The organism is Pseudomonas sp. KD5, assembly GCF_012932895.1.
Lineage (GTDB): Bacteria > Pseudomonadota > Gammaproteobacteria > Pseudomonadales > Pseudomonadaceae > Aquipseudomonas.
The window spans coordinates 574507-689849 of sequence record NZ_JDWJ01000002.1 but is presented as its reverse complement, the minus strand read 5'-3'; the positions used below and the strand labels follow the sequence as shown (position 1 = coordinate 689849).

Annotated in this window: 85 protein-coding genes and 1 pseudogene (2 of these 86 only partly in view); 47 read left to right on the top strand and 39 right to left on the bottom strand. The window is 60.7% G+C overall.

Going from position 1 to position 115343, the window contains the following annotated elements:
• From era to pdxJ, 3 genes are all read left to right on the top strand, one after another.
• On the top strand, positions 1 to 158 hold the end of the coding sequence (gene era, locus AF70_RS06680) for a GTPase Era (RefSeq protein WP_007936226.1). The gene continues 745 nt to the left of window position 1, outside the view; 158 of the gene's 903 nt are visible here — the last part of the coding sequence; its start codon lies beyond the left edge, outside the window; its stop codon occupies positions 156 to 158.
• Between the two features lie 230 nt (positions 159 to 388).
• Positions 389 to 1078, top strand: coding sequence for a DNA repair protein RecO (recO, locus tag AF70_RS06675; protein ID WP_018927087.1), 690 nt, complete (start codon positions 389 to 391; stop codon positions 1076 to 1078).
• A gap of 50 nt (positions 1079 to 1128) precedes the next feature.
• Entirely contained in the window at positions 1129 to 1875 is a 747-nt protein-coding gene (pdxJ, locus tag AF70_RS06670) for a pyridoxine 5'-phosphate synthase (protein WP_019581078.1), read from the top strand.
• Between the two features lie 129 nt (positions 1876 to 2004).
• Here the strand turns inward: pdxJ and mltF are convergent, their stop codons facing one another.
• Positions 2005 to 3465, bottom strand: coding sequence for a membrane-bound lytic murein transglycosylase MltF (mltF, locus tag AF70_RS06665; RefSeq protein ID WP_019581077.1), 1461 nt, complete (start codon positions 3463 to 3465; stop codon positions 2005 to 2007).
• Between the two features lie 274 nt (positions 3466 to 3739).
• Between mltF and purL the strand changes: the two genes are divergently transcribed.
• Both purL and AF70_RS06655 read left to right on the top strand, forming a co-directional pair.
• On the top strand, positions 3740 to 7636 hold the full coding sequence (gene purL, locus AF70_RS06660) for a phosphoribosylformylglycinamidine synthase (RefSeq protein ID WP_018927085.1): 3897 nt from the start codon (positions 3740 to 3742) through the stop codon (positions 7634 to 7636).
• A 19-nt stretch (positions 7637 to 7655) separates the two neighbouring features.
• A complete protein-coding gene (locus AF70_RS06655) occupies positions 7656 to 7967 on the top strand; it encodes a YqfO family protein (protein ID WP_019581076.1) in 312 nt (103 codons plus the stop codon).
• 521 nt (positions 7968 to 8488) lie between these two features.
• Here AF70_RS06655 and AF70_RS06650 read toward each other — a convergent pair.
• Positions 8489 to 8692 (bottom strand): EF-hand domain-containing protein, encoded by a 204-nt coding sequence (locus AF70_RS06650; RefSeq protein ID WP_028940330.1) that lies wholly within the window; start codon positions 8690 to 8692, stop codon positions 8489 to 8491.
• A 358-nt stretch (positions 8693 to 9050) separates the two neighbouring features.
• Between AF70_RS06650 and AF70_RS06645 the strand changes: the two genes are divergently transcribed.
• Entirely contained in the window at positions 9051 to 9449 is a 399-nt protein-coding gene (locus AF70_RS06645; protein ID WP_028940329.1) for a DUF6124 family protein, read from the top strand.
• A 187-nt stretch (positions 9450 to 9636) separates the two neighbouring features.
• Here AF70_RS06645 and nagE read toward each other — a convergent pair whose 3' ends face one another.
• The 7 genes from nagE to AF70_RS06610 all read right to left on the bottom strand — a co-directional run bounded on the left by nagE (position 9637) and on the right by AF70_RS06610 (position 18400).
• Positions 9637 to 11352 carry an N-acetylglucosamine-specific PTS transporter subunit IIBC gene (gene nagE, locus AF70_RS06640; protein ID WP_028940328.1) on the bottom strand — a complete coding sequence of 572 codons (1716 nt, stop codon included), beginning with the start codon at positions 11350 to 11352 and terminating at the stop codon, positions 9637 to 9639.
• Between the two features lie 32 nt (positions 11353 to 11384).
• Positions 11385 to 13901, bottom strand: a complete 2517-nt coding sequence (ptsP, locus tag AF70_RS06635; protein WP_028940327.1) for a phosphoenolpyruvate--protein phosphotransferase — start codon at positions 13899 to 13901, stop codon at positions 11385 to 11387.
• 34 nt (positions 13902 to 13935) lie between these two features.
• Entirely contained in the window at positions 13936 to 14958 is a 1023-nt protein-coding gene (locus tag AF70_RS06630) for an SIS domain-containing protein (protein ID WP_028940326.1), read from the bottom strand.
• Positions 14939 to 16045, bottom strand: coding sequence for an N-acetylglucosamine-6-phosphate deacetylase (gene nagA, locus AF70_RS06625; RefSeq protein WP_019581071.1), 1107 nt, complete (start codon positions 16043 to 16045; stop codon positions 14939 to 14941). The genes AF70_RS06630 and nagA overlap by 20 nt, the downstream gene beginning before the upstream one ends.
• Positions 16046 to 16060: 15 nt before the next feature.
• Positions 16061 to 16792, bottom strand: coding sequence for a GntR family transcriptional regulator (locus tag AF70_RS06620; protein ID WP_019581070.1), 732 nt, complete (start codon positions 16790 to 16792; stop codon positions 16061 to 16063).
• A gap of 486 nt (positions 16793 to 17278) precedes the next feature.
• Entirely contained in the window at positions 17279 to 17782 is a 504-nt protein-coding gene (locus AF70_RS06615) for a murein L,D-transpeptidase family protein (RefSeq protein WP_028940325.1), read from the bottom strand.
• Positions 17783 to 17848: 66 nt separating this feature from the next.
• Complete coding sequence (locus AF70_RS06610; RefSeq protein WP_028940324.1) at positions 17849 to 18400, bottom strand: NUDIX hydrolase; 552 nt, start codon at positions 18398 to 18400, stop codon at positions 17849 to 17851.
• Positions 18401 to 18546: 146 nt separating this feature from the next.
• Here AF70_RS06610 and AF70_RS06605 point away from each other — a divergent pair, with 146 nt between their 5' ends.
• The 7 genes from AF70_RS06605 to AF70_RS06575 all read left to right on the top strand — a co-directional run bounded on the left by AF70_RS06605 (position 18547) and on the right by AF70_RS06575 (position 26020).
• Positions 18547 to 19146, top strand: a complete 600-nt coding sequence (locus AF70_RS06605; protein ID WP_018927081.1) for a CoA pyrophosphatase — start codon at positions 18547 to 18549, stop codon at positions 19144 to 19146.
• 68 nt (positions 19147 to 19214) lie between these two features.
• Positions 19215 to 19739 carry a gamma carbonic anhydrase family protein gene (locus AF70_RS06600; RefSeq protein WP_007936184.1) on the top strand — a complete coding sequence of 175 codons (525 nt, stop codon included), beginning with the start codon at positions 19215 to 19217 and terminating at the stop codon, positions 19737 to 19739.
• Positions 19736 to 19957, top strand: coding sequence for a DUF1289 domain-containing protein (locus tag AF70_RS06595; RefSeq protein ID WP_019581067.1), 222 nt, complete (start codon positions 19736 to 19738; stop codon positions 19955 to 19957). The genes AF70_RS06600 and AF70_RS06595 overlap by 4 nt, the downstream gene beginning before the upstream one ends.
• 215 nt (positions 19958 to 20172) lie before the next feature.
• The gene (locus tag AF70_RS06590; RefSeq protein ID WP_018927079.1) at positions 20173 to 20640 is read left to right on the top strand and encodes a VUT family protein; all 468 of its coding nucleotides are present in this window, start codon (positions 20173 to 20175) and stop codon (positions 20638 to 20640) included.
• A 90-nt stretch (positions 20641 to 20730) separates the two neighbouring features.
• A complete protein-coding gene (purT, locus tag AF70_RS06585; RefSeq protein WP_019581066.1) occupies positions 20731 to 21912 on the top strand; it encodes a formate-dependent phosphoribosylglycinamide formyltransferase in 1182 nt (393 codons plus the stop codon).
• Between the two features lie 627 nt (positions 21913 to 22539).
• On the top strand, positions 22540 to 23607 hold the full coding sequence (locus tag AF70_RS06580) for a YCF48-related protein (protein WP_028940457.1): 1068 nt from the start codon (positions 22540 to 22542) through the stop codon (positions 23605 to 23607).
• A gap of 28 nt (positions 23608 to 23635) precedes the next feature.
• Positions 23636 to 26020 (top strand): RND family transporter, encoded by a 2385-nt coding sequence (locus tag AF70_RS06575; RefSeq protein WP_019579313.1) that lies wholly within the window; start codon positions 23636 to 23638, stop codon positions 26018 to 26020.
• Positions 26021 to 26084: 64 nt separating this feature from the next.
• On the opposite strand, the gene AF70_RS06570 is transcribed toward AF70_RS06575, so the two are convergent.
• The 3 genes from AF70_RS06570 to AF70_RS06560 form a co-directional block, all read right to left on the bottom strand.
• On the bottom strand, positions 26085 to 30800 hold the full coding sequence (locus AF70_RS06570) for a dermonecrotic toxin domain-containing protein (protein ID WP_028940458.1): 4716 nt from the start codon (positions 30798 to 30800) through the stop codon (positions 26085 to 26087).
• A gap of 144 nt (positions 30801 to 30944) precedes the next feature.
• Positions 30945 to 31664: a FadR/GntR family transcriptional regulator gene (locus tag AF70_RS06565; RefSeq protein WP_019579311.1), complete on the bottom strand. Its 720-nt coding sequence runs from the start codon at positions 31662 to 31664 to the stop codon at positions 30945 to 30947.
• Positions 31665 to 31864: 200 nt separating this feature from the next.
• The gene (locus AF70_RS06560) at positions 31865 to 33601 is read right to left on the bottom strand and encodes an IlvD/Edd family dehydratase (RefSeq protein WP_018926177.1); all 1737 of its coding nucleotides are present in this window, start codon (positions 33599 to 33601) and stop codon (positions 31865 to 31867) included.
• Positions 33602 to 33794: 193 nt separating this feature from the next.
• On the opposite strand from AF70_RS06560, the gene AF70_RS06555 reads away from it, so the two are divergent.
• The 9 genes from AF70_RS06555 (at position 33795) to AF70_RS06520 (ending at position 40637) form a co-directional block, all read left to right on the top strand.
• Positions 33795 to 35117: an MFS transporter gene (locus tag AF70_RS06555; protein ID WP_018926176.1), complete on the top strand. Its 1323-nt coding sequence runs from the start codon at positions 33795 to 33797 to the stop codon at positions 35115 to 35117.
• A gap of 43 nt (positions 35118 to 35160) precedes the next feature.
• On the top strand, positions 35161 to 36153 hold the full coding sequence (araD1, locus tag AF70_RS06550) for an AraD1 family protein (protein ID WP_018926175.1): 993 nt from the start codon (positions 35161 to 35163) through the stop codon (positions 36151 to 36153).
• A gap of 10 nt (positions 36154 to 36163) precedes the next feature.
• Positions 36164 to 37744: an aldehyde dehydrogenase (NADP(+)) gene (locus AF70_RS06545; protein ID WP_028940459.1), complete on the top strand. Its 1581-nt coding sequence runs from the start codon at positions 36164 to 36166 to the stop codon at positions 37742 to 37744.
• A 186-nt stretch (positions 37745 to 37930) separates the two neighbouring features.
• Positions 37931 to 38227, top strand: a complete 297-nt coding sequence (locus AF70_RS06540; RefSeq protein ID WP_026331700.1) for a DUF5629 family protein — start codon at positions 37931 to 37933, stop codon at positions 38225 to 38227.
• Complete coding sequence (locus AF70_RS06535; RefSeq protein ID WP_028940460.1) at positions 38220 to 39389, top strand: lactonase family protein; 1170 nt, start codon at positions 38220 to 38222, stop codon at positions 39387 to 39389. The genes AF70_RS06540 and AF70_RS06535 overlap by 8 nt, the downstream gene beginning before the upstream one ends.
• A gap of 155 nt (positions 39390 to 39544) precedes the next feature.
• Positions 39545 to 39724 (top strand): hypothetical protein, encoded by a 180-nt coding sequence (locus tag AF70_RS06530; protein WP_019650041.1) that lies wholly within the window; start codon positions 39545 to 39547, stop codon positions 39722 to 39724.
• A 205-nt stretch (positions 39725 to 39929) separates the two neighbouring features.
• Positions 39930 to 40055 (top strand): hypothetical protein, encoded by a 126-nt coding sequence (locus AF70_RS29775; RefSeq protein WP_007901166.1) that lies wholly within the window; start codon positions 39930 to 39932, stop codon positions 40053 to 40055.
• A 115-nt stretch (positions 40056 to 40170) separates the two neighbouring features.
• Positions 40171 to 40383: a hypothetical protein gene (locus tag AF70_RS06525; RefSeq protein ID WP_019579305.1), complete on the top strand. Its 213-nt coding sequence runs from the start codon at positions 40171 to 40173 to the stop codon at positions 40381 to 40383.
• Entirely contained in the window at positions 40380 to 40637 is a 258-nt protein-coding gene (locus tag AF70_RS06520; RefSeq protein WP_028940461.1) for a hypothetical protein, read from the top strand. Before AF70_RS06525 ends, AF70_RS06520 begins: the two co-directional genes overlap by 4 nt.
• A 170-nt stretch (positions 40638 to 40807) precedes the next feature.
• On the opposite strand, the gene AF70_RS06515 is transcribed toward AF70_RS06520, so the two are convergent.
• The 10 genes from AF70_RS06515 to AF70_RS06470 all read right to left on the bottom strand — a co-directional run bounded on the left by AF70_RS06515 (position 40808) and on the right by AF70_RS06470 (position 53987).
• Positions 40808 to 41404: a glutathione S-transferase gene (locus AF70_RS06515; protein WP_028940462.1), complete on the bottom strand. Its 597-nt coding sequence runs from the start codon at positions 41402 to 41404 to the stop codon at positions 40808 to 40810.
• Positions 41401 to 45042 (bottom strand): AAA family ATPase, encoded by a 3642-nt coding sequence (locus tag AF70_RS06510; protein ID WP_028940463.1) that lies wholly within the window; start codon positions 45040 to 45042, stop codon positions 41401 to 41403. Before AF70_RS06510 ends, AF70_RS06515 begins: the two co-directional genes overlap by 4 nt.
• Entirely contained in the window at positions 45039 to 46283 is a 1245-nt protein-coding gene (locus AF70_RS06505; RefSeq protein ID WP_028940464.1) for an exonuclease SbcCD subunit D C-terminal domain-containing protein, read from the bottom strand. Before AF70_RS06505 ends, AF70_RS06510 begins: the two co-directional genes overlap by 4 nt.
• 254 nt (positions 46284 to 46537) lie before the next feature.
• Complete coding sequence (locus AF70_RS06500) at positions 46538 to 48178, bottom strand: BatD family protein (RefSeq protein ID WP_028940465.1); 1641 nt, start codon at positions 48176 to 48178, stop codon at positions 46538 to 46540.
• Positions 48175 to 49911: a VWA domain-containing protein gene (locus tag AF70_RS06495; RefSeq protein ID WP_019579300.1), complete on the bottom strand. Its 1737-nt coding sequence runs from the start codon at positions 49909 to 49911 to the stop codon at positions 48175 to 48177. Before AF70_RS06495 ends, AF70_RS06500 begins: the two co-directional genes overlap by 4 nt.
• The gene (locus AF70_RS06490; protein WP_028940466.1) at positions 49908 to 51002 is read right to left on the bottom strand and encodes a VWA domain-containing protein; all 1095 of its coding nucleotides are present in this window, start codon (positions 51000 to 51002) and stop codon (positions 49908 to 49910) included. The genes AF70_RS06495 and AF70_RS06490 overlap by 4 nt, the downstream gene beginning before the upstream one ends.
• Positions 50995 to 51489, bottom strand: a complete 495-nt coding sequence (locus tag AF70_RS06485; RefSeq protein WP_019579298.1) for a DUF4381 domain-containing protein — start codon at positions 51487 to 51489, stop codon at positions 50995 to 50997. The genes AF70_RS06490 and AF70_RS06485 overlap by 8 nt, the downstream gene beginning before the upstream one ends.
• Positions 51486 to 52430, bottom strand: a complete 945-nt coding sequence (locus AF70_RS06480) for a DUF58 domain-containing protein (protein ID WP_019650033.1) — start codon at positions 52428 to 52430, stop codon at positions 51486 to 51488. Before AF70_RS06480 ends, AF70_RS06485 begins: the two co-directional genes overlap by 4 nt.
• 5 nt (positions 52431 to 52435) lie before the next feature.
• The gene (locus AF70_RS06475) at positions 52436 to 53395 is read right to left on the bottom strand and encodes a MoxR family ATPase (RefSeq protein ID WP_007941298.1); all 960 of its coding nucleotides are present in this window, start codon (positions 53393 to 53395) and stop codon (positions 52436 to 52438) included.
• A 238-nt stretch (positions 53396 to 53633) separates the two neighbouring features.
• Positions 53634 to 53987 carry a hypothetical protein gene (locus tag AF70_RS06470; RefSeq protein ID WP_019579296.1) on the bottom strand — a complete coding sequence of 118 codons (354 nt, stop codon included), beginning with the start codon at positions 53985 to 53987 and terminating at the stop codon, positions 53634 to 53636.
• Between the two features lie 514 nt (positions 53988 to 54501).
• Between AF70_RS06470 and AF70_RS06465 the strand changes: the two genes are divergently transcribed.
• Positions 54502 to 59409, top strand: coding sequence for an NAD-glutamate dehydrogenase (locus tag AF70_RS06465; RefSeq protein WP_028940467.1), 4908 nt, complete (start codon positions 54502 to 54504; stop codon positions 59407 to 59409).
• Between the two features lie 87 nt (positions 59410 to 59496).
• Here the strand turns inward: AF70_RS06465 and AF70_RS06460 are convergent, their stop codons facing one another.
• The 3 genes from AF70_RS06460 to AF70_RS06450 form a co-directional block, all read right to left on the bottom strand.
• Entirely contained in the window at positions 59497 to 59916 is a 420-nt protein-coding gene (locus AF70_RS06460; RefSeq protein WP_028940468.1) for a cupin domain-containing protein, read from the bottom strand.
• Positions 59917 to 60142: 226 nt separating this feature from the next.
• The gene (locus tag AF70_RS06455; protein WP_018926158.1) at positions 60143 to 60436 is read right to left on the bottom strand and encodes a putative quinol monooxygenase; all 294 of its coding nucleotides are present in this window, start codon (positions 60434 to 60436) and stop codon (positions 60143 to 60145) included.
• A gap of 123 nt (positions 60437 to 60559) precedes the next feature.
• A complete protein-coding gene (locus tag AF70_RS06450) occupies positions 60560 to 61993 on the bottom strand; it encodes a PLP-dependent aminotransferase family protein (RefSeq protein ID WP_028940469.1) in 1434 nt (477 codons plus the stop codon).
• 207 nt (positions 61994 to 62200) lie between these two features.
• Between AF70_RS06450 and AF70_RS06445 the strand changes: the two genes are divergently transcribed.
• From AF70_RS06445 to AF70_RS06435, 3 genes are all read left to right on the top strand, one after another.
• Entirely contained in the window at positions 62201 to 62641 is a 441-nt protein-coding gene (locus AF70_RS06445) for a carboxymuconolactone decarboxylase family protein (RefSeq protein WP_019579292.1), read from the top strand.
• Between the two features lie 92 nt (positions 62642 to 62733).
• Entirely contained in the window at positions 62734 to 63720 is a 987-nt protein-coding gene (locus AF70_RS06440; RefSeq protein ID WP_028940470.1) for a LysR family transcriptional regulator, read from the top strand.
• Positions 63721 to 63927: 207 nt separating this feature from the next.
• On the top strand, positions 63928 to 64446 hold the full coding sequence (locus AF70_RS06435; RefSeq protein ID WP_019579290.1) for a GNAT family N-acetyltransferase: 519 nt from the start codon (positions 63928 to 63930) through the stop codon (positions 64444 to 64446).
• 1 nt (position 64447) lies between these two features.
• Here AF70_RS06435 and AF70_RS06430 read toward each other — a convergent pair whose 3' ends face one another.
• Complete coding sequence (locus AF70_RS06430) at positions 64448 to 65140, bottom strand: aspartate/glutamate racemase family protein (protein ID WP_028940471.1); 693 nt, start codon at positions 65138 to 65140, stop codon at positions 64448 to 64450.
• A 77-nt stretch (positions 65141 to 65217) separates the two neighbouring features.
• On the opposite strand from AF70_RS06430, the gene AF70_RS06425 reads away from it, so the two are divergent.
• Positions 65218 to 65994, top strand: coding sequence for a helix-turn-helix domain-containing protein (locus AF70_RS06425; RefSeq protein WP_028940472.1), 777 nt, complete (start codon positions 65218 to 65220; stop codon positions 65992 to 65994).
• Positions 65995 to 66064: 70 nt separating this feature from the next.
• Positions 66065 to 66559, top strand: a complete 495-nt coding sequence (locus AF70_RS06420; protein WP_019579287.1) for a hypothetical protein — start codon at positions 66065 to 66067, stop codon at positions 66557 to 66559.
• A gap of 164 nt (positions 66560 to 66723) precedes the next feature.
• Here the strand turns inward: AF70_RS06420 and AF70_RS06415 are convergent, their stop codons facing one another.
• Together AF70_RS06415 and ccoN are read right to left on the bottom strand one after the other, a co-directional pair.
• A complete protein-coding gene (locus AF70_RS06415) occupies positions 66724 to 66945 on the bottom strand; it encodes a hypothetical protein (protein WP_028940473.1) in 222 nt (73 codons plus the stop codon).
• Between the two features lie 15 nt (positions 66946 to 66960).
• Complete coding sequence (ccoN, locus tag AF70_RS06410; protein ID WP_028940474.1) at positions 66961 to 68388, bottom strand: cytochrome-c oxidase, cbb3-type subunit I; 1428 nt, start codon at positions 68386 to 68388, stop codon at positions 66961 to 66963.
• 428 nt (positions 68389 to 68816) lie between these two features.
• On the opposite strand from ccoN, the gene AF70_RS06405 reads away from it, so the two are divergent.
• The 8 genes and pseudogenes from AF70_RS06405 (at position 68817) to AF70_RS06370 (ending at position 78130) form a co-directional block, all read left to right on the top strand.
• The gene (locus tag AF70_RS06405; RefSeq protein WP_028940475.1) at positions 68817 to 70490 is read left to right on the top strand and encodes a nitrite/sulfite reductase; all 1674 of its coding nucleotides are present in this window, start codon (positions 68817 to 68819) and stop codon (positions 70488 to 70490) included.
• A complete protein-coding gene (locus AF70_RS06400; protein WP_028940476.1) occupies positions 70487 to 70981 on the top strand; it encodes a DUF934 domain-containing protein in 495 nt (164 codons plus the stop codon). Before AF70_RS06405 ends, AF70_RS06400 begins: the two co-directional genes overlap by 4 nt.
• Before the next feature lie 177 nt (positions 70982 to 71158).
• Positions 71159 to 71830, top strand: a pseudogene (locus AF70_RS06395) (hypothetical protein); the annotation flags it as partial.
• Positions 71831 to 71950: 120 nt separating this feature from the next.
• On the top strand, positions 71951 to 72622 hold the full coding sequence (locus AF70_RS06390) for a DUF3313 domain-containing protein (protein WP_019579281.1): 672 nt from the start codon (positions 71951 to 71953) through the stop codon (positions 72620 to 72622).
• A 496-nt stretch (positions 72623 to 73118) separates the two neighbouring features.
• Complete coding sequence (locus tag AF70_RS06385; RefSeq protein ID WP_028940477.1) at positions 73119 to 75671, top strand: S-type pyocin domain-containing protein; 2553 nt, start codon at positions 73119 to 73121, stop codon at positions 75669 to 75671.
• Complete coding sequence (locus AF70_RS06380; RefSeq protein ID WP_032831127.1) at positions 75668 to 75946, top strand: bacteriocin immunity protein; 279 nt, start codon at positions 75668 to 75670, stop codon at positions 75944 to 75946. Before AF70_RS06385 ends, AF70_RS06380 begins: the two co-directional genes overlap by 4 nt.
• Positions 75947 to 76052: 106 nt before the next feature.
• The gene (locus tag AF70_RS06375) at positions 76053 to 77621 is read left to right on the top strand and encodes a bacteriocin immunity protein (protein WP_028940479.1); all 1569 of its coding nucleotides are present in this window, start codon (positions 76053 to 76055) and stop codon (positions 77619 to 77621) included.
• A 65-nt stretch (positions 77622 to 77686) separates the two neighbouring features.
• Entirely contained in the window at positions 77687 to 78130 is a 444-nt protein-coding gene (locus AF70_RS06370; RefSeq protein ID WP_019650013.1) for a polyketide cyclase, read from the top strand.
• Positions 78131 to 78205: 75 nt separating this feature from the next.
• Here the strand turns inward: AF70_RS06370 and AF70_RS06365 are convergent, their stop codons facing one another.
• Positions 78206 to 78631: a YciI family protein gene (locus tag AF70_RS06365; RefSeq protein ID WP_019579276.1), complete on the bottom strand. Its 426-nt coding sequence runs from the start codon at positions 78629 to 78631 to the stop codon at positions 78206 to 78208.
• A 194-nt stretch (positions 78632 to 78825) separates the two neighbouring features.
• Here AF70_RS06365 and AF70_RS06360 point away from each other — a divergent pair, with 194 nt between their 5' ends.
• The 8 genes from AF70_RS06360 (at position 78826) to AF70_RS06325 (ending at position 92477) form a co-directional block, all read left to right on the top strand.
• On the top strand, positions 78826 to 79269 hold the full coding sequence (locus AF70_RS06360; protein ID WP_019579275.1) for a polyketide cyclase: 444 nt from the start codon (positions 78826 to 78828) through the stop codon (positions 79267 to 79269).
• 149 nt (positions 79270 to 79418) lie between these two features.
• Entirely contained in the window at positions 79419 to 79919 is a 501-nt protein-coding gene (tpx, locus tag AF70_RS06355) for a thiol peroxidase (protein ID WP_018926141.1), read from the top strand.
• A gap of 180 nt (positions 79920 to 80099) precedes the next feature.
• Positions 80100 to 81416: an MdtA/MuxA family multidrug efflux RND transporter periplasmic adaptor subunit gene (locus AF70_RS06350; protein ID WP_028940480.1), complete on the top strand. Its 1317-nt coding sequence runs from the start codon at positions 80100 to 80102 to the stop codon at positions 81414 to 81416.
• Positions 81413 to 84517: an MdtB/MuxB family multidrug efflux RND transporter permease subunit gene (locus tag AF70_RS06345; RefSeq protein ID WP_028940481.1), complete on the top strand. Its 3105-nt coding sequence runs from the start codon at positions 81413 to 81415 to the stop codon at positions 84515 to 84517. Before AF70_RS06350 ends, AF70_RS06345 begins: the two co-directional genes overlap by 4 nt.
• A complete protein-coding gene (locus tag AF70_RS06340; RefSeq protein WP_028940482.1) occupies positions 84514 to 87621 on the top strand; it encodes an efflux RND transporter permease subunit in 3108 nt (1035 codons plus the stop codon). Before AF70_RS06345 ends, AF70_RS06340 begins: the two co-directional genes overlap by 4 nt.
• A complete protein-coding gene (locus AF70_RS06335; protein WP_028940483.1) occupies positions 87618 to 89099 on the top strand; it encodes an efflux transporter outer membrane subunit in 1482 nt (493 codons plus the stop codon). Before AF70_RS06340 ends, AF70_RS06335 begins: the two co-directional genes overlap by 4 nt.
• A gap of 281 nt (positions 89100 to 89380) precedes the next feature.
• Positions 89381 to 91462, top strand: a complete 2082-nt coding sequence (locus tag AF70_RS06330) for a bifunctional diguanylate cyclase/phosphodiesterase (protein ID WP_028940484.1) — start codon at positions 89381 to 89383, stop codon at positions 91460 to 91462.
• 268 nt (positions 91463 to 91730) lie between these two features.
• A complete protein-coding gene (locus AF70_RS06325; protein ID WP_018926135.1) occupies positions 91731 to 92477 on the top strand; it encodes an SDR family oxidoreductase in 747 nt (248 codons plus the stop codon).
• A 75-nt stretch (positions 92478 to 92552) separates the two neighbouring features.
• On the opposite strand, the gene mapR is transcribed toward AF70_RS06325, so the two are convergent.
• From mapR to AF70_RS06310, 3 genes are all read right to left on the bottom strand, one after another.
• Positions 92553 to 93962: a GntR family transcriptional regulator MpaR gene (gene mapR / locus AF70_RS06320; RefSeq protein ID WP_019579269.1), complete on the bottom strand. Its 1410-nt coding sequence runs from the start codon at positions 93960 to 93962 to the stop codon at positions 92553 to 92555.
• Between the two features lie 175 nt (positions 93963 to 94137).
• Positions 94138 to 95568 (bottom strand): cytochrome c oxidase accessory protein CcoG, encoded by a 1431-nt coding sequence (gene ccoG / locus AF70_RS06315; protein WP_026331697.1) that lies wholly within the window; start codon positions 95566 to 95568, stop codon positions 94138 to 94140.
• Positions 95569 to 95763: 195 nt separating this feature from the next.
• Positions 95764 to 95997, bottom strand: a complete 234-nt coding sequence (locus tag AF70_RS06310) for a DUF3203 family protein (RefSeq protein ID WP_019579267.1) — start codon at positions 95995 to 95997, stop codon at positions 95764 to 95766.
• A gap of 280 nt (positions 95998 to 96277) precedes the next feature.
• Here AF70_RS06310 and AF70_RS06305 point away from each other — a divergent pair, with 280 nt between their 5' ends.
• The 3 genes from AF70_RS06305 (at position 96278) to glgB (ending at position 104103) form a co-directional block, all read left to right on the top strand.
• Positions 96278 to 98275 carry an alpha-1,4-glucan--maltose-1-phosphate maltosyltransferase gene (locus AF70_RS06305; RefSeq protein WP_028940485.1) on the top strand — a complete coding sequence of 666 codons (1998 nt, stop codon included), beginning with the start codon at positions 96278 to 96280 and terminating at the stop codon, positions 98273 to 98275.
• 252 nt (positions 98276 to 98527) lie between these two features.
• Positions 98528 to 101869: a maltose alpha-D-glucosyltransferase gene (gene treS / locus AF70_RS06300; protein ID WP_019650003.1), complete on the top strand. Its 3342-nt coding sequence runs from the start codon at positions 98528 to 98530 to the stop codon at positions 101867 to 101869.
• A gap of 2 nt (positions 101870 to 101871) precedes the next feature.
• Positions 101872 to 104103, top strand: coding sequence for a 1,4-alpha-glucan branching protein GlgB (gene glgB, locus AF70_RS06295; protein WP_019579264.1), 2232 nt, complete (start codon positions 101872 to 101874; stop codon positions 104101 to 104103).
• Between the two features lie 107 nt (positions 104104 to 104210).
• Here glgB and AF70_RS06290 read toward each other — a convergent pair whose 3' ends face one another.
• From AF70_RS06290 to malQ, 7 genes are all read right to left on the bottom strand, one after another.
• Positions 104211 to 105275 (bottom strand): autotransporter outer membrane beta-barrel domain-containing protein, encoded by a 1065-nt coding sequence (locus tag AF70_RS06290; RefSeq protein ID WP_019579263.1) that lies wholly within the window; start codon positions 105273 to 105275, stop codon positions 104211 to 104213.
• Between the two features lie 426 nt (positions 105276 to 105701).
• The gene (locus AF70_RS06285) at positions 105702 to 106502 is read right to left on the bottom strand and encodes an endonuclease/exonuclease/phosphatase family protein (protein WP_028940486.1); all 801 of its coding nucleotides are present in this window, start codon (positions 106500 to 106502) and stop codon (positions 105702 to 105704) included.
• A gap of 227 nt (positions 106503 to 106729) precedes the next feature.
• Positions 106730 to 107488 (bottom strand): PIG-L deacetylase family protein, encoded by a 759-nt coding sequence (locus AF70_RS06280; protein ID WP_019579261.1) that lies wholly within the window; start codon positions 107486 to 107488, stop codon positions 106730 to 106732.
• 394 nt (positions 107489 to 107882) lie between these two features.
• On the bottom strand, positions 107883 to 110039 hold the full coding sequence (glgX, locus tag AF70_RS06275) for a glycogen debranching protein GlgX (RefSeq protein WP_019579260.1): 2157 nt from the start codon (positions 110037 to 110039) through the stop codon (positions 107883 to 107885).
• Between the two features lie 93 nt (positions 110040 to 110132).
• Positions 110133 to 110477 carry a DUF2934 domain-containing protein gene (locus AF70_RS06270; protein ID WP_019579259.1) on the bottom strand — a complete coding sequence of 115 codons (345 nt, stop codon included), beginning with the start codon at positions 110475 to 110477 and terminating at the stop codon, positions 110133 to 110135.
• A gap of 21 nt (positions 110478 to 110498) precedes the next feature.
• Positions 110499 to 113285: a malto-oligosyltrehalose synthase gene (locus tag AF70_RS06265; RefSeq protein WP_028940487.1), complete on the bottom strand. Its 2787-nt coding sequence runs from the start codon at positions 113283 to 113285 to the stop codon at positions 110499 to 110501.
• Positions 113282 to 115343, bottom strand: the 3' portion of a protein-coding gene (gene malQ / locus AF70_RS06260; RefSeq protein WP_028940488.1) for a 4-alpha-glucanotransferase. 17 nt of this gene lie beyond the right edge of the window; the window shows 2062 of its 2079 coding nt (coding positions 18-2079); its start codon lies off the right edge, out of view — the gene reads right to left on this strand; its stop codon occupies positions 113282 to 113284. Before malQ ends, AF70_RS06265 begins: the two co-directional genes overlap by 4 nt.

Below are 115343 nucleotides of genomic sequence, written 5' to 3'. Positions count from 1 at the left end.
ACAAGGGCGAGCGCATCAAGCGCATTGGCACCGAAGCGCGCAAGGACATGGAGCTGCTGTTCGACTCCAAGATCATGCTCAACCTGTGGGTCAAGGTGAAAGGCGGTTGGTCTGACGACGAGCGCGCCTTGCGTTCGCTGGGTTACGGCGACTTGTAAATCGTCCAGCAGCACATCGATTCAATTGTAGGAGCGAGCTTTTGTGGCGAGGGAGCTTGCTCCCGTTCGGCCGATCCGCGCCCGGGCGAAGCAGTCGTAAATCCTGGCATCGCGGTTTTACCTGAAACACTGAGGTGCATGGTTTTGGGGCCGCTTCGCAGCCCAGCGGGACGGTGCGGCGTTCCGACAAGCTCCTTCGCCACAGTGGATCTCCAGAGATTCGGAAACTGATGTCATCCAGCCCGCCCATCGGCCAACCCGCCTACGTGCTCCATTCCCGCGCCTACCGCGAAAGCAGTGCGCTGGTGGATTTCCTCACGCCGCAAGGTCGGCTGCGGGCGGTGTTGCGCAGTGCGCGGGGCAAGGCCGGGACGTTGGCGCGGCCGTTCGTGCCGCTGGAAGTCGAGTTCCGTGGCCGGGGCGAGCTGAAGAATGTCGGTCGCATGGAAAGCGCCGGCGTTTCCACCTGGCTCAATGGCGAAGCGCTGTTCAGTGGTCTCTACCTCAACGAATTGCTGATTCGCCTGCTGCCCGCCGAAGATCCTCATCCCGCGGTTTTCGATCACTACGCCGCGACCTTGCTTGCCCTGGCCGAAGGTCGACCACTGGAACCATTGCTGCGCTCCTTCGAATGGCGACTGCTCGATGATCTCGGTTACGGCTTTGCGCTGAATACCGACATCCATGGCGACCCCATCGCACCGGACGGTCTCTATCGCCTGCAAGTGGATGCGGGCCTGGAGCGGGTCTATCTGCTGCAGCCGGGCCTGTTCAATGGTACCGAACTGCTGGCCATGGCCGATGCCGACTGGTCTGCACCCGGTGCGCTGTCCGCCGCCAAGCGCTTGATGCGTCAGGCGTTGGCCGTTCACTTGGGTGGGCGTCCATTGGTTAGTCGTGAGTTGTTTCGAAAGCCGTAGTCTCCCCGTATGCTGTGCACCGAACTTCCCCCTTCTTCAGGAGCGCTTCCGTGACCACCAGCAATCGCATTCTTCTTGGCGTGAACATCGACCACGTTGCCACCCTGCGTCAGGCCCGGGGTACTCGTTACCCGGATCCAGTCAAGGCAGCGCTGGACGCGGAAGAGGCGGGTGCTGACGGCATCACCGTGCACTTGCGTGAAGACCGCCGGCACATTCAGGAGCGCGATGTCCTGCTGCTCAAGGACGTGCTGCAAACCCGCATGAACTTCGAAATGGGCGTCACTGAAGAAATGATGGCATTCGCCGAGCGTATCCGCCCGGCGCACGTTTGCCTGGTGCCGGAAACCCGTCAGGAACTGACCACTGAAGGCGGTCTGGACGTAGCGGGGCAGGAAGCGCGGATCAAGGCGGCGGTGGATCGCCTGGCGAAGATTGGCTGTGAAGTGTCGCTGTTCATCGACGCTGACGAGCGGCAGATTGAGGCGTCCCGTCGTGTCGGCGCGCCGGCCATTGAACTGCACACCGGGCGTTACGCGGACGCCGAGACGCCAACCGAGGTCGCTGAAGAGCTCAAACGCGTGGCCGATGGCGTGGCATTCGGTCTGGCCCAAGGCCTGATCGTCAACGCCGGCCACGGTTTGCACTATCACAACGTCGAGGCTGTTGCGGCAATCAAGGGCGTCAACGAACTGAACATCGGCCATGCGCTGGTGGCCCATGCGTTGTTCGTCGGGTTCAAGTCGGCGGTGTCGGAGATGAAGGCGCTGATTCTGGCTGCTGCACTAAAGGGTTGAGATCGGCGGTGCTGCCTTCGCGGGCAAGCCTCGCTCCTACAGTTTCGTGTCGATACGCAATTGTGTGTTCGACGCAAACCTGTAGGAGCGAGGCTTGCCCGCGAAGGCGTCATCGGAGACAACAATAATTTAAAGTTGTGGGGTTTCCTGGCTCGGCTTGGTCTTGTCGACCCCCGGCACATGCAGGTTGCCCTCGGCGACCTGGGTGCCTTCGAGCTGCGGCTGCGTGACCCACGTCAGGATGTCGTAGTAGCGACGGATGTTTGCCACGAAATGCACCGGTTCGCCGCCACGGGCGTAGCCATAACGAGTCTTGCTGTACCACTGCTTCTGCGACAGGCGCGGCAGTATTTTCTTCACGTCCAGCCACTTGTCCGGGTTCAACCCTTCCTTGGCCGCCAGTTTGCGCGCGTCATCCAGGTGACCGCTGCCAACGTTGTAGGCTGCCAGCGCGAACCACGTACGATCCGGCTCCTGGATCGACTCATCCAGTTGATCCTTCATGTAGACCAGGTATTTCGCGCCGCCCATGATGCTCTGCTTGGGGTCCAGGCGATTGGAAACGCCCATGGCTTGCGCCGTGTTCTGGGTCAGCATCATCAATCCGCGCACGCCGGTCTTGGACGTGACTGCCGCTTGCCACAGCGATTCCTGATAACCGATCGCCGCCAATAGACGCCAGTCGACCTTTTCTTCCTTGGCGGACGCCTTGAAGTGCTTCTCGTACTTGGGCAACCGCTGCTGCAAATGCTGGGCGAAGGTGGTGGCGCCCATGTAGCCGAGTACGTCGACATGCCCGTAGTAGCGGTCTTTGAGGCGTTGCAGGGTGCCGTTTTTCTTCACCTTGTCGAGGTAGGCGTTGATTTCGTTGAGCAGGCTGTTGTCATCGCCGGCGGCCACGGCCCAGCTCTGGTTGCTGGCATCACCGAGGTCGAAGGCGACCCGCACGTTGGGGAAGTAGACCTGGTTCATCGCCACTTCGTTGGAGTCGACCAGGGTCAGGTCGATCTGACCTTCGTCGACCATGCGCAGCAGGTCGACGACTTCAACCGCGTCGGACTCTTCGTATTCAATGCCGGGATATTTCTTTTTCAGCGCTGCCAATTGCTCGGCGTGGGTGCTGCCCTTGAGCACGATGATCTTCTTGCCGACCAGATCGCCTGCGTCGGTCGGCCGCGACTGGCCGTTGCGATAGATGATCTGCGGGGTGACTTCGAGGTAGGAATGGGAAAACCGCACCTGCTTTTTGCGGTCCTCGCTGCTGACCAGGCCGGCAGCAGCCAGCACCGGGCCATTTGGCTTGCCCACCTGATTGAACAGGTCGTCGAGGTTGTCGGCGGTTTCGATCTTGAGTTCGACCCCCAGATCGTCGGCGAAGCGCTTCACCAGCTCGTATTCGAAGCCGGTTTCACCGTTGCGATCCTGAAAGTAGGTGGCGGGGCTGTTCCGGGTAACCACCCGCAGCACGCCATCCTCCTTTACGCGCTCCAGCGTGTTGGGTTTATCAACACAGCCACTGAGCACCAGGAAGAGTCCGGTTGCGATCAGCCATTTGGCGTACCGCGGACGCAAAGCCGTTGGGGAAAACATCTGCGCAGTATACGCAAAGGACCACGAGCGCCATATCTCGACAGCGAAGGGCTTGTCTGCTAGGGCGTCAAAAACCCGCTTGGAGCCCGCAGGAATGGGCCCGAACAGCATTTTTTGACAGAAAAAATAACCCCCGGCGCGCACCTGTTCAGGGCCCGAACACCCGGCCCGACGTTCGGGTGCAACCGCGTGTACCGTTTCGGGTGATGTCGCGGGCGGTTTAGGCTAGAATGCACGGCCTCAAAGCACACCCCTTCCCGAGGCTGTCCCGAAGATGTTGATCCTGCGCGGCGCTCCTGCCCTTTCTGCCTTTCGCCACAGCAAACTCCTTGAGCAACTGAGCCAGAAGGTTCCAGCTGTCAGCGGCCTGTATGCTGAATTCGCTCACTTCGCCGAAGTTACCGGCGTCCTGACCGGCGACGAACAGCAGGTGCTTGCGCGCCTTCTGAAGTACGGCCCTAGCGTTCCGGTACAAGAGCCCACTGGTCGTCTGTTCCTGGTATTGCCGCGTTTCGGCACCATTTCGCCGTGGTCCAGTAAAGCCAGCGACATTGCTCGCAACTGCGGCCTGACCAAGATCCAGCGCCTTGAGCGTGGCATCGCGTTCTACGTCGCCGGCCAGTTCAGCGACGCCGAAGCGCAGCTGATCGCAGACGCGCTGCACGACCGCATGACCCAGATCGTGCTGGGCAACCTCGAACAAGCCTCCGGCCTGTTCAGCCACGCCGAGCCAAAACCGCTGACTGCCATCGACGTGTTGGGTGGCGGCCGCGCCGCGCTGGAAAAAGCCAACACCGAGCTGGGCCTGGCCCTGGCCGAAGACGAAATCGACTATCTGGTCAACGCCTTCCTTGGTTTGAAGCGCAACCCGCACGACATCGAACTGATGATGTTCGCCCAGGCGAACTCCGAGCACTGCCGTCACAAGATCTTCAACGCCAGTTGGGACATCGACGGTCAGAGCCAGGAAAAAAGCCTGTTCGGCATGATCAAGAACACCTACCAGATGCACAGCGAAGGTGTTCTGTCGGCTTATAAGGACAACGCCTCGGTCATCGTCGGCTCCGTGGCCGGTCGTTTCTTCCCGGACCCTGAAACCCGCCAGTACGGCGCGGTGCAGGAACCGGTGCACATCCTGATGAAAGTCGAAACGCACAACCACCCGACCGCGATTGCCCCGTTCCCGGGCGCATCCACCGGTAGCGGCGGCGAGATTCGCGACGAAGGCGCCACCGGTCGCGGCGCGAAGCCAAAGGCTGGCCTGACCGGTTTCACCGTGTCGAACCTGCAGATCCCGGGCTTCGAACAGCCGTGGGAAGTGCCGTATGGCAAACCCGAGCGCATCGTTACCGCGCTGGACATCATGATCGAAGGCCCGTTGGGCGGCGCTGCGTTCAACAATGAATTCGGCCGTCCGGCGCTGACCGGTTACTTCCGTACCTTCGAACAGTCGATCACCACCCCTCATGGTGACGAAGTGCGCGGTTACCACAAGCCGATCATGCTGGCTGGCGGCATGGGCAACATCCGTGAAGAACACGTCAAGAAAGGCGAAATCGTCGTTGGCTCCAAGCTGATCGTGCTTGGCGGCCCGGCAATGCTGATCGGTCTGGGCGGTGGCGCGGCTTCCTCCATGGCCACCGGCACCAGCTCGGCAGACCTGGACTTCGCTTCCGTACAACGTGAAAACCCTGAGATGGAGCGTCGTTGCCAGGAAGTCATCGACCGTTGCTGGCAACTGGGCGACAAAAACCCGATCAGCTTCATCCACGACGTCGGCGCTGGCGGTCTGTCCAACGCCTTCCCGGAACTGGTCAACGATGGCGACCGTGGTGGCCGTTTCGAACTGCGCAACATTCCAAACGACGAGCCGGGCATGGCCCCGCACGAAATCTGGAGTAACGAATCCCAGGAGCGCTACGTTCTGGCGGTCGGCCCGGCGGACTTCGAACGCTTCAAGGCGATCTGCGAGCGTGAGCGTTGCCCATTCGCGGTAGTCGGCGAAGCCACTGCCGAGCCGCAACTGACCGTGACCGACAGCCACTTCGGCAACAGCCCGGTGGACATGCCGCTCGAAGTGCTGCTGGGCAAAGCCCCGCGCATGCACCGTTCGGTGGTTCGTGAAAACGAGCTGGGCGACGATTTCGATCCGTCGACCCTCGACATCGCCAACTGCGTCGAGCGCGTTCTGCATCACCCGGCCGTGGCCAGCAAGAGCTTCCTGATCACCATCGGCGACCGCACCATCACCGGCCTCGTGGCCCGTGACCAGATGGTTGGCCCGTGGCAGGTTCCGGTGGCCGACGTTGCCGTTACCGCCACCAGCTTCGACGTTTATACCGGTGAAGCCATGGCCATGGGCGAGCGCACTCCGCTGGCTCTGCTGGACGCTCCGGCGTCGGGCCGCATGGCCATCGGCGAAACCCTGACCAACATCGCCGCCTCGCGCATCGCCAAGATCTCCGACATCAAACTGTCGGCGAACTGGATGTCCGCCGCCGGTCACCCAGGTGAAGACGCGCGTCTGTACGACACCGTGAAAGCGGTCGGCATGGAACTGTGCCCTGAGCTGGGCATCACCATTCCGGTGGGCAAGGACTCGATGTCCATGGCCACTCGCTGGAACGACGAAGGTGTCGATAAGGCGGTTACTTCGCCGATGTCGCTGATCGTGACCGGTTTCGCGCCAGTGGCTGACATCCGTCAGACCCTGACCCCGCAACTGCGCATGGACAAGGGCACCACCGACCTGATCCTGATCGACCTCGGTCGCGGCCAGAACCGCATGGGTGCCTCGATCCTCGCTCAGGTTCACGGCAAGCTCGGCAAACAGGCGCCGGACGTCGATGACGCCGAAGACCTGAAAGCCTTCTTCGCGGTGATCCAGGGCCTCAACGCCGACGGTCACCTGCTGGCTTACCACGACCGTTCCGACGGTGGTCTGCTGACCAGCGTGGTGGAAATGGCGTTTGCCGGCCACTGCGGCCTGAGCCTGAACCTCGACGGTCTGGCAGAGACTTCCGCCGATATCGCCGCGATCCTGTTCAACGAAGAACTGGGCGCTGTGATCCAGGTTCGCCAGGACGCCACCGCGGACATCCTCGCGCAGTTCAGCGCTGCTGGCCTGGGCGACTGCGTATCGGTGATCGGTCAGCCGATGAACAACGGCGAGATCAGCATCACGTTCAACGGCGATACCGTATTCGAAGGTCAGCGTCGTTTGCTGCAACGTCAGTGGGCTGAAACCAGCTACCAGATCCAGCGTCTGCGTGATAACGCCGATTGCGCCGAACAAGAGTTCGACGTGCTGCTGGAAGAAGACAACCCGGGCCTGAGCGTCAAGCTCAGCTATGACGTCAACCAGGACGTCGCCGCGCCTTACATCAAGAAAGGCATTCGTCCACAGGTTGCCGTGCTGCGTGAGCAGGGCGTCAACGGTCAGGTGGAAATGGCGGCCGCGTTCGACCGTGCCGGTTTCAACGCGATCGACGTGCACATGAGCGACATTCTGGCCGGTCGTGTCGACCTGAACGACTTCAAGGGCATGGTTGCTTGCGGCGGTTTCTCCTACGGCGACGTACTGGGTGCCGGTGAAGGCTGGGCCAAGTCCGCGCTGTTCAACAGCCGCGCTCGCGATGCCTTCCAGGGCTTCTTCGAACGTACCGACAGCTTCACCCTCGGCGTGTGCAACGGTTGCCAGATGATGTCCAACCTGCACGAGCTGATCCCGGGCAGCGAGTTCTGGCCGCACTTCGTGCGTAACCGTTCCGAGCAGTTCGAAGCCCGCGTGGCCATGGTTCAGATCCAGGAGTCGAACTCGATCTTCCTGCAGGGCATGGCCGGTTCGCGCATGCCGATCGCCATCGCCCACGGTGAAGGCCATGCCGAATTCGCCAGCGAAGAAGCCTTGCTGCAAGCCGATCTGTCGGGTTGCGTGGCGATGCGTTTCGTCGACAACCACGGCAAGGTCACCGAGAAATACCCGGCCAACCCGAACGGCTCGCCGCGCGGTATCACCGGTTTGACCAGCCGCGACGGTCGCGTGACCATCATGATGCCGCACCCGGAGCGTGTGTTCCGCGCGGTGCAGAACTCGTGGCGTTCGGAAGACTGGAACGAAGACGCACCTTGGATGCGTATGTTCCGTAACGCTCGCGTCTGGGTGAACTAAGAGCGGGGAGCTGATTGCCGTGTACAAGCTTTGCTTTTTTGTTCCGGCCAGTCATGTTGAAGTGGTCAAAAGCGCTGTATTCGCCGCCGGTGGCGGGCGGATCGGGGCTTATGACCACTGTGCATGGCAAGTATTTGGCCTGGGTCAGTTTCGTCCACTGGAGGGCAGTCAGCCGTTCATGGGTGAAGCTGGGCAGGTCGAGCAGGTTGAGGAGTGGAAGGTTGAGCTGGTGGTCAGCGATGAGTTGATTCGGGCGGTGGTGGTGGCTCTGAAAGAGAGTCATCCCTATGAGACGCCGGCTTATGAGGTATGGCGGTTGGAGGATTTCTGATCTTCCTGGCCGCTGAAATGAGAAACCTGCTGAAGTGATTTCAGCGGGTTTTTTATTGACTGCGATTTAGGGCGTGGCGGCCTTAGGGCCGACCAGGTTCTTGTTGATTGAGTACATATCCATTGCTGCGGTAACGGCGGCTTATGGTTTCGCCCTTACGGCGACTCCCTTTGGCAAACGCCCCAAAGGAAGCAAAGGTCTTCGCCCCAAGCGTCCGGCCCCTCGCTGAGGCTCGGCGTTCCTTCGCTCCGGTATCCATCTGGGGGCATCGCCCTACGGTCTGCTTCGCTACGACCTACATGCGATGGGTTCGACTGCGTCGAACGGCGCTGCGCGCCAATCCCCAGATGAACACCTGCGCTCAGCCTCCCGAAGGGGCGGGTGGGTCAAGATCAAAAGCGGCAGGCGAGCTAACGCTCGACCTGTAGTTTGGTGGGTGTACGCCGCTCCACTAATGTGGGAGCGGGCTTGCCCGCGATGGCGGTCTTACAGGCAATGATGTTTATTGATCTGTAAAAACTTCAGAACCTTCCCAGAAATTCATCAAGGCTGATTTCATTGTCATCGTTGCGGTTCACAACTTCCAACAACTGTTTGAGGCGTTCCGGCGAAAGATAACTGAAAGCCTCTTTAAATTCATCAACGGTGACAAGGCCATCTTTATTGAGGTCTTTTTCTTCAAAAGCCTTCTTGGCGCGCAGCTGCGCCGCTGTCAGTTCGCTCATACCGATTTCCTCCTTAAAAGTTACTGCTTGATGGGATCAACGTAGTGATGAGTGTTGTGATGGTCAACTGTCATATATGACAGTTGACAGTGCTGCGAATCAAGCGGTTGCGCCGTTCAACGGTGGGAGTGTGTTTGCTCGCGATGGCAACTTGATAGGCGTGGCGTTTAACGGCCAATCATCTATACGGAACCTTCCCACAAGATTTTCAGGTTGTCCGTCGGAAGTGTGCTTTCTAACCTCCCCGTGTCGCTGCCAATTCAGCGACCGGGACTGCAAGCCCGAAGAATTGTTAGGCGCTCATAGGCGCCGCATCAATAAGTGATGTCGGTCGCTCCAATGTTTTAGGAGCTCCACCATGATCAAAGACAATCCCGATCTCCCAGAAACCGACGTAGAAGATGTGGAAACAAACATGGAAAACGAATCCGTTTCCCCCTACACCTGCCTCAATTCCAAAAAACTCCACGATGCCGCAATCCGTGCACTCGATCACTATCTCGCGCCACCTTCCCAGAAGAAGGTCAAAGCCGAGCTGCGTCCAAGTACGATCTTCGTCGTCGCGCCCAACGTAGATTCAGAAACCCTGTTGGCCCATGCCTGTGAAACACTGGCTTCGGCGAATGTCATGGCCAGTGAGTTGGCGTTCGATCTCACCGGCCCAGCCTGCAATCTGGCCTTGGGCATTCAGCAGATGATTTCGTTGGCGGAGTTGTCGGTGAACCGGGTGCTGGATCAGGTCGATCCGCAGGGGTAGCACAATGAAAAAGCCCGCTGGACCAGTGACGGTCAGCGGGCTTTGAGATTTTCATTGGTAGTGCGGGGCTCTTCGCGGGCAAGCCTCGCTCCTACAGGGGAATGGTGTCGGACATCGACGTGCAAACAACACATACCTCGTAGGAGCGAGGCTTGCCCGCGAAGACTGACTGTCCCGCGCCTATGATCTAAACCCTGGCACTCACCTCACTGCGATTAACCAACGCTTCCAACGCACCACTCAAACTTGGCGCCTTGTCGCCAATCAACAGATGCCAAACGCCCCCCTCAAGTTGGCTGACACCCTGGCAACCAAGCGCTTTCAACTGGCCTTCCGACAACCCCGTGCCATCCGCCAGCTGCAACCGAATCCGGGTCATGGCGATGCAATCCATCTGCAGCACATTCTCGCCGCCGCCCAGCGCCTTCAACCATTGTTGGGCTTCAGTGTTCGTCACCGCCACAGGTTTTGGCTCATCGATATCAGCGGTAGGGGAGGCCACAACCGCGCGGCCCAAAGCCGGCATCGCCAACCGGATCTCGTCGGCAATGCTGTCTGCCATCGGCCCGACCACCACCTGCAAACTGCCGCCCTTGCCCGGACGCACTACCGCCATTGCACCCAACGCTTTCAAGTCCGCATCCGAGGCTTTGTTGCGATCAGCCATGTCCAACCGCAGTCGCGTGGTGCAAGCGCCGACCGTGATCAAATTCTCCGCACCGCCCAGCGCCTTGATATATGCCCCGGCGCGTTCATTCTCGGTGACCACAACTTTGTCGCCAGCCTGAACATCCTCACGCCCCGGCGTCTTCAGGTTGAAGCGGCGGATACAGAAATCAAACACCGCGTAGTAGATCACTGCATACGCCAGACCCACGGGAAGCACGCGCCAGCCGTTGGTGGATTCACCCCAGCCCAGAATCATGTCGATGAAACCGCCGGAAAAGGTAAACCCCAGGTGAATGTTCAGCAGGTTGGTGACGGCCATCGACAGTCCCGTTAGCAGCGCATGAAGCAAAAACAGTAGCGGTGCGAGGAACATGAAGGCGAATTCGATCGGCTCGGTGACGCCGGTCAAAAACGAGGTCAGGGCCATGGACAGGAAGATCCCGCCCATGACTTTGCGCCGTTCCGGCAGGGCGTTGCGGTACATCGCCAGGCACGCGGCGGGCAGGCCGAAGATCATCATCGGGAACATGCCGGTCATGAACTGGCCGCCTTTCGGGTCGCCGGCAAAGTAACGTGACAGGTCGCCGGTCACCAGTGCGCCCGTGGTCGGATCGGTGAAGTTGCCGAACACGAACCACGCCATGTTGTTGAGGATGTGGTGCAGGCCGGTGACGATCAGCAAGCGGTTGAACACGCCGAAGATGAACGCACCAAAGCTGCCGCTCTCCATCATCAACGTGCCGAAGCCGTTGATGCCGTGCTGGATCGGTGGCCAGATGAAACCGAAGATGACGCCCAGGCCGACGGCAGCGAACCCGGTGACTATCGGCACGAAACGCCGACCGCCGAAGAACGCCAGGTATTCCGGCAGCTTGATGTCTTTGAAGCGGTTGTACAGCGCACCGGCCATCAGGCCGCTGACGATCCCGGCCAGCATGCCCATGTTGATGCTCGAGTCGAGCACCTTGAGGGTGGAGATCATCACCAGATAACCAATGACCCCGGCCAGGCCTGCGGTGCCGTTGTTGTCCTTGGCAAAACCGACCGCGATGCCGATGGCGAAGATCAGCGCCAGGTTGGCGAAAATCACCTGGCCGGCGTCGTGGATGATCGCGATGTCCAGCAGGTCAGTGTCGCCCAGACGCAGCAGTAACCCGGCAATCGGCAGGATCGCGATCGGCAGCATCAGCGCGCGACCGAGGCGCTGCAGGCCTTCGATGAAGTATTGGTACATGGCGGATCTCCCTGGATTCTTATCGTTGTTGTTCAGCTCAGAGGCCATTGCTGGTGACAGGCGTGACGCACCGCGCCGGCGCTGCTCAGCTTGAGCAGGTCCTGGCTGATGCGTCGGCATTCGGTGGCGTCGAGGTGGCGTACGCGGTCCTTGATTTCACCGATTTGCACCGGGCTGACCGACAACTCGCTGACGCCCAGGCCAATCAGTACCGGCGTGGCCAACGGATCGGAGGCGAGGGCGCCGCAGACCCCGACCCACCGGTTATGCACCGCTGCACCGGCGCAGGTCTGGGCGATCAGCCGCAGCAGCGCCGGGTGCATCGCATCGACGCGGGAGGCGAGGCCGGCGTGGTCGCGGTCCATGGCCAGGGTGTATTGCGACAAGTCGTTGGTGCCGATGGACAGGAAGTCCGCGTGCTCGGCCAGTTGCTCGGCCAGCAGTGCGGCGGCCGGAACCTCGATCATCACGCCCAGCTGCGGGCGCTCACTCACATTAAGTTCAATGCACAACGCGTCGAGACGCTGGCGGATGTGCAGCAACTCATCGACTTCGGTGACCATCGGCAACAGGATCCGGCAGCGCGACAGCGGGCTGACCTGCAGCAGGGCGCGCAGTTGCTGATCCAGCAGTTCCGGGCGCACCTGAGCCAGACGAATGCCGCGCAAACCAAGCACCGGGTTCGCTTCGACAGGGAGCGGTAAATAGTCGAGCTGTTTATCGCCACCGACATCGATGGTGCGGATGATCACCGACTTGTCGCCCATGGCGTCGAGCACGGCTTGATAGGCGGCGTGCTGCTCCTGTTCGTCCGGCGCGGTTTGGCGGTCGACGAAGAGGAATTCGGTACGCAGCAGACCGACGCCATCGGCACCGTTGGCCAGGGCATCAGCTGCCTCGGCACTGGAAGCGACATTGGCGGCGACTTCGATTGGCAAACCATCAAGTGTCAGTGCCGGGACGTGAGCCTGAGACTGTTGAAGCGCGCGACGTTGCTGATGATCGAGTTGCGCCTGATGCACCTCGGCTAGGCGCTCGGCAGTCGGTATCAGTTCGAGGCGACCGCCGTCGGCATCCAGCACCACCGCTTGACCTTGCTCCTGATCGAGCAGCGTCGAGCCCAGTGCAACCATGCACGGCAAGCCTTTGCCGCGAGCGAGAATCGCCACATGGGACGTCGCGCCACCTTCGGCCATGCACAACCCGGCCACCCCTTGTTGGCTCAGTTGCAGCAAATCGGACGGGGTCAGTTCATGGGCGGCGACAATGGCGCCGGCCGGTACGTCGTAATGCCAGGCCTCACCCAGCAAGGCGCGCAGCACCCGTTGCTTGAGGTCACGCAGGTCGTTGGCGCGTTCGGCCAGCAACGGGCTGCCGAGTTGCAGCAGCACCTCGCATTGCACGTCGATGGATTGACTCCAGGCGTGAGTCGCGGCGATGCCTTGGTCGATGGATTGATGAGCCGCATCGAGCAGCGCCGGGTCTTCGAGCAATGCCAGGTGCGCGGCGAAGATCGCTTCTTCATCGGTGTTCTTGTGCTTCTTCGCTTGGGCCCGTGTGCCGTCGATTTCGCTGCGTACTTGAGTCAGCGCGGTGTCCAGCGCGTAACGTTGTTGCTTCGGCTCATGATTACCAGCATCTACTGGAAGACTGATCGAGTTCAGACGAAACAACGGCCCGCCCACCAGGCCTGGAGCTGCGCACACACCGTGCAGCACACCCGCTTCGGCGGGGCGATTGCGTTGGGCTATTGGCGTTGGTGCGGCAGCGTGGTTGTCTTCGGCCAGGGCTGTGGATAACGCGGCCAACAGGGCTTGCAGCGCCGCTTCGGCATCCGGCCCCTGGCAACTGACCCGGATTTCATCCCGCTCACCGACAGCCAGCCCCATCAGGCCGATCAAACTGTCGCAGGCCGCCGATTTACCGGCGAAGTGCAGCCAGGATTTGCTCTTGAACTGTTGGGCGGTTTGGCGGATCAGCGCCGCAGGCCGGGCGTGCAAGCCACCGCGATGGGCGACATGAACATGCCCTTGAACCTCGATGCCGAGCACTTCAATGTCGATCTGCGCGCTGTTCGTTACTTTCGGCACGATGTGCAGCAGCGGATCGCCCACCTTCACTGATTTCAGCGTAATCGGACGTGCTTGGAAGTCCTGACTGTTGGTCAGAATCATCAGGCTGACCAGGCTTTTGCACTGCTGCGCGACCTGGTCCAGGTCATAGCGCAGCAGCGGCTGGCCATTGCTGACCCGCGCACCTTCCTTGACCAGCATCGAGAAACCGACACCCTGCAACTCGACCGTATCAAGGCCCAGATGAAGCAGTAACTCGGCGCCGTTATCGGCGCGCAAGGTGATGGCGTGACCGGTGCGGGCGATGTGGATCACGACCGCTTCACAGGGCGAGTACAGAGTGTCGTTCAATGGATCGATGGCGATCCCGTCGCCCATGGCGCCACTGGCGAACACCGGGTCCGGGACTTTCGCGAGTGTGAGCACCGGGCCGCTGAGCGGGGCGCTGAGGGTCAGCTCTTTATTGTTGTTGTGCATGGCTCGGCCTCATCAGGAAAGCTTCAAATCGGACTCAGTGCGTGCGCGTCACTTTGCTCAAGTGACGCGGCTGGTCCGGGTCCATGCCACGGGCGACGGCCAAACCGGCGGCCATGACGTAGAAACTCTGGATCGCCAGAATCGGGTCCAGGGCCGGGTGTTCGGCGCGGGTCAGGGGCAGGTCGCGTTCGGCGACGTCATCTGGCGCGGCCAGCAGCACGCGGGCGCCGCGTTGACGCATGTCGGCGGCCAGGCTCAGCAACCCGGCCTGCTCGGCACCGCGCGGGGCGAAGATCAGCAGGTGGTAGTTCTCGTCGATCAACGCCATCGGGCCGTGCCGCACTTCGGCGCTGCTGAAGGCTTCGGCCTGGATCGCCGAGGTTTCCTTGAACTTGAGTGCCGCTTCCTGGGCAATAGCGAAGCCGGCGCCACGGCCGATCACCATCAAGCGCTGGCAATCGCGCAACGCATCGATGGCCTGGCTCCAGTCCTGTTGCGTCGCCTCACGCAAACCTTCCGGCAGGGCAAGGCCGGCCTCCAGCAATTCCACGTCTACTTTCCAATGGGTGATCAGGCGGGCGCTGGCGGTGAGGGTGGCGATAAAACTCTTGGTCGCGGCGACGCTGCTTTCGGTGCCGGCGCACAGCGGCAGGCTGAATTCGCAGGCCGCTTCCAAAGGCGAGTTCTCGGCGTTGACCATGGAAATGCTCAGGGCGCCGCGTTTGCGCAGCAAACGCAGGCTGTTCACCAAATCCGGGCTCTGCCCCGATTGCGAGAAAGCGAACGCGACCTGGCCGCTGACCTTCAACGGCGCCTGTTGCATGGTCACCACCGACATGGGCAACGACGCCACCGGAATGCCCAATTGCTGCATGGTCAGGTAGGCGAAATAGCTCGCCGCGTGGTCGGAACTGCCGCGAGCCACGGTCATTGCCACTTGCGGCGGCTGACGGCGCAGGCGCGCGGCAATCTCGATCATCTGCGGGTCGAGTTGCTGCAATTGGGCTTGCACGGCCTCGAACGAGGACAGCGCCTCTTCAAGCATTTTTGAAGTCAATGTCTTCTCCTTCGACCATGACGGCGGTCAGTGTGAGTGAGCGATCCAGCCGCACGCAGTCGGCCCAGGCGCCGGGTTGCAGGCGCCCGCGTTCTTGGAGGCCGAGGTAGTCGGCGGGGAATTGCGAAAGACGTTGCGAGGCTTCGCTGATCGGCAGGCCGATCTTCACCAGGTTGCGCAGGGCCTGATCCATGGTCAGGGTGCTGCCGGCCAGCGTGCCGTCGGGCAGGCGCACACCGCCCAGGCATTTGGTCACGGTGTGGCTGCCGAGTTTGTATTCGCCGTCGGGCATGCCGGCGGCGGCGGTGGAATCGGTGACGCAATACAGGCACGGGATCGAGCGCAAGGCCACGCGGATCGCACCGGGGTGTACGTGGAGCAAGTCCGGAATCAGTTCGGCGTACTTGGCGTGGGCCAGCGCCGCACCGACGATGCCGGGCTCGCGATGATGCAACGGGCTCATGGCGTTGTAGAGGTGGGTGAAACTGCTGGCGCCGGCGGCCAACGCGGCGACGCCTTCTTCGTAACTGCCCAGCGTGTGGCCGATTTGCATGCGCACGCCGCGAGCGCTGAGGGCGCGGATCAAACCGTCGTGGCCGGCGATTTCCGGGGCGATGGTGATCACCCGGATCGGAGCCAGTGCCAGGTATTCCTCGACTTCGGCCATCAGCGCGGTGTGGGCGAAATTCGGTTGGGCGCCGAGTTTGCCGGGGTTGATGTAGGGGCCTTCCAGATGCACGCCGAGTACCCGGGCGCTGCCTTTGGGTCGCTGCTCGCAGAACTCGCCGACGGCTTTGAGCACGCTGGAAATCTCTTCGCTCGGCGCGGTCATGGTGGTCGCCAGCAACGAGGTGGTGCCGAAGCGCACGTGGGTTCTGGTGATGGTTTCGAAGGCTGGCGCACCTTCCATGATGTCTTTGCCGCCACCGCCATGAACGTGCAGATCGATAAAGCCCGGGAGCAGATACGGCAGGTCGTTGTCCGCCGGATCGCAGGGTTCGCCTTCGATGGACACGACCTTGCCGTGTTCGTGAATCAGCCGGCCGCGAATCCAGCCGTGGGCGGTGAGGATGTTGTCTTCGGACATGATCGGCTCTCAGATTTAGCGGCGAAGCTCTGCGACGAAGTCGTAGTAGTCGTTGCGGCAATAGGTGTCGGTGACTTCGATCGGCGTGTTGTCTTCCAGGTAGCCGACCCGGGTCATCAGCAGCATGGCGGTGCCGGGGGCGATGCCCACCAGCGCGGCGAATTCGTCGGAGGCGTTGATCGCCTGAATGTGTTGCAGGGCGCGGACCACCGGTTTGCCGATGCCGTCGAGGTATTCGTAGAGGGAATCGCCCACCGCTTGCGGCTTGGGAATGATCGAGGCGGGCAGGGTGCTCATTTCGATCGCCATCACTGTGTCGTCGGCTTTGCGCAAGCGTTTGAGCCGCGCGACCTTGTCATTGGGCGAGAGGCCGAGGCGGATCAGTTCTTCGTGGGTCGGCGGGGTGATTTCTCGTTCCAGCCATTGCGAGCCGGGGACGAAACCCTTGAGCCGAAGCATTTCGCTGAAGCCCGAGAGGCGCGATAACGGCTGTTCCAGACGCGGGGTGATGAACGTTCCGGAACCCTGGTTGCGGCGGATCAGGCCTTGTTCGAACAGCACTTCCAGCGCTTTGCGTGCGGTGACGCGGGAGATGCCCAGTATTTCGCTGAGGTTGCGTTCCGACGGCATGGCCTGCTCGGCTTTCCACTGGCCGGCGTGGATCGCCGCTTCCAGATTGCGCGCCAGTTGCAGGTACAGCGGCGTGGGCTGGGTGTCGTCAGGGCGTAGTGCCTGTAGATCGTTCATGTGCGTTGGTCCGATGCGGATATTGGAGTGTTGTCGCCCGGTAATGCGGCGAAACTAATACCACTTAAATACCATGTCAATGCCGCTACTTTGCTGTTGACGCGTTAAAGCCAGCTCTGATTGATAGGGCCTAGAGGGGTTGGTTTGAAGTGGTATTAGAGGAGGGGGTATTGAAAGCAAAGATCGCAGCCTTTGATAGCGCCTACAGAGCGAATTGGTATCTACCCGCTAGGCGCTGACGAAGGCTGCGATCTTTTGAAATTATTTTTCGATGCCGACCGAAGGTAGCGGCCAGAACTTATACTGGAGTTCGCTCGATCGCTTGTGGTGAGGGGGCTTGCCCCCGTTGCGTTGCGAAGCGGCGCCAAAAACTGCCACCTCGTTCCAACTGAATCACCGCGCTTGCTGATTTTACGACTGCTTCGCAGCCGAACGGGGGCAAGCCCCCTCGCCACAAAAGCTCGTCGCCAGCCTTGAAGGTAGCCGTTACGGGCGGATTTCGATCATCGTGCCGTCCGGTACCAGACCCCAGACTTCACGCATGTCCATGTTGCGCATGGCGATGCAGCCATCGGTCCAGTCCAGCGTGTGGAACAGGTTTTCCGGGTTCTCTTCGGTGTCTGGAGTACCGTGGATCATGATCATGCCGCCAGGCTCGACGCCTTCGCGCCGGGCGCGGGCGGAGTCGCTGATGTTGGGATAGGAAATGTGCATCGCCAGGTTGAAACGGTCGCTGGTCTTGCGCCAGTCCAGCCAGTAAAGGCCTTCGGGGGTGCGTTTATCACCTTCCATCAGTTTTGGGCCAATGGGGCGTTTGCCCAATGAAATGCGATAGGTCTTGAACGGCTTGCCATCGTTGATCAACTGCAACTGATGGGCAGATTTGAGGACCAGAACTTTTTCGATGACTTTGCCGTCCGGGGCGGCCGCGACGGAAGCCTGGGAGACTGCGACGAACGATAAGCAAAACAGGGCAAGCAACCAGCGCATTGAAACGATATCCCTAAGAGGTGTCGCGACTATTTTATTTATAGATGGTTTTTTACTAACAAGTGCTTAGATGATGGCAGGCTGAGCGAGTGGCGGGATCGATTCGGACCGCACGGGGTAGACCTCGGTCCGCCGGTCAGCGAAGAAGCATTCTAATGTACGGCCCACCGTGCGGAAAGCCAGTTCGCCCCAAGGAATATCGGCCTCTTCGAACAGCTGCACTTCCAGGCTCTCGGGGCCTGCGGAAAAATCCAGATCCACCAGCTCAGCGCGAAAGAATACATGCACCTGACTGATGTGCGGCACATCGATCAGCGTATAGATGCTCAGGTTGCGTACCCGGGCGCAAGCTTCTTCGGCGGTCTCGCGAATGGCGGCCTGTTCGATGGTCTCACCGTTTTCCATGAAACCGGCGGGCAAGGTCCAGTAACCGAGCCTTGGCTCGATGGCGCGACGACACAGCAATACCTTCGAACCCCAGGTCGGCACGCAACCGGCGACGATATTGGGGTTCTGGTAATGAATGGTATGACAGCTGTCGCAGACAAAACGCAGGCGCGAATCGCCTTCGGGAATGCGCTGGGTCACCGGGTTGCCGCATTGACTGCAAAATTTCATGCTTGGGTTCCTGAATGCTGCGCCTATCTTGGCGTGCAGCGGTGTCGGTCGGCAAGTTGTCGTTTCGCGACATGAGGCTGTTCGGGGGTTGGGCGGCCGGTGCGATTGGTGCATGATGCAGGGTAAGGCACAGATCGAGAAGACTCATGCTGGACGAGCTACTGCACCGGGTAAGCAATCACACACCGCGAACGCTGGAAACCGACCGACGTTTCCCCGAAGCCGCGGTATTGGTGCCCATCACGCGCAGTGACGAACCGGAACTGGTCCTGACCCTTCGCGCGAGTGGGCTCTCGACCCATGGCGGTGAAGTCGCTTTTCCCGGCGGTCGACGCGACCCTGAAGACCCTGATCTGATCTTTACCGCTCTGCGCGAGGCTGAAGAAGAAATCGGCCTGCCACCGGGGCTGGTCGAAGTGATCGGCCCACTGAGCCCGCTGATCTCCCTGCACGGCATCAAGGTCACGCCCTATGTCGGCGTGATTCCGGATTTCGTCGAATACCTGGCCAACGATGCCGAGATCGCCGCAGTGTTCAGCGTGCCTCTGGAATTCTTCCGCAAGGACCCGCGCGAGCACACCCACCGCATCGACTATCAAGGCCACAGTTGGTACGTGCCGAGCTATCGTTATGGCGAGTACAAGATCTGGGGGCTGACGGCGATCATGATCGTCGAGTTGATCAACCTGCTCTATGACGCGAAAATCAGCCTGCACCAACCGCCCAAGAGTTTTATCAACACCTGAAGCCATCGCTCGTATGGCGTGAATCCCGCTTTTCGCTAGTGAGCCAGCCTGGCCTTGAGGACAACACGATGAAATACCGCTTGGGCGACGCCCGCGTCGAGACCCATCCGCAGAGCTGGGTCGCACCCAATGCCGTGCTGGTGGGCAAGGTCAAACTGGAAGAGGGCGCCAACGTCTGGTTCAACGCCGTGTTGCGTGGCGACAACGAATTGATCCTGATCGGCAAGAACAGCAACGTGCAGGACGGCACCGTGATGCACACCGACATGGGCTATCCGCTGACCATCGGTACCGGCGTGACCATCGGTCACAACGCGATGCTCCACGGCTGCACGGTGGGCGATTACAGCCTGATCGGCATCAATGCGGTAATCCTCAACGGCGCGAAAATCGGCAAGAACTGCATCATCGGCGCCAACTCGCTGATCGGTGAAGGCAAGGAAATTCCGGACGGTTCGTTGGTCATGGGCTCGCCGGGCAAGGTGGTGCGAGAGCTGACCGAGCCGCAGAAGAAGATGCTCGAAGCCAGCGCCGCGCACTATGTGCACAACTCGCAGCGTTATGCCCGCGATCTGGTCGAGCAGGAACAATGAGCACACCTGAACGTGAGCGACCGGTCTCGTCGCCGTGCGTGAGCATTTGTGCGCTGGATGAGGATGACATTTGCACCGGGTGTCAGCGTACGGTGGAAGAGATCACCCGCTGGAGCCGGATGGACAATGAGGAACGGCGCAAAGTGTTGGGGTTGTGTCATGAGCGGGCGAAATCGAGTGGGCTGATCTGGATGTTGCCTTCCAAATCCGATTCCTGATTTTTTGTGGTAGCGCGGCTTTTGTGGCGAGGGGGCTTGCCCCCGTTGCGTTGCGAAGCGGCGCTAAACCTGCGACTTCATTCTTTCAGTCGTACGGCGTTTGCTGATTTCACGACTGCTGCGCAGCCGAACGGGGGCAAGCCCCCTCGCCACAGGTTATCTGTGCGCTGAAGATGAAGTACCCTGTGCACAAAATTGACAGGTATCTCCCGTCCATGCTCTTCCTGATCGCCTACATCAGCAGCGTCGTGCTGATCAATTACGCCTTTTCCACCGCCCCGCACCTAGACATCATCTGGTCGGCCTGGGGTGGCCTGGTGTTCGTGCTGCGCGACATGGTGCAAACCCGCTTCGGCCATGGCGCGATCGCGGCGATGCTGGTGGCGCTGGGGCTGTCTTACGTTACCTCCGATCCCTCAATTGCTCTCGCCAGTGCCACGGCGTTCGCCGTGTCCGAGTGCATCGACTGGCTGGTGTTCAGCCTCACCAAGCGCCCGTTGCACGATCGCCTGTGGATAAGTTCGGCCCTGAGCATCCCGCTGGACACCTTCATCTTCTTCGGCATGATCGATGCGCTCACACCGGGCGTGATCTTCACTGCGCTGGGTTCGAAGTTCGCGGGCGTCACCGTGGTCTGGTTGGCCATGGCATGGCGCCTGCGCAAACAGGCTGTCGTCAGCTGAAGCCAAACCCTCAGGTTCATGTAAAATGCCGCGCTTTCTCCCCATGGGAAGCGCGCTTCCCTCGATGATCCGCTCCTTTGAGGACCTGAGATGACCCGTATCGGAACTCCATTGTCGCCAACCGCGACCCGCGTATTGATGTGTGGCTGTGGTGAGTTGGGCAAGGAAGTGGTGATCGAGCTGCAACGCCTGGGCGTTGAAGTGATTGCCGTGGATCGCTACGCCAATGCGCCGGCCATGCAAGTCGCCCATCGCAGCCATGTGATCAATATGCTCGACGGTGCCGCCCTGCGTGCGGTGATCGAAGCCGAGAAACCGCACTTCATCGTGCCGGAAATCGAAGCCATCGCCACCGCGACCCTGGTGGAGCTGGAGTCCGAAGGCTTCACCGTGATCCCCACCGCGCGTGCTGCACAGCTGACCATGAACCGCGAAGGCATCCGTCGCCTGGCCGCCGAAGAGCTGGACCTGCCGACATCGCCGTACCACTTCGCCGACACCTTCGAGGATTACCGCAAGGCAGTCGAAGACCTGGGTTTCCCGTGCGTGGTCAAACCGGTCATGAGTTCCTCGGGCAAGGGCCAGAGCCTGCTGCGCAGCGTCGATGACGTGCAGAAAGCCTGGGATTACGCTCAAGAAGGCGGCCGCGCCGGTAAAGGCCGCGTGATCATTGAAGGCTTCATTGACTTCGACTACGAAATCACTCTGCTGACCGTGCGTCACGTCGGCGGCACTACGTTCTGTGCGCCTGTTGGTCACCGTCAGGAGAAAGGCGACTACCAGGAATCCTGGCAGCCACAAGCCATGAGCCCGGTTGCTTTGGCCGAATCCGAGCGCGTTGCCAAAGCGGTCACCGAAGCCTTGGGCGGTCGTGGCCTGTTTGGCGTCGAGTTGTTCATCAAGGGTGATCAGGTGTGGTTCAGCGAAGTCTCGCCGCGCCCGCATGACACCGGTCTGGTGACCCTGATTTCCCAGGACCTGTCGCAGTTCGCACTGCACGCACGGGCGATCCTGGGCCTGCCGATTCCACTGATCCGTCAGTTCGGCCCATCGGCGTCGGCGGTGATTCTGGTGGAAGGGCAGTCGACTCAGACCGCTTTCGCCAACCTGGGTGCAGCGTTGAGCGAGCCGGATACTGCGTTGCGTCTGTTCGGCAAGCCTGAGGTCAATGGCCAGCGGCGGATGGGGGTGGCGTTGGCTCGCGACGAATCCATCGAGGCCGCTCGTGCCAAGGCGACCCGCGCGTCCCAAGCTGTCGTTGTAGAGCTGTAACCGCATCGCGGCATTCGCGGGCAAGCCTCGCTCCTTGTATGTTGGCCGAACACCCGGCGAGAGCAGCTAAGCTCCTCGGTGTTGTCTCAAAGATGTGTTTCTGGGGGANCCGCTCCCTCGAGAGGCCGAGTGGAGGTTCTGCGNAGTGGGCAACCCGGCATGGATGCCGGGTTAGCCGCCCCCGGCCATGGATGGCCGATGGCGGCGGGCCCACGGAGCAGGACCGGAGCGAGGGCATGCCGAGCCTGGGCGAGGCACCGAACGAAAGGGGCAAAAGCGCTTTGGTTACTTTGGCGCTTTTCCAAAGTGACCCGCTGTAAGAGCGGAACCAATAGCCGCCGTTACCGCAGAAACGGATATGTACCCCAGACCCCAGACCCCAGACTCCAATCACCGCTCCGAATGCCTCCCCATTCACCCACACCCCATATCCCCCCGGTTAACAAAACATAACGTGGCGTCGATTGTCAGACCTTTCCAAACCCCGATAGGATAAGCCCAGCTTCCGAAGGGGCTCTGGATTGCGGGTTTCAGGACTATGCTCTGGAATAGGGCAGTCCCGGTGAGCACCCCCTTACGGCGCCCTGAAAGGTTGAATGACCTAACAATAATAATGGGGGAAGGTCTATGAGTGAGCCTGTCATGGGTGTGAGTATTTGCCGCCCGCCGGCGTTACGCAGGTTCGCGTTGCTGGCTACAGCGCTCTCGCTGTTGGGTTGTGCCGTGTTGTCGGCTCCTGTGCTGGCCGCTGCCGCGCCGACCACCGACGTGGTTTATTCCATTGAATCCGCCAAGGCCAGCAAAGGCCTGATGCTCGATGTCGTGCATGCCGGCAAACGCCTGGTGGCGGTCGGCGATCGCGGGCACATTCTTTATTCCGATGACCAGGGCGCGACCTGGACCCAAGCCAAGGTGCCGACCCGGCAACTGCTGACAGCGGTATTTTTTGTCGATGACAAGCACGGTTGGGCCGTCGGCCATGACGCGCAGATCCTCGCCAGTGAAGACGGCGGTGTCACCTGGAGCAAACAATTCGAAGACCTGCGACGCGAATCGCCGCTGCTCGACGTCTGGTTCAAGGACGTCAACAGCGGCTTTGCCGTGGGCGCCTACGGTGCCTTGCTGGAAACCACCGACGGTGGCAAGAACTGGGAAGACGTCAGCGATCGCCTGGCCAACGAAGACCAGTACCACCTCAACGCCATCGCTGCAGTCAAGGATTCCGGCATTTTCATCGTCGGCGAGCAGGGCAGCATGTTCCGTTCCGGCGATGAAGGGCAGACCTGGGAAAAGCTTGAAGGCCCCTACGAGGGCTCGCTGTTCGGCGTCATCGGCACCGCGCAACCGGCCACGCTGCTGGTCTACGGCTTGCGGGGCAATCTTTACCGCTCCACGGATTTCGGCACCACGTGGGAGCAGGTCGAGCTCAAGGCTGCACGCGGTGCGCTGGAATTCGGCCTGTCCGGCGCCACGTTGCTCGACGACGGCTCCATCGTGATCGTCGGCAACGGCGGCAGTGTCATTCGCAGCAGCGACGACGGCGAAACCTTCAGTGTGTTCAACCGTCCCGATCGCATTTCCGTCTCGTCGGTCACGGCGGCGGGCAACGGTAATCTGATTCTGGCAGGTCAGGGCGGCGTTCGCGTCACCTCGCCAACGGGTGCAGAGAATGGAACAAACGGGTCGTCCAAATGAGCCGGGCAAATAATAAGAAGGCGGGTCTATGACATCCTTAAGCACTCCTCATCAGGACAAGGCGACGTTTCTTGAGCGCCTGATCTTCAACAACCGCCCGGCGGTGATCGTCATCTGCCTGCTGGTCAGTATTTTCCTGTTCTGGCAGGCGACGCTGATCCGGCCGTCCACCAGTTTCGAAAAAATGATCCCGCTCGAGCATCCGTTCATTGAAAAGATGATGGAGCACCGCAACGATCTGGCGAACCTGGGCAACACCGTACGGATTTCCGTTGAAGCCACCGATGGCGACATCTTCTCCAAGGAGTACATGGAGACTCTGCGCCAGATCAACGACGAGGTGTTCTACATCTCCGGCGTCGACCGTTCCGGCCTCAAGTCGCTGTGGAGCCCGAGCGTGCGCTGGACCGAGGTGACGGAGGAGGGCTTCGCCGGTGGTGAAGTGATCCCCCAGAGCTATAACGGTTCCCAGCAAAGCCTCGACCTGTTGCGCAACAATGTGCTCAAGTCCGGGCAGGTCGGGCGCCTGGTGGCCAACGACTTCAAGTCGAGCATCGTCGACATCCCGCTGCTGGAGTCCTATCCGGACCCGCAAGACCAGGGCAAGTTACTGGCGCTGGACTACCGCAAGTTCTCGCATGAACTTGAAGACAAGATCCGCAACAAGTTCGAAGCCCAGAACCCCAACGTGAAGATCCACATTGTCGGGTTCGCCAAGAAAGTCGGCGACCTGATCGATGGGCTGGTCATGGTGGTGATGTTCTTCGGCGTCGCCTTCGTCATTACCCTGATCCTGCTGTACTGGTTCACCAACTGCATGCGCAGCACCGTGGCAGTACTGAGCACGACGCTGGTGGCGGTGGTCTGGCAGCTCGGCTTGATGCACTTTTTCGGCTTCGGGCTGGATCCGTACTCGATGCTGGTGCCGTTCCTGATCTTCGCCATCGGGATTTCCCACGGCGTGCAGAAAATCAACGGTATCGCCTTGCAATCCAGCGAGGCAGAGAACGCACTGACCGCGGCGCGGCGAACATTCCGTCAGTTGTTCCTGCCGGGGATGATCGCGATCCTCGCGGATGCGGTGGGTTTTATCACGCTGCTGATCATCGACATCGGCGTGATTCGCGAACTGGCCATCGGCGCGTCCATCGGCGTGGCGGTGATCGTATTCACCAACCTGATCCTGCTGCCGGTAGCCATTTCCTACGTGGGTATCAGCAAACGCGCCGTCGACCGCAGCAAGAAAGACGCGCACCGAGAGCATCCTTTCTGGCGCCTGCTGTCGAACTTCGCCAGCGCGAAAGTCGCCCCGGTGTCCATTGTCCTGGCGCTGATCGCGTTCGGTGGTGGCCTCTGGTACAGCCAGAACCTGAAAATCGGTGACCTCGACCAGGGCGCGCCGGAACTGCGTCCGGACTCGCGCTACAACAAGGACAACAGCTTCATCATCAACAACTATTCCACCAGTTCCGACGTGCTGGTGGTAATGGTCAAGACCAAGCCCGAAGGTTGCTCGCGCTATGAGGCCATGGCACCGATCGACGAGCTGATGTGGAAGATGCAGAACACCGAGGGCGTGCAATCGGCGATCTCGCTGGTGACCGTGTCCAAGCAGATGATCAAGGGCATGAACGAGGGCAACCTGAAATGGGAAACCCTGTCGCGCAACCCGGACGTGTTGAACAACTCCATCGCCCGTGCCGATGGTCTGTACAACAACAATTGCTCCCTGGCGCCGGTGCTGGTGTTCCTCAACGATCACAAGGCCGAAACCCTGGATCGCGCGGTTCATGCGGTGCAGGACTTCGCCAAGGACAACAACAAGGAAGGCCTGGAATTCCTCCTCGCCGCCGGTAATGCCGGGATCGAGGCCGCCACCAACGAAGTGATCAAGCGTTCCGAACTGACGATACTGGTGCTGGTGTACATCTGCGTCGCGACCATGTGCATGATCACCTTCCGTTCCTGGGCGGCGACCTTGTGCATCGTGCTGCCGCTGGTGCTGACCTCGGTGCTCGGCAACGCACTGATGGCGTTCATGGGCATCGGTGTGAAAGTGGCGACCTTGCCAGTGGTGGCACTCGGGGTGGGGATCGGCGTGGATTACGGGATCTACATCTACAGTCGCCTGGAAAGCTTCCTGCGTGCCGGTCTGCCGCTGCAAGAGGCGTACTACCAGACGCTGAAATCCACCGGCAAGGCTGTGCTGTTCACCGGTCTGTGCCTGGCAATCGGCGTGTGCACCTGGATTTTCTCGGCGATCAAGTTCCAGGCCGACATGGGTCTGATGCTGACCTTCATGCTGCTCTGGAACATGTTCGGCGCGTTGTGGTTGTTGCCGGCGCTGGCGCGGTTCCTGATCAAGCCGGAAAAACTGGCAGGACAGAAGGGCAACTCGCTGTTTGCTCACTAGGCGTCAGCCTGACCCAAAAAGCCGCAACTCAGGTTGCGGCTTTTTTTATGGGGGACCGAGTCACTCAGCGTGGTTGTAGCGTCAGGAATGCACTGTTGGCCAGTTCCTTGCTGATGATCCCGCGGTGGATATCGATTTTCTGTTTCGGATCTGTAGCCTTGGCCATCGCCGACTCGTAGGTTTCGAAGCGTTGTTCCCTGGTTTTCAGATGGGCCTGGGTATATTGCGTCTTGGCATCATCGAAGCGCTCATAGTGAAAATGTGCGTACCCCCAGGGTTGATCGTCTTTGTTCAACAGGACGTACTCCTGCATGAAGTCTTTACGTCCGGTTTTCAGTTGTACGCGATTGCCAATCATGCGTGGGTAAACCTCCTTGCACCGTAACAGAAACTCCACACCCTCACTGCTGGGGGGCTGGGCCAGTGTCATGCGGATGCGCAGTTCCGATGCCTTACTGTCGAGGGCTCGCGCGTGATCGCGTAAATCGCGGATTAACGAGGCATCTTGTTCCCGGTTTGGCGAGGGTGCCTCGTGGTGTTCCAGGCCCTCGGCATACCCGGTCAGCTTTTGTGCTTCGCGTTGCAATTGCTCTTCAATTTCCTTGGGTGAGCTTGCGCGTTGCGCGTAACCTTCGATTTTCCTTACCTGCTTTTCGACATTGGCGATGGCCTTGCGGGCATCCCCTTTGAGCTGTGCGTAGGAGTGTGCGGAGGTCTTGGGCGCGGGCTGCCTGACCTCGACCATTTCTACCCAGACATTCGGTTCATGTTCATGGAACGAAGCCAGTGGTGCATCTTCGAGTGGGCCGTTGATATCAACAATGTCTCCACCCTGGTTAGCCACGCGGGGGCGAATATCACCGATCAGAGTGCCCTTGGCGGTTTTGATGACCCGCTTGCGACTGGCCCATGAAGAGGGGCGCTGGATCTGGGGCTTGCTGGCTCCGGGTGAAGACGGACCAGGCTCGGAGACCGAAGGTTGCGGGAGATATTGAAGGTCGTCGGCCAGACGTCGCTCGGCATCGAGGCGCAGTTCACCGATGATCTCTCGCAGGCGATTGAAGGCCGCCGGCTGTAATTCTTCGGCATTGAAGATGCCGATACTTTCAAGCCCGTCCAGTGCTTTGCGGTAGTGATCGACCAGGTTGTCCAGAACGGCGATCCGATCGCTGTTGTTATAAGTGCGAGACGTTTGCAGTTCGGAATGGGAGCGAGACAGTAACATCAGGGGATCGAGCGCGCGTTCGAGTGGGGTCATGGTGGCGCTTCCCAGTTCCTTCAGGCTGAGAATACGCAAGATGCTCAGTTGGTAGGATTTGACTCGCAATGCGGTCAATTCATTTTCGGAGCGATTGTCGGTCAACCGTTTCCAGTCCTCGAAGCCCAAGCGAGACAGGTGTTTAAGCTCCGCAAGTCGGCTCTCTGTTTCTTCGTAGAACCTGATCATGGTTTCGTTGACTTCGGAGGTCCTGCGCATGAATTCGAAGTATCGATCCAGCACGACGTTGCCCTTGTCCTTGATTGCTTCGCGCAAGTGTTCGATACCGCGGGTCAAGTCCGCGTAAGTTCGATGGGTGGCTTCCCGTTCCCGGTCGGCGATGACAATACGTTTGCGCGCGTTGTTGATGAGATTCTCCAGCAGGCTGCGCTGCAGGTTTGGATCGGGATCAGTTTTGCTCAGAGCGCTTTTTTCGCGGATTTCGGCAAGCGCCGTGACATAGGTTGCGCTCTGTTTATCCAGTTCGTCCGCGAACAGTTGGCGAAAAGTGGCGCGATCCTGCTCGCTGCTGGCGGGGTCGTTTCTTTTCAGCTCCATCAGCTTCTCCGCGATATCAACGCGTTTTTGCACCTGCGTCTGTTGCTGCAAAAAATCCTGGTGGTTCAGTGCCAGCAGGCTGATGCGTTGCTGTTTGCTCTCGCGCAAGGCATCCCGCCTGGCGTTACGTCCTCCGCCGAGCAGTTTCAGCCCTTGGTCCAGCGTCCACCGGCCGTACCCATCGGTTTTGAGTTTGATGCCCGGATGGTCGGGATGCTCGGGATGCACCAGGTAGGCCTCACCGAAACCGGGCACGACACTCACGCGAAACAGCAGGCCGGCGATCGTGGCGTGCCATTTGTTGTCGATCCGGTACAGACCCTTGAACGGACCGCTTGCAACAGGCTCTGGCAGGGACGCGGGCCATGCAACCTTGACCGCTTGCAGCCTGTTGAACAGCCGCGCCGAGGTCGAGTCCCGAGCGGTCGACAGATTGAAATCCAGCAACGTATCGCCACTGCCCGGCGGTTCGGAGGGCAGTCCGGGTGTTTCTTGAGTGATGTTTGTCTCGGGATTCAGCAAGTCCAGTGGCAACAGACGGCGCAGCGGATCGAGGGGCACCGGAGCGTTTTCGCCCATGCGCTCTGGCGCCAGTGCAGGCCGCTCACCTTGAGTTCGTGCGACATGCAAAAGGAGCAGGCCGATGTTCAAGAGCACATCGACCCAGGCCAGATTCCGGGTAGTTGGGTCATCACTGTCCAGTGCGGGCAGGTCGTTGATCAGGCTATGGGTGATTTGCAGCATCCAGCCCACCAGCATTGCCGGGCCGCGCAACAGTGGCAGTACCAGGTTGTTAAAGACCAGCCAGCCACCCTCAAGGATGATCGCCCAACGGCTTTCGGCATTGGACACCGATTGCCTGTCAGCCAGATCGGCCAGCGCCCGGGCGTTGCTGGTGAACAGGCTGGCCGGCAATCGACCTTCCTCCAGTGCGCTGAGCCACTGGGCCGCAGCTTCGTCGCCTGCCAGAATCGCCGGTTTCGGCTTGTCGGGCGGTGAGAACTCGTCGCCGATGTGAAAGTGGTTGATATGCGGTTCGTTGAAACCGTTGTTGTCGTAAACCGGACGTGCGCGGTCCGGGAGCCAGGTCAGCACGCTGGTTTGCAGCGCGCCCTGTTGCGCGACCGCTTTGAGCAAGTCGCTGCGTGCGGCGTATTGCTGCAGTGACGGGGTGTACAACGGGCGATAGAGGATATGCGGAGCACTGGCCTGCAAGTCTTTGGGCTCGATGATGAACATGTTGGCGGCCACATCACAGTCGGCGCCGTCCTTGCGTTGGAACGCCAGGGGCCGGATGACCACGGCCTGTTCGTTGACGACCCGTTCGGCGGCGGTGCGATTCATCAACGCATCGACATAGCGATACCCCAGATGGGTGAACCCGTGCTCACCCTTGATCGAATGTTCGAGGGCCAGCAGGGGGAGATGAACCGACAGTTCCAGCGCGAACAATCGTTCCCGCTCCCGTGCGTCGTCGGTCTCGCCGAGCAGCAAGGTTTCGATCAGTTCGGGATAGTGCTGGCCGACATTGACCCGGCTCACCAGGTCCAGCAGATAGGCGTCGGTAGTCCACTGCTGAATCAGTTGATCTCCGGTGTGACGGACAGTCATGCGGCCCTTGGGTTTTGTGGCGAGATTGTTGATCGCCAGCTCGGTCAGGGTCATTTTGACGGTTTCGATGTAGCCGCTGCCGAGGTCACCGACGGGTACATGAAAAGTCAGTTCCAGCTCGTCGGAGTTATAACCGGGCGCCAGCGGATAATCTTCCTGCATCTGCTTGTGCAAGGCTTTTCGGGCAAACGTACGAAGGTCGTCGATGCCATCGTTGAAGGTGCGCCCCTGGGTCTGTTGCTTGACGCTGGCCATGGCCAGGACGTGCTTGCGATAGGCCATGCGGTCAGTGGGTGTCGCCGCTTGCAACCACCTGGGAATCGATGCCTGTATCGGTTGAAAAACCGCATCGTCCGGTTGGCTGCCGATGAACAGCGTGGCGACTTCGGTGATCGTGTCAACGTGTTTCGCCAACTCGCCCAGGCCCTGGCTGGCGGGCAGTCTGAGCGCAGCCAGATCTTCCAGTTGCCGGTTCAGGAGCAGGGCAGCCTGAATGTCAAAGATGTTACCGTCCGGCTCAAACCGCTTCCAGGTGATGACATCGGCCTTGTATGCCTGCTGAAACCGTGCGCCCCAAGCCAGGCCGAAAGCTTTCAGGGAAGAGAAGGGCTCGATTTTGCCGGTCACGCTGCACAACAAGTGGGTTTCACCACAAGTCACCAGGAGCTCGGAGGCCAGCAGCGTAATCGAAACGTCACCTCTGGTCAGGGTGGTTTGCAGGGTGCAGGCTTGTATTGGGCCTTTTGACCGGGGCTGCTGGAGACGCTGCAGGTTGTCCGGGTAGCTGGCCAGTTCCGTGAGAATCCCGGCCTGCACCGGGTCGCTTTTCGACAGGCGGGTCGCGGATGCCTGCAGGACACCGGCCAGCAAGTCTCCCAGCCATTGCCAGCGGCTGACGCCGGTCTCGTCCTGCTGGTTCCAGTAAAGGGTCAGCGATTCCTGAAGCCCGATGTGCAGCAAGTCGGGCAGCTCAAGGATGACCCCCGCAATCACCTGGAGATCAGGCAGGCTCGATGTGGTTTTGCCGACAGTCAGTTGCGCGGGCGCACGGTTGGTCAGAAAGCAGGCACGACTGAACTGCTCGCTGAAATCGACAGGTGTGCCGCTGGCCAGATAATCCAGTACCAAGTCCAGCAGCAACGTGAGGCGCCAGGCCCCGTTGGGTATCGGCTGCGCGATTTTGGTTCGCTCAGGGTCGAAGTCCAGTTGCGGGTACTTTTCCAGTACGCCGTCCTTGAGCAGGCGAGCGGTTTCCGAGCGCAGGGTGGGGCGGGAGCTGAAGCGGGCGCTGACGGCGTGCGCGATGATGTTGGTCATGTCCGCCGTGGCAGGGGGGGATGCAGGTATCGGCATGATGCAATCCTTTGCATGGGTTGAGTTACGCAAAGTAAGGCGAGGCCGGAATGGATGTGCGGTAACGGGATACCGCAGATCCGACAATTCGATGATCTAAGTGATGACTACGTGGCGGCAATGAGCCCAGGGGAATTGTGGTGGTTATGAGGGATCGGTGCCGAGCACCACATTCAGCGCATTACGCGCATCGTCCAGTTGCACCAACGTCGCATGCCGCGCACCCAGCGCATCGCGATTCTCGATAGCCGTGAGAATCGCCTTGTGCCGAGGCAACGCCAGTTCATGCAGGTTCGGCCGCTGGTTGGAGTGTTTCAAGGCTTCGGCAATCGCCACCGACAACATGTTGCACAGGTTCGCCAGCAAGTCGTTGTGGGTCGCGTCGGCGATGCGGCTGTGGAAATCCAGGTCCGGTTGCAACAAGGCTTCAGGCGTCGGCGCGGCTTCCATGCGTTGGTAGGCTTCACCGATGGAGGCGATGTCTGCGTCGGTGGCGAACTGCGCGGCCAGGGCTGCCGCGGCCGGTTCGATGATGCTGCGCACGCTGGTCAGCAGGCTGAAGAACTCATTCTGCGGGCTGCTTTGCATCAACCAGTGCAACACGTCCGGGTCGAGCATGTGCCATTCCCGGCGCGGCTTGACCACGGTGCCGACCCGCGGACGGGAATACACCAGGCCCTTGGCAACCAGCACTCGGGTCGCTTCGCGCAGGACTGGCCGGCTGACCGCGTATTCCTCGCACAACAGGGCTTCGGCGGGCAGTTTGTCGTCCGGTTTGAAGCGTCCCGAGACAATCTGCATGCCCAGTTCCTGGACGATGCGCGAGTGCATGCTTTTGCGGTCGGAGGGTTTGCGGTAATCCATGGGGAACGGCGCGGTCCTGTGCGATGGGGTGCTGCGCATGATAGCAGGCGCGAGTGGTGGGCGATCCAGCCCTTTGATGATCGTTCCCACGCTCTGCGTGGGAATACAGACCGTGACGCTCCGCGTCACTTTCCGTGCGGGGACGCGGAGCGTCCCTTGAGGCATTCCCACGCGGAGCGTGGGAACGATCGGCGAAAGGGTCAGTGAGAGTGACGCGGCACCTCGGCTCCACGACAACCGACGAGGAAGTCGAAGTCGCAGCCCTGATCCGCCTGCAGCACATGGTCGATGTACAACTGGCGATAGCCGCCCACCAGCAACTGTTGTGGCGGTTGCAGATCGGCCATGCGCGCGGCCAGTTCGGCATCCGGAATGTCCAGATGCAAACGTCCACTGGCGCAATCGAGCTCGATCCAGTCGCCTTCCTTCACTGCCGCCAAAGGCCCGCCGGCGGCGGCTTCCGGTGCCACATGCAAGACCACGGTACCGTACGCCGTGCCGCTCATGCGTGCGTCGGAAATGCGCACCATATCCGTCACACCCTGGGCCAGCAGCTTGGCCGGCAAGCCCATGTTGCCGACTTCGGCCATGCCGGGATAACCCTTCGGCCCGCAGTTTTTCATCACCAGAATCGAGTTGGCGTCCACGTCCAGTTCCGGATCGTTGATCCGCGCCTTGTACATATCGAAGTTCTCGAACACCACCGCGCGCCCACGATGTTGCATCAGCTCGGCACTCGCTGCGGAGGGTTTGAGCACCGCACCCAGTGGCGCCAGGTTACCGCGCAGCACACAGATGCCGCCGTCGGCGCGGATCGGGTTGTCGAGGGTGCGGATCACTTCGTCCTGGCCATAGATCGGCGCGTCCTTGGTGTTTTCGCCGAGGGTTTTGCCGTTGACGGTGAGGGCGTTCGGGTTCGGAATCAGGTTGGCTTCGCCCAGGCGACGCAGCACCGCAGGCAAGCCACCAGCGTAGTAGAACTCTTCCATCAGGAAGCGCCCGGACGGTTGCAGGTCGACAATGGTCGGCATGCCGCGACCGATGCGGGTCCAGTCGTCCAGGTCCAGTTCGACACCGATGCGCCCGGCGATGGCCTTCAAGTGGATCACTGCGTTAGTCGATCCGCCGATGGCGGCATTCACCCGGATGGCGTTTTCGAAGGCTTCCTTGGTGAGGATTTTCGACAGCTTCAAATCTTCGCGAACCATCTCCACCGCACGCATGCCGGACATGTGCGCAAGTACATAACGGCGGGCATCCACCGCCGGAATCGCCGCGTTGTGGGGCAGGGAAGTGCCCAGTGCTTCAGCCATGCAAGCCATGGTCGAGGCGGTGCCCATGGTGTTGCAGGTGCCGGCGGAACGGGACATGCCACCCTCGGCCGCGAGGAAATCATCAAGGGTGATCGTGCCAGCCTTGACCTGTTCGCTGAGCTGCCACACCACCGTGCCCGAACCGATGTCCTGGCCCTTGTGCTTGCCGTTGAGCATCGGCCCACCGGTGACGACGATCGCCGGCACGTCGCAACTGGCCGCGCCCATCAGCAGCGCCGGAGTGGTTTTGTCGCAACCGGTGAGCAGTACCACGCCATCGATCGGGTTGCCGCGAATGGCTTCCTCGACGTCCATGCTCGCCAGGTTACGGGTGAGCATGGCGGTGGGGCGCAGGTTCGATTCGCCGTTGGAGAACACCGGGAATTCCACAGGAAAGCCACCGGCTTCGATCACCCCGCGTTTGACGTGCTCCGCGATCTGGCGGAAATGCGCGTTGCACGGGGTCAGTTCCGACCAGGTGTTGCAAATGCCGATGATCGGCTTGCCGTGGAACTGATGGTCGGCGATGCCCTGATTCTTCATCCAGCTGCGGTACATGAAGCCGTTCTTGTCGGCAGTGCCAAACCATTGGGCGGAGCGCAGGGTGGGTTTCTTATCAGTCATGATCGGTTCTCTTATTGTATGACTATATTGTTCGAGCTGTGGCGTAACATAAGCGCAATTTCGGCTGTTTGGAAGTGTTGTTGGTTAAATAGTAATACTATATAGTCGTTTTCAACGGAGGGATGGCCCTGATGGTTTTCCGCGAGAGGCGTCCCCCGAGGTTCTATAACAACAACAATCGGAGACCGAACTCATGAGCCAGGAATTGCGGCTTATCCGTCGCATCACGTTGAAACTGATTCCCTTCCTGATCCTGCTGTACCTGATCGCCTATGTGGATCGCTCCGCCGTGGGGTTCGCCAAGCTGCACATGGGCGCCGACGTCGGCATCGGTGATGCGGCTTACGGATTTGGTGCCGGGCTTTTCTTCATTGGCTACTTTCTGCTGGAGATCCCCAGCAACCTGATGCTCGACCGCTTCGGCGCCCGACGCTGGTTCGCGCGGATCATGGTCACCTGGGGCGCTATCACCATCGGCATGGCGTTCGTCCAGGGCCCGAACAGCTTCTATGTGATGCGTTTTCTGCTCGGCGCGGCCGAAGCCGGGTTCTTTCCAGGCGTGCTGTACTACATCACCCAATGGTTCCCGATTCGCCATCGCGGCAAGATCCTCGGGCTGTTCATCCTTTCCCAACCCATCGCCATGATGATCACCGGCCCGGTGTCCGGCGGTTTGCTCGGTATGGACGGCACGCTTGGCCTGCACGGCTGGCAGTGGCTGTTCATCGTTATCGGTACGCCAGCGATCCTGCTGACCTGGCCGGTGCTGCGCTACTTGCCGGACGGCCCGGACCAAGTGAAATGGCTGGATCAATCCGAGAAAGACTGGCTGACCGGGGAACTAAAAAAAGACCTCGCCGAGTATGGCCAGACCTGCCACGGCAATCCGTTGCATGCACTGAAGGACAAACGGGTGTTGCTGCTGGCGCTGTTCTATCTGCCGGTGACCTTGAGCATCTATGGCCTCGGTTTGTGGCTGCCGACGCTGATCAAGCAGTTCGGTGGCACAGACCTGGTGACCGGGTTCGTGTCATCGGTGCCATACATCTTCGGAATCATCGGTTTGCTGATCATTCCGCGCAGTTCCGACCGCCTCAATGATCGCTACGGTCATCTGGCGGTGCTGTATGTGTTGGGTGCCATCGGCCTGTTCCTCAGCGCCTGGCTGTCGGTGCCGGTGCTGCAACTGGCGGCGCTGTGCCTGGTGGCATTCGCGCTGTTTTCCTGCACGGCGGTGTTCTGGACCTTGCCGGGGCGCTTCTTCGCCGGCGCCAGTGCGGCGGCAGGAATCGCGTTGATCAATTCGGTGGGCAACCTCGGCGGCTACATCGGCCCGTTCGTGATCGGTGCGCTGAAGGAGTACACCGGCAACCTGGCGTCGGGGCTGTATTTCCTGTCCTGCGTGATGGTGTTCGGCCTGGTCCTGACCGGCGTGGTGTATCGCCTGCTCGAACGCAAGCACGTGCTGCCGGCCGACCAGTTCGCGGCAAGTGCTCGCGGTGCTACCCGTACCTGACGCGAGATTGGCCAACAAGTTCTGCATTAACAGGAGAAGGTTCATGCGTTTAGTTCAGTTCGAATTGAGTAATGGCGAACGCCGCGTCGGCGTGGTCGAAGACGGTCTGGTGCGTGAAGTGCAGGATGCGCACACGGTGCGGGATCTGGCGCTGGCGGCGATCGAGGCGGGCACCACTCTTGAGCGACAGGTTCAAACCCTGGGGCTGGGCATCAGCCACAACTATGCCGAGTTGCTGGCCAAGCTGCGCATCCTGCCGCCGCTGGATCACCCGGACCCGGCGCATATGCTGGTCAGCGGCACCGGCCTGACCCATTTGGGCAGCGCCTCGGCTCGGGACAAAATGCATCAGCAGGCCGGCGATGAAGCGGCGATGACCGACACCATGCGCATCTTCAAGTGGGGTGTGGAGGGCGGTAAACCTGCAGCCGGCCAGGCCGGCGTGCAACCGGAATGGTTCTACAAGGGCGATGGCAGCATCGTCGTGCGACCGGGCAAGCCTTTCCCGCTACCGCCCTTTGCTGAAGATGCCGGGGAAGAGCCGGAGCTCAGCGGCCTCTATGTCATTGGCCATGACGGCAAACCGTATCGCCTCGGCTTCGCGGTGGGCAATGAGTTCTCCGATCACGTGATGGAACGCAAGAATTACCTTTACCTGGCCCATTCGAAACTGCGCAGTTGCAGCTATGGCCCGGAGCTTCGGGTCGGCGAACTGCCGCAACACCTGGCAGGCACCAGTCGCATCCTGCGCGACGGCGAAGTGCTCTGGCAGAACGAGTTCCTCAGTGGCGAAGCCAACATGTGCCACAGCCTGGAAAACCTCGAGTATCACCATTTCAAGTACAGCCAGTTCCTGCGCCCCGGCGACGTGCACATCCACTTCTTTGGCACCGCGACCCTGTCCTTCGCCGATGGCATCCGTACCCGGCCGGGTGATGTGTTCGAGATCAGCCAGGCTGAGTTCGGCGCACCCTTGATCAACGGCATCGCTCCGGTTGAAGCAGCGTTCGAACCCGGCACCGTCGGCACACTTTAAGGAGACACCCATGACCCGGATTCTTGGTCACAACTACATTGGCGGTGAGCGCAGCGCTGCCGGCACCGTCAAACTGCAGAGCGCCGATGCCAGCACCGGCGAGGCCTTGCCCCACGATTTCTACCAAGCCACCGCTGCAGAAGTCGACGCCGCCGCGAAGGCTGCCGCCGCCGCTTACCCGGCCTATCGCAGCCTGAGCGCCGAGCGCCGTGCGCAATTTCTGGACACGATTGCCGATGAACTGGACGCCCTTGGCGATGAGTTCGTGGCCGTGGTCTGCCGCGAAACCGCGTTGCCGGCGGCGCGGATTCAAGGTGAGCGTGGGCGCACCAGCGGCCAGATGCGTCTGTTCGCCAAGGTGCTGCGGCGTGGTGATTTCTATGGCGCGCGGATCGATCTGGCGCTGCCGGAACGCCAGCCACTGCCGCGTCCGGACCTGCGTCAGTACCGTATCGGTCTGGGGCCGGTGGCGGTGTTTGGCGCGAGTAACTTTCCGTTGGCGTTTTCCACGGCTGGCGGTGACACCGCTTCGGCCTTGGCCGCCGGCTGCCCGGTGGTGTTCAAGGCCCACAGCGGCCACATGGCAACCGCTGAATGGGTGGCCGACGCGGTGATTCGCGCCGCTGAAAAAACCGCCATGCCCGCCGGTGTGTTCAACATGATCTACGGTGGTGGAGTAGGGGAAGCGCTGGTCAAGCACCCGGCGATTCAGGCGGTCGGTTTTACCGGTTCACTGAAAGGCGGTCGGGCGCTGTGCGACATGGCCGCGGCACGGCCGCAGCCGATTCCGGTGTTCGCCGAGATGTCGAGCATCAACCCGGTGATCGTGTTACCGCAGGCGCTGGATACTCGTGCTGAAAGCATCGCCCGTGACCTCACGGCTTCAGTGGTGCAGGGCTGCGGGCAGTTCTGTACCAATCCGGGGCTGGTGATCGGCATTCGTTCGCCGCAGTTCAGTGCGTTCGTGCAGCAGGTGGCCGGGCTGATCGGCGATCAGCCGGCGCAAACCATGCTCAACGCCGGCACCTTGAGCAGCTATGGCAAAGGCCTGCACAAGCTTCTTTCGCATCCGAAAATCGAGCACTTGGCCGGTAATCCGCAACAAGGCAATCAGGCGCAGCCGCAATTGTTCAAGGCGGATGTGAGTCTGTTGCTCGATGGCGATGAAGTGCTGCAAGAGGAAGTGTTCGGCCCGACCACGGTGTTTGTTGAAGTGGCGGATCAGGCGCAACTCAGTGCTGCGCTGAACGGCCTGCACGGGCAACTGACGGCAACGATTATCGGTGAGCCGGCGGACTTCGAACGTTTCGGTGAGCTGACGCCCTTGTTGGAGCAGAAGGTCGGGCGGATCTTGCTCAACGGTTATCCGACGGGTGTGGAAGTCTGCGATTCGATGGTCCATGGCGGACCGTATCCAGCGACTTCCGATGCGCGCGGCACTTCGGTGGGCACCCTGGCCATCGACCGTTTCCTGCGCCCGGTGTGCTTCCAGAACTACCCCGATAGCCTGCTGCCGGACGCGTTGAAGAATGGCAATCCTTTGCGCATCCAACGTTTGGTCGATGGCAAACCATCACGAGAAGCGCTCTAACGGCTGTGGCGAGGGGGCTTGTCGGAACGCCGCACCGCCCCGTTGGGCTGCAAAGCAGCCCCAAAATCTCTGATGTACCAAAGATTTTGTGAGTGCTACGCACTCAAACGGGGGCAAGCCCCCTCGCCACAGTCCGTTCCCGCATTGAGCTATCATTGCGTCTTTCCCATTCAAAGATTGACTGCCATGACTGCCGTAAACGACACCTTGCTCAACGCCCTCGAACATTGCGACATGCTGGAGATCGACGGGCTGCACGCTTTCGACTTCTCTCTCGATGAAGACGATAACCTGCACATCGAATGCATGGACGGCCGGGCGCTCAAGCGCTGGGAGTTCAGCATGGCGCAGATCAAGGCGGCGACTTTCGATCCCGATTTGAAGAGCTGGATCATCATCGGTGATTCCGGTGAACACCGGCTGGTGCCTATGGAAGCGTTCGGTGGTCAGGATGACGAGGACGAAACGAATGAGGATGCGTAACTTCTGGCCACTGTTGATCGCCGGCAGCGTCGGCGCGATGGGCGTGCAGGCGGCGCCGGTCGACAGCTACGAGTTGCTGGTGGGGTCGTACACCGCCGGCCAGAGCCAGGGGATTTATCGCCTGAACTTCGACAGCCGCACCGGGCAGATCGATGCCAAGCCGCTGCAAGTGGTGAAGAGCGCCAACCCGTCCTGGCTGACCGTGTCCAAGGATCAACGTCGCTTGTTCGCGGTCAACGAAAACGGCCCGGGGCAGGCCGATCCGGTAGGGCGCGTCAGCAGTTACGCAATCGATCCGAAAACCCATGAGCTGAGCCTGATCAATCAGATGCAAACCCTGGGCAACGAGCCGACCCATTCGAGCATCAGCGGTGATGCCAGCCATCTGTTTGTCAGCAACTACTCGGTGGCTGAAGACCCGGGTGGCACCCTGGCGGTGTTACCGGTGGGCAGCGATGGCACGCTTAAACCGGTGGTGCAGATGAGCAGTCATCCGGCCAGCCGAGTCAACCCCGAGCGGCAGATGTCGGCGCACGTGCATTCGGTGGTTTCTTCGCCGGACGGCCGCTACGTGTTTTCCAATGACCTGGGCGCGGACAAGGTCTTTGTCTATCGCTTCGACCCCAAGGCCAATCCGGAACTGCCGTTGACTGCCGCCAAGCCCGCGTCCGTCCAGTTGCCACCCGGCAGCGGGCCGCGACATTTGCTGTTCAGCGCTGATGGCAAGCACGCCTGGCTGACCTTGGAAATGAGCGCGCAGGTGGCGGTGTTCGACCATCAGGACGGCAAACTCGAGCAAACGCAGTTGGTCGATCTGGCGGCGGGGCTGCCCACATCGGGCAAGGCTGCGGCTGCGCTTCACGCCTCGGCTGATGGCAAGTTCCTTTACGTCAGCAACCGTGGCACCGCCAATCAGTTGCTGGTGTTCGCCATCGACCCGGCAACCGGCCACCTCAAGGAACTTCAGCGTCGCTCGGTGGACGGCGATCACCCGCGCGAGTTCAGTCTCGACCCGAGCGGCAAATTCGTGCTGATTGCCAACCAGAAGAGCAACCAGATTGTCGTCATCGAGCGTGACGCCAAGACCGGTTTGTTGGGCAAAACCGTGCAAAAACTGCCGATGGATGCCCCGAGCGATCTCAAGTTTCTGCTGCGTCAATAGGCCGCAGGCCCCGGTTGATGGGGCCTGCAACCTTCTATTAATGAGACTGATATCGGCTAATGCTACAAAGCATTTCAAGGCGCCGACCCTCGGGAGTTAAGTTTGCTTCACGGCCCAACCGGGCAAGCAAGCCAACTGAATCGAGGAATACCGCCATGAACTTCAATCTCTTCTCTGTTATCGCCGCTTCCGCTATTTCCGCCACTGTTGCACTGCCTGCCAGCGCCAACGTTGAAATCAGCGACAAAAAATCCCACACCCAAAGCTACACCCAGAAATACCTGCAACAGAGCGCCAACTTCTACGCCGCGCTGGATCACAAAACTCAACACTGAAATGTCAGCCCTGCACCCTTTATGCAGGAGCGAAGTCACTTGCCGATCGGCCCACAGGCGTCGAAAAGCCCCGAAGTGATGTCGCTCCTGCATAACGCATTTACGACAGCATCATATTGCTATCAATGTAGTGCTTGATATCACATGGCCATGCGTTTAAATTTGACGCTGATTTTTTGACTCCTTCCCTAAAAGGATCGACAGCATGGCGATGCGTCTGGCAGTGGTTCTCCTGTTTCTCTATTCCACCCCGATTCTGTCGGCTGCCCAGCCCGTTCCCAACGAGCCGGATGCGGCCCGTGAGCGCTTGATGAGTTTTATCGAGGACTGAAACACGCTGGGTTCAAGATCAATAAAACTGATAGCTACTATGCATAAAGGTCGCTAGTTATCTTCTGTTTTTTGATCGATTCTGTGGGCACTGAAACATGCCCACGGAGAACACCATGGCCAGCACCATCCTCACTTCTGCCAAACACGGCGCCTACCTGGCCATTGGTCTTTACGTGGCCATGGTGTTGGTCGTCAGCCTTTCGGCTCAATCGCAACACAGCCTTCAAGCACCGATTCAGATCGCTTATCCCGGCATCCAGTTCGAACACCGCGCCCAACACGCGGTGGTTGATGACGCCGACTTGGCGGGAGTGGCCGGGGCATGAAAGGACGCAGACTCTGGGTCATCGCCTTCCTGGCGTTCATGACCAACGGCGCTTCGTTGTTGGGGATCGGGCAGGGCTCGGCGGGGTCGGTGGCGCGGGCCATCGAATGCAACCACAACATCGCCCACAACATCCAGACCGCCAAAGCGCTGGAGTTGCTGGTGGGTAATCCGCCGAGCAAATCCAGTGGCGAATTCTTCGGGCCATTCCAGGTGGACTGCTCGGCGTTGGGGATGTGTGAAGTGTTGGCCTGATTCCCTTACCTGCACACACCCACACCTGTAGCAGCTGCCGAAGGCTGCGTTCGGCTGCGAAGCAGTCGTAAAACCAGAGCTTGCGGTGCATCAGTCAGACCGCATCAGCCGAGTTTACGACTGCTACGCAGCCGAACGCAGCCTCGCACGCTCGGCAGCTGCTACAAAGGCTACTTCTGCATCACACCCGTGAACAATTCTGACTCGATGAAGCGCTGCAACCAGCCCTGCAATCGCACATAAGGCGTCTGCCCGAACCACTCGCGATCCACATGGGCGAATTGGCGTACAAACGGCATCAAGGCGACATCCGCCAGGCTCGGGTGCGCGGCCAGCAAGTAGGCGCGCCCCTCCAGCAACTGATCCAGCTTGCGCAAGAACACCTCGCCCTCGGCGCGATAAAACGTCATTGGCTGCTCAGGATATCGTTCGGCGTATTTGTAGCGATTGAGGTGCACCTTGAACACCTGATCGTTTTCTTCGATCAGCCTGGCGATGTATTGCTGCCCGACAGGGTCATCCTTGAACAGCCAGTCCTGTGGATCGTTCTGCGCCAGCGCCCAGCGCATGATTTCCAGGCTTTCATCGATCACCCGGCCGTCCACGCTCAGCACCGGCACTGTGCCTTTGCTCGACAGCGCGAGCATTTCGGCCGGTTTGGCCTTGAGGCTGACCTCGACGATATTCACCGCAACCCCCGAATAACGCAGGGCCATGCGAGCGCGCATGGCGTAGGGGCAGCGGCGGAACGAATACAGCGTGATCATTTCACCTCCAGGGTACTCAGGCCGTTGCCCTGACGGTGGACCCGGATCTGCACCGGAATCCGTTCATGCATTTCCTGTACGTGGGAAATCACCGCGACCTTGCGTCCCTGCGCCTGCAGGCCGTCGAGGGCGTCCATGGCCAGTTGCAGGGATTCGGGGTCGAGGCTGCCGAAGCCTTCGTCGATGAACAGCGATTCGATTTTCAGCGTGCTCGATGCCATCGATGCCAAACCGAGCGCCAGCGCCAGCGACACCAGGAACGTCTCGCCGCCGGACAGCGAATGCACCGAGCGCAGTTCATCGCCCATCTCGGTGTCCATCACCAATAACCCGAGCATGCTGCCGCCCCGTTTCAGGCGATAGCGCCGCACCAGTTGCCGCAATTGGACGTTGGCGTGATGCACCAGCAGGTCGAGGTTGTAGGCCTGGGCGATTTTGCGGAAGGTGTCGCCGGTGGCCGAACCGATCAGCGCACTCAAGCGCGCCCAGCGCTGGTACTCGGCATAGGCGTCGGCGATCTGCTGCGCCAGCGCCTGATTGGCGTTTTGTCGACGCTGATCTTCGGTTTGTTCAGCACGCAATTCGGCGCAGCGATGCTCGCTGGCGGCGAACAGGTTTTGCAGCTCGGCCAGTGCAGTGGCCAGTTGTCCGGCGTCCAGGTTGCCGTTGTGCTGCGCCTGATGATCGCGCAAGCGCTGATCCCGCTCCTGCAACAGCACCTTGGCTTGCGCGATGTCTTGTTCGCTTTGCTGCAATCGTTGACGCAGCTCGCTGAGCTGTTGGTCGTTGACGCCGAGCAGCGCTTCCAGCCCGCCGTCGTCCAGTTCTGGATGCTGCGCGCGCCAGTCGGCGATCTTGCTGCTCAGCTCGCGGTCTTCGCTTTCCAGGGCTTGCGCACGTTCCTGTTGCGCCTTGAGTTCGGCGGCCAGTTGCACCAGCCCCGTGCGCACGCTTTGCAGTTCCTGATTGGCCGTCGCTTCGGCATTGCGTGCCTGCTCGACGGCGTGATCCAGTTGCTGCTGCCATTGTTCGGCGCTGGCGTGTTCGCCCAGCAGTTGCGTCAGTTTTTCCTGGCAAGCCTGTTGTTGCCCGGCCAGCGCGCTGAACTGCTGCTGCGCGGCGTCCAGTTGCTGGGTGCGGGTCTGCTGGCGGTCCTGTTCTTTGTCCAGCGTCTGCTGGCGTTGTTGCTGTTCAGCGAGTTCATCGCGCTGCTGTTCGAGTTGTTGCAGGCGCTGGGCGATCTGCTGGTCGAGCTGCATAAAAGTCGCGGCGGGTTCGTTGCGCAGCGCTTCCAGCGTCTCGGCTGGCAGCAGGCTGCTGAACGCGCTCAGTTCTTCGTCCAGGCGTTGGCGATCGCTGCTCAATTCCCGTTGCTGGTTGAGCAGGTGTTGTGTCGCCTGTTGGTTCGCCGCTTCGGCGCTGCGCAGTTGTTGCGCCAGTCGCGCGGCATCCTGTTGCAGGGTGAGCAGGGCGGTTTGCCGCTGTTCGTCCTGGGTGATGCTCTGGTTCAGCTGGCTGCTTTGTTGGGTCAGCCAGGCATCGCGTTTGTCTGCGTCCTGGGCCAACAGTTGGGCGGACAACGGGTGCGCTTCCAGGCTCGGCGCCAGGCTCTGTTGTTGAGTGGCGAGTTGTTCTTGCTGCTGCAGCAATTCCTTTTGCTGAGCAATCAGGCCACCAACTTCGGCGCGCAGCTCGGTGAGTTTTTCCTTGAACAGGTCGACGGCTTTCTGGGCGTTGGCCTGTTCGCTCTCATCGTGGCGGCCGAGACTTTGCAACAAGGCTTCGGGCTGATGATAAGGATGGTCCGGGCTGCCGCAAACCGGGCACGGCTGATCGTCCTGCAGTTGCGAACGCAGCTCTTCGACGCTGGCACTGCGTGCCAGGCGCTGACGTTCCAGCAGTTCGCGGGTGACGGTCAGGGTCTGTTCGGCAACGGTCAATTCGGCCTTGGTCTTCACCCCGTCCTGGGTCAGGCGATCACGCTCTTGCTGAGCCGCGAGCTGGCGCTGCTGAAGTTCGGCGCCGCGCTTGTCCAGTTCCTGTTGGCTGGCCCACAGCCGCGACAGTTCTTCAACGGCCCGCAGTTGCTTGCGGTTGTCCTGTAGCAGGCTGCCGAGGATCTGAATCTGCTCGGCCACAGCTTCGGGCTCGGCGCCGGCCTCTTTGTACAGCACCTCAAGGCTCTGGCGCTGGGTGGCCAGATCCTCGGCGGCGCGGGTGGCGCTTTGCTCCAGGGCAGCCAGTTCGGACTGGCCCTTGTTCAAGCGATTGCCGATCAGCATCAGTTGCTGCAGACGATCGCGGTAGGCATTCCACGCATCGCTCAGTGGCGCCAGATGAGTGCTTTGCTCAAGCTCCGCGGCGATACGCTGCAACCGTTCTGCGACCTGTTTCTGTTGGTCGAGCAAACCCTGAATCGTGTTTTGACCCTGCGCGCAGGCCAGTTCCGCCTGCTGCTTGAGGTCGGCACTGAGTTTGGCATCCTTGACCAGGCGGGCGAGGGTGCTTTGCTCTTCGAAGGCCTGACGCAGCAGTGGTGCGCTGTGGCTGTGTTGGCTTTGCGCCGCGGTCAGCGCCGTTTGCGCCGCACTCAGGCTGTGTTCGAGCTGAGCCTGACGCGCATTCAGTTCGGTCTGTTGTTGAATATGCTGCTGAATCTGCGCCGCCAGCGGTGTGAGCTGGGCGGTCAATTCGGTCTTGCGCGCGAATTGGTGCCGTTGCGGGGCCAATTGCTCCAGACGGGTCAGCTTCAAGCGCTCGCCGGCCAGGCTGTCCCAGTGTTGTTGAGCGGACTGCAGTTGCTCGGAGGCGCTCTGTTGCGCGTCCTGCAACTGACGCAAATCCTTGAGCCAGGTGTGTTGCAGCTCCAATTGCTTGAGCTGCGCCTGCTGGGTCTTGAGTTGCTGCTGCGCGTCATTGAAGCGCTCATCGAGCTCGGCCCGGGCTTCAGGCGACAGTGGCGTGACCCCAGTGGCCTGGTCCTGCAACAGCTTGTGGGCTTCGCGCGCTTCTTTGGTCTTGTCGAAGGCGCGGCGACCGAGGCGGGTGTAGAGCGCGGTGTCGGTGAGCTTTTCCAGCAGTTCGCTGCGGTCGTTGTCGTCCGCCTTGAGGAACGCACTGAACTCGCTCTGCGCCAACAACACGGCGCGGGTGAACTGTTCGAAGTTCAGGCCCAGTACGGACTCGATCTGACTCTTGAATTCAAGTTTCTGGCTGGCGAGCAGTTGATCCTGATCGATGTCGCGCAGGCTCTGGCGACTGGCTTGCAGCTTGCCAGCGGCCTTTTCCCTGGCGCGATTGGCTTCCCAGCGCGCGCGATAACGGCGGCCATCGATGCCAACAAAATCCACTTCGGCAAAGCCTTCACCGGTGCCGCGACGCAACAGCGTACGCGGATCGCCAGTGCTGATTTCACCATCGGCGTCCGGGGTTTTGGCGGAAGCTTGAGCGTTGTTCAGCCGCGGCACGGCGCCAAACAGCGCCAGGCACAGCGCATCGAGCAGGGTGCTTTTGCCGGCGCCGGTCGGCCCGGTAATCGCAAACAGGCCGGCACTGGCCAAGGGTTCGGCGGTGAAGTCGATTTCAAATGGCCCGGCCAGGGAGGCGAGGTTTTTCAGGCGGATCGCGAGGATTTTCATGGCTGTTCGCTCTCCATCTGCACATCTTGCAGCAGCTCGGCGAAGTCCCTGAGCGTTTGCTCGTCGACCTCGCTGCCGTAGTTGTCCTGCCAGGCGCGGCTGAACAGTTCCTGCGGCGTTAGTTGGTCCAGTTCGATCAAGGTGGCGCCGTCCTCGACGCCGTCGCGGCTGCCGTTGCCGGCGTATTCGGCGGCAATCCGCACCAGCCGTACCGCTTTGCCTTGCAGGGCCGTTTCCACTTGATGGCGCAGGTCCGGTTGCGGTTCATCGAGACGCACCCGCACTTCCAGCCACGGCTGGCGCTGGATATCGGCGAGCAGGTCGATGTTGGGCAGGTCGGCCAGTTGCAGCAGGATTTCCGCCAGCGGCGCGGGGCCGAGGCGTTGCAGGTTCACTGGTCGGGGAATGAGCTTCGGTTCGACGCTGAGCAGGGTTTCGCCATCCAGTTTGATGTCGAGAATCTGATGCTGATAACCGATCTCGGAGAATGACAGCGGGATCGGCGAGCCGCTGTAGCGGATGCGTTCTTCGCCGTTGACCTTCTGCGGCTTGTGCAAATGCCCGAGGGCGACATAGCTGATGCTCGGCCCGAACAGGCTGGCAGGCAGGGCTTCAGCGTTGCCGATGATCAGGCTGCGCTCGGAGTCCTCGGACACCGAACCGCCGGCCATGTGCGCATGGCTGATAGCGATCAGCGCCTGACCCGGTTTGCGCTTGGCGTTCGCCGCCTCGATCAGCCATTCGTGAACCTGGCCGATGCCGCGCAAATAGTTGTCACCCAGGTGCGCGCCGGTCACTTCGGCGGGGCGCAGGAACGGCAGCGCCAGGCACCAGGCAGCGATTGCGCCGCTGGCATCCGGCAACGGCAGCAACAGGCGTTCGGCATCCAGTTGGCCGTCATCCAGCCACAGCACGCGCCCGAGAGCGTGAGTGCGCAAGCGCCGCATCAACGGCGCGGGCAGTTCGATGCGCGAGCCGGAGTCGTGGTTGCCGGCGATCATCACGATGGTCAGCAAGGGTTGCTGCTCGTGGGCGCTGACGATGAAATCGTAGAGGCGTTCCTGGGCTTTGACCGGTGGGTTGACCGTATCGAAGATATCGCCGGCAATCAGCAGCACATCAGGCTGGTCCAGCTTCAGCTGACGCAGCAGCCAGTCGAGAAAACAGGCGTGCTCGAAATCGCGTTCCTGGCCGTGCAGGTTCTGCCCAAGGTGCCAGTCGGAGGTGTGGAACAGACGCAAGGCGTACTCCGCAACAAAATAAGGTGATGGCCGCGGGGGATATGATGGCGGCTAAAGAGGGGAGAGTTTACTGGCAAACACAGGGGATGTGGTCAGGCACTGATTTTGTGGCGAGGGGGCTTGCCCCCGTTCGGCTGCGAAGCAGTCGTGAATCCAGGCGACTCGGTGGCACTGAAGAATTGTAAGGGGCGCTTCGCACCCCAACGGGGGCAAGCCCCCTCGCCACAACAGCCCCTTCATCCCATTGGTCGGGATTATTTAGGGTAAAGCGGCGGCAACCCGCTATCGCCGACCACGCCTTGAACCCCTTCGGCCGTCGGGATCGCCCGGATGGCGCGCCAGAGTTCTTCACCTTGCCAATACTGCCCGGTCTCGCTGTAGAGCGCGCCGTTCAGGCCGTCGAGGGCATCGGACAGCGGCACGAAACGGGCAGCCATGTCGGCCAGGGTTTCCGGTTGTTGCCGGGCCCAGGCGTCGAGGGCCTGGCGGGTGGCGTGGGTGTCGTTGGCCTGGCAGGCGCGTTTGAGGTCGTCGAGCAGCGTGCGTGGGCTCGGGCCGGTCTGCGCTGCCCGCAGGACTGCCGGTTGCGAGCGGGCGCGCCACCAGAGGCCGAAGCCCAGCAGGGTGGTGCAGGCCAGAATTGCCGTGCTGAGTTTCCACCACCAAAGGGCTTCGTTGCTGGCGCCGGACATCACCAGCGGGCTGCTCGCCGGGGTGTCGACGATCAGGCTCGGATTGCTCGCCACTTGCAGCGTGCGGGCCGGCAGGCTGGTGTGTTCCAGGTGATCCTCGAAGGTGTTCCACCAGACCACTTCAACGCTCGGCAAGTCGATGTCGCCGGTGCGGATCGGAACCAGGGCTTCACGGTCCTCGCGACTGCCGACCAAGCCACGCTCCCCGCTCTGGTTGCTCAGCACCGGTTGATCCGGGTAGCGCCGCAGGCCGTTGATCTCGGTGGCGGGCAGTGGTGGCAGTTGAGAACTGGCGAGGCCTTCGGCACTCAAGGTCAGGCTGCGGGTCAGCGAGTCGCCGACCTGCGCATGATCCGGTTCCGGGCTCCAGCTTTCACTCAGGCTCAGGCTGCGGGCCGGTAGCCAGGGCGCATCGGCGGGGTAAGAATCGGGTTTAGCCTTGACGGTTAACGGGATCTCGGTGGAAGTGACGCGTATCAACTTGCCCGCTTTGGGCCCTTGGGATGTTGCGTCCGGGGACGGCTGGGTATCGACCAGCGTGGCACTGAACACCTGCGCCGGAATGGTCAATACGCCGCTGTGCTGCGGGTAGATCGCGTAGCGCATCTCGATCACGCCATGGCGCAGGCCGTTGATGGCTTTTTCGTAGGTGCGTGACTCGCCCAGTTGTTCGATGCGTGCATCGGGAATCTGCAGCGGGGTCAGGCTGCTGTCGTCGAACAGCGACACGGAATGGTAAATGCGCAAGGTCAGGACCGCCTGAGCCTGTACATAGACGCTGTTCTGGTCGAGGCTGGCTTCGATGAACACCGGTGCCAGCGTATTGCTGCTGTCCTGGGTTTCGCTCTTGATCACCTGCACGGTTATCGGTTGGCTCTGCGCCTCGCCCAATTGCAGCGACGGAATCACCACGCTACCGTTCTGCCGGGGCAGCAGGGTGATGATCCAGCGGGTAGTCGCTTGAGTGTTGCCGTTGAGGGTGTTCAGTTGGTTGACCTGACGGGTGCCGCGCACCTCGAACTGCGGCTCCAGCGGAGTCAGGTCGGGTTTGCCGAACTGGGTCACGTCGCTGGATTCCAGAGTCAGTTCGACCGTCTCCCCGGAATTCAGGCGACTGCGATCGACACTGGCGACCAGCTCCGCAGCCTGGGCCTGAGCGGTCCAGAAAAGCAGTGCAAGCAAGAAGGCGGTGAAGCGGGTCATCGAGTTTTTCCCTGATCCTGATGTTGTTGCTGTTCGTACCAGAATTTGCGTCTGAGCAGTTCGCCGGGGTCATCCGGGATCTTGCGCAACCATTGCTCCAGCGCCTGTTGCTGTTCGCCTTCGAGCATGTCGCTGGCGGGGCGCCGTGGTGGCGTGGTGCTTTGTTCATCCCCCAATTCGCTGCCCGGAACTTCATTGGCGCCCGGTTGCGGTGGTGCCGCGGGCGGCTGCTCGGCGTCCGGCGTGGCCTGTTGGGCATCGGTTTTCGGCTCGCCATCGCTCGGCTGGGTGGCGCTGCCCGGTGGCGGTTCCTGAGGCATGGTTTCGGTTTCGCCCTCGGCGGTTTTGTCCGGCTCGACGGGCGGTGTAGCGGTTTTCTGCTTGAGCAGTGTTTCCACCAGAGCCTTGTTGGTCAGCGCCGGGCGCAGGTCTGGCTGAAGTTCCAGCGCTTGCTCATAAGCGTCCAGCGCCGCTTCCAATTCGCCGCTTTTGGCCAGCGCGTTACCCCGATTGTAGTGGGCGTGGGCGTCGTTGCCTTGGGCAAACCGCTGGGCGGCGCCACTGTAGTCGCCGGCTTCATAGAGCGCCACACCTTGCCATTGCGGGTCTTCGAAATGCTGCGCGGCTTCGGCAGGGCGCTTTTGTTTGAGCAAGTGCAAACCCTGCTGATCAGGCCGCAGCCACAGGTCTTCGAAATCGAAGGCGTAACTCGGTTGCGGCAGCAGGAACAGCAGCGGCAAGCAGAACAGCCAGCCGCGACGCCCGGCACAGGCGGCCAGCAACAACAATGGCAGCAGCAGCCAGTAACCCTGATCAGCCCAAGTGTCGAGGCGCAACGTTTGGCCGTCGTTGCGCAGGTCCCGTGGGCCGTCGAGCAGGCCGAGGTCGCGCAGGTCGGCATCGTCCAGGCGTGCCTGGGCGTAACCTCCACCCAGGCCATTGGCAAAGGCTTTCAGGCTGGGGCCGTCCAGATGCGGCACCAGAATCGCGCCCTGATCGTCCTTGAGGAAACTGCCGTCGTCCTGCGCGACCGGCGCACCTTCGGCGGTACCGATGCCGAGCATCAGAAATTGTGTGGACTTGGCGTCCAGCGCCTGACGAATCCCTTGGCGTTCGTGTTCCGTCAGCGACGAACCGATCAGCAGGATCCGCCCCTGGCCGAGGGCACCCCGATCCAACAGCGTCAGGGCCTTGGCCACCGCCAGGTCGGCGCGATGACCGGCCTGGGGCATCAGCGACGGCTTGAGTGCATCCAAAAGATTGCGGCTGGTCGACAGGTCGTCCGACAGTGGCACCAGCGTGTGGGCGCTGCCGGCGTAGACGACGATGGCGGTCTGCGCGTCGCTGCGGTTTTGCAGCAGATCCAGCAGTTTGCGCCGGGCCTGTTCCAGCCGGTTTGGCGCAACGTCGGTGGCGAGCATTTCCGGGGTCAACTCAAGCAACACCACCAGCGGGTCAGCGGGTTTCTGGCCGGTTTGCTCGACGCGTTGCCAGCTCGGCCCCAGCAGGGCCAGCACGGTCAGCACCCAGGCCAAGCCCAGGGCGACCCACGGCAGTTTGCTCTCGCGACCGCTGCCACCGCTGAGCAAGGCGGCATGGAAGGCCGGTGGCAGAATCATTTGCCAGCGACCCGCGCGCTTCTGTCGGTGCCAGAGTTGCCAGAGCAACCAGCCCAGCAGCGGCAGCAATAACAGCCACCAGGGGCGGAACCAGTACGGCCAGAGAGCAATCATCGGCGCCTCCGCAGACGCAGGCGTTTGAGGCGCTGACGCCAGTCTGGCAGTTGCGTATGCAGAAACCGCTCTTTGGTAAACAGCTGCTTGGTTAACAGCCGTTGCAACGGGTTATCCGGCCAGCGCTCACGGATCACCAGCAGCATGCTCAACAGTAGCGCCATCGCCAGAGGCCAGTGATACAACGCCTGGGCCGGACGGGCCTGCGTAGGTTGCTGGGCTACCGGTTCCAGTTTGTCGAGGGTGGTCTTGATCGCCTGCAATTCCTGGCCGTCGCGGGCGCGGAAATACTGGCCTCCGGTGGCTTGGGCAATGGCTTTCAAGGCCGGCTCGTCGAGGTCCAGGCTCGGGTTGATGCCCAGGAAGCCCAGGGTGCCGCTTTGTTCCGGGTCGGCGCCAATGCCGATCGGGTAGATTTTTACGCCTTCATTCGCCGCCAGGCGTGCGGCGGTCAGCGGATCGATTTCGCCGCCATTGTTGGCACCGTCGGTGACCAGAATCAGCACGCGGCTTTGTGCCGGGCGTTGGCGCAGGCGTTTGAGGGCCAGGCCGATGGCGTCGCCGATGGCGGTGTTCTTGCCGGCAATACCGATTCGCGCTTCGTCGAGCCACACCCGCACGGTGTGGCGGTCGAAGGTCAGCGGCGCTTGCAGATAGGCCTGGCTGCCGAACAGGATCAACCCGACCCGGTCGCCATCGCGACTTTCGAGAAAATCACCGAGCAAATGCTGCACCAGTGACAGTCGGCTGACGTCTTCGTCCTGCCACTGCATGTCGGGGAAGTCCATTGAGCCGGAGACGTCCACCGCCACCAGCAAATCGCGGCCACTGGCGGCAATCGGTAGCGGTTCGCCGAGCCATTGCGGGCGCGCTGCGGCGATCAGCAGCAACAGCCACATCAGAATGAACGGGGCTTGCTGGCGCCAGGTCGGCAGGTTGGCCCGGGCGCGGCGGCGAGCGAGGCCTTCGAGGTCGCTGAGGAAGCTGACCTTGAGCGCCGGTTCGCCACTGTCGGCCACCGGTAACAGCACCCGCATCAGCCACGGTAGCGGCAGCAGGGCGAAAATCCACGGCCAGGCGAACTCAAACATGTTTGCGAATCCAGGTGTCGACGGCTTGGGTCAGGCCGGCGATGGCTTTGTCGTCGAGTTTGCATTCGGGCTTGTAGGCACCTTCCACCAGCACCATCCAGCGCGTGAGGCCGGCAGCCGGGCAGCGGTTATCAAGGAATGCCAGCCATTGGCGCCCGTTGAGGGTGTGGCTCTGGCTGTAGGGGTAATGGTTGCGGCACAGGCGTTTGAGCAAGCCGTTGAGTTGCTGCAGCCACGCACCGGCCGGGGCGCCGTCGTAGGGTTTGGGCATCAGTGCGAGTTCGGCCAGGGCGGCGAGGCGCACCGGGTCCAGCGGTTGTTCAGCGCGCACGACAGGGCGCTTGTCCGGAATGAAGCGTCGCAACTGCCATACGCCGAAACCGATCAGCGGCAGCAACAACAGCAGCAGCCACCAGCCCGGTGCCGGCGGCCAGAAGCCGATCGGTGGCGGGGAAATCAGCGGTTGCAGTTGATCGAGGCTGCTCATCGACCTTTCCCCGGACGTTGTGGGTTCAGGTATTCACGCAATTGCTCGACCATTTCGCTTTGGGTGCTCAACGGCATCAGCAACACCCGCAGCTTCTGCGCCAGCAGTTCCCAGCGGGCGATGCGTGCTTCCGCTTGGGCGCGATAGGCCTGGCGCAGGTCGAAATTCAAGGTGTCGAGTTCCAGTTGCGCGCCGTGTTCGGCAAAACGAAGCAGGCCGGCGGCGGGCAGGGCGTGATCCAGCGGGTCGGACACCGGCAGCAGCAACAGGTCGCAATGGCGCGACAACAGGCTCAGTTGCTGCTCGGCACTGTCGGACAAGGCGCGTTCGTCGCAGATCACAATCACCAGGCTGCCGGGGCGCAGCACTTCCCGGGCGCGGCGCAGGGCTATGCCGAAGGCGTCGCGGTCAGGTTCGCGCTCGGCGTGCAACGATTGATTGACCCGCACCAGCCGGTTGAGCAGTTGCAGCAGGCTCTGCTTACTGCGTCGCGGCTTTATTTCGTAATGCTCGTTGTCGCCGAACACCAGCCCGCCGACCCGGTCGTTATGCCCCAGCGCGGCCCAGCCAATCAGGCTCGCGGCCTGGGCGGCCAGCACCGACTTGAACATCAACCCGGAGCCGAAAAACAGCCGACGGCTCTGTTCAACCATGATGAAAATCGGTCGTTCGCGCTCCTCATGGAACAGCTTGGTGTGCGGTTCCTGGGTCCGGGCGGTGACGCGCCAGTCGATGCTGCGCACATCATCGCCGGCCTGATAGACCCGCACCTGATCGAAGTCCACCCCGCGCCCGCGCAGTTTGGAGTGGTGCAGGCCGATCAGCGGGCTGCGCTGGCTCGGCGTGGAAAACAGCTGCACTTCGCGCACGCGATGGCGCATCTCGATCAGCTCGGCGAGGCTGATGCGGATGCCCGGCTCGGGCGGCAGAAGGGTGTTCATCGGGGTCAAGCGACGGCTACGACGTCGAGAATCCGCTGGACCACCCGGTCCTGGTCGATGCCAGCGGCTTCGGCTTCAAAGGAAAGAATGATGCGGTGACGCAACACATCGAACAGCACCGCTTGAATGTCTTCGGGGCTGACGAAGTCGCGACCGGCCAGCCAGGCGTGGGCCCGGGCGCAACGGTCGAGGGCGATGGAACCGCGTGGACTGGCGCCGTAGGCGATCCATTCGGCCATTTCCGGGTCGAACTTGGCCGGGATCCGCGTGGCCATGACCAGTTGCACCAGGTATTCCTCCACGGCGTCGGCCATGTACAACCCGAGGATTTCCTTGCGCGCGGCGAAGATCGCCTGCTGGCTGACCCGGCGTTCAGGTTTGGTTTCGCCGTGCAGTGCTTCGCCACGGGCCTGTTGCAGAATCCGACGTTCGACGGTGGCGTCGGGGAAGCCGATTTTCACGTGCATCAGGAACCGGTCGAGCTGCGCTTCGGGCAACGGGTAGGTGCCTTCCTGCTCGATGGGGTTTTGCGTGGCCATGACCAGAAACAGCGGCGACAGCTCGTAGGTGCTGCGCCCGACGCTGACCTGGCGTTCGCCCATGGCTTCGAGCAGGGCCGACTGGACCTTGGCCGGGGCACGGTTGATTTCGTCCGCCAGCACCAGGTTATGGAAAATCGGGCCTTGCTGGAACACGAAGCTGCCGGTTTCCGGGCGATAGATTTCCGTGCCGGTGATGTCGGCCGGCAGCAGGTCGGGGGTGAACTGGATGCGATGGAACTGTGCTTCGATGCCTTCGGCGAGTTCTTTGATGGCCTTGGTCTTGGCCAGCCCCGGGGCGCCCTCGACCAGCATGTGACCGTCGGCGAGCAAGGCGATGAGCAAGCGCTCAATGAGTTTTTCCTGGCCGAGAATCTGCGTTGAAAGAAAGGTTCGCAGCGCGAGCAGCGCTTCACGATGTTCCATCGATGACTGTTCCTGGAAAGGGTGACCGAAGACGTTCGAATAACGCCAGGGCTGGGGGCGTTACTTTAATCCATCGCGGGGGGCGCCGACTAACGGCATTTTGTAGAAATGTGCGGATTAACGCTCGTTCCCACGCTCTGCGTGGGAATGCAGAGCGTGGGAACGATCACCTCAAAACCGGTAGGAGCGAGCGGTGCGGCGATCCGACTTGCCCGCGAGGGCGCCCATTCAGCCACCATCAGATTTCGCTGATGTAAGTACCAATCCCCTCGAGAATGTTCTGCAGCGTCTCTTCCACCTCGGCCAGATCGCTGGCATCGGTACTGTGCAGGATTTCCAGCGAATCATTGCCACCCAGCGCATCGGCGTCCACGGCGGCGATTTCGATCAGCAGACGGTCAGGGCTGAGGGTGACTTTCACGCCATCCAGGGCCGAAGGCTTGTCGTGGAAGATGATCTCCAGCTCGTCCTCGTCCGGGAAGCGGCTCATCAGGAACATTTCGCCCTCGGCGCTGGTGCAACAGAGCATGGCCAGATTGTCTTCTTCGTCGTCGCACGGGTTGACGATCAAGAGGTCGGTTGTCATTTGCATGGGAAAAATCCTGGCTCGGCGAGCGTTGTGAACACAACAAACGGCAATTCTGCCAGCCCTCGGGAATTTCTGCTTGGCTGAGTGTCAGAGGATGTGTCGTGAACATCCGATGCATCTCGAGTCATTTCTGGTACGAAGGTGCCGTAAATCCGGGCATAAAACGCCCATTTTTCTACACGGCTGCTAGTGTTGTTCGAGGCGCATGCCACGAGTTACGTGCCGATGACCGAATATGTCGCAGCGCTGCAAGCACGGCCCTTGCCGCACTGGTTAAGCTGCGCAACGGATGAGCACCCGTAAAGGCATTGTCGATGGCTCAATGGTAGCCCCGACAGTCGTTTTTGCAGATGCCCATTCAATGGAAGGTGAATGTGACCTGAGTGTCTCGTCCAGCTTCACCCAACTGTCGTCCTGTTTCCTCTGCCCGAGAATCAGGAACAGGGTGACGGAATACCCCGAAAGGGGTTTGCACGCGACGCTTCCATCAATAACAAGCCCAAGCGGAGTACCACAGATGGCGTTCTTCACCGCAGCCAGCAAAGCCGACTTCCAGCACCAACTGCAAGCGGCACTGGCGCAGCACATCAGTGAACAGGCACTGCCACAAGTGGCGCTGTTCGCCGAACAATTTTTCGGCATCATTTCCCTCGACGAGCTGACCCAACGTCGGTTGTCCGATCTCGCCGGTTGCACCCTTTCTGCATGGCGCCTGCTTGAGCGCTTTGATCACGCTCAATCGCAAGTGCGTGTCTACAACCCCGATTACGAACGCCACGGCTGGCAGTCGACCCACACCGCGGTCGAAGTGCTGCACCACGATCTGCCATTCCTGGTGGATTCGGTGCGTACCGAGCTGAACCGTCGCGGCTACAGCATTCATACCCTGCAAACCACTGTGCTGAGCGTGCGTCGCGGCAGCAAGGGTGAGCTACTGGAAATCCTGCCGAAAGGCACTCAGGGTGAAGGCATTCTGCAAGAATCGCTGATGTACCTGGAAATCGACCGTTGCGCCAACACGGCCGAATTGAATGTCCTGACCAAAGAGCTGGAGCAGGTTCTCGGTGAAGTCCGCGTTGCGGTCGCCGATTTCGAACCGATGAAAGCCAAGGTCCAGGAGCTGATCGAAGGCATCGACAATAGCCAGTTCGCCATCGACGCCGAAGAAAAATCCGAAATCAAGAGCTTCCTGGAATGGCTGGTGGGCAACCACTTCACCTTCCTGGGCTACGAAGAGTTCGTGGTGGGCGAGGATCAGAACGGCGGCCACATCGACTATGACCAGAGCTCGTTCCTCGGCCTGACCAAGCTGCTGCGCGCCGGTCTGACCGTCGATGACCTGCGCATCGAAGACTACGCCGTCAACTATCTGCGTGAACCGACGCCGCTGTCGTTCGCCAAGGCGGCACACCCAAGCCGTGTGCACCGTCCGGCCTACCCGGACTACGTGTCGATCCGCCAGATCGATGCCAACGGCAAGGTCATCAAGGAATGCCGCTTCATGGGCCTGTACACCTCGTCGGTGTATGGCGAAAGCGTGCGGGTCATTCCATACATCCGTCGCAAGGTCGAGATCATCGAGCAGCGTTCGGGCTTCCAGGCCAAGGCTCACTTGGGCAAGGAACTGGCCCAGGTGCTTGAAGTGTTGCCTCGCGATGACCTGTTCCAGACGCCGGTGGACGAGTTGTTCGCCACCGTGATGTCGATCGTGCAGATCCAGGAACGCAACAAGATCCGCGTATTCCTGCGCAAAGATCCGTACGGCCGTTTCTGCTACTGCCTGGCCTATGTGCCGCGTGACATCTACTCCACCGAAGTGCGCCAGAAGATCCAGCAAGTGCTGATGGATCGTCTGAAAGCCTCTGACTGCGAGTTCTGGACCTTCTTCTCCGAATCCGTGCTGGCCCGTGTGCAGCTGATTCTGCGGGTCGACCCGAAGAACCGTCTGGACATCGACCCGGTTCTGCTGGAAAAAGAAGTGGTGCAGGCCTGCCGCAGCTGGCAGGACGACTACGCCAGCCTGGTGGTCGAGAGCTTCGGCGAAGCCCAGGGCACCAACGTGCTGGCCGACTTCCCGAAAGGCTTCCCGGCTGGTTACCGCGAGCGCTTCGCCGCCCACTCGGCTGTGGTCGACATGCAGCACCTGCTGAGCCTGAGCGAAAAGAATCCGCTGGTGATGAGCTTCTATCAGCCGCTGGGTCAGGTATCGGGCCAACGTGAGCTGCACTGCAAGCTGTATCACGCCGACACGCCGCTGGCGTTGTCCGATGTACTGCCGATCCTGGAAAACCTTGGCCTGCGCGTACTGGGTGAATTCCCGTATCGCCTGCGCCACAACAGCGGCCGTGAGTTCTGGATTCACGACTTCGCGTTCACGGCTGCCGAAGGCCTGGAACTCGACATCCAGCAACTCAACGACACCTTGCAGGACGCTTTCGTCCACATCGTGCGTGGCGATGCCGAGAACGATGCCTTCAACCGTCTGGTACTGACCGCCGGCCTGCCATGGCGCGACGTGGCGCTGCTGCGTGCCTATGCCCGTTACATGAAGCAGATCCGTCTGGGCTTCGACCTGGGTTACATCGCCAGCACCCTGAACAACCACACCGACATCGCTCGCGAGTTGACCCGGTTGTTCAAGACCCGTTTCTACCTGGCGCGCAAACTGGCCAGTGACGACCTGGAAGACAAGCAACAGCGCCTGGAACACGCGATTCTGAGTGCACTGGACGACGTTCAGGTGCTCAACGAAGACCGCATCCTGCGTCGTTACCTGGACCTGATCAAAGCGACTCTGCGGACCAACTTCTACCAGACCGATGCACACGGTCAGAACAAGTCCTACTTCAGCTTCAAGTTCAACCCGCACCAGATTCCAGAACTGCCGAAGCCGGTTCCGAAGTTCGAAATCTTCGTTTACTCGCCGCGCGTCGAAGGCGTGCACCTGCGCTTCGGCAACGTGGCTCGCGGCGGTCTGCGCTGGTCCGACCGTGAAGAAGACTTCCGCACCGAAGTCCTGGGCCTGGTAAAAGCCCAGCAAGTGAAGAACTCGGTCATCGTGCCGGTGGGTGCGAAGGGCGGCTTCCTGCCGCGTCGCCTGCCACTGGGCGGCAGCCGTGACGAGATCGCGGCCGAGGGCATCGCCTGCTACCGCATCTTCATTTCGGGCCTGTTGGACATCACCGACAACCTGAAAGACGGTGCGCTGGTACCGCCGGCCAACGTCGTGCGTCATGACGACGATGACCCGTACCTGGTGGTGGCGGCGGACAAGGGCACTGCGACCTTCTCCGACATCGCCAACGGCATCGCCATCGACTACGGCTTCTGGCTCGGCGACGCGTTCGCATCTGGCGGTTCCGCCGGTTACGACCACAAGAAAATGGGCATCACCGCCAAGGGCGCGTGGGTCGGCGTTCAACGCCACTTCCGCGAGCGCGGCATCAATGTTCAGGAAGACAGCATCACCGTGGTGGGCGTCGGCGACATGGCCGGTGACGTGTTCGGTAACGGCTTGCTGATGTCCGACAAGCTGCAACTGGTTGCAGCGTTCAACCACCTGCACATCTTCATCGACCCGAATCCGGAGCCTGCCAGCAGCTTCGCCGAGCGTCAGCGCCTGTTCGACCTGCCGCGTTCGGCCTGGTCGGATTACGACACCAGCATCATGTCCGAAGGCGGCGGTATCTTCTCCCGTAGCGCGAAGAGCATTGCCATCTCCGAGCAGATGAAAGAGCGCTTCGACATTCAGGCCGACAAGCTGACCCCGACCGAACTGCTCAATGCCTTGCTCAAGGCTCCGGTGGACCTGTTGTGGAACGGCGGTATCGGCACGTACGTCAAAGCCAGCAGCGAAAGCCACGCCGATGTCGGCGACAAGGCCAACGATGCACTGCGCGTGAACGGTAACGAACTGCGCTGCAAGGTTGTGGGCGAGGGCGGTAACCTGGGCATGACCCAACTGGGTCGCGTCGAGTTCGGCCTCAATGGCGGCGGTTCCAACACCGACTTCATTGACAACGCCGGTGGCGTGGACTGCTCCGACCACGAAGTGAACATCAAGATCCTGCTGAACGAAGTGGTTCAGGCCGGCGACATGACCGACAAGCAACGTAACCAGTTGCTGGCGAGCATGACCGACGAAGTCGGTGGTCTGGTGTTGGGCAACAACTACAAGCAGACCCAGGCACTGTCGCTGGCGGCCCGTCGCGCGTTGCCACGGATCGCTGAATACAAGCGCCTGATGAACGATCTGGAAGCCCGTGGCAAGCTGGATCGCGCCATCGAGTTCCTGCCGTCGGAAGACGCGATCAACGAGCGCGTCGCGGCAGGCCATGGCCTGACCCGTGCCGAGCTGTCGGTGCTGATCTCCTACAGCAAGATCGACCTCAAGGAGCAGTTGCTGGGCTCCCTGGTGCCGGACGACGACTACCTGACCCGCGACATGGAAACCGCTTTCCCGCCGACGCTGGTCAGCAAGTTCTCTGCCGCCATGCGCCGTCACCGTCTGAAGCGCGAAATCGTCAGCACCCAGATCGCCAACGATCTGGTCAACCACATGGGCATCACCTTCGTTCAACGGCTCAAAGAGTCGACCGGCATGAGCCCGGCGAACGTGGCCGGCGCGTATGTGATCGTGCGTGACATTTTCCACCTCCCGCACTGGTTCCGTCAGATCGAGTCCCTGGACTACCTGGTCTCCGCTGATGTGCAACTGGAGCTGATGGACGAGCTGATGCGTCTGGGCCGTCGCGCTACGCGCTGGTTCCTGCGTGCCCGTCGCAACGAGCAGAACGCTGCCCGTGACGTCGCGCATTTCGGTCCGCACCTGAAGGAGTTGGGCCTCAAGCTTGACGAACTGCTCAGTGGCGAAATTCGCGACACCTGGCAGGCTCGCTATCAGGCGTACGTCGAAGCCGGTGTGCCGGAGTTGTTGGCACGCATGGTGGCTGGCACCACGCACCTGTACACCCTGCTGCCGATCATCGAGGCTTCCGATGTGACCGGCCAGGACCCGGCGGACGTGGCCAAGGCCTACTTTGCCGTGGGCAGTGCGCTGGACATCACCTGGTACCTGCAACAGATCAGCGCTCTGCCGGTTGAAAACAACTGGCAGGCCCTGGCCCGTGAAGCGTTCCGCGATGACGTCGACTGGCAACAACGTGCGATCACCATCTCGGTCCTGCAACAGGGCGACGGCACCCAGGACGTGGAAACACGCCTGGAGCTGTGGATGGAGCAGAACGAAGGCATGATCGAACGCTGGCGCGCCATGCTGGTGGAAATCCGTGCCGCCAGCGGCACTGACTACGCCATGTACGCGGTAGCCAACCGTGAATTGCTGGATGTCGCGTTGAGCGGTCAAACGGTAGTACCTGCCGTTATCACCGCCACTGCGGGTGCCGAGCTGGAACCGGCTGCCTGATTGAGCGTTGAATGAAAAAGCCCCGTCTCGAGAGAGGCGGGGCTTTTTTATGCCTGAAGGTTTTGTGGTGGCTGATGGCCTCAGCTATCAGTTTTCCAAAGGAATCAACACTTTCTCATCCGGGGCCAACACCATGAACACCAACAGCTTGGCGGGTTGGGTGGCGCTGGCGTTTTTCGACACCAGATGTTCCGAGCCGGCCGGCTCGTACCAGAATTCGCCGGCCTTGTAGGTGATCGCTTTTTCGCCTTTGACTTGAGAAGTGATCGCCCCCGACAGTACATAGGCCATGGCCGTGCCCTGGTGTTTATGGGCGATGGACGATTGGCCCGGCTGGTAATCGACTTCGATCATCAAGGCTTTTTTGCCGGGTGCGTTTTTCAGCATCTGGTCTTGCAGGATGGTGACATTTTCCGAAGGGGCGGCGGTTTCGTGGGCGAATGCCGAGGCTGAAACGGTTAGCGTCAGGACGGTGAAAGAGGCAGCAAAAAAGCGAAGCGCATTCATGGTTGATTACCTGAGGTGGTTAGTCGTCAGGGACCACAGTAAGCCGCGCCGTCGGGCAATCAAACGGCCAATTTTCCGGAAGGTGAGGGGACCATTCAAGAACATCAAGATCAAAAGATCGCAGCGTTCCGCAGCTCCTACATGGGATCGCGTACACCCGTGAAACATCGGGTGTACACAATTTCCGTAGGAGCTGCGGAATGCTGCGATCTTTTGATCTTGTTTTTTAAACGATTGGAAAACTGTTGAAGTCGACGGCATTGGCCAGTCGGCTGTCGATCAGGCCGATAAAACCTTGCACTTCGGGGCGATTGAAATGCGCTTGCATGGCCGCTTCCGATTGCCAGCGGGCGCTGACCGTCCAGCGGGTGTCGTCTTCGGGGCAGCGGTCGACCATATAGCCATCACAGCCCGGAAGTTCGCGCAGGGTGTCGACAATCTTTTGCAGTTGTTTGCCCAGTTCGTCCGAGCGACCGGCGGCAGCCCGTATCTTTACGGTGTTGAACACTTGGTTGGACATTACTCACACTCCTGAATCAGGCCGGACGAATCCTGCTCATTGAGGGATAACGCTCATTCAGGATAGGCCTGCACCCCCGGACCGCCAATAGCCAATCACCGGATAAACCCGCAGACCAATCCCTCAGCCAACCTGCTGCAGTATGTCCCGCAAGCGGTCCAGGGCGATGTCGATGTCCAGGGTTTCGATGGCCCCGAATCCCAGAAAAAGCCCGGCCCGTGGCGCTTGCTGGTAAAAAAAGTCGTCCAGGGTATAGAGCCCCACTTCGACTTTTTTCGCGAGTTCGATCACCAATGGAATATCGACCGGCACCTTGCACAGTACCGCCATGTGAAACCCAGCCGTGGTCGGCACCGCTTCGAACCATGGCGAAAGGTCGCCCGCCATCCGCGCCAGGATCCGTTCGCGGCGCCCGGCGTAAATCGTATGGCAGCGCCGGATGTGCTTGAGCAGACAGCCCTCGGCAATGAACTTGGCCAGCGCCCATTGGGGCAGGGTGGAGGTGTGCCGGTCGGTGAGTTGCTTGGCGCTGATCACCGCTTCGAGAATCGCCGGCGGCAAAATCGCATACCCCAGCCGCAACTCCGGCAACAGGGTCTTCGAGAAGGTGCCGACGTAGGCGACGATGCCTCGTTCATCCAGGCTTTGCAGCGAGTCGGTGGGCCGTCCTTCATAGCGGAACTCGCTGTCGTAATCGTCCTCGATGATGATCGAGCCCAGTTCGTGGGCCCGTTCCAGCAACGCCAGCCGACGCTCGTGGCTCATGGGCATGCCCAAGGGGAACTGGTGCGAGGGGGTGACATAAATCAGCCGCGTGCCGTCGGGAATGTGCTCGACCTGGATGCCTTGCGCATCGACCGGCACACCGACCACCGTTGCGCCATGAGTCCCGAACAACAGGCGCGCCGGAGGGTAACCGGGGTCCTCCATGGCCACGAGGCTGCCCGGTTGGGTCAACACCCGGGAAATCAGGTCCAGCGCTTGCTGCGCGCCATTGCACACCACCACGTCTTCGTCCTGACAATTGACCCCGCGGGAAAATGCGATGTGCTGTGCGATTGCATTGCGCAACGCCGGCAGGCCTTCGGGCTGGCTGTAGAAACCCTTGGAACCGGCGATCTGGCGCAAGGCATGGGAAGTACAACGGCGCCAGTCGTCCTGCGGAAACTGGCCCTTGCTGGTTGCACCACCGATAAAGTCGTAGCGCAGCGAGCCTTCCAGCGTCGGGTGGCGCAAGAACGTCGGCAGCTTGCGCCAGCTCTCGATGACATCGAAGCTGGCCAATTCCGAATGGCTCTGTTTACGGACGACTTTTGCCGCCCGGGCATTGACGTAGGTGCCTTTGCCGATCACCCCGGTGAGGAAGTTTTCGTAGGTCAGTTGCGCATACGTGTCGGAAATGGTCTTGCGCGAAATCCCCAGTTGTTCGGCCAGCAAACGGCTGGGCGGCAGCTGCGTGCCGGCTGCCAGGCGCCCGGATTCAATGGCGCTGCGCAGTTGCCGGTACAGCTGGCCTGCCAGATCCTTGCGGCCGTTGATGACAACGTGAAGTTCCATACCGGCGGGGCTCCTGGGCGATTGTGAGGCGACTGTGCGTCGCGCCAGATTACCTGCATGAGTGACTGCACAGAAGTTGTGCGGGCGAAAAACCGGCGATTGGTCTTCTGTCGGGTGGTCCATGGCTTTTTCGCCGAATTGGCTCTGTAACGCTCGTGCATCAGCGCCTAACGTGGAGATACCGATTCGCGCCACGAGGCCGCCGCCATGACCGTTCGCCTGGATTACTACAGCGCATCGCCCAAGGCGATGAAAGCCATGATCGCCATGGAGGCCTTGACCCGTGATCTGAGCATCGAACCGGCGTTGCTGAACCTGATCAAGATCCGCGCCTCGCAGCTCAATGGCTGCGCCTTCTGCACGGACATGCACTCGGTGGACGCACGTCGTATCGGCGAGACCGATCGGCGGCTGTATGCGATCGTGGTCTGGCGTGACAGCGGCTTTTTCAGCCCTCGGGAGCGGGCGGCCCTGGCCTGGACCGAAGCGGTGACCCTGCTTGCGCAAAGCCACGTGCCGGACGATGTTTATGCACTGGCCCGGGAGCAGTTCGGTGAAGGGGAACTGGTCGACCTGACGATGGCCATCAGCGCCATCAACAGCTGGAATCGCCTGGCGGTGAGTTTTCGGCAAACGCCCAGCAGTTGATTATTGGTTTGGTTTTTACCCGTTTGTCACATCAGATTCATGAACGATCAGCAGGATGAAACGGTCAAGGACAGATCGACAGGGAGTCATCGATGTCATTCATGGAATCCGCCGGGCGTCAGGGCGTGGCCGAGTACCGTTCGCCCGTAGAACACAGCAACGCCTCTCACGCACGGATAGCCGGAATCGATCCGGTGTTGCTGCAGGCTTTCAGGGTCAGCGCCCGCTGTGGCTGTTTCATGCAAGCGGCCCGCAGTCTCAACATCAAGTCGACCCAGTTGCGTAAACAATTGGCGCAACTTGAAGCACAACTGCAGCGCTCGCTGTTCTGCCATTCGGGCAATGGCTTTGCCCTCAGTCGTGACGGGTTGCAGCTTCAGGCGCAGTTGATGGCCTTGGCCCGTGAGCGCGATTTGCCAGTGATCGAACAGCCGTTGGTGCGCCTGGCTGTGGCCGAGTCGATCCTGCACGACATCCTCGGTCGCGACCTGGTCGCGCTGCTACGGCGCAACGCCAGTGTGCGCCTGGACATCATTTCCCTCGATAGCGAGTTGTCCCTGCGGGCGATCAGCGCCGATGTGGTGGTGTGGCTGACGGGCACTGATTCGCCGTTACCAGGCCCCAGTTTTGCCATCACCGAGCCCCAGCGCCTGGCACGGCTGGACTATCTGCCGCACATTGCCAAACGTTACTCGCGGGTCGCGGCCCGCCCGGACAGCCTGGGTGACCTGGCCGATTTCATGCTGGTGCAATGGCAGCACGACCGCCAGGTTGAGACCTTTGGGCCGTGGAACCGTCTGGTGGAGCAGCGTCTGGCGGGGGTGGTGCAGCTGCATTCCTATGAGTTGATGCTGGAGATGATCCGTTGCAGCGCCTGCATCGGTTTGCTGCCGCACTACATGAGCCGATTCGATCGAGGGCTGCTGGCGTTGCCCGGGCTGTTCAACCAACCGATGCAACGCCAGGTGTGGATGGCGGTCAATGCTGCCTCCCGGGACGAGGCTGAGGTGAAGGGGATCGTCGAGCTGATCCACAACACTTTCAATGAGCGGCGGGAGTGGTTCGAACAGCTCGACTGATCTTCTGGCAAGAGCATTTTTGTGGCGAGGGGGCTTGCCCCCGTTGAGTTGCGAAGCAGCCCCCATTCTGAGAACCCGGTTTGCCTGATGCACCGAGTCGAATGGTTTGGGGCCGCTGCGCAACCCAACGGGGGCAAGCCCCCTCGCCACATGGGTTTGCACCGTTATAGAGTAAGCGGCCATGTACGCATCAAGGACGAAATACTCATGCCCGCTGACTCCGTCATTACCCTCGAACGCTTCAACGAATCCCACATCGAGGGCATCACCGCCCTCTATAACGACCCGGCCGTGGCCCGTCAGGTGCTGCAAATGCCGTTTCAGTCCACCGAAGTCTGGCGCCAACGCCTGATGGCGGACAACGAACGGGCGGTGAAATTGGTGGCGCTGCATCAGGGCTCGGTCATCGGTAACATCGGCCTGGAACAGTTTTCGCGAATCCGCCGCAGCCATGCAGGCAGCTTCGGCATGGGGGTTGCCGTGGCTTGGCAGGGCAAGGGTGTCGGTTCGAAACTGCTGGCGGCGGCGCTTGATGTCGCCGACAACTGGATGAACCTGCAACGGGTCGAACTCTCGGTGTACGCCGACAACGAAGCGGCCATCGGCCTGTACCGGAAATTCGGCTTCGAGACCGAAGGCCTGTTTCGCGACTATGCGGTGCGTGACGGTCGCTTGGTCGATACCCTGAGCATGGCGCGCCTGCGTCGCACGCCCAAGGCCGATTGAGTCAGTCGCCCAAGGCAAACGCCACCGCCGCCTGCGCATGCAGTTCGGTGGTGTCGAGCAGGGGCAGGGCGCTGTGCTCGGGTTTGATCAGCAGGCCGATTTCGGTACAGCCGAGGATGATCGCCTGGGCGCCGCGTTTGGTCAGCGTTTCGATCACCCGTTGATAGACTTGGCGCGATGCCTCGCTGATTACCCCGACGCACAACTCGTCATAGATGATCCGGTGCACCGCCTGACGCTCTTCAGCCTCCGGCACCAGCACCGTCAGGCCCTTGGCCGTCAGACGTGCCTTGAGAAAGTCCTGCTCCATGGTGAATGCAGTACCGAGCAGGCCCACCCGCAGAGCTCCGGCGTCCAGCGCCGCCTGAGCGGCCGGGTCGGCAATGTGCAGGAACGGAATATCAATCGCAGACTGAATCTGCCCGGCCACCTTGTGCATGGTGTTGGTACACAGCACCACGCACTCGGCGCCACCCGCTTCCAGACGCCGCGCGGCATCCACCAGAATCGCCGCCGCATCGTCCCAGCGCCCGGCATGCTGGGCCTGTTCGACAGGGCCGAAGTCGACGCTGTACATTAGCAATTTCGCCGAACGCAACGGCCCGAGGCGGTCGCGTACCTGCTGGTTGATAAGACGGTAATACTCGGCGCTGGACTCCCAGCTCATGCCGCCGATAAGGCCGATGGTGTGCATGTCGTGCTCCTGTGAATGGCAAACCCTTGGGGAGAGTGTCCAGTGGATCCTTGTTCCGATCTATCAGGAAATTTCACATGCCCGGTGTGCTGAGCGAGAACCTGTTGGGCGGCAGACTCTGCCTGCAACTCTTGCCCCGTGCGCCGTACAGCGCGCGGGATCCGGCGCAGTCGCAAACCCTCGGGGTGACGCTGGAACGTCAGCAGGGCGTGCATGCGATCGATTCTGACCGGCGGACGGATTTCGATACCTGGCCGGGCGTATTGGCGTATACGCCGGTCGGCGTGGAGGTGTTTTCCGAATCGGCCAGCGGTGGCGAGTATCTGCTGATGCTGCTGGACGAACAGTTCGCCAGCGAACAATTACCCAGTGTCGCCCACCGTGTGCAGTCTTGCGGCAATCGACGTGCGTTGACCATCGCACGTGAGATTCGTCGTCAGTTGCTTGCCACGCAGCCCGACCTGCTGGCGCTTGAGCAATGTGCCGTGGCGCTGGTTGACGTCGCGGGTTCGATAACCGATACAACGCAGCGTGCCACGCCCAAGGCCTTTGCCCGAGTCATGGAACAGATCGCCGAGCAGTTCCAGCATCCCCTGACGCTGGAACAATTGGCTGCCACCTATGGGCACAACGAACTGCGCTTTCTGCGCGATTTCACCCAGGCTATTGGCCTGACGCCTCACGCCTACCTCATTGAAGTGCGGCTTCAGGCCGCACGCAGGCTGATCGAGCGCACGGCTCTGCCCTTGGCCAGCATCGCTCTGGATGTCGGCTTCGCCCATCAGTCCCACATGGGCAGTGCCTTTCGCAAATACCTGGCCATGACCCCCAGCCAGTACCGCTCGCGCTTTTAGTCGTACGCCGGCAGCGCGCATCTGCCATGCTCAAAGTCCGCAGCACCGCTTCAACCAAAGGAACACCGCAATGGACGACGTACAGCAACTGGGCGAGATGCTTCGCCACTACGCAGAAAGCGAAGCGCACAAGAAGCAACTGTTTGAGGCGCAATCGGCCGTGTGGGCGACGCGCATCGGGGAGTTGTTCGATCAGATCCAGCAGTGGCTGGCACCGGTCCTGGCGCCGAACCTGCTGGAAGTGAACCGCGAGGCGTATGTCGCGTCCGGGCCGAGCGTGCCGGTGGAGACGTCGACGTTCAAGACCGAGAAACTGAGCGTCGTTATCGCCGGAAAACCGGTGGAGTTTGTGCCGGACGTGATGGGTGTTGGTGGGCAGATTTCCCTTGCCGTGATGGGGTTGACCGCGGCGCGCTATGGCAGTATTTCGCTGGTGTGCCTGCCACCGTCCAGCGCCTGGCAATGGCGCAAGACCAACGGCCTGAAAGACCCGGACACGTTTGCCTTCGATGCAAACTTTTTGGCGCAGCAACTGCAGAGCCTGATTCCCCGCGAGCGCAACTAATGTCCATGTGATCGACACTCAACCCTGTGGGAACGGGCTTTTGTGGCGAGGGGGCTTGCCCCCGTTGGGCCGCGCAGCGGACCCAGAACCTGCGAGCGCTGCGCACTCGAACGGGGGCAAGCCCCCTCGCCACAAGCCCGCTCCCACAGTGAATTGGGTGTACCTCAGATTTCGAGGTTGCCCCAGCCCGGCTTCGCCTCTTCCGGCGCCACCGCTTTCACTGTCTTGCCGGTAGCCAATTCCACCCGCCGCGCCACCTCGGGGTCATCGGCAAACGGAATCAGGCTGGCATCGTCCAGGCTTTCGGCCGTCTGGTGTTTCAGGCAGTACTCGATCGCCAGCCAAAGCCCCAGCACGCCCAATAGATTCAACGCCATTTCGATCATGTCAGGCTCCTTGCCTCAGGCATACTGCGCTTCAAGTTCGGCCATCTTCACATCCGCAACCCGCACCGTACGCCACACGTTATACGCCATCAGCAGCATGCCGCTGAGGAAGAACACCCCGCCGACAAACCGCACGATGAAGCCTGGATGACTGGCCTGCAACGCCTCGACGAACGAGTAGGTCAACGTGCCGTCGTCGTTGATCGCGCGCCACATCAAACCCTGGGTGATGCCGTTGACCCACATCGAGGCGATGTACAGCACAGTGCCGATGGTCGCCAGCCAGAAGTGCAGGTTGATCAGCGGCACGCTGTGCATTTGCGCCCGGCCGAAGACTTTCGGAACCATGTGGTAGATGGCGCCGAAGGTGATCATCGCTACCCAGCCGAGCGCGCCGGCGTGCACGTGGCCGATGGTCCAGTCGGTGTAGTGGGAGAGGGCATTGACCGTCTTGATCGCCATCATTGGCCCTTCGAAGGTCGACATGCCGTAGAAGGCCAGGGATAGCACGAGGAAGCGCAGGATCGGGTCGGTGCGCAACTTATGCCAGGCCCCCGACAGCGTCATCATGCCGTTGATCATCCCGCCCCAGCTCGGCGCCAGCAGAATCAGCGACATCGCCATGCCCAGAGACTGCGCCCAGTCCGGCAACGCGGTGTAGTGCAAATGGTGCGGACCGGCCCAGATGTACAGGGTGATCAGCGCCCAGAAATGCACGATCGACAAGCGATAGGAATACACCGGCCGACCCACCTGTTTCGGCACGAAGTAATACATCATGCCGAGGAACCCGGTGGTGAGGAAAAAGCCCACCGCGTTGTGCCCGTACCACCACTGCACCATGGCGTCGGTGGCCCCGGAGTACACCGGATACGACTTGAACCAGTCCACCGGAATCGACAGGTGATTGACCACGTGCAGCATGGCGATCACCACGATGAACGCGCCGAAGAACCAGTTGCCGACGTAGATATGCTTGGTCTTGCGGCGCACCACGGTGGTGAAAAACACGATGGCATAGGCGAGCCAGACCACCGTCATCCACACCGCGCCGGAGAACTCGATCTCGGCGTATTCCTTGGTGGTCGTGTAGCCCAGCGGCAGGCTGATCAGCATCACCACGATCACCGATTGCCAGCCCCAGAAGGTGAATGCAGCGAGTTTGTCCGAGAACAGCCGAGCCTGGCAGGTGCGCTGCACGGCGTAGTAACTGGCGGCGAATTGCGCGCTGCCGGCAAAGCCGAAAATCACCAGGCTGGTGTGCAGCGGGCGCAAGCGGCCGAAGGTGGTCCACGGCAGGTCGAGGTTCATCTCGGGCCATACCAGTTGCGAGGCGATCCATACCCCCATCGCCATCCCGACGACGCCCCATACCACGGTTGCCACGACGAATTGGCGGACGACCTTGTAGTTATAGGCCAGTCCGATTGTTGCTGTGCTCATGGTCAGTTCTTCCACGGTTGCAAAGTCTTGCCAGGCCACCCGGTCTGGCATGCGATGAACTGTAGAAACCCTGCCGGAAACAAAACAGTCTCAGGAAACTTTCATTTATACGGATCAGATGCGGGGCACGCCTGCGGCCATCAGTCGCGTCCTGATACGGTTTTTTAGTGTTTAGCTGAATCTGTAACACGCTGCGCTGCTGCCGCATAGTTGCACCCCAAGAACGAGCCGCAGAGTTCGATCCACCGCAACTCCTGTGGGAGCGGCCTGTGGCGAGGGGGCTTGCCCCCGTTTGAGTGCGTAGCACTCACAAGATCTTCGGTGTATCAGAGATTTTGGGGCTGCTTCGCAACCCAACGGGGGCAAGCCCCCTCGCCACAGGAGCTCCCACTGGTTCTGCGCAAAATTCCTGATGAGGTGGCAGCCACATGTATCAATACGATGACTATGACCGGGCCCTGGTGTTCGAGCGTGTTGCGCAGTTTCGCGATCAGGTCGAACGTTTCATGGCCGGCGAATTGAGCGAAGAAGAGTTCCTGCCCCTGCGTTTGCAGAATGGCCTGTACATGCAAAAACACGCCTACATGCTGCGCGTGGCGATTCCTTACGGCACCCTCGGCGCACAGCAGATGCGCACCCTGGCGAGCATTGCCCGGGACTACGATCGTGGCTATGGCCATTTCACCACCCGGCAAAACATGCAGTTCAACTGGATCGAACTGGCCCAGGTCCCGGACATCCTCGAACGCCTTGCCCAAGTGGAAATGCACGCGATCCAGACCTCCGGCAACTGCGTGCGCAACATCACCACCGAAGCCTTCGCCGGCGTTGCGGCGGACGAGCTGATGGACCCGCGCCCGCTGGCGGAGATCCTGCGGCAATGGTCGACCATCAACCCGGAATTCCTGTTCCTGCCGCGCAAGTTCAAGATCGCCATCCGCTCGGCGAAACAGGACCGCGCGGCGATCATGATGCATGACATCGGTCTTTATCTTTATCGTGACGACAGCGGGCAAATGCTCTTGCGGGTGATCGTGGGCGGCGGGTTGGGGCGTACGCCGATTCTCGGTCTGCAGATTCGCGAAGGCTTGCCGTGGCAGCATTTGCTGTCTTATGTCGAGGCGGTGCTGCGGGTCTACAACCGCCACGGACGGCGCGATAACAAGTACAAGGCGCGGATCAAGATTCTGGTCAAGGCCCTGGGGATCGAAGCGTTCGCCAAGGAAGTGGAGGAGGAGTGGCAACACCTCAAGGACGGCCCGGCGCAGTTGACCGACGTCGAGTATGAGCGTGTCGCCAGTGCCTTTGTGCCCCCCGATTACCGTTCACTGGCCGGCACCGACCTGGACTTCGGCACGCGCCTGGCCGAGCACCCGGCGTTCGCCCGTTGGGTGGCGCGCAACGTTCAGCCGCACAAGGTGCCGGGTTACGCCAGTGTGGTGCTGTCGACCAAACCGGGTATCGCCGCGCCGCCGGGGGATGTCACGGCCGAACAAATGCAAGCGGTGGCGCAATGGTCCGAGCAGTTCGGTTTCGGCGAAATCCGCATCGCCCATGAACAGAACATCGTCCTGCCGGACGTGCCCAAGGCCGATCTTTATGCGCTGTGGTGCCTGGCCTGCGAGCAAGGCCTGGGGAGTGCCAACATCGGCTTGCTGACTGACATCATCGCTTGCCCCGGCGGCGACTTCTGCGCCCTGGCCAACGCCAAGTCGATCCCCATCGCGCAAGCGATTCAGGCACGTTTCGACGATCTTGATTACCTGCATGACCTGGGCGACATCAGCCTGAACATCTCCGGCTGCATGAACGCCTGCGGTCACCACCACATCGGCAACATCGGCATTCTTGGCGTCGACAAGAACGGCAGCGAGTGGTACCAGATCACCCTCGGCGGCGCCCAGGGCAAGGACAGCGCGCTGGGCAAGGTCATTGGTCCGTCCTTCAGCGCCGCCGAAGTGCCCGATGTGATTGAACGGATCATCGGCACGTTCGTGCGCTACCGCGAGAGCGAAGAACTGTTCGTCGATACCCTGGCGCGCATCGGTCTGGAGCCGTTCAAGGAACGTGTCTACCCGAAAGTGCTGGAGGTGTCGGTATGAACAATCTGCTGCGTTTGCGAGAGGGCGGCGCCGAGTGGGTGCGCGACGACCCATGGCAGTTGATTCGTGAAACGACCGGTGAACTCCCGGCCGGGCCGCTGATCCTGCCGTTACCCCAGTGGCTGGCCCTTAATGCCGACACCACAACCGCGCTCGAAGGTGTCTGGCTCGGTCCTGACGACGAAGTGGCAAATCTGATTCCGTGGTTCCCCGACCTGCCGCTGATTGCCCTGGACTTCCCGAGTTTTCGTGACGGACGCGCTTACAGCCAGGCCTATCTGTTGCGCACGCGATTCGGATGGCAAGGCGAATTGCGCGCGATTGGCGATGTGCTGCGCGATCAACTCAGCCACATGCGCCAATGCGGTTTCGACAGCTTTGCCGTGCGTGAAGACAAGTCTGCCGAAGATGCGCTGAAGGGACTGGCGGGGATGAGCGTGTTGTATGGGCGTTCGGTGATTGAGCCGCGGCCGTTGTTTCGGCGACGCTGACAAGTCAAGACGCAGAACCTGGAGCGAGGCTTACCCGCGAAGAATGCGCCGAGGTGTCCAGGTATTACGCGTCATCGTTCTTCGCGGGCAAGCCTCGCTCCAGGGATTTCCCTCGTATGGGCATTTTTGCTTGGGCCACTGATGGCATTTTGATAGGGTCCGCGTCTCATAAGGAGTGTGGAGCCGCTGCAGTGGTCCTATGGCGTTGCGCCGATTTTCATGGAACAGGTCAAGATCACCCCCCTGAGCCGTAACCTGTCTTCGGTCAACAAAAGTGCCTACGCCGAACTTGAGTCCCGGCCCATCGACGTCCAGGGGCGTGCGACCGACTTTCCGTTCGACACCTACCGCTACGGTTACAAACCGGTGTTGTACTACCTCAAGGGTAACGAGCGCGTCGACCTGCGCTTCAAAAACGTCACCACCAGCATGCAGATGTCCAACACCTTTACGCCGATCCAGAAGTACAACCGTGTCGAGTACATCAACGAGAAAAATTCGTTGATCAGTGAGCAGGACTACAAGCCCTACGGCGCCAACGAATGCGCGTTCAGCGTCGAGCGCAAGGGCTCGTTCAAGGTGATTGTGTTGCTGTTGTTGCTGGTGATGTGCCTGCCGCTGCTGCACGTGTTCTATCGCGACGAGCCGGGCATCGACTTTCTCGCGACGCTGGTGAGTATTGGCGCGATCCGGGTGTTCCTGGTGGGGCCGTTGAACGATTTCCAGTTGTACACCATCGACTTCCTGTTCGGCGCGGTGATCATCCTGGTGGGCACGGTATCGTTGATCAAGGCGATGCGGGCCAATAGCCGGCGGGAGTTGGCAGCGAAAAGCGGGTCTTCGTGGTGATGGCCGCAACCGTGGCGAGAGCTGAAAATTGTGATTTTCGATACAAAAACGCCGGGCATTAGCTATACCTGTAACTCTCGTAGGCAATACCGTTGCCGTCCTTCTGACAGGAGTTAAAGCATGAAGCTTGCGTTAATGATGAGCACACTGTGCATCGCCTCTCTCGGGGTGGCGGGTTGCGCCAGCAAAGTCGTCGAGCCAGACCAGTACTCCGGCTTTCTCAAGGACTACAGCCAGCTCAAGGAAGCCAAGTCGCCATCGGGCGCCGTGGTGATGCGCTGGGTCGATCCCAAGCTCAACGTCAACAAATACACCAGTGCCTACATCGAGCCGACTCAGCTCTATCCCAAACCGCAGCCAACAGCGAAAATCCCTCAGACCACGTTGAACGGCATCACCAGCTACTACGATCAGGCGCTCAAGCGCGAACTGGGTAAATCCCTGCCACTGGCCAGCGGCCCCGGCCCAGGCGTGATCGTGGTGCGTGCGGCGATTACCGCCGTCAGCAGCAAGACCGAAAGCCTCAAGCCTTATGAAGTGATCCCGATTGCCTTGGTGGCGGCAGCCGTCAGCACCGCGAGCGGTATTCGCGATCAGCAAACCGATCTGGCCACCGAAGCGGTGTTTCTCGATGGCAGCACCAATAAAGTCATCGCCCAGGTGGTGCGCAAGGGCACCGGCAAACCGCTGGAAAACGAAGATCAGGTGATGAAGGCCGATGACGTGAAAAACGTGATCGATGGCTGGGCTTCGGACATGAATCAGTCGTTTGTAAAATTCAAGTCCAAGTAACGCGGGTTTATTGTTCGCGCAAGATCGTTCCCAGGCATGGGAACGATCAATCCCCTTGGCTATTCCCCCGGGATGTCGGCCGGTATGACAGTGAGCGCAACCGGCGCCGCATGACTTTGCATTGTCTGGGCACCGACACCACAACTTGCGAAAAGCGCCATCAGGCTGAATCCCGCAACGCGAAGCAAACCTTTCATAGACGTTTCCTCATTTTCCGAAGATGACATTCAGTCTGGCCAATAGCGTGAACGGTGGCTGGTCATTGCCGCCAAAACCAGGGGATGCAGTGGTCGTTTCTCAAGTGAAGGCCCTTTTTTACTCTAGCAGCTGGTTGTCGCGTCAACCGTCTGATCGTGCCGCTCTTTTATCGAACTCATCCTTTTGATGTGTCGGCTTGGTGGCCGATCCTTCGATATAAATCCCATCCGATAACTATGTACCGCACCTGACCACTGCTCCATCGACATGCTGTGCCCTACAGACAAGGAGTGACTGTATGGCACAACAAATACATAACGATGGATCGTCAGGAAGTGTCGTCATCAGGTCGGGACCGCCCGCTTCGAATGGTGGTTCTGGCGGTGGTTTTGGCGGTGGCGGAGGGGTTTCAGGCGGGTTCGGTAAAACCAGCAAGAACAAGCAAAAGGCCCGAAGGCGGGCCATAGAAGCGGATCGTCAGAAAAAGCAAAAAGAGCGCGAGCAGGCCGAGGCGGCTCAAGCACAGGCTCAGGAACAGGCCCGTGTTCAGGCCCTTCACCAGTTTCTTGCGGGGCTGGCGCAGCGTCATGACGCCATCAGAGTCGAGGTGGATCGTCGCTTTGCCGACAAGGCCGGTCAACTCGCGTCATCTCTCGAACACGAAATATCGGCTGCGCGACGGCCACCCAATAGCGACTCGAGCGAACGCTGGCAGCTTTATCTGATAACCAAGGAAAAAAACGAGATCGACGGGCTTACCACCCGTAAAACCGCCGAGCTCGATGCAAAAAACGCGGTTGCTCGGTCCTTCGATGGACACGATCCATTCGCCCGCACCTCGAACGATTACCTGACGCGACTGGGGCAGTTTGGTCAGGCACTCAATGACGGCCATCAGATATGGGAAAACGCCTATAACGCGGCCCATGAAGCCCGATTGCTGACATCGCAAATCAATGCGCTCACGGACAAATCCAATGCGCTGGCAAGGCATCACGCCGAGCAGACAGTCGTCTGGCGCGAAAGGGAAGCCGTGTGGGAGGCCCAGCGTCAGTACGCCGAGCAGCGTGAAGCACGGGTTCGCTTCAAGCAGCAAGCCGATGAAGATGTACGGGTTGAACGGGTCAGGCAGGCTAACACGCTGACTATTCCCGTTACCTCGGTTGCCGCTGGCGGGATGGTTTTGACGCGTGACGGCGCATTCGTGGCGCGGCAAGCGGCGGCAGTGCTTGAGGCGGCGGTACAGTCTGCCGTCAGCACCCTCATCGATTTCGGACGCATTGCCGCAAAAACGGGGCCGGTGTTCGTCACCGCGATGGTGTACTCGCCCACCCTCGGCAACAGTGAGTTGAGCGTCGAGCAACGTCGGCGTTTGTTCCAGGCTGTCGCCATTCCCGCGCAAGCGCTGGGGCTTTCCGATGGTCGAGCACTGCAATCGATTGCTGATTCCGGTGGCTCGGTGGAGGCGGCATACCGGCTCAAACCCGAAGCCGTGTCAGAGGGCACCGCCATCATTGCTGTCGCTACCGGCGATGAGATTGATGCTGATGTGCCGGTCATCAATGCGGTACTCGACCCGCTGACCGGGTTCTACAACGCAAAGATCCCCGGATTCCCGACCAGGCACCTTCAATTCGCGCCGGGCGCTGCCGCTCAGGCTGCCACGACGAGCCAGGCGGGGCTGGCGAAGTTGACGCCGCAGATCCAGCACATCCCGGTAGGTGTCGACCTGCGCATTCAGGACTGCATTGTTTGCGTACCAGGCTTACCACCGACTTACCTGTCCTTCAATCAGCCACCCATGGGTTCGGGTGTCGTCACTGGGAGCGGTCAACCGGCCACGGCTGACTGGTGGAAAACGGCACGCAAGGTGACAGGCGCCGCCATTCCGACACAGATCGGCGATCAGTTTCGAGGTCGCGAAATCAACTCGTGCGGCGCTTTTGACGAGACGCTGTGGCGAACGCTGGGCGAGCATCCGGCGCTCACGGCCCAGTTCGATGAGGTCAATAAAAAACGCATCGAACAAGGTTTTGCACCCTATGCGCCAAAAAGCACTTGGGTTGGTGAACGGCGTGAATTCGAGCTGCGTTATCAAGAGCTTGCGGAGTTGGGTGAAACCCCCTTCAACCTCGACAAAATCAGCATCACCACGCCGCAAAGCACCCACGGACAGTTGGGGATCACCCCTGCGGTTCTGCCTTGGCCGATTAACCCCGTTGGCGTCGGAACCTGGACACCTCTCGTTCCGCCGGGTATCGAACACCTCGATCCTACAACCTCACCGGTTACACCGTCGATTCCAGCGGTTTATCCCGGCACCCCGGTCATCCCGGTCCTACCGCAAAACGAGACCTTTCCGGCTGTTGACGAAGGGCAGATCGGTGCCAGTATTCCTGGGTATCCGGCGGATATGGAGTTGCCCTCGTCGGATGTGTTGTTTCTGGATCGGCGGGATGATCCGGGGGTTGCTACGGGGGTTGGGCAGACGGTTACAGGGATTTGGTTGGGGGAGGCTGCAAAAGCAGAGGGTGCGGCGGTTCCTGTCCAGATTGCGGATCAGCTAAGGGGTAGGGAATTTGCCAATTTTCATCGGTTCAGGGAGGCATTTTGGAGGGCAGTGGCGATGGATGAAAAACTTGCCAAACAATTTAATGAAATCAATTTGAAACATATGCTCAATGGCGCCGCACCTTATCCAGATCGTCGGGGGCAGGTCGGCGGTAGGAAAAAGTTTGAGATCCATCATAAAGATGAAGTAGCTAAGGGGGGCGCGGTCTATGACATGGAAAATCTTGTGATTCTCACCGCGAAGCGCCATATCGACCTTCATAAGGGGACGAAGCAATGATTACTTTCAAGGACAAACTAGAAGATTACACAGAAACTGAGTTTTTATTGTTTTTACGGGAGTTCTTTGAGAATACCAACAATCTCGAAGGCGATGCTTTGAATGATTACACCGATAGCTTGTTGGATCATTTCGAGGCAATTACGGAGCACCCCGACCGTTCGGACGTTCTCTTCTATCCCAAGGAAGGCCAAGAAGACAGTCCTGAGGGCATCATGAAAGTAATCAAAGAATGGCGCGCACTCAATAACAAACCCGGCTTCAAACCAGAGTAATCGCGCTGATCCAAATGCAAACAATTCACACGCATCTGCTCATCACAATATGAGCAGATGTCGTTACTTGGGCAGTTGTGAGCCAGAAACAAGGGAGACAACAAAGATGGAACTTAAAACAACACTCAAGGATTACACCGAACCGGAATTCCAGGCTCTGGTCGACAGGATCTGGGCTGTCGATTTACCGAAAACGGACCACGATCAATTGATCAATCATTTCGACCGCATCGCCGGTCACCCCAAAGGTGCGGACCTGCTGTTTTATCCGCCAGAGGCTAGCTACAACGCCTACTCATCCGGCTCGGTCGTGTATTACGTCAAAGGCTGGCACCACAAACAGGGCCGTGCTGCGTTCAAGGGGGAAAGTGTTCCCGTCCCCAAACCTGTTGCGACAGGGCCCAAAGCGTCGTTGACCCTGGCGCAGATGACGCAGCGGCGTATTGCACACAACCTGGCTGACGTACAAAAAGTCGCTGTAGATCTGACGGTCTCCGAGCGAGCGGCAGAAGCGGCACTCACTGTGTTCGAGCAACGAATAAAGCACCTGCGTCAACGACAGAGCGCACACGTGGACATTCGTGAGCGTGAAGCGGACATCCGTGCCCTGGAGGCTTCTGAACTTGAAGCGCGCCTGGCAGCCCACCGGTACGAATTCTGGAAAATGCGCATCGAGTTCAAACGAGACAGCGCCCACCGTGAACTGCCCTACGCCGGGTCCGAACACGCGCAGTGGCAAAGCATCGCCCAGCAGATCAACGCCACTTACGACCGTTATCTGACGAAATTGAATGAGATCAATCAACGCCTCCGCGGCTTTCAAGTGGACGCTGAAGCGTTGCTGGTGACGGCGCAAACACAACTCGTCGATCAGCGTTATCAGCAGGGAACAGGGCCGACTCAGACGTCCGGGCTGCTTTTTGCACCGCTCGCCTTTGCCAATGCGCGACCGGGTATTTTCCTCGATGGCGGCCTTTCGCAACCCTTGGAGACCCATCGGGTTGCGCTGCAAAAAGCCATACGTTCGGCGGTGGCGGAGTTTACCTGGCAGATCACCTCGGGAACCGATGAGCATCAAGGTCAATACGCAGCCGTTCTGCAATTCGATTTTTCCAGTCGGGCCGAAGTGGGGAGGTATGGGCTCAGTGTTCCTCTGTCCGAGTTGCTGCCGATCGAGGGCCAGGATTGGCAAGGCCTGGCCGCGATGGAGGCCGAAGTCGATCTTCCGTTCAGGATGAGCAGCGGCACATACGCCGTTCCACCAGGGACGATGTCCCGAGGGCTTAGAGAAATAAAGACGTTGCTACAAGTGGCCATTACGCCAACGAATGGCAGCGTATTGTCGTCCAGGGTGAGGGTGCGAGCCGCCATCTGGAATGAGCAACTGAAGACCTACTGCTTCACCGCTGACGGGCCGGCCCCGGAGACTGTGAGCTGGAGCGCGCCGGCCCCCTTCGAAAGCACATCGACCCTGGCACCAGCCCCCGAGTATCGACTGGGATTCCTCCGATCTTCACCCGTGCCAGTATTGGAGTCCTTCAGCGACTTGGCTGCGATTGGTTTCGATGACTATGTCGTCGTCTTTCCGCCAGCGTCTGGCCTGGACCCGCTTTACATCCTGTTCAGAGACCGGCGCGAATATCCCGAAATGGCCCTGGCTGCAGCAAAGTCTTAAGGCGACTTTGCCCTAACGTATCTGCTGTTCCGTCATCTCGCCAAACAAAGGAATGCTTCTCGTCTATGCCTGTTCTGGAACTCACCACCTTAATCCCCAACCGCACGCCTGAGTTCGTCCTCGACTTTTGCCTGGAAGGTCTCAGCTTCCCGAAGATCTTTCCGGAGCGTGTCACACTGTTGAGCGATCTCGACTTGAGTAACCTGCGCATTGAAGCGGGTCGTCAATTGCGCTTTTGCCACTGGATGTTCAATCTCATCCCGGCTAACTGGACGGTGGTGATACGTGAAGTCGGCGATCACCATTTCATCGATGAAATGCTCAAAGGCCCGATGGCTGAGTATCGTCATGAACATCGGGTCGAGGCGGCACAGGGCGGGACGCTGTACACCGACCGGGTCACCTACAAGGTGATTGGCGGCGCCCTTGTGGAGTGGTTGCTGGTTAATGGCTACATGCGGAGGGTTTTTGCGGCACGGCACCGTAATATGCTGAAGTTGCTCGGTTAAGCCGCCCATATGCGGTCTTGTGGGAGCTGGCTTGCTCGCGAAGGCGCGACAGCTCCCACGGGTGTCAGATGTGCATCAGTGTTTCTTCGCCTGTGCCCGCACGCGCTCTTCCTGTTCACGCAGTTCCGGGGTGAACTCGGCACCGAAATCTTCGGCCTCGAACACCTGGCGAATCTCGATCTCGGCCTCTGTACCCGGCATCGGATTGGGGCAGCGCTTGACCCACTCGATCGCTTCCTCTTTCGACTTCACCTGCCACAGCCAGTAGCCGGCGATCAGCTCTTTGGTTTCGGCGAACGGGCCGTCGATCACTGTGCGTTTATCTCCCGAGAAGCGCACACGGGCACCTTTACTGCTGGGCTGCAGGCCATCGCAATCGATGAGGATGCCGGCCTTGGCCAGTTCCTCGTTGTAATTGCCCATTGCGGTCATCAGTTCTTCGCTGGGCATCACGCCGGCCTCGGAATCGGGGCTGGCTTTTACAATGATCATGAATCGCATGGTCTTGTCTCCGTTGAAGTTGAGTGATTCATTGCATAGTCGAATGGGCGTGACTTGAATCGACAATGCGCCTAAACAAAAATTGTCCTTTTCGTTTTAGTCGATGTTGTAGAGAACAGTTGTATTTTCGACATCCTCCTCGCGATCAAATATTCCTGTGCAACCCATCCAACGACCAACGGAAGGTGCCCTTCATGCCCGTACTGGAACTCACCACACTGATCCCCGACCGAACTCCCGGGCAAGTTCTCGACTTCTGCCTGGAAGGCGCCAATTTCCCGAAGATCTTTCCGGAACGGGTCACGTCGCGGGGTGATATCGACCTGGATAACCTGCGCATCGAAGCCGGGCACGAGTTTCGCTTCAGGCACTGGATGTTCAACCTGATCCCGTCGAACTGGACGGTGGTGATCCGGGAGGTTGGCGACACGCATTTCATCGATGAAATGCTCAAGGGGCCGCTGCGTGCCTTTCGTCATGAACATCGGGTGGCGGCGGGTGAGGGCGGTACGCTGTACACCGACCGCGTGACCTATGCGGCGATTGGCGGTGCCTTGACTGAAGGGCTGCTGGTGAATGCCTACATGCGGCGGATTTTCGCGGCGCGGCACCGCAATATGCTGCGGTTGCTTGGGTAGTGCACGTGCATCCAGCCCTGTGGAATTGCAGGTTTGCCTCTCCCGCCACTCATGACAATTTGTGTTTTTGCATAGGTCCCCGGCCCATTTCGTGGTTAACTTCGGCCTCGTCAAAATTCTCTACATCAACGTTCAGAAGGACTCCGTTCATGGCTCAAGTCACTCTCAAAGGCAACCCGGTTCAAGTCAACGGCCAACTGCCACAAGCCGGTTCCCAGGCGCCAGCCTTTTCCCTGGTTGCCGGCAATCTGTCCGACGTGACCCTGGCGAGCTTCGCCGGCAAGCGCAAAGTGTTGAACATCTTCCCAAGCGTCGACACCCCGACCTGCGCCACCTCGGTGCGTAAGTTCAACGCCCAGGCCAATGACGTGGCCAACACCGTCGTGCTGTGCATCTCCGCTGACCTGCCGTTCGCCCAAGCCCGCTTCTGCGGCGCCGAAGGCCTGGAAAACGTACAGAACCTGTCGACCCTGCGCGGTGCCGAGTTCAAGGAAAACTACGGCGTAGCCATTGCCGACGGTCCACTCAAAGGCTTGACCGCCCGTGCCGTCGTGGTTCTGGACGAAAACGACAAGGTTCTGCACAGCGAACTGGTCAAGGAAATTGCTGAAGAACCGAACTACGACGCAGCGCTCGCCGTTCTGAAGTAAGCAAAGTTTTTACAATTGTTAACGGCCTGGCCCTGTCCAGGCCGTTTTCATTTGTGCTTCAGTGTCTTAGCCAAAACTCCTGTTAGGTAAGCCAAAGGTAAATTGCCGGTAAAGGCGCTTTGCTTAATACCCGCCAGTGCTTATCGTTCAGCCTCCCGTAGAAAAAAGCGCACGCGCCCAATGGTTGATCATTCCATGCAATCCTCCGCTTCCCGCAATCCTCGTCGCTGGCTGTTCGGCCTGCTTGTCCTGTTGGTCATCGCCGGCCTGTGCTGGAAGTTCTGGCCCGCTGGCAGCACCCCGAAGGAGGGCGCAGGGCAGAAAGCCGTTGCCGGGCATACCGGTCGGTCGGGGGGGATGCGTCCGGGATTCGGCGGGGCGACGGGACCGGTTCCGGTGCGCGTGGCGCCGGTGGTCAAAGGCGATTTTCCGCTGTATTACAAGGCGCTGGGCACGGTCACGGCGCTGAACACCATCAATGTGCGCAGCCGCGTCGGTGGCGAACTGGTCAAGGTCTATTTCGATGAAGGGCAGATGGTCAAGGCGGGTGACCTGCTGGCCGAGATCGATCCACGTCCCTATCAGAATGCCTTGCTCCAGGCCGAAGGCACCTTGCTGCAGAATCAGGCGCAATTGAAAAACGCCCAGGTCGACGTCGAGCGCTATCGTGGCCTGTACCGCGAAGACAGTATCGCCAAGCAAACCCTGGACACCGCCGAAGCGCTGGTCGCCCAGTACCAGGGCACGGTCAAGACCAATCAGGCGGCGGTCAACGACGCCAAGCTCAATCTCGAATTCACCAAGATCCGCGCTCCGATCACCGGGCGTGTGGGCCTGCGGCAGTTGGACGTCGGCAACCTCGTGGCGGCCAACGACACCACGGCGCTGGTGATCATCACCCAGACCCAACCGATCAGCGTGGCGTTTACCTTGCCGGAAAACAGCCTGGACACCGTGCTGACCCGCTATCGCACCGGCGCCAAGCTGCCCGCCGAAGCCTGGGACCGCGGCGACACCCAGTTGCAGGCCACTGGCGTGTTGCAGAGCCTCGATAACCAGATCGACGTCACCACCGGCACCCTGAAATTCAAGGCCCGCTACGAGAACCGCGATCAAGCGCTGTTCCCGAATCAGTTCGTCAACGTGCACCTGCTGGCCGATACCCTTAAAGATGTGGTGCTTGCACCCTCGGCGGCGATCCAGTTCGGCACCAACGGCACATTCGTCTATGCGCTGGACGGCGACAAGAAGGTCACCATCCGCCAGTTGAAAGTCGGCGCCAGTGACGGGGAAAACACCGTGATCACCGAAGGCCTGGCCATCGGTGATCGGGTGGTGCTGGAAGGCACCGACCGCCTGAAGGACGGCAGTGAAGTGGAAGTGGTCAACGACAGCAAGGATGTACCGACCACTCCGACCGAACATCTGCAAGGCAAATCGGCGGCGACCCCAGGCGAGCCGGCGACCACCGACAAGGCGAAAAAGGGCGGCGCATGAACATCTCGCGGCTGTTCATCCTTCGCCCGGTCGCCACGACCCTGAGCATGCTGGCCATTATTCTGGCCGGTGTGATCGCTTATCGGCTGCTGCCGGTGTCGGCATTGCCCCAGGTCGATTACCCGACCATCCGCGTCATGACGCTCTATCCCGGCGCCAGCCCGGATGTCATGACCAGCGCCGTGACCGCGCCGCTGGAGCGTCAATTCGGCCAGATGCCCGGCCTGACCCAGATGGCTTCGACCAGTTCCGGAGGTGCCTCGGTGCTGACCCTGCGGTTCAGCCTCGACATCAACATGGACGTCGCCGAGCAGCAAGTGCAGGCCGCGATCAACGCCGCGACCAATTTGCTGCCCAAGGATTTGCCGGCACCGCCGGTGTACAACAAGGTCAACCCGGCGGATACCCCGGTGCTGACCCTGGCCATCACCTCCAAAACCATGCTGCTGCCCAAGCTCAATGACTTGGTCGATACCCGTATGGCGCAGAAAATCGCCCAGATCAGCGGCGTCGGCATGGTCAGCATTGCCGGTGGTCAGCGTCAGGCGGTGCGGATCAAGGTCAACCCCGAGGCCCTGGCGGCCAACGGCCTGAACCTGTCGGACGTGCGCACCTTGATCGGTGCCTCCAACGTCAACCAGCCCAAGGGCAACTTCGACGGCCCGACCCGGGTGTCGATGCTCGACGCCAACGACCAGCTGACGTCACCCAAGGACTACGCCAACCTGATTCTGGCCTATAAAAACGGCGCGCCGTTGCGGCTCAAGGACGTGGCGGAAATTGTCGATGGCGCCGAGAACGAACGCCTGGCGGCATGGGCCAATGAAAACCAGGCCGTGCTGCTGAACATCCAGCGTCAGCCCGGCGCCAACGTCATCGAGGTGGTCGACCGGATCAAGGCCTTGCTGCCGAGCATCACCGACAACCTGCCGGCCGGCCTCGACGTCACGGTGCTCACCGATCGCACCCAGACCATCCGCGCCTCGGTCACCGACGTGCAACACGAACTGCTGATCGCCATCGCCCTGGTGGTGATGGTCACGTTCCTGTTTTTGCGGCGAGCCAGTGCCACGATCATTCCGTCGGTGGCGGTGCCGCTGTCGTTGATCGGCACCTTCGGCGTGATGTACCTCGCCGGGTTTTCGGTCAACAACCTGACCCTGATGGCGCTGACCATCGCCACCGGTTTCGTGGTGGATGATGCGATCGTGATGCTGGAGAACATTTCCCGCTTCATCGAAGAGGGCGACAGCCCGCTGCAAGCGGCGCTCAAGGGCGCCAAGCAGATTGGCTTCACCCTTATTTCCCTGACGCTGTCGTTGATCGCGGTGCTGATTCCGCTACTGTTCATGGCTGATGTGGTGGGGCGTTTATTCCGCGAGTTCGCGATCACGTTGGCGGTGGCGATCCTGATTTCGCTGGTGGTGTCCCTGACCCTGACGCCGATGATGTGCGCGCGGTTGCTCAAGCGTGAGCCCAAGGAAAAAGATCAGGGCTGGTTCTACCGCTCCAGTGGCGCGACCATCGACTGGATGATCGCCGCCTACGGGCGCAAGTTGCAGTGGGTGCTCAAGCATCAGCCGCTGACCTTGCTGGTGGCCATCGGCACGTTGGCATTGACCGTTTTCCTGTACATGGTGGTGCCCAAGGGGTTCTTCCCGGTGCAGGACACCGGGGTGATCCAGGGGATTTCCGAGGCGCCGCAGTCGATTTCCTTCGCGGCGATGAGCGAGCGCCAGCAGGAACTGGCCAAGGTGATTCTGGCTGACCCGGCGGTCGAAAGCCTGTCGTCCTATATTGGCGTCGACGGTGATAACTCGACGCTCAACAGCGGCCGGTTACTGATCAACCTCAAGTCCCACAGCCACCGCAACCTGAGCGCCACCCAAGTCATTGCCCGCTTGCAACCGGAGCTGGACAAGCTGGTCGGCATTCGCCTGTTCATGCAGCCGGTGCAGGACCTGACCATCGAAGATCGGGTCAGCCGTACGCAGTACCAGTTCAGCATGTCGTCGCCGGATGCTGAGTTGCTTAGCTTGTGGAGCGGGCGTCTGGTCGAAGCCCTGGCGCAACGGCCGGAACTGACCGATGTCGCCAGCGATTTGCAGGACAAGGGCTTGCAGGTTTATCTGGTGATCGACCGCGATGCGGCGTCGCGGGTTGGCGTATCGGTGTCGAACATCACCGACGCGCTGTATGACGCCTTCGGCCAGCGGCAGATTTCCACCATTTACACCCAGGCCAGCCAGTACCGCGTGGTGCTGCAATCGCAGTCCGGCGAGAAGATCGGCCCCGATGCGCTGAACCAGATTCACGTCAAGACCACCGATGGCGGCCAGGTCCGTTTGTCCAGCCTGGCGCATGTCGAGGAGCGTCAGGCGCAACTGGCGATCACCCACATCGGCCAGTTTCCGGCGGTGATGATGTCGTTCAACCTGGCGCCCGGCGTGGCGCTGGGGCAGGCGGTGCAGATCATCGATCAGGTGCAGAAAGACATCGGCATGCCGATTGGCGTGCAGACCCAGTTCCAGGGCGCGGCCGAAGCGTTCCAGGCGTCGCTGTCGAGCACCTTGCTGCTGATTCTGGCGGCGGTGGTGACCATGTACATCGTGCTCGGCGTGCTCTACGAGAGCTATATTCACCCGATCACCATCCTCTCGACCTTGCCCTCGGCGGCGGTCGGCGCCTTGCTGGCGCTGCTGTTGAGCGGTAATGACCTGGGGATGATCGCGATCATCGGCATCATCTTGCTGATCGGTATCGTGAAAAAGAACGCGATCATGATGATCGACTTCGCCCTTGAAGCCGAACGTAATCAGGGCATGGACCCGCAGGCTGCGATCTATCAGGCGGCGCTGCTGCGCTTCCGGCCGATTCTGATGACCACCCTGGCAGCATTGTTCGGCGCGGTGCCGCTGATGCTCGCCACCGGCTCCGGCGCGGAGTTGCGCCAGCCTTTGGGTCTGGTGATGGTCGGTGGCTTGCTGGTGAGTCAGGTGCTGACGCTGTTTACCACGCCCGTCATTTACCTGTACTTCGACCGCCTCGGGCGGCGCTGGGGTCGTAAGGCCCAGTCCGTGGACCCGGTAGAGCAGCCATGAACCTGTCCGGACCTTTCATCAAGCGCCCGGTCGCGACGATGTTGCTGAGCCTGGCGATCATGCTGCTGGGCGGCGTGAGCTTCGGACTGTTGCCGGTATCGCCACTGCCGCAGATGGATTTCCCGGTGATCGTGGTTCAGGCCAGTCTGCCTGGCGCGAGCCCGGAGGTCATGGCCTCAACCGTGGCCACGCCGCTGGAGCGTTCCTTCGGTACCATCGCCGGGGTCAACACCATGAGCAGCCGTTCCAGCCAAGGCTCGACCCGGGTGATTCTGCAGTTCGACCTGGACCGCGACATCAACGGCGCGGCGCGGGAAGTGCAGGCGGCGATCAACGCCTCGCGCAACCTGCTGCCCAGCGGGATGCGCAGCATGCCGACCTACAAGAAGGTCAACCCATCGCAAGCGCCGATCATGGTGCTGTCGCTGACCTCGGATGTGCTGGAAAAAGGCCAGCTCTACGACTTGGCCTCGACCATTCTGTCCCAGAGCCTGTCCCAGGTGCAGGGCGTAGGTGAAGTGCAGATCGGCGGCAGTTCGTTGCCAGCGGTGCGCATCGAGCTCGAACCCCAGGCGCTCAACCAGTACGGCGTGGCACTGGACGATGTGCGCACCACCATCGCCAACGCCAACGTGCGCCGGCCCAAGGGCTCGGTCGAAGACGGCCAGCGGCTGTGGCAGGTCCAGGCCAACGATCAGCTGGAAAAGGCCAAGGATTACGAGTCGCTGATCATTCACTACGCAGACGGCGCGGCCCTGCGATTGAAGGATGTGGCCAAGGTCAGCGACGGCGTCGAGGACCGCTACAACAGCGGGTTCTTCAATGACGACGCAGCGGTGTTGCTGGTGATCAACCGCCAGGCCGGCGCCAACATCATCGAGACGGTCAACGAGATCAAGGCGCAGTTGCCGGCCTTGCAGGCGGTGCTGCCGGCCAGCGTCAAGCTCAACCTGGCGATGGACCGTTCGCCGGTGATCAAGGCCACCCTGCACGAAGCGGAAATGACCCTGCTGATTGCGGTGGCGCTGGTGATTCTGGTGGTGTTCCTGTTCCTCGGTAACTTGCGCGCCTCGCTGATCCCGACCCTGGCGGTGCCGGTATCGTTGGTGGGCACGTTTGCGGTGATGTACCTCTATGGCTTCTCCCTGAACAACCTGTCGCTGATGGCGCTGATTCTGGCCACCGGGTTGGTAGTGGACGATGCCATCGTGGTGCTGGAGAACATTTCCCGGCACATCGACAAGGGCGTACCGCCGATGAAGGCCGCGTACCTCGGGGCGCAGGAAGTCGGCTTCACGCTGCTGTCGATGAACGTCTCGCTGGTGGCGGTGTTTCTGTCGATCCTGTTCATGGGCGGGATCATCGAAAGCCTGTTCCGCGAGTTTTCCATCACCCTGGCGGCGGCCATCGTGGTGTCGTTGCTGGTGTCGCTGACGCTGACGCCGATGCTCTGCGCGCGCTGGCTCAAGCCGCATACGCCGGGGCAGGAAAACCGTCTGCAACGCTGGAGCCAGCGGGCCAATGAGTGGATGGTCGGCAAATACGCCACCAGTCTCGACTGGGTGCTGCGTCATCGCCGACTGACCTTGCTCAGTCTGATCGTGACAGTTGGCGTAAACATTGCGCTGTATGTTGTTGTTCCTAAAACCTTTCTTCCTCAGCAAGACACCGGCCAGCTGATCGGTTTCGTGCGCGGCGATAATGGCCTGTCGTTCAGCGTGATGCAGCCGAAGATGGAAACCTTCCGCCGCGCGGTGTTGAAGGACGAAGCGGTGCAAAGCGTCGCCGGGTTCATCGGTGGCAACAACGGCACCAATAACGCGTTCATGCTGGTGCGGCTCAAGCCGATCAAGGAACGCAACCTGTCCGCGCAGAAAGTCATCGAGCGTTTGCGCAAGGAAATGCCCAAGGTGCCCGGTGCGCAATTGATGCTGATGGCTGACCAGGACCTGCAATTCGGCGGCGGTCGCGAGCAGACCACCTCGCAGTATTCCTACATCCTGCAAAGTGGCGATCTCGGCGCTTTACGCGAGTGGTATCCGAAAGTCGTTGCCGCCTTCAAGGCCCTGCCTGAGCTGACGGCGATTGACGCCCGCGAAGGCCGTGGCGCCCAGCAAGTGACGCTGATTGTCGATCGCGATCAGGCCAAGCGGCTGGGCGTGGACATGAACATGGTCACGGCAGTGCTGAACAATGCCTACAGCCAGCGGCAGATTTCGACGATCTACGACAGCCTCAACCAGTATCAGGTGGTGATGGAGGTCAATCCGAAATACGCCCAGGACCCGGTCACCCTGAACCAGGTCAAAGTGATCACTGCCGACGGCGCACGAATTCCGTTGTCGACCATCGCCCACTATGAGAGCAGCCTGGAAAACGACCGGGTCAGCCACGAAGGCCAGTTCGCTTCGGAAAGCATTGCCTTCGACATGGCCGAAGGGGTGACGGTGGAGCAGGGCTCGGCGGCCATCGAACGGGCGATTGCCAAGGTTGGCCTGCCGGAAGACGTGATCGCGAAAATGGCCGGCACCGCCGACGCCTTCGCCGCCGCACAGAAGAGCCAGCCGTGGATGATTCTCGGCGCGCTGGTGGCGGTGTATCTGGTGCTGGGCGTGCTGTACGAAAGCTACATTCATCCGCTGACGATCCTGTCGACCTTGCCGTCGGCCGGTGTCGGTGCGTTGCTGTCAATCTATGTGCTGGGCGGCGAGTTCAGCCTGATCTCCTTGCTCGGGCTGTTTCTGCTGATCGGCGTGGTGAAGAAAAACGCCATCCTGATGATCGACCTGGCGCTGCAACTGGAACGGCATCAAGGCCTGGAGCCGCTGGAATCGATCCGCAGCGCCTGCCTGCAACGGCTGCGACCGATTCTGATGACCACCCTGGCAGCGATTCTCGGCGCCTTGCCGTTGCTGCTGAGCCGCGCTGAGGGCGCGGAAATGCGTCAGCCGCTGGGCCTGACCATCATCGGTGGGCTGGTCTTCAGCCAGGTGCTGACCCTTTACACCACCCCGGTGGTTTACCTCTATCTCGACAAACTGCGCCATCGTTTCAACCACTGGCGTGGGGTGCGTACCGATGCTGCTCTGGAAACTCCGCTATGACTGACCGTTCGCTTCTCAACCTGGCTGCACCGCTGATCACGGCCCGAGGCTCGCGTTTGCTGAGCCTGTCGCTGTGCGTGGCGATGCTCAGCGCCTGCGCCATCGGCCCGGATTACCAGCGCCCGCAAGCCGCTGCGCCTGCGCAGTACAAAGAGGCGGCCGGCTGGCGTCAGGCCAACCCCAGCGATTCGTTGGCGCGCGGTGCCTGGTGGGAGCTGTACGGCGATCAGCAGCTCAACGGCCTGATCGAAAAGCTCAACAGCGCCAACCAGACCGTTGCCCAGTCCGAGGCCCAGTACCGTCAGGCCCAGGCCTTGGTGCGCAGTGCCCGGGGGGCATTTTTCCCGACGGTGGACCTGACCGTCAGCAAGAACCGCTCCAGCCAGGGCACCGGCAGCAGCAGTTCGAGCTTGAGCAGTTCGTCCAGCGGCATCCGTGACACTTACTCGGCCCAGGCCGGGGTCAGTTGGGAAGCCGACATCTGGGGCAAATTACGTCGAGGCCTGGAAGCCGACACGGCCAACGCCCAGGCGAGCTTTGCCGACCTGGCGGCGATGCGCCTGAGCCAGCAATCGGAGCTGGTGCAGAACTACCTGCAATTACGGGTGATCGATGAGCAGAAACGCCTGCTGGAAGCGACAGTCGAGGCCTATCAGCGCTCGCTGAAAATGACCGAAAACCAGTACCGCGCCGGCGTCTCCGGCAAGGATGCGGTGGCCCAGGCCACCACTCAGCTCAAAACCACTCAGGCGGAAATGGTCGACCTGATCTGGCAGCGCGCGCAGTTCGAGAACGCCATCGCCGTGCTGATCGGCCTGCCGCCAGCGGAATTCAGCCTGGCTGAAACCTCGGACATCCCGGCGTTGCCCCAGGTGCCGCTAAGCCTGCCTTCGCAGTTGTTGGAGCGCCGCCCGGACATCGCCGCCGCCGAGCGCTCGGTGATGGCCGCCAACGCCAACATCGGAGTGGCCAAAGCTGCCTACTACCCGGACCTGACTCTGAACATGAACGGCGGTTATAGCAGTAGCACCTACGCCAACTGGATCAGCCTGCCGAACCGCTTCTGGTCGGTCGGCCCACAACTGGCCATGACCCTGTTCGACGGTGGCCAGCGCTCGGCGGAAGTCGACCGTAGTGAAGCGGCCTACGACGAGACTGTCGCCAAATACCGCCAGACCGTGCTCGATGGTTTTCGTGAGGTAGAAAATTACCTGGTGCAGCTCAAGGTGCTGGAAGACGAAGCGGTCGTGCGCCAGGAAGCTCTGGATGCGGCGCGCGAATCCCTTCGCTTGACCCGGAATCAGTACAAGGCCGGGTTGATCGCTTATCTGGATGTGGTGGTGGTTCAAGCCACGGCGTTGAACAACGAACGCAACGTGCTGAGCTTGTTGCAGAGCCGGCTGATTGCCAGCGTGCAGTTGATTGCCGCGCTGGGTGGTGGGTGGGACGGGCAGCTTCAGGTGAGTGACAAGCAATAGCACCACCCTGTGGCGAGGGGGCTTGCCCCCGTTGGGGCGCGAAGCGGCCCCCTGCATTCTTCAGATATACCGAACCGCCTTATTTTACGACTGCTGCGCAGCCGAACGGGGCGATGCGGCGTTCCGACAAGCCCCCTCGCCACAGGGTCACACAACAGCTTCATCATCTTGGTGGCCTTTTGATTACTTTGTGAGTGCGTTCGTCCGCGGAATCAGTACAATCGCCGGCTTTGCTCCCCGAGAACAAACACAGTATGGCGGGGGCTGTTGCGAGAAATCCCATGCTCATTGGTAGTTATTCCCTTCCGCTGGTTTTCATATCGCTGTGCGTGGCGATACTGGCCTCTTATACCGCGCTTGACCTCACCGGACGCATCGCCACGGCCAAGGGCCGAGCGGTGCATTTATGGACGGCGGGCGGCGCTTTTGCGATGGGCATCGGCGTGTGGTCGATGCATTTCATCGGCATGCTTGCGTTCACATTGCCGATCGACCTGGGCTACGACACCACCCTCACGGCACTGTCGCTGTTGATCGCGGTGCTGTCTTGCGGCTTTGCCCTATGGCTGGTCAGTCAGCCACGGCTGCCGGCCTGGCAACTGGCGTTCGGCGCGCTGGTCATGGGCGCTGGTATCAGCGCCATGCATTACACCGGCATGGCCGCCATGCGCATGCAGCCGGGCATCGATTACGACCCGACTCTGTTTGGCGCGTCGCTGCTGATTGCCGTCGGCGCGTCGGGCGCGGCGTTATGGATCGCTTTCCGCCTGCGCCAGCACACGCCGCATGTTCGCCTGTTCCGTGCGGGTGCGGCAGTCATCATGGGCATTGCCATCGTCGGCATGCACTACACCGGCATGGCCGCGGCGCGCTTTGCCGCCGGCAGTTTCTGTGGTGCGGCGGTAAGCGGCTTGAACGGCAAGGGGCTGGACAGCCTGGTGCTGATCACCACCTTGGCGATATTGAGCATCGCCTTGCTGACATCGATCCTCGATGCCCGCCTGGAGGCTCGCACTGCGGACCTCGCCCACTCGCTGACCGTGGCCAACCGTGAACTCACTCAACTGGCCTTGCACGACACCCTGACCGGTCTGCCCAACCGCATGTTGCTGGCTGACCGTATCGATCAGGCCATATCGAAAGTGCAGGAGCAGGGCGGCTGTTTTGCGTTGATGTTCATTGATCTGGATGGATTCAAACCGGTCAACGATGCGTTTGGCCATCACATGGGCGACCAGCTGTTGCGTGAAGTTGCACTGCGCCTGCGCGAAGACCTGCGTAGCCAGGACACCCTGGCGCGGATCGGCGGCGACGAGTTCGTGTTGCTGGTGCGCCTGAACGAGCCGAATGATGCGCTGAGCCTGGCGGAGCGTCAGGTCGGGTTGATTGCGCGCTCGTTCCGGGTCGCCGAACATGACTTGCAGATTTCCGCCAGTGTCGGCATCGCGCTCTATCCGGGCAACGGTCAGACGGCCGATGAGTTGCTGATGAACGCCGATGCCGCGATGTACCACGCTAAAGGCGCCGGGAAAAACGGTCATCGCTTCTTCGACGCCTCGATGAACAGCAACGCGCGCAAACAGCTGCAATTGCTCCAGGACTTGCGCAGTGCCGTCGATCAGCAGCAGTTCAAACTTTATTACCAGCCCAAATTCGACGCCGGTCATGGCCGACCAGTGGGCGCCGAGGCGTTACTGCGCTGGGAGCATCCGACCCAGGGCCTGCTGCAGCCGGACACGTTCATTGACCTTGCGGAGAAGACCGGGCTGATCATTCCGATTGGCGAGTGGGTGCTCAACGAGGCCTGCCGGCAGATGCGCGAGTGGTACGTGCTCGGTTACACCGATTGGCGTATCGCGGTGAACCTCTCGGCCTTGCAATTCTGCCATGCGGGGCTGGTGCAGAGCGTTGCCAAAGCCCTGGCCACCCATCATCTGCCGGCCAACAGCCTGACCCTGGAAATCACCGAAACCACCGCCATGAGCGACGCCGATGCGAGCATGACGGTGTTGCAGGAGCTGTCGGAAATGGGCGTCGACCTGTCCATCGATGACTTCGGTACCGGCTATTCGAGCTTGATGTACCTCAAGCGCCTGCCGGCTAATGAGCTGAAGATCGACCGGGGTTTTGTCCGCGATCTGGAGCACGACAGCGACGATGCGGCCATTGTCTCGGCCATCGTCGCCCTGGGCCAGGCGCTGGGCCTGCGGATCGTCGCCGAAGGGGTGGAAACCGGCGTCCAGCAAGACTTCCTGACCCAGCTGGGCTGCGACTCGTTGCAGGGCTACCTGCTCGGGCATCCGCTGCCGGCCGATCGCTTCATGGTCGACATACACCGGGGGGAGCAATTGGCAACGGGCTGATTGATCCTTGTGGTGAGGAGAGCTTGCCTGTGGTGAGGGGGCTTGCCCCCGTTGGACCGCGAAGCGGTCCCTCTTCGATTTTTCATGTTCACCGAGTTGCCTGAATTTACGACTGCTTCGCAGCCGAACGGGGGCAAGCCCCCTCACCACAGCAAGCTCCCTCGCCACAGGTTTGTCATCACAGGGTTGATGCAGGCCCATGCAAAACCGCGCAATGGCGGTTATTCTTGGCCCCGACTGCTTACGCTTGGAACGGGGGAAAGCCAGCATGGACAAAGTTATCGTCATCACCGGCGGCAGCCGTGGAATCGGCGCCGCCACGGCCCTGTTGGCCGCCGAACAAGGTTATCGGATCTGCATCAATTATCAGTCCGACGAACAGGCGGCGCTCAGTGTGCTGGAGCAAGTCCGCGCACGCGGTGCCCAAGCCATCGCCGTGCGTGCTGACGTCAGCATTGAAGACGAAGTGATCGCTCTGTTTCATCGGGTGGACACCGAACTGGGCCGGGTCACCGCGCTGGTGAACAACGCCGGCACCGTCGGACAAAAGTCGCGGATCGACGAAATGTCGGAATTCCGCATTCTGAAAATCCTCAAGACCAACGTCCTGGCGCCGATCCTCTGCGCCAAACACGCGATTTTGCGCATGTCGCCCAAACACGGCGGGCAGGGCGGCAGCATCGTCAATGTTTCCTCGGTCGCCTCGCGTTTGGGCTCACCCAACGAGTACGTGGATTACGCCGCGTCCAAGGGGGCGCTGGACACCTTCACCATTGGCCTGTCCAAGGAAGTGGCGGGCGAGGGGATTCGCGTCAATGCGGTGCGTCCGGGTTACATCTACACCGATTTCCATGCATTGAGCGGCGATCCGGACCGGGTCAGCAAGCTGGAATCGGCGATCCCGATGGCACGCGGTGGGCGGCCGGATGAAGTGGCGGAGGCGATTGTGTGGTTGTTGTCGGATAAGGCGTCGTATGCGACGGGGACTTTCGTCGATCTTGGTGGTGGGCGGTAAAGATCAGAAGCAAGATCAAAAGATCGCAGCCTTCGGCAGCTCCCACGCGCCTGTGGGCGCCGCGATCTTTTGCTGTTAAAAGGACCTGACAATCCGCCCCAACGTCTCCATCGCCTTCTCCGAATCCTCGGTCCACGGGCTGCCGTAATTCAACCGAATACAATTCCTGAACCGCTGGGTCGGTGAAAAAATCGGCCCCGGTGCAATGCTGATCCCCTGCGCCAATGCCATCTGGAACAACTTCAACGAATCCATCTGCGGTGGCAGTTCCAGCCACAGGAAGTAACCGCCGGCCGGTTGGCTGACGCGGGTCTGGGCCGGGAAGTAGCGGGCGATGGCGGCGAGCATCGCACTTTGCTGTTCTTCCAGGGCGTAACGCAGTTTGCGCAGGTGCCGGTCGTAGCCGCCGTGTTGCAGGTAATCGGCGATGGCGGCCTGGGCGGGCATCGAAGCGCACAGCGAGGTCATGAGTTTCAGCCGTTCGATTTTCTGCGCATAGCGCCCGGCGGCGACCCAGCCGATGCGGTAGCCGGGGGCCAGGCTCTTGGCGAACGAACCGCAATGCATCACCAGCCCTTCGGTGTCGAACGCCTTGGCCGGTTTCGGCGCCTGTTGGCCGTAATAGAGCTCGGCGTAAACGTCATCCTCGATCAGCGGCACCTGATGGCTGCGCAACAACTCCACCAGTTCCTGTTTCTTCGCCTCGGGCATGGTCGCGCCCATGGGGTTCTGGAAACTGGTCATGCACCAGCACGCCTTGATCGGGTGCCGTTCCAGGGTCTGGGCGAGTACGCCGAGGTCGATGCCGTCTCGCGGGTGGACGGGGATTTCCACGGCTTTGAGCTTCAGCCGTTCCAGCACTTGCAGGCTGGCGTAAAAGGCCGGGGCTTCGATGGCCACCAGATCGCCAGGCTCGGTGACGGCTTGCAGGCACAGGTTCAGCGCTTCCAGCGCACCGTTGGTGATCAGCAGTTCCTCCATCGGCAGCATCAGCCCGCCGACCATGTAGCGCAGGGCGATTTGCCGACGCAGTTGCGGGTTGCCCGGCGACATGTCGGTGACCACCATGCGCGGGTCCATCTCCCGGGCGGCACTGGCCAGCGAGCGGGACAAGCGCTGCAGCGGGAACAGCGTGGGGCTGGGGAAGGCCGAGCCGAAGGGCACGGTGGTGGGGTCCTTGATCGAGTCCAGCACTGAGAACACCAGTTCGCTGACGTCGACTTCGGTGGACTCGTTGACCTGGCTGCTGATCACCGGCTCCGAGAACGGGCTCGGTGCATGGGCGTTGACGAAGTAGCCAGAACGCGGCCGGGCGCGGATCAAACCGCGACGTTCGAGCAGATAATAGGCCTGGAACACCGTGGACGGGCTGACGCCGTAGGTCTGGCTGGCGTAGCGCACCGACGGCACCCGATGGCCGGGGCCAAGAACGCCGGAGCGGATCAGTTCAGCGATGTCGTCGGCGAATTTTTCGTAGCGTTTCATCGAGTGCCCGGTTAGTGAATTGTGCATTTTGTGGCGAGGGGGCTTGCCCCCGTTGGGTCGCGAAGCGGCCCCCTACATTTTTCAGACATACCGAGTTGTCTGGTTTTGCGACTGCTTCGCAGCCGAACGGGGGCAAGCCCCCTCGCCACAGGACAAAGGATTGCATCTTAAAGGCTCAGCGGTTCATCGGTGCAACAAACCGGCTCTTGGCCACGCTATAGATACCCGGCTCATCGCTGTCGACAATCTTGAAACTGATCGTCTGCGAGCTGCTGCTCGGCCGTTCCGTGGTCATCGCCACCGACACCGGCACATCGACAATTTCACCGGGGGCCAGGCTCAGTTCGGTCTTGCCTTGCAACTGGAAGCCGTCGTCATCGACCAGCGTCAGACGGTAATCCTGACGTTGCTGGGTCTTGTTAATGACCTTCAGGCTGTAGATGTTTTCGATCTGGCCTTCACTGTTCTCGCGGAACAGGCCACGGTCCTTGCTCACGTCCAGCGACACCATCGGCCGCTCCACCAAGGCCAGGGCGAAGGCGCCGATCATCACCAGCAGCACCGCGGTGTAACCGATCAGGCGCGGGCGCAGCAGGTGGGTCTTGCCACCCTGCAATTGATGCTCCGAGGTGTAGCTGATCAGCCCTCGGGCGTAGCCCATTTTGTCCATGATCGAATCGCAGGCGTCGATGCATGCGGCGCAACCGATGCATTCCATCTGCAAGCCATCGCGGATGTCGATGCCAGTCGGGCAAACCTGGACGCACACCTGACAGTCGATGCAATCGCCCAGTCCGACCTCGGCGGGTTTCACTTCACGTTTACGCGGGCCACGGTTTTCGCCGCGAGCCACGTCGTAGGAAATGGTCAGGGTGTCCTTGTCGAACATCACGCTCTGGAACCGTGCATATGGGCACATGTGCATGCACACGGCTTCACGTAGCCAGCCGGCGTTGATGTAAGTGGCACCGGTGAAAAACAGCACCCAAAACAGGCTGACACCGCCGATTTGCAAAGTCAGCAGCTCTTCGGCCAGGGGCCGGATCGGTGTGAAATAGCCGACAAAGGTCAGGCCGGTGAGCAGGCTGATCGCCAGCCACAAGGTGTGTTTGGCCGAGCGGCGGAGCAGTTTGTTCAGGCCCCAGGGCGCGGCTTGCAGCTTGATCCGCTGGTTGCGCTCGCCTTCGGTGATCTTCTCGCACCACATGAAGATCCAGGTCCAGGAGCTCTGCGGGCAGGTGTAACCGCACCAGACCCGGCCTGCGAACACGGTGATCGCAAACAGACCGAAGGCGGCGATGATCAGCAGCGCCGACAGCAGGATGAAATCCTGGGGCCAGAAGGTCGCGCCGAAGATGTGGAATTTGCTTTCGGACAGGTCCCAAAGCACCGCCTGGCGGCCGCCCCAGTTCAGCCACACCGTGCCGAAGAACAGCAGAAACAGAAACCCCGCGCCGCTCATGCGCAGGGTGCGGAACAGGCCGGTGAAGCTGCGGGTGTGGATCAGGTTGTCGCTGGATTTGGCCTTCATCTTTGGACGCGAAGGCTCATTGTTTTTTATAAACGAGGCAGGTTCAACGGTTCGGACGGGGATTCTATCGCTCATGGTCTTTCGCTCATCAGCCTCCATCAGGCCTGAGCACTATGACCAGCGATCTGTTTGCATAACAGACTCAGCTAGCGCAATAAAAAGCGGATCAGATGGATTGCCCACACCCGCCTGCGACAACTTGATGCACCCGCAAGGGCGGGCTGCAAGTACCTATGTCAGGCGCTGGCGGGATGTGTTGATGCGGGTCAGTCAAATCACCGAATCACTGTTCGTGGCCTTCAAATGCCGGCGACCGTCCACGGCGCCTGCTACGGTCAATGCGTCGGCTTCTGCTTCGGTGATGTAGAAGCGCCGGCCGTCGAAGTCCACTGCCGACATGGATTTTTCCTCATCAGTGATTATGGTGATATCAGGGCAAAGGCGAATTTCTTCACTGTCCTCGGTGATGAAAAAGCAGGTCTGGTTTTCGATTCGCACGGTCATGGAGGAGGCCTTTTTTGCGGATTCATTAAGTGTTAGGACGCATTTGCCGGTGATTGTTCTGTGCAACCGATAGATGGCGTGAGTCGTGCTTAAGTAGGTTGACCCGTGCCCGAAGGATTCGATTCCCCGAAGAGCCTGGCAAATCCCTCTGAACTTTGCCGGCGCCTGTGGCTCGGAACTTATGTGTGTTCATACCCTTGAGTTCATCTCGGGGCAGATTGCTTCGTGTGAGTGATGACCAGGCACAAGAGCGTCCTTGGGGCGTAAGGAGAGATGCTCGATGACCGCTGAAAAACCCACAGAACTGAGCTACAACCCGCATATACCGCTGTCCCAGGCGTTACTGCTGCCGCGTATCGTGATCGAAAACACCATGCCGACCCTCGATGGCGGGCAATTTGCCGTTAAAGCCGTGGTCGATCAGGACGTGGTGGTGACCAGCAAAGTGTTTGCCGACGGTCATGACAAACTGGCCGTGCGCATCCGTTGGCGTGCCGAAGGCGACGACACCTGGCAGAGCGAGGTGATGGCCGAGTTGGGCAATAACGGCTGGCAGGGTCAGTTCCGTGTCAAGAAGCAGGGCCGCTATACGTTCTGCATCGAAGCCTGGATCGATCAGTACGCCAGTTTTTGCTATGAGCTGAAAAAAAAGCACGAGGCCTGCATGTCGGTCAGCCTGGAATTGCAGGAAGGGCGCCTGCACGTCCAGCAGGCAGCCGAACGCAGCGAAGGCCACCTCAGCGAGCAGCTGACAGCGTTGCACCATGAGTTGTCCGGTCTGCTCGAAACCGAGCAGGTGGCCTTGTTTCTGCACCAACGCAGCGCGGACTTGATGGCCCAGGCCGATCATCGTCCTTTCGTGAGCCTGAGTCCTGAATACCCGGTGGACGTGGAGCGGGAGTTGGCGCAGTTCGCCAGTTGGTATGAATTGTTCCCACGCTCGATCACTGATGATCCGACCCGTCATGGCACCTTCAATGACGTGCATACGCGACTGGCGATGATTCAGGACATGGGCTTCGACGTGCTGTACTTCACGCCGATCCACCCGATCGGCCGCAGCTATCGCAAAGGCCCGAACAACTCGTTGACCGCCGGCCCCGACGACCCGGGCAGTCCTTACGCCATCGGCAGCGAAGAAGGCGGGCATGAGGCGATTCACTCGGAGCTGGGCAGCCGCGAGGACTTTCGCCGGCTCGTCGCGGCGGCTGCCGAACATGGGCTGGAAGTGGCCCTCGACTTTGCGATTCAGTGTTCCCAGGATCACCCATGGCTCAAAGAGCATCCAGGCTGGTTCAACTGGCGACCGGACGGCACGATTAAATACGCCGAGAACCCGCCGAAGAAATATCAGGACATCGTCAACGTCGATTTCTATGCCGTGGACGCGATTCCCAGCCTGTGGGTTGAATTGCGCGACATCGTGGTGGGCTGGGTCGAAGAGGGCGTGAAGCTGTTTCGCGTTGATAACCCCCACACCAAACCGTTGCCGTTCTGGCAGTGGTTGATCGCCGATGTGCGGGCGCTGTACCCCGATGTGATTTTTCTGGCGGAAGCCTTTACCACGCCGGCAATGATGGCGCGTCTGGGCAAGGTCGGTTATTCCCAGAGCTACACCTATTTCACCTGGCGCAACACCAAGACCGAACTGGCGACCTATTTCACCGAACTCAACGAGTCGCCGTGGCGCGAATGCTACCGACCGAATTTTTTCGTCAATACGCCGGACATCAACCCGGCATTCCTGCATGACTCCGGGCGCCCCGGTTTTCTGATTCGCGCGGCGCTTGCGACCATGGGTTCCGGGTTATGGGGCATGTATTCGGGCTTCGAGTTGTGTGAAGCGGCACCGGTGCCGGGCAAGGAGGAGTACCTCAATTCCGAGAAGTACGAGATCCGCCCACGGGACTTCACCGCGCCGGGCAACATCATTGCCGAAATCGCCCAGCTCAACCGCATCCGCCGGCAGAACCCGGCGCTGCATACGCATCTGGGCCTGAAGGTCTACAACGCCTGGAACGACAACATTCTGTATTTCGGCAAGCGCAGTGAGGATGGCAGCAATTTCATTCTGGTGGCCGTCAGCCTCGATCCGAATAACGCCCAGGAAGCGAATTTTGAATTGCCGCTGTGGGAAATGGGCCTGCCCGACGATGCCAGCACCCAAGGCGAAGACTTGATGAACGGCCACCGCTGGACCTGGCACGGCAAGTACCAGTTCATGCGGATCGAACCGTGGCATCTGCCGTTCGGGATTTGGCGGATTACTCATTCCTGAGGGTGGTAAGGGGGCTTTCTCCTGTACCGGTAAGTGAAGCGGCAAGTGCGATCTGTAGCAGCTGCCGAGCCTGCGAGGCTGCGTTCGGCTGCGCAGCCGTCGTAAAACATGAGTGCACGGTATATCTGCAAGACCGCGTCGTTTGATTTCACGACTGCTTCGCAGCCGAACGCAGCCTCGCAGGCTCGGCAGCTGCTACAGCCGGACGCAGCCTTCGGCTCATGACGAACTCGAATTCAACAGGAGTTACAAATGGCGAAGAAACCCAGGTCAGCCACCTTCATCAAAGACCCGCTCTGGTACAAGGATGCGGTGATCTACCAGGTTCACGTTAAGTCTTTTTTCGACTCCAACAATGACGGGATCGGCGACTTTCCCGGCCTTATCGCCAAACTCGATTACATTGCCGATCTGGGCGTCAACACTATCTGGCTGTTGCCGTTCTACCCCTCGCCACGCCGTGACGATGGCTACGACATCGCCGAATACCGTGGCGTGCACGCCGATTACGGCACTCTGGCCGATGCCAAGCGTTTCATTGCCGAGGCCCACGAACGCGGCTTGCGGGTGATTACCGAACTGGTCATCAACCACACCTCGGACCAACACCCGTGGTTCCAGCGTGCGCGCAAGGCCAAGCCCGGCTCGGCGGCCCGCGACTTCTATGTCTGGTCCGATAACGACCAGAAATACGACGGCACTCGCATCATCTTTCTCGACACCGAAAAGTCCAACTGGACCTGGGACCCGGTGGCCGGTCAGTACTTCTGGCACCGCTTCTATTCCCACCAGCCGGACCTGAATTTCGACAACCCGCAAGTGATGAAAGCGGTGCTGTCGGTGATGCGCTACTGGCTCGACATGGGCATCGACGGCTTGCGGCTGGACGCGATCCCGTACCTGATCGAGCGCGACGGCACCAACAACGAAAACCTCCCCGAGACCCACGACGTCCTCAAGCAGATCCGCGCCGAGATAGACGCCAATTACCCCGATCGCATGCTGCTGGCCGAGGCTAATCAGTGGCCGGAAGACACTCAGCTGTATTTTGGTAACACCGACGCCAAAGGCCAGAACGGCGACGAATGCCACATGGCGTTTCACTTCCCGCTGATGCCGCGCATGTACATGGCGCTGGCCCAGGAAGATCGTTTCCCGATCACCGACATTCTGCGCCAAACTCCGGAAATCCCTGCCAACTGCCAGTGGGCGATTTTCCTGCGCAACCACGATGAATTGACCCTGGAAATGGTCACCGACAAGGAGCGCGATTACCTGTGGAACTACTACGCGGCCGACCGTCGGGCGCGGATCAACCTGGGGATTCGCCGGCGTCTGGCGCCACTGATGGAGCGTGATCGTCGCCGTGTGGAGCTGCTCAACAGCCTGCTGCTGTCGATGCCCGGAACGCCGACCTTGTATTACGGCGATGAAATCGGCATGGGTGACAACATCTACCTCGGCGACCGCGACGGTGTGCGCACGCCGATGCAATGGTCAATCGACCGTAACGGCGGCTTTTCCCGCGCCGACCCGGCCAGCCTGGTGTTGCCGCCGATTATGGACCCGCAATACGGCTATCTGTCGGTCAACGTCGAAACCCAGGCCGGTGATCCTCATTCATTGTTGAACTGGACCCGGCGCATGCTCGCGATACGCAAGCAGTCCAAGGCTTTTGGTCGCGGCACGCTGAAGATGCTGTCGCCGAGCAATCGACGGATTCTGGCCTATACCCGCGAATTCACTGGCGCGGACGGCAAGCACGAGATCATTTTGTGCGTGGCCAACGTGTCCCGCAGCGCGCAAGCAGCGGAGCTGGATTTGTCGGCGTATGTCGGCATGGTCCCGGTGGAGATGCTCGGCGGCAATGCGTTCCCGCCGATCGGCCAGTTGAATTTCCTGCTGACGCTGGCGCCTTACGGCTTCTATTGGTTCGGCCTGGCGGCAGAGAACCAGATGCCGAGCTGGCACGTGGAGCCGGCGCAAAGCCTGCCGGATTTCACCACCCTGGTGCTGATGAAACGCATGGAAGAGCTGCTCGAAGCACCGTCCCGGCAATCGTTGGAGCAGGGCATTTTGCCGAGCTGGTTGCAGAATCGCCGCTGGTTCGCCGGCAAGGACGGCACCATCGACAGCGTCAATCTCGCTTACGGCGTGCGCTTCGGCGACCCGCAGCATCCAGTGCTGTTGAGTGAAATCGACGTTACCAGCGCTGGCCAGACCAGCCGCTATCAGTTGCCGTTCGGCTTTATTTCCGAGGAGCAGGTCGGCGCGGCGTTGCCGCAGCAATTGGCGCTGGCAAGGGTCCGGCGCGGTCGCCAGGTCGGCCTGATCACTGACGCCTTCAGCCTCGACAGCTTTGTTCATGCGGTGTTGCAAGGGTTGCAGGCCAGCACGGTGCTGCCGTCGGACGGAGGCGAGATCCGTTTCGAGCCAACCGACGAATTGGCCAAACTGGGGCTGAGTGCCGAGTCGGAAGTGCGTTACCTGTCTGCAGAGCAATCCAACAGTTCGGTGGTGATCGGCGCCAGTCTGGTGTTGAAGTTGATCCGCAAGGTCGCGTCAGGGGTACACCCGGAACTGGAAATGAGCGCGTACCTGACCCACGCCGGTTTCAAAAATATTTCGCCGCTGCTGGGGGCAGTGATCCGTCGCGATGCGGCGGGTGAGGACACGCTGTTGATGATTGCCCAAGGTTACCTGAGCAATCAGGGCGACGCGTGGGAGTGGACCCAGAACAACCTCGAACGGGCGCTTCGCGATGAGCTCGCCGATGCCGTGTCCGAGCAGGAGCAGCACTACAACGCCCTCGGCGAGCTGAAGGATTTTGCCGGCATGCTCGGCCAGCGCCTGGGGGAGATGCATCAGGTACTGGCGACCCCGAGCGCCAACCCGGACTTTGCCCCACACATCATGAGTCAGAAAGATGCCCTGGCCTCGGCCAAGGACGTGGCGGCGCAGCTGGAGCATGCACTGAAGCTGCTCAAGCAACATCAAACAGAACTGAGCGCGGCGGACCAGACGTTGGTCAGCCGATTGCTGGACAACAAAAAAGCCATTCTCGGTCATGTTCAGGAGTTGGGTAAAAAGACTGCTGGCGGCTTGCGTATTCGCGTCCATGGCGACTTGCACCTGGGGCAAGTGCTGGTGATCAAGGGCGATGCCTACCTGATCGATTTTGAGGGTGAACCCGCGCGGCCGCTGCGTGAGCGCCGCGGTAAACACAGCCCCTATAAAGACGTCAGCGGCGTGTTGCGCTCCTTCGATTACGCCGCGGCGATGGCGATAAATGTACACAACGTCGACAACACGGCGGATGCCCAGGCGGCGCGTCAACGGGTCGCCGATCGCTATTTGAAAGAGGCGCGACAATCATTTGTCGACGCTTATCGGCTGGCGGCAGCTAGTCTTGCTCATGCATGGCAAGATCCCGAAGGCGAGGACGCTGCGCTGGCGTTGTTCGGGCTGGAGAAGGCGGCTTATGAAGTGGCTTATGAGGCGGAAAATCGCCCCACCTGGCTACCGGTGCCGTTACACGGTTTATATGGATTATTGAGTGGGCTTAAACCCTTTTCCGATCTTGGTGGAGAGTAGTCATGAGTTTCTCGAACAAGGAACAGGGGCACGTTAAAGAGGCGCTGCTGCCCAGGGCGCGGGACATCGACGCATTGGTACGCGCCGAACATCAGGATCCCTTCGCAATTCTCGGCCCGCACAGCGATGGCGCTGGCGGGCAATTCATACGGGCCTATCTGCCGGACGCCTTGAGCGTGCAGGTGGTGGACAAGGCGTCCGGGGAAGAACTCGGCAGCCTTGAGGCGACCCAGACTCCGGGGTTGTTCGTCGGGCACTTCGAGCGGGCCCAACCCTATCTGTTGCGGACCCGTTGGGCCGGCGGCGAGCAACTGGCCGAAGACCCTTACAGCTTTGGCCCGTTACTCGGCGAGATGGATTTGTACCTGTTCGCCGAGGGCAATCACCGGGATCTGAGCAGTTGCCTCGGCGCGCAGTTGAAGACGGTCGATGGCGTGGAGGGTGTGCGCTTCGCCGTGTGGGCGCCGAACGCCAGAAGGGTCTCGGTGGTCGGCGATTTCAACGTCTGGGACGGTCGTCGGCATCCGATGCGCCTGCGCCATCCCACTGGGGTCTGGGAGTTGTTCATCCCGCGCCTGCAAGCGGGGGAGGCCTACAAATACGAAATCCTCGGCGCCCACGGCATTCTGCCGCTCAAGGCCGACCCGGTGGCCCTGGCCACAGCGCTGCCGCCAGACACCGCGTCGAAAGTCGCTTCGCCGCTGCAAGTCGACTGGCAGGATCAGGACTGGATGCAGTCGCGGGGCGAGCGTCAGCGAACCAGTGCACCGCTGTCGATCTATGAGTTGCACGCCGGTTCCTGGCAATGCGAGCTGGATGACCTGGGCGAAGTCGCCCGTCAGTACACCTGGCCCGAGTTGGCCGAGCGGCTGATTCCGTATGTCAAAGAGCTGGGTTTCACCCACATCGAACTGATGCCGATCATGGAGCATCCGTTCGGTGGCTCCTGGGGTTATCAATTGTTGTCGCAGTTTGCCCCGAGCGCCCGTTACGGCTCGCCGGATGAGTTCGCCGCTTTCGTCAACGCGTGTCACCAGGCCGAAATCGGCGTGATCCTTGATTGGGTGCCGGCGCATTTCCCCACCGATGTCCACGGCCTGGCGCAGTTCGACGGCACCGCGCTGTACGAATACGGCAACCCGATGGAGGGCTTTCACCAGGACTGGGACACGCTGATCTACAACCTGGGCCGCACCGAGGTGCACGGCTACATGCTGGCGTCGGCGCTGCACTGGCTCAAGCATTTCCATGTCGATGGGCTGCGGGTCGACGCAGTGGCGTCGATGCTGTATCGCGATTACTCGCGCAAGGCCGGCGAGTGGGTGCCCAACCGTCACGGCGGTCGGGAAAACCTGGAAGCCATCGATTTCCTGCGTCATCTCAACGACGTAGTGGCGCTGGAAGCACCGGGTGCACTGGTGATTGCCGAGGAATCCACCGCGTGGCCGGGTGTCAGCCAGAGCACGCAACAGGGCGGGCTGGGTTTTGCCTATAAGTGGAACATGGGCTGGATGCACGATTCGCTGCATTACATTCAGCAGGATCCGGTGTACCGCGCCCATCATCACAATGAACTGAGTTTCGGCCTGGTGTATGCCTGGTCCGAGCGTTTCATCCTGCCGATTTCCCACGACGAAGTGGTACACGGCAAGCATTCGCTGATCGACAAAATGCCCGGCGACCGTTGGCAGAAGTTTGCCAACCTGCGGGCTTACCTGAGTTTCATGTGGACCCATCCGGGCAAGAAACTGTTGTTCATGGGCTGCGAGTTCGGCCAATGGCGCGAATGGAATCACGATCAGCAACTGGACTGGTATCTGCTGCAATACCCGGAACACCAGGGTGTGCGCAAACTGGTCGGCGACTTGAATCGGTTGTATCGCGAAGAGCCGGCCCTGCACGATCAGGACGATGTACCGCAGGGTTTCCAGTGGTTGATCGGTGACGACGCGATCAACAGCGTTTATGCCTGGCTACGCTGGAGCAAGGAGGGCAGGCCGGTATTGGTGGTGGCCAACTTCACCCCGGTGCCGCGTCAGTCCTACCGCGTCGGCGTGCCGTTTGCCGGGCGCTGGGTCGAGTTGATCAACAGCGACGCCGACACCTATGCCGGGTCCAATTACGGTAACGGTGGCGGGGTGTTCACCGAGGAGGAACCGAGCCATGGGCAGGCACTTTCCCTGGTGTTGAATTTGCCGCCGTTGGCGGTGTTGATCCTGCGACCGGAGGGTTGATCGAAAAGATCGCAGGCTTCGCCGGCTCCTACAGGATCGGGTCGCCCCAGGTGGGCGGGACAACGTTGAACTGTAGGAGCTGCCGAAGGCTGCGATCTTTTGATTTTTTACCAACGCATCCGCACCCCAAGGCTACCAATCAACCCATTCAAATCATTGTCATCCACATTGCTGCTGTAATCGGCGCTGACGTACAGGCTGACCAAAGGCGTCACTCTGGCCACTAATCCCAGACCCACATCCACCGTTGATGAATTGCGACTGCTGCTGATTTTGTCGACCTGATCCAGGCTCACGGTATTACCGGTGTACACCGTGTGCCACACGTTGGTCCGCACATAGGGTTCGACCGGCAAGCCATTGATATCGTAACTGCCTTTCAAGCGTGCACCGACCCGTCCGCTCCAGGACGTCAGGTCGCTGGACGAGGCGTTGCCTGACCCGGCATACGGCGTATCCAGCGTGATGCGTTGATTGATCAACTGCGCCTGGGGTTCAACCACCCAGTTTTCGCTCAGGCCTATCGGGAAACCACCTTCCACCGACACTGTCATCGCGCTGCCTTCGGTGGTTTGTCGCACACCCTGGTCGTTGCGGCTAAAACCGCTGACCCGGCCGCCGCTGGCCGTCAAGTCGACGTGCCAGCCTTGCGGCCCGGTCAGGCTCCAGTAGGCACCAAGGCTTTGACCTTGAAGGTTGAGCGTGTCGTGGCTGGGGTCGGCGAGGGCGCGGCTGGTCAGCAGGCCGTTGTCGTTGCCCTGGAATTGAGCGGTGCCGCCGATCAGTCCGACCCGTTGGGTACTACCGCTGTTGCTTTGCACGGTCAGGAGCGCCGGGCCTTTGAATTCGCTGGCTCCGGGGATCGTGCCCTGGGCCAGATAATCGGTTTGGGCCTGCCGCGACGTCGGGCCATAGGCGTGGTCCCAGGCCAGGGGCGCAGCGTCTTCGATCGTCAGGCGTGAGCTGGGTAAGTCTGAGTTGACGCGTAAGCGGTCGGGATACGTGGCCAAGCCGAAGGGCAAGGTAATTGTCGGCGGTTGCTGGCTGTACCAGGGCGTTGTTTCGTCCTCGGCAGACGACGCTCGCACCTCCATGGATGAGCACAGCAGGAGTGAACCGGAGACAACGCAAAAAGTGAATTTTATCTCTTGTGGGGTGAATGAAGTTCTCATGGAGGTCTACCTTGCAATCGCATGCGTATCTCGCTGTGGCGTCTCTCCTACCCCGAATGAGGGGCGACCGAATGGATTGAGGCAAGGTCCGACCCGCCCGTTTTACGGGTGTCTGGAGGCTTGCCCCTGATGGATTTCCGGGGGTAGTAAGGACTAGCTAAGAAGACCGATGACGCTGCGTCAAGAAAATGGCCGATAAGTGGTACGGCTATTTTAGACTCTGTAAGTGACTGATTTTTGGCGCTGATCTAAGTTGTTGTTTGTGCGAAAAATCATCCTGAAAGGTGCAATCCAGACGTGTTGGGTAGTGGGCTATCGGTTGCGTGACGGATGAACAGTGCAAAATTCATGAGCAAGTCCGTGACGTGATTACTGTCATTTTCTCTGCTTCAGGCAGCAGTTCTTGGCGCCTGTCGCTTGACGGTCTTACAGGCGCACCTCCACCGCCAGCGGCAAATGGTCCGACAGGTGCGTCCAGGGCTTGTAGCCGAGTATGCGTGGCTCATGGCTGCTGGCATTGCGCAGGTAGATGCGGTCCAGGCGCAACAGGGGAAACCGTGCCGGGTACGTTTTCGCTGGGCGGCCGTGGTGGCGTTCGAATGCTTCATGCAGGTAGTCGCGTTGGGCGAGGGTGGCATTGCCTTGCAACTGCCAGTCGTTGAAGTCGCCGGCAATGATTACCGGGGCGTCGTCTGGCAACGATTCGAGTAACAGGCAGAGCAACTGCAGCTGGAGTTGTCGATGGCTTTCCAACAGGCTCAGGTGCACGCAAATGGCATGCACTTCAGCATGGCCCGGCACATCCAGCACACAGTGCAGCAAACCGCGCCGCTCGGGGCCGGTGATCGAGACATCGAGGTTGCGAAATTCGCGGATCGGGTATTTCGACAGCAGGGCATTGCCGTGATGGCCGTCGGGGTAGACCGCGTTGCGACCGTAAGCGAAATCGCTCCACATACTGTCGGCCAGGAATTCGTACTGCAAGGTCGGTGGCCAGTCGTTGTAACGGGAAGAATGGCGGTCGTGCTCACCGACCACTTCCTGCAAAAACACCAGGTCCGCCGACGTACTGCGTACCGCTTCGCGCAGTTCCGGGAGGATGAAGCGTCGGTTGAGGGCGGTGAAACCCTTGTGAGTATTGACCGTCAGTACTCTGAGTCGGCGAATCGCCGGGGGCGTGTTCGATGGCACTGATTCGACGGCTTGGCGTTCGGCATCGTGGGTCACGTTCACTCCTCTGAATCAGGGCTGCTGTATGTATGCGACTGATGCGTGGGCGAGCAGTTCAGTTTGAGCTACGCCAATCCATGTGGGAGCGGGCTACTGTGGCGAGGGGGCTTGCCCCCGTTGGGTCGCGAAGCGGCCCCAAAAACTTTGCGACTGCTTCGCAGCCGAACGGGGCGATGCGGCGTTCCGACAAGCTCCCTCGCCACAAAAAACATTCTTCGAGTCATTCAGACAAACACAATTTCATACGGCAACCGCATGCGTTCCAGAATCACTCGCGGCAGCAGCGGGGCGATGCCGATCGCCGGTTCGCCGTCGAGCTGGCTGGCGTAGGCATAAGTGGCGTGGCTTTTGCGCGCGACAGTCCAGGTGTCGAGGCGTAGCTTGCGCGCGCGATGCCAAGGAAGTTGCCCGTGGTCGCGCATCGGCCAGTGCCAGGCCCAGACCGGTATTTCGTTGAGCGTCGCCCCGACCAGGGCGGCGGCCCTGGCGCTGGCCCGACCGACAGCGTCGTGGTCGACGTTGCCGTCTTCGCGCCAGGTGGTGAACACCACATCGCCGGGGCGCAGGTAGCGGACGATGAATTGGGTCAATTCTGACTCCCGCTCGTCCAGAGCGTTGTCGGTGAAGCCGCCGCGAATCCACTTCAGGCTGTGCATCGGCAAGCCTAGCCGGCGCAAGGCTTCGACACTTTCCTGGGGGCGGAACACGCTCAGGCGCTTTTCCGACCACTGACGCGACCCCGGATGGCTGGCGCTGCCATCGGTAATCGAGATCAGTTGCAGAGGATGACCGAGGGAGCACAACAGTTGCAGCAGGCCGCCGCAAGTCACCACTTCATCGCCGGGATGCGGGGCGATCACCACCGCGCGAGCTCCAGTCGGGACGAGTGTTTCGGTGTTGATGACGGGGATGTTGTCCAGTTGTGGGGCGCTGTTCCAGATCTGCGCAGACAAGCTGTTTTCGCTGATGGAAACCGGTTTCATAGGCGCTACATCCTTGTTCTGTCTGGCCCTCAGTCGTGCGCAATGCTTGCAAGGGCGCAAGCCTGGCAGACCCGTGAAGGCGGGTAGATAGCAATGTGCGGCGCTCCGAACCCTGGATTGCCGCGGTCAGAGTATTGCCCATGAAACGCTATTCGTCGCCTCAGCCTTTGGTCTGATGCCGTTTTTTTAACCCTGGCTGTGTCGGGGTTCGCAAAAAGTCACCGAAACCGTCCCTTGGTAGCAGCTGCCGAGCCTGCGTTCGGCTGCGCAGCCGCCGTAAAACCTGAGTGCACGGTATATCTGCAAGATCGCATCGTTTGACTTCACGACTGCTTCGCAGCCGAACGAAGCCTCGCAGGCTCGGCAGCTGCTACAGATGTTATGGCGATCACTTTCACTCTTCTTCCTCATGCTGCAGTTCAAACAACAGCAGCGAACGGCCAGTAACCGAGTATTGGCGACCAAACTCAAAACGTTCCTGGCCCCGAATCGACGGTTGATTGGTATCGATCATGCAGGTCCAGAAACCGCCGTCAGGCACTTCCGGCAGCAGGAAGTTGACGATGTCATGGTGCGCGTTGACCACCAGCAGCAGGGTTGCGTCGGCACCCTTGCGGCGAATGCCGGTTTCCTGGGCGCGGCCATCGAGCAGTATGCCCATGCAGCGACCGTGGCCTTCTTCCCATTGCTCATTGGACATTTCGCTGCCGTCCGGGGCCAGCCAGGTCACGTCCTTGACCCCGATGTCCTCGTTGTAATTACCCACCAGGAAGCGCCCGCGCCGCAGGATCGGATAGGCCAGGCGCAACTTGATCAGGCGTTTGACGAACTTGAGCAGCGCCTTGCCATCTTCGCTCAGGTCCCAATTGACCCAACCGATCTCGCTGTCCTGGCAATAGGCATTGTTGTTGCCTTTCTGGGTGCGGGCGAACTCGTCGCCGGCCACCAGCATCGGCGTACCCTGGGACAGCAGCAACGTGGCGAAGAAGTTGCGCATCTGCCGCAGGCGCAGGGCATTGATCTCGGGATCGTCGGTGGGGCCTTCGACGCCGTGGTTCCACGACAGGTTGTTGTTGCTGCCGTCCTGATTGTTCTCGTCGTTGGCCTCGTTGTGCTTGTCGTTGTACGACACCAGATCGTTGAGGGTGAAGCCGTCATGGGCGGTGACGAAGTTCAGCGAGGCATACGGTCGACGGCCGCGCTGGTTGAACATCTCTCCGGAGGCGGTCATGCGGCTGGCGAAGTCGGCGAGCTGGCCGTCGTCACCTTTCCAGAACGCGCGCACGGTGTCGCGAAATTTGTCGTTCCATTCGACCCAGCCCGGCGGGAAGTTCCCGACCTGATAACCGCCGGGGCCACAGTCCCAGGATTCGGAAATCAATTTCACCTGACGCAGCACCGGGTCCTGACGACAGGCAACAAGGAAGCTGTGCCGTTCGTCGAAGCCGTCATGGTAGCGGCCGAGGATGGTTGCCAGATCGAAACGGAAACCGTCCACGTGCATTTCCGTGGCCCAGTAACGCAGCGAGTCAGTGACCATTTGCAGCACGCACGGGTGGCTCAGGTCCAGGGTGTTGCCGGTGCCGGAATCGTTGATGTAGTAGCGTTTGTCGTCGGGCCTCAAACGGTAGTAAGAGGCGTTGTCGATGCCGCGCATGGACAGGGTCGGGCCTTGTTCGTTGCCCTCTGCGGTGTGGTTGTAGACCACGTCGAGGATCACTTCCAGATTGGCCTCGTGCAGGTGCGCGACCATCTCCTTGAACTCGGCGATCTTGCCGCTGGCCAGGTAGCGCGGGTCCGGGGCAAAGAACGCGATGCTGTTGTAACCCCAGTAATTGGTCATGCCTTTGTGCAGCAGATGCTGGTCGTTGACGAAGGCATGGATCGGCAGCAACTCCACAGTCGATACGCCGAGCTTGCGGATGTGTTCCAGCACGTCATCGACCATCAACCCGGCGAAGGTGCCACGCAGATTCTCGGGAACGGCGGGGTGAAGCATGCTGAAACCGCGTACGTGAGTCTCATAAATGATCGTCTTGTCCCATGGCACGCTGACCCGATGGTCATGGCCCCAGGTGTGGGCCGGGTCGATCACTTTGCACTTGGGCACGAAGGGCGCGCTGTCCCGCTCATCGAAACTGAGGTCGGCGTCGGGGTGGCCGATGGTGAAGCCGAACAACGCTTCGGACCATTTCAATTGGCCGACCAACTGTTTGGCGTAGGGGTCGATCAGCAATTTGTTCGGGTTGAAGCGATGACCGTTGGCCGGGTCGTACGGCCCGTACACGCGATAGCCGTAAATCAGCCCCGGATGGGCGTCGGGCAAGTAGCCGTGGTAGATCTCGTCGGTGTATTCCGGCAGCTCGATACGCTCCAGTTCCACCTCGCCGGCATCGTCGAAGATGCACAGTTCGACCTTGGTCGCGTTAGCCGAAAACAGCGCGAAATTGACCCCCAGGCCATCCCAGGTCGCACCTAGCGGGAAGGGCAAGCCTTCTCGGATTCGCGAGGCCTCGTGAGGTTCGGGTGCGGTTTTCTTTGGACTGGTCATAGCTGCTCCTGCAACGTTTTTTTTCGAGGGCGAATGCGCTCTCGGTGGCGAGCGGACTCGCCACGAAGTCAATCAGGACAAGACAGTGAAGCGTCAGACCTCGGGTGGTTTACGCGCGGTGCGCGGTTTTTTCACTGTGGTTTTTTCGCCCGGCGGGATCACTGCCGAAGCAGCAGCGGGTTTGGCTTTGGGCTTGGCGCGGGGTTTGGTTTCGAGGCCCTTGCCATTGACCAGCTTGCCGTCGGGTTTGCCGGCCGCGGGCTTGGCGCTTGCGGTTTTGCCGCCGCTGGCTTTGGCTGGTTTGCCGGGCGCCAGGGCTTCGGCCTCGGCCAATTTGCAGGCCATCTCCCAATGACGGGCTTCCTGACCCTCGGGCTTTCCTTCGGATTCCCAGATTTGATAGGCAAATTCGCGAATGCGTTTTTCGTCGGTACTCATCGCAATGCTCCTGAACTGAACTCAAGTTTGGGTAAAGAGATTGACCGGGAAATCCCCCAGCGCGGCGCCGACCATCAGCTCCTTGTGTTTTGTGACTGCGACGCTGGTAAAAAGTCCCTTCAGATTTTCTTCGGTGGCCGTGAACGGCAATTTGATTCGGGTATCGCCCCACAGCGACGCGTCAATCTGGGGGGCGGCACTGTTTTCCAGCAGTCCGGCACAACGTATCGGTACGGCCACGATGGCCCGTTTTCCCTGCCATTCTCGAGCAAACGCCAGTACCCGGTGAGCCTGGCTGCCAATCACTTCAAGGGCTTGATAAGTGCCTTTTTGAAACAGTTCGGCATGCTCGGCACGTCGGTTTAACGCCCGGGCGATCAAGGTTTGCTTGATGCGCCCGTTACGCCAGTTCGCCAACAGAGCGGGCAGGTCAAGCGGTAGGTGCATGGCCTGCTGACGGCTGACGTAATCCACCGGCCGGCGGTTATCCGGATCGACCAGGGTGAAGTCCCAGAACTCGTTGCCCTGATAGAGATCCGGCACTCCCGGCACGGTCATTCGCAGCAAGGTTTGCGCCAATCCATTCAGTGCACCCGGGACGGCAATGCGTTGAGCGGCTGCCTCGATGGCCGCGCGCAATGGCTGACCTTCGTGGCTCAGCAGCAGGCGTTCGAGAAACCCGTGGGTCGCCTGTTCATATACCTCGTTTGACGCGCTCCAGCTGCTTTGCAACTTGGCTTCGCGCAGGGCTTTGCGTTGCCACTGCCAGAGGCGTTTGGCGTAGTCCTCGAGCGCAGGTTGATCGTCGCTACACAATTCCAGTGGCCAACTGCCGAGGATTGCTTGATAGAGAATCAGCTCGTCGCCCGCCGAGGGCGCGCCGGGGTCGCTGCGCAGTTCGCCCGCGAGGGTTCGCCAGTGCTCGACCTGTTCGGCGTACCAGGCGCTGCGCTCGCTCAACACCGCCAGCCGCGCGCGGGTGTCTTCACCGCGTTTGTGGTCGTGGGTCGCAGTGGCCAGCAGGTTGTCGGGGAACTCGGCGAGGCGATTGGCGCAGGCGGCATGGAAGTCGGCAACCGGGGCGCTGAACTGCTCGGTGTTGTAGCCGACATCGTTGCGCGACAGCAGCACCGCCGAGCGATAAAGCGCGGTGTCTTCCACCGCTTTGGCCGCCGTCGGTGAGGTCAGTTGCTGGAAGCGCACGCACGCATGCTTGAGCAGTTTACGTGGACGGCCCACCGGGCGCTTGCGCCAGGGTTGGCCACCGAGCCAGCCGGCCAGGCAATCGAGCACCGGCCAGTCGGCCTCGCCAAGGGTTTGCCTGGCACCGGCCATGGCCTGCTGGAAAAACACCTCATCCTGGGCCGCACGACCCAACGGGCTGATGTAAGTGCGGTACACCGGGAAGTGCACGATCAGTTCCTGCAAGGCCCGTCGGATCGCGCCGAGGGTCAGGTCCCGGGTCATCAGGTCGTCCCGGGCCACTTGCAACAGGGCGTGGGCAACACTTTCGAAATCTCCGGCGAGGGAGCCGTTGAGAATCTGCTGGCGCGCCAGTTGTGCTTCCTGGCGGAAATCGGCGGGCCGTTCGCTGTGCCGGCTCCAGAGTTCGCCCAAAGTCTGGGCGCCTTCGGGGGCGTGTTGCAGCAGCGACAACTGGTTCATGAATTCGTAACCGGTACTGCCATCGACGCACCAGTCGCGGTGCAGGGTTTCGCCTTCGCCGAGGATCTTTTCGACGTAGATCGGCAGGTGTCGGCCGGGTGCCAGTCGATCGACTCGACGTCGCAGTTTGCGGCAGTAGCCCCGCGGGTCGGCGAGGCCGTCGATGTGGTCGATGCGCAGTCCGTCGACCAGACCTTCGGCCACCAGCTCGAAGATTTTTGCATGGGTCGCTTCGAACACCGCTGGCCGCTCGACGCGCAGGCCTCCCAGTTCATTGATATCGAAAAAGCGCCGCCAGTTGATGTCGTCCGCCGCGGTGCGCCAACTGGCCAGGCGATAACTCTGGCGCTCCAGCAGGTTATGCAGGCGCTGGAAACCGTCGGGAGTGAGCGAGTCGTAAGTGTCGAGGGTGTGCTGGATGGCGTGCAGAATGGCCGGATCACTGGCCAGTTCCCGTAGCTCGGCTTTCAGTGGAATCGCCAGGCTGTACACGTCGGACTGATAACTCAAGGTGTCGAAGCGATCTGCCAGGGATTTGAGCCGTTCAGCCTGCTCGGCATTCAATCGGTCATCGGCCTTGAGCAGTTCGCCGTAGTCGGTGGGGCATATCGGGAAGTGGTGTTCATAGTGCTCGACATGAAAGGCGCCGCGCCGGGCATCGAAACGCAAGGGCAGGGTGCCGTCCTGCAAGGCGATGCCGTAGTCGCTGCCCAGAAAAGGCAGCAGCAACTGGCCTTCCATCAACGGATCGGGCGAGTGCCATTGAATGTCGAAGAACTCGCCGTAAGGGCTCAGTCGTCCCCATTCCAGCAAGTCGAGCCACCAGGGATTGTCGCCCCCGCCGACGGCCATGTGGTTGGAAACGATATCGAGGATCAGCCCCATGTGCTGTTCGCGCAACGCAGCGACCAAACGGCGTAACGCCGCTTCGCCGCCCAGTTCAGGGTTGACCGTGGTCGGGTCTACCACATCGTAGCCGTGCATGGAGCCGGCGCGGGCGGCGAGCAGCGGCGAGGCATAGAGATGACTGATGCCCAGGCTGGAAAAATACGGCACCAGCGGCACCGCTTGATCCAGGGTGAAGCCTTTATGAAATTGCAGCCGCAGGGTCGCCCGCAGCGGCTGGCTGAGCGGTTGATTCATTGGTCACGCTCGGCCGCCTGAAGTCGCGCACAGGCGAGCAGTTCCAGGCGGCGGGCGGCGTCCGGATCATCGAGCAGGCTTTCGCTGTCGCCGGGCAATCGGCGGGACCAATTGGGGTGGGTGTCGGTGGTGCCGGGCAGATTGGCTTGCTGTTCGATACCCAGGGCATCTTCCAGCGGCAACAACACCAGCGGCGCGCGGGTATGCCCGAGGAACCGGATGGCGGCGTCGAGCACCTGATCGGTTTCATGGTGCTCTTCGCGAAAGTTCTGCGGGTCCTGGCTCAGCACCCGGCGCAAGCCTTCACGCTCGCGTTCGCGATGTTGACGCCATTCGATTTCACCCGTGGCGTCGACCAGGCCCAGGCGTGCGCTCCAATCGATATCGCGGCCATGCCACCAGCCATTGAGCGTCGGCAGGTCGTGGGTGCTGGTGGTGGCCAGGGCGTTGTCCGGCCAGTCGAGAATCGGTTTGAAGTGCGTGTTGTCCTGTTCGAACAACAGCACGCGCATGCCGAGGATCGAGCGCGCGATGAGTTTTTCGCGCAGGCCATCAGGCACGGTGCCGAGGTCTTCACCGAGGACGATGGCCTGATGCCGATGGGATTCGAGGGTCAGAAGGCGCAGCAGATCATCCACCGGATAATAAAGGTACGCTCCGTCGCTGGGCGGTGCGTCTTTAGGGATCACCCACAGCCGTTGCAGGCCCATGACGTGATCGATGCGCAGGCCGCCGGCATGGGCGAAATTGGCCCGCAGCATTTCGATGAACGCGCGAAAGCCGTTACGCACCAGACCTTCGGGGGAAAACGCGGAAATCCCCCAGCCCTGGCCGGTGCGGTTGAGGATGTCGGGTGGCGCACCCACGGTCAGCGAGGCGAGTAATTCGTCCTGGCGACTCCAGGCCTGGCTGCCGCCGCCGTCAGCGCCCACCGCCAGGTCGGCGATCAGGCCGATGCCCATGCCGGCACCACGGGCGGCGGTTTGTGCGCGCTCCAGGCTGCGCGCAATCAGCCATTGGCAGAACGCGTAATAGCCGATGCGGGCCGAGTTTTCTTCGGCAAATTGCGCCAGAGCGGCGCTGCGCGGGTTACGCCATTGTTCGGGCCACTCGCGCCAGTCGAGGCTTTCACCGCGCCTTGCACGGGTTTCCTGGATCGCTTCGAAACGGCAATGATTCTCCAGCGCTTCGCCACCGGCGTGACGGAAGCTGCTGAAGTCGGCATGCAAGGGGTGTGCGCCGTGGGTGAATCCTTCGTACAAGGCTTCCAGCAAGCGATGTTTGGCCTCGGCGGCGGTGGGCCAGTCGATCAGCGGCAATGCCTCGAGGTGCTTGAGTTCGGCGGCAAGGTCGGTGGCGTCGATCGCGGTGCGCAGGGCACGCTCACCGAGAATCGCACCGGGCGCCGCGTACAGGCTATTGAGGAACAAACGGCTGGACGGCGAGTAAGGGCTGTAACGCTGGGTGTCGCCGCTGAACATCGCATGCAGCGGGCTGATCGCCAACGCTTCGGCGCCCCGTTCGCCGGCCACCCGGGCCAGATCTTCGAGGGCCTGGGTGTCGCCGAAACCGCCATCGCCGGGGCGGCGCAGCGAATATAACTGCACGCTCAGGCCCCAGGCGCGCGGGGTTTGACTGTCAACGGCGTCGCCGACGCTGTAGCAGCGCTCGGGCGCCACCGCCAGGGTGAACGACTGATCGTCGATGCTGACGTGCTGATAACCCACCGGCACCAAACCGGGCAAAACAGCGTTGTCATCGAGCTTGAGGTTGAGCCGCGAGCCGTCTTCAAGATGGATCTCACACGGGGTTTGCGGTGCGAAGTAGTGGGCCAGATCAAGACCGACGCCAACGTCGCAGGTCAGCAGCGGCGGCAGGTGCCGGGTTTGTTGCACCTCCTGCAGTTGCAGCAGGCTGGCGTCGATTTCCTGGGCGGTGCTGGCGGGATGGCCAAGCCCGATAAGCACTGAGCGCAGCACCGCCGGCGTGACTTTTTGTGGCCGGCCGTTGGCGTCGATCCAGTCGACGGCCAGGCCGGCTTGGCTGGCCAGTATTTCC

What these genes read in the sequence shown, in the direction of transcription:
- AF70_RS06610 (WP_028940324.1), bottom strand. Translation starts at nt 18,400, where the DNA reads ATGAAATTTTGCAGTCAATGCGGCAACCCGGTGACCCAGCGCATTCCC.
- AF70_RS06440 (WP_028940470.1), top strand. Translation starts at nt 62,734, where the DNA reads ATGTCATTCATGGAATCCGCCGGGCGTCAGGGCGTGGCCGAGTACCGT.
- AF70_RS06290 (WP_019579263.1), bottom strand. Translation starts at nt 105,275, where the DNA reads ATGAGAACTTCATTCACCCCACAAGAGATAAAATTCACTTTTTGCGTT.
- AF70_RS06605 (WP_018927081.1), top strand. Translation starts at nt 18,547, where the DNA reads ATGCTGGACGAGCTACTGCACCGGGTAAGCAATCACACACCGCGAACG.
- AF70_RS06545 (WP_028940459.1), top strand. Translation starts at nt 36,164, where the DNA reads ATGACCCGGATTCTTGGTCACAACTACATTGGCGGTGAGCGCAGCGCT.
- AF70_RS06645 (WP_028940329.1), top strand. Translation starts at nt 9,051, where the DNA reads ATGATCAAAGACAATCCCGATCTCCCAGAAACCGACGTAGAAGATGTG.
- AF70_RS06375 (WP_028940479.1), top strand. Translation starts at nt 76,053, where the DNA reads ATGGAACTTAAAACAACACTCAAGGATTACACCGAACCGGAATTCCAG.
- AF70_RS06595 (WP_019581067.1), top strand. Translation starts at nt 19,736, where the DNA reads ATGAGCACACCTGAACGTGAGCGACCGGTCTCGTCGCCGTGCGTGAGC.
- AF70_RS06415 (WP_028940473.1), bottom strand. Translation starts at nt 66,945, where the DNA reads ATGATCGAAATGGCGTTGAATCTATTGGGCGTGCTGGGGCTTTGGCTG.
- AF70_RS06425 (WP_028940472.1), top strand. Translation starts at nt 65,218, where the DNA reads ATGCCCGGTGTGCTGAGCGAGAACCTGTTGGGCGGCAGACTCTGCCTG.
- AF70_RS06575 (WP_019579313.1), top strand. Translation starts at nt 23,636, where the DNA reads ATGACATCCTTAAGCACTCCTCATCAGGACAAGGCGACGTTTCTTGAG.
- treS (WP_019650003.1), top strand. Translation starts at nt 98,528, where the DNA reads ATGGCGAAGAAACCCAGGTCAGCCACCTTCATCAAAGACCCGCTCTGG.
- AF70_RS06475 (WP_007941298.1), bottom strand. Translation starts at nt 53,395, where the DNA reads ATGGAACATCGTGAAGCGCTGCTCGCGCTGCGAACCTTTCTTTCAACG.
- AF70_RS06280 (WP_019579261.1), bottom strand. Translation starts at nt 107,488, where the DNA reads ATGAAACCGGTTTCCATCAGCGAAAACAGCTTGTCTGCGCAGATCTGG.
- AF70_RS06470 (WP_019579296.1), bottom strand. Translation starts at nt 53,987, where the DNA reads ATGCAAATGACAACCGACCTCTTGATCGTCAACCCGTGCGACGACGAA.
- AF70_RS06580 (WP_028940457.1), top strand. Translation starts at nt 22,540, where the DNA reads ATGAGTGAGCCTGTCATGGGTGTGAGTATTTGCCGCCCGCCGGCGTTA.
- AF70_RS06360 (WP_019579275.1), top strand. Translation starts at nt 78,826, where the DNA reads ATGCCCGTACTGGAACTCACCACACTGATCCCCGACCGAACTCCCGGG.
- AF70_RS29775 (WP_007901166.1), top strand. Translation starts at nt 39,930, where the DNA reads ATGGCGATGCGTCTGGCAGTGGTTCTCCTGTTTCTCTATTCCACCCCG.
- AF70_RS06420 (WP_019579287.1), top strand. Translation starts at nt 66,065, where the DNA reads ATGGACGACGTACAGCAACTGGGCGAGATGCTTCGCCACTACGCAGAA.
- AF70_RS06450 (WP_028940469.1), bottom strand. Translation starts at nt 61,993, where the DNA reads ATGGAACTTCACGTTGTCATCAACGGCCGCAAGGATCTGGCAGGCCAG.
- AF70_RS06335 (WP_028940483.1), top strand. Translation starts at nt 87,618, where the DNA reads ATGACTGACCGTTCGCTTCTCAACCTGGCTGCACCGCTGATCACGGCC.
- AF70_RS06530 (WP_019650041.1), top strand. Translation starts at nt 39,545, where the DNA reads ATGAACTTCAATCTCTTCTCTGTTATCGCCGCTTCCGCTATTTCCGCC.
- purT (WP_019581066.1), top strand. Translation starts at nt 20,731, where the DNA reads ATGACCCGTATCGGAACTCCATTGTCGCCAACCGCGACCCGCGTATTG.
- AF70_RS06590 (WP_018927079.1), top strand. Translation starts at nt 20,173, where the DNA reads ATGCTCTTCCTGATCGCCTACATCAGCAGCGTCGTGCTGATCAATTAC.
- araD1 (WP_018926175.1), top strand. Translation starts at nt 35,161, where the DNA reads ATGCGTTTAGTTCAGTTCGAATTGAGTAATGGCGAACGCCGCGTCGGC.
- AF70_RS06345 (WP_028940481.1), top strand. Translation starts at nt 81,413, where the DNA reads ATGAACATCTCGCGGCTGTTCATCCTTCGCCCGGTCGCCACGACCCTG.
- nagA (WP_019581071.1), bottom strand. Translation starts at nt 16,045, where the DNA reads ATGTCCGAAGACAACATCCTCACCGCCCACGGCTGGATTCGCGGCCGG.
- nagE (WP_028940328.1), bottom strand. Translation starts at nt 11,352, where the DNA reads ATGTACCAATACTTCATCGAAGGCCTGCAGCGCCTCGGTCGCGCGCTG.
- AF70_RS06615 (WP_028940325.1), bottom strand. Translation starts at nt 17,782, where the DNA reads ATGCGCTGGTTGCTTGCCCTGTTTTGCTTATCGTTCGTCGCAGTCTCC.
- AF70_RS06480 (WP_019650033.1), bottom strand. Translation starts at nt 52,430, where the DNA reads ATGAACACCCTTCTGCCGCCCGAGCCGGGCATCCGCATCAGCCTCGCC.
- AF70_RS06500 (WP_028940465.1), bottom strand. Translation starts at nt 48,178, where the DNA reads ATGACCCGCTTCACCGCCTTCTTGCTTGCACTGCTTTTCTGGACCGCT.
- AF70_RS06600 (WP_007936184.1), top strand. Translation starts at nt 19,215, where the DNA reads ATGAAATACCGCTTGGGCGACGCCCGCGTCGAGACCCATCCGCAGAGC.
- AF70_RS06620 (WP_019581070.1), bottom strand. Translation starts at nt 16,792, where the DNA reads ATGAACGATCTACAGGCACTACGCCCTGACGACACCCAGCCCACGCCG.
- ptsP (WP_028940327.1), bottom strand. Translation starts at nt 13,901, where the DNA reads ATGCACAACAACAATAAAGAGCTGACCCTCAGCGCCCCGCTCAGCGGC.
- AF70_RS06570 (WP_028940458.1), bottom strand. Translation starts at nt 30,800, where the DNA reads ATGCCGATACCTGCATCCCCCCCTGCCACGGCGGACATGACCAACATC.
- recO (WP_018927087.1), top strand. Translation starts at nt 389, where the DNA reads ATGTCATCCAGCCCGCCCATCGGCCAACCCGCCTACGTGCTCCATTCC.
- AF70_RS06560 (WP_018926177.1), bottom strand. Translation starts at nt 33,601, where the DNA reads ATGACTGATAAGAAACCCACCCTGCGCTCCGCCCAATGGTTTGGCACT.
- AF70_RS06520 (WP_028940461.1), top strand. Translation starts at nt 40,380, where the DNA reads ATGAAAGGACGCAGACTCTGGGTCATCGCCTTCCTGGCGTTCATGACC.
- AF70_RS06385 (WP_028940477.1), top strand. Translation starts at nt 73,119, where the DNA reads ATGGCACAACAAATACATAACGATGGATCGTCAGGAAGTGTCGTCATC.
- AF70_RS06555 (WP_018926176.1), top strand. Translation starts at nt 33,795, where the DNA reads ATGAGCCAGGAATTGCGGCTTATCCGTCGCATCACGTTGAAACTGATT.
- glgX (WP_019579260.1), bottom strand. Translation starts at nt 110,039, where the DNA reads ATGACCAGTCCAAAGAAAACCGCACCCGAACCTCACGAGGCCTCGCGA.
- AF70_RS06365 (WP_019579276.1), bottom strand. Translation starts at nt 78,631, where the DNA reads ATGCGATTCATGATCATTGTAAAAGCCAGCCCCGATTCCGAGGCCGGC.
- AF70_RS06370 (WP_019650013.1), top strand. Translation starts at nt 77,687, where the DNA reads ATGCCTGTTCTGGAACTCACCACCTTAATCCCCAACCGCACGCCTGAG.
- AF70_RS06310 (WP_019579267.1), bottom strand. Translation starts at nt 95,997, where the DNA reads ATGACCGTGCGAATCGAAAACCAGACCTGCTTTTTCATCACCGAGGAC.
- tpx (WP_018926141.1), top strand. Translation starts at nt 79,419, where the DNA reads ATGGCTCAAGTCACTCTCAAAGGCAACCCGGTTCAAGTCAACGGCCAA.
- AF70_RS06540 (WP_026331700.1), top strand. Translation starts at nt 37,931, where the DNA reads ATGACTGCCGTAAACGACACCTTGCTCAACGCCCTCGAACATTGCGAC.
- ccoG (WP_026331697.1), bottom strand. Translation starts at nt 95,568, where the DNA reads ATGAGCGATAGAATCCCCGTCCGAACCGTTGAACCTGCCTCGTTTATA.
- AF70_RS06495 (WP_019579300.1), bottom strand. Translation starts at nt 49,911, where the DNA reads ATGATTGCTCTCTGGCCGTACTGGTTCCGCCCCTGGTGGCTGTTATTG.
- purL (WP_018927085.1), top strand. Translation starts at nt 3,740, where the DNA reads ATGTTGATCCTGCGCGGCGCTCCTGCCCTTTCTGCCTTTCGCCACAGC.
- AF70_RS06465 (WP_028940467.1), top strand. Translation starts at nt 54,502, where the DNA reads ATGGCGTTCTTCACCGCAGCCAGCAAAGCCGACTTCCAGCACCAACTG.
- AF70_RS06510 (WP_028940463.1), bottom strand. Translation starts at nt 45,042, where the DNA reads ATGAAAATCCTCGCGATCCGCCTGAAAAACCTCGCCTCCCTGGCCGGG.
- AF70_RS06565 (WP_019579311.1), bottom strand. Translation starts at nt 31,664, where the DNA reads ATGGATTACCGCAAACCCTCCGACCGCAAAAGCATGCACTCGCGCATC.
- AF70_RS06525 (WP_019579305.1), top strand. Translation starts at nt 40,171, where the DNA reads ATGGCCAGCACCATCCTCACTTCTGCCAAACACGGCGCCTACCTGGCC.
- AF70_RS06455 (WP_018926158.1), bottom strand. Translation starts at nt 60,436, where the DNA reads ATGTCCAACCAAGTGTTCAACACCGTAAAGATACGGGCTGCCGCCGGT.
- mltF (WP_019581077.1), bottom strand. Translation starts at nt 3,465, where the DNA reads ATGTTTTCCCCAACGGCTTTGCGTCCGCGGTACGCCAAATGGCTGATC.
- ccoN (WP_028940474.1), bottom strand. Translation starts at nt 68,388, where the DNA reads ATGAGCACAGCAACAATCGGACTGGCCTATAACTACAAGGTCGTCCGC.
- AF70_RS06350 (WP_028940480.1), top strand. Translation starts at nt 80,100, where the DNA reads ATGGTTGATCATTCCATGCAATCCTCCGCTTCCCGCAATCCTCGTCGC.
- AF70_RS06270 (WP_019579259.1), bottom strand. Translation starts at nt 110,477, where the DNA reads ATGAGTACCGACGAAAAACGCATTCGCGAATTTGCCTATCAAATCTGG.
- AF70_RS06340 (WP_028940482.1), top strand. Translation starts at nt 84,514, where the DNA reads ATGAACCTGTCCGGACCTTTCATCAAGCGCCCGGTCGCGACGATGTTG.
- AF70_RS06390 (WP_019579281.1), top strand. Translation starts at nt 71,951, where the DNA reads ATGAAGCTTGCGTTAATGATGAGCACACTGTGCATCGCCTCTCTCGGG.
- glgB (WP_019579264.1), top strand. Translation starts at nt 101,872, where the DNA reads ATGAGTTTCTCGAACAAGGAACAGGGGCACGTTAAAGAGGCGCTGCTG.
- AF70_RS06445 (WP_019579292.1), top strand. Translation starts at nt 62,201, where the DNA reads ATGACCGTTCGCCTGGATTACTACAGCGCATCGCCCAAGGCGATGAAA.
- AF70_RS06485 (WP_019579298.1), bottom strand. Translation starts at nt 51,489, where the DNA reads ATGAGCAGCCTCGATCAACTGCAACCGCTGATTTCCCCGCCACCGATC.
- AF70_RS06515 (WP_028940462.1), bottom strand. Translation starts at nt 41,404, where the DNA reads ATGATCACGCTGTATTCGTTCCGCCGCTGCCCCTACGCCATGCGCGCT.
- AF70_RS06535 (WP_028940460.1), top strand. Translation starts at nt 38,220, where the DNA reads ATGCGTAACTTCTGGCCACTGTTGATCGCCGGCAGCGTCGGCGCGATG.
- AF70_RS06430 (WP_028940471.1), bottom strand. Translation starts at nt 65,140, where the DNA reads ATGCACACCATCGGCCTTATCGGCGGCATGAGCTGGGAGTCCAGCGCC.
- AF70_RS06305 (WP_028940485.1), top strand. Translation starts at nt 96,278, where the DNA reads ATGACCGCTGAAAAACCCACAGAACTGAGCTACAACCCGCATATACCG.
- AF70_RS06265 (WP_028940487.1), bottom strand. Translation starts at nt 113,285, where the DNA reads ATGAATCAACCGCTCAGCCAGCCGCTGCGGGCGACCCTGCGGCTGCAA.
- AF70_RS06650 (WP_028940330.1), bottom strand. Translation starts at nt 8,692, where the DNA reads ATGAGCGAACTGACAGCGGCGCAGCTGCGCGCCAAGAAGGCTTTTGAA.
- AF70_RS06435 (WP_019579290.1), top strand. Translation starts at nt 63,928, where the DNA reads ATGCCCGCTGACTCCGTCATTACCCTCGAACGCTTCAACGAATCCCAC.
- AF70_RS06330 (WP_028940484.1), top strand. Translation starts at nt 89,381, where the DNA reads ATGCTCATTGGTAGTTATTCCCTTCCGCTGGTTTTCATATCGCTGTGC.
- AF70_RS06460 (WP_028940468.1), bottom strand. Translation starts at nt 59,916, where the DNA reads ATGAATGCGCTTCGCTTTTTTGCTGCCTCTTTCACCGTCCTGACGCTA.
- AF70_RS06325 (WP_018926135.1), top strand. Translation starts at nt 91,731, where the DNA reads ATGGACAAAGTTATCGTCATCACCGGCGGCAGCCGTGGAATCGGCGCC.
- AF70_RS06405 (WP_028940475.1), top strand. Translation starts at nt 68,817, where the DNA reads ATGTATCAATACGATGACTATGACCGGGCCCTGGTGTTCGAGCGTGTT.
- AF70_RS06490 (WP_028940466.1), bottom strand. Translation starts at nt 51,002, where the DNA reads ATGTTTGAGTTCGCCTGGCCGTGGATTTTCGCCCTGCTGCCGCTACCG.
- AF70_RS06400 (WP_028940476.1), top strand. Translation starts at nt 70,487, where the DNA reads ATGAACAATCTGCTGCGTTTGCGAGAGGGCGGCGCCGAGTGGGTGCGC.
- mapR (WP_019579269.1), bottom strand. Translation starts at nt 93,962, where the DNA reads ATGAAACGCTACGAAAAATTCGCCGACGACATCGCTGAACTGATCCGC.
- AF70_RS06380 (WP_032831127.1), top strand. Translation starts at nt 75,668, where the DNA reads ATGATTACTTTCAAGGACAAACTAGAAGATTACACAGAAACTGAGTTT.